Source organism: Laceyella sediminis (assembly GCF_003003125.1).
GTDB lineage: Bacteria > Bacillota > Bacilli > Thermoactinomycetales > Thermoactinomycetaceae > Laceyella > Laceyella tengchongensis.
In genome coordinates this window covers 115344-228567 of sequence record NZ_PVTZ01000002.1, presented here as the reverse complement: position 1 = coordinate 228567, position 113224 = coordinate 115344, and the positions used below count along the sequence as shown (strand labels likewise).

Sequence of the window (113224 nt, the reverse complement as noted above, 5' to 3'; positions counted from 1 at the left end):
CAGGCGGCGGTGGAAGCGTGCCAGGCTGGCGCCTCGATCATTCACCTGCATGTGCGGGATGCGGAGGGACGGCCTACACAAGATAAAGAGATTTACCGCGAAGTGATAGAGGGAATCGAACGACACACGGATGCCATCATCCAAGTTTCCACTGGTGGGGCGGTGGGTATGTCGTCGAAAGAGAGGTTGCAACCATTGTCACTTCGGCCTGAGATGGCTACGCTCACCACGGGCACGGTCAACTTTGGGAATGAGGTGTTCATGAATTCACCGGAGCAACTTCAATTGTTTGCGGAGGAGTTTGAGCGATACGGTGTCCGGCCCGAATTTGAAATTTTTGACGTGGGCATGGTGGCCAATGCGCTCCGTTTGGTAGAACGCGGCTTCTTCACGGGACATCTCCACTTCGATTTTGTGATGGGTGTGCCTGGAGCCATCCCCGCGACGCCGGAAAACCTGCTGCACTTGATGCGCCAGTTGCCGGAAGGAGCGACATGGAGCGTAGCTGGTGTGGGCCGCGCGCAATTGCCGATGGCAACACTTGGCATCCTGTGGGGTGGGCATGTCCGCGTGGGTTTGGAGGATAATATTTATTACAGAAAAGGGGAGCTGGCCACCAATACCCAATTGGTGGAACGGGTCGTCCGGCTGGCCACGGAATTGGGAAGACCAGTCGCCACACCGCAAGAAGCGCGGCAGATCTTACACCTCACCCGCAATAACTTTTATTGATGCGATTACCCAATTCGAATTCGTAGTGTTATAATGTCGAAATGACACAATAAGTTTATCTTTTTGAAGGAGGCTTTCACATGCCGCTTGTATCAATGAATCATTTTTTACCTCAGGCAAAAAAAGAAGGATTTGCGGTGGGGCAGTTTAACGTGAACAACCTGGAATATTTCCAGGCGATCACTGAGGCTGCTAAAGAGGAGCGCTCTCCGCTTATTTTCGGTGCAAGTGAAGGCGCCATCCGCTATGTTGGGCTGAACAACATCGTTGCCCTGGCGAAAGTGGCTGCGGAGGAATCCGGACTGCCGATTGCATTGCACCTTGACCACGGCAGCAGCTTTGAGATGGTTATGAAGTGTATCCGGGCTGGTTTCTCCTCCGTAATGTTTGACGGATCACACTATCCATTTGAAGAAAATATCCGTTTGACCAAAAAAGTGGTCGAAGCCGCCCATGCCGTCGGTGTTTCTGTAGAAGGTGAATTGGGTACCATCGGTGGAGTGGAAGACGATCTGGATGTGGCAGAAGAGGATGCGACCCTGGCTAATCCGGAACAAGCCATCCGCTTCTGGGAAGAAACCCGCGTAGACGCAATGGCAATTGCTGTTGGTACAGCTCACGGTATGTACAAAGGCGAGCCAAAAATCCGTTACGACATCATCGAGAAAGTGGCCAAAAACATCGATGCACCCATCGTGTTGCACGGCGGTTCGGGTGTACCGGATGAATCGATCAAGAAGGCCGTTTCCCTCGGTGTGGGCAAAATCAATGTGAACACGGAAAACCAAGTAGCCCAAGTGCAAGTGATCCGGGAACTGCTTGACAAAAATCCGGACATGATCGATCCGCGCAAATACTTGGGACCGTCCCGCGAAGCGATTAAAGAAGTGGTTAAAGGCAAAATGCGCCTGTTTGGAAGCTCCGGCAAAGCTTAATTTCACCCTGGGCCAGATACAGTTGGCCCGGGCTTTTGCCCAATCATTCAGTTGTTAACGAAGGGGATGGAGACATGAAGTTTTTCTTGGATACCGCCATCGTAGATGAGATTCGCCAAGTGAACGAATGGGGATTATTGGCCGGGGTGACGACCAATCCCAGCTTGGTAGCCAAGTCCGGCCGTGTATTTGAAGAAGTGCTGTCCGAAATCTTGACCATTGTGGATGGGCCGGTGAGCGCCGAAGTGATGAGCCGCGAGGCCCGGGGCATGATTGAGGAGGGGGAGAAACTCGCTCGCCTTTCCGAAAAGATCACCATCAAGATCCCCATGACCATTGAAGGGTTGAAGGCGGTTCATCATTTCTCTAAGAAAGGCATCAAAACCAATGTCACGCTCATCTTTTCCGCCAACCAAGCGTTGATGGCAGCACGTGCCGGGGCTACGTTTGTAAGCCCGTTTGTGGGACGCTTGGATGATATCAGCCAAGACGGCATGCAGTTGATTGAACAAGTATCCGCGATTTTTGATACGCATCGCATCAACACCGAAATCATCGCGGCCAGCATTCGTCACCCTATGCATGTGACCCAGGCGGCTCTGGCTGGCAGCCATATTGCGACAGTGCCTTACAAAGTGCTGGAGCAGATCGTTCGCCATCCCCTGACGGATCAAGGGATTGAAAAGTTTGAAGCCGACTGGAAAAGCGCGATGAAGAAGGGCAAATGAGCATGCGGAAGGCGGGAAAGGGATTCCCGCTTGCGGCCACTTCTGCTCAGAGCGGCCGTCTTTGGCGCGCTTAAAAGTCAGCCCAATCGCCCCGGAGCTTCCATGGGGTGTTTGGATAGGGGGGCGATTGGGCATACCATGGTTAAAGATGGGTTGAATTGAAAAAAGAAACATGTTTTTCTTGGAAAAGGATTTCGCGCATGCAAGGCGAAGATGTTTTGTGTACACTGTAGATTCACAAGTGAAACAAATGTTCATTAACATCTCTCTTCTTTTTTCTGCTAAAGTAAAGTAGTTGGGGGTACTGTTGAAAGAATAAAACGTTACCGGTTACTGGACAGAATGTTTTGTTTTCCGTCTGTCTCCATACAACCTGCCCTTCATTCTGAATTGTTCCATCGTTCTCCTGCGAACCATCTCCTCTCAATCGAAGTTGACGCGGGTGCGCCGCTGTCAATCATTGCCACTTTCCCTTTTCAGCGTGTATCTGCCACGTGGGTTGCATGCCGTGCGTTTGATTGCCACAGGGAGGAACCATCCTTCATCCTGTCTTTTTTCTTTCTTTTGCCACTTATTGTTTTCATACGGTGGAACCTTGTTTGTGACAACCGAACCAACTCGCGACCCAGCCTGTATATGCACGGATAGGCCGTGGATGGAGTATGACCTATCGGGTGAAATGTGATACTCTAATCCTATACATGTGACATACTAAATGAAGATGCGAGGGGATTACACATGGCAATGATGGAACGAAGTTTGACAATGGAATTGGTTCGTGTGACAGAAGCAGCGGCGATCGCTTCGGCGCGGTGGATGGGATTCGGGAAGAAAGATGAAGCCGACGGGGCGGCCACGGAAGCGATGCGCAAGGTGTTTGACACCATTCCGATGCGCGGCACGGTTGTCATCGGTGAAGGGGAGATGGATGAAGCGCCCATGTTGTATATCGGGGAGCGGCTCGGTTTGGGGTACATGCCGGAATTGGATGTCGCCGTAGATCCGCTTGAAGGAACGAACATTGTGGCCAAAGGGTTGTGGAACGCCCTCTCCGTCGTCGCGGTGGCTGATCGCGGGTGTTTGTTGCATGCGCCTGACATGTACATGGACAAGATCGCGGTGGGGCCGAAAGCAGTCGGTTTGGTTGATCTTGACGCACCTGTGGTTGACAACTTGAAAGCGGTGGCGCGCGCGTCGGGCAAAGACATGGATGATTTGGTTGCCGTGGTACTGGATCGTCCGCGCCATGCCAAGCTGATTGAGGAAATACGGAACGCCGGGGCACGGATTAAGCTGATTCCAGACGGAGATGTGGCGGCGGCCATTCATACGGGATTCCCAGATACGGGCGTGGACATTCTATTTGGCTCAGGCGGAGCCCCAGAAGGCGTGTTGGCAGCTGTGGCTCTTAAATGCTTGGGTGGGGAGATTCTTGGGCGCCTGATGCCGGAAAACGAGGAACAAGTTCAGCGTTGCCTGAAGATGGGCATTTCCGATCCAAACAAAGTCTTGCGCATGGACGATCTCGTCAAAGGCGACGATGCCATCTTCGCGGCGACTGGGGTGACTGATGGCGAATTGTTGAAAGGTGTCCGTTATCAAGGGAACTTGGCGAAGACGCATTCCGTTGTGATGCGCGCCAAAACAGGAACCGTGCGTTTTATGGAAGGTACCCATCGACTTGAGAAAAAACCAAACCTTGTTTTATAATACCCTTCTTCCTCTCTGTTTGGCGGAGGAGGGATGAAACTAGAATCGAGTGGTGATGGTACCCATGGAGCTCACCTTGAGCGAATTGGAGAATCGCCGGTTGGTCGACTTGTACAAACTGGCAAAAGAATATCAAATTCCTTATTATTCACAGCTGAAAAAGAAAGAACTGATTTTCGCGATATTAAAAGCAAAGGCGGAGCAAGACGGGCTGATGTTCATGGAAGGCGTGCTCGATGTCCTGCCGGAAGGGTACGGTTTTTTGCGGCCGATCAACTTCCTGCCCTCGTCGGAAGACATTTATATTTCCGCTTCCCAGATCCGTCGCTTTGACCTGCGCTCAGGCGACTTGGTATCGGGAAAAGTGCGTCCGCCGAAGGAAAATGAGCGTTATTTTGGTTTGTTGCATGTGGAGGCGGTTAATGGCGAAGATCCGAATGTCGCTGCCGAGCGTTTGCATTTTGCGGCGTTGACGCCCCTCTATCCAGAGCAACGCTTGGTGTTGGAGACGACGCCAGAGCGGATATCGACGCGGATGATGGACTTGATCGCTCCGGTGGGGTTGGGGCAGCGCGGTTTGATCGTAGCCCAGCCCAAAGCGGGGAAAACGATGTTGCTCAAAGAAATCGCTAACAGCATTACAGAGAATTATCCGGATATCGAGCTGTTTGTGTTGCTGATTGATGAGCGGCCCGAAGAAGTGACTGACATGCAACGCTCCGTCAAAGCGGAAGTGGTGAGCTCCACGTTTGATGAGTTGCCCGAAAACCATATCAAAGTGGCTGAGTTGGTGTTAGAACGGGCGCAACGGCTGGTAGAGCACAAGAAAGATGTCGTGATTTTGCTGGATAGTGTCACACGGTTGGCCCGCGCTTACAATTTGGTCATCCCGCCGAGCGGGCGCACGTTGTCCGGGGGGATTGATCCCGCTGCGCTCCATCGTCCCAAGCGTTTCTTTGGAGCTGCCCGCAACGTGGAGGAAGGCGGAAGTTTGACAATTTTGGCGACGGCCTTAGTTGAGACCGGTTCACGCATGGATGATGTCATCTATGAAGAGTTCAAAGGGACAGGCAATCTGGAATTGCATTTGGATCGCAAGTTGGCAGAACGCCGCATCTTTCCCGCGATCGATATTCGCAGATCTGGCACGCGCCGCGAAGATTTGCTCTTGAGCAAGACGGAGTTGGAAAAATTGTGGGCGCTGAGGAAATCGCTTAACGATGCGCCGGATTCCACGGAGGCGCTTGTCAAACGGCTGAAACAAGCCAAAACCAATGAGGAATTCTTAGGCTCCCTGGAGTTGAAATCCCCCCGCCAAACCACTCCTGTTTCATGAGCGGCACATTTCACTGACATATCGAGCGAGTGCCTCACATAAGATGAAACCGGGTGAATGTATACCCGACACTTTCATCTTTTTGTGAGGTGCTGACATGTCTTCCAAACGCGCATTGTTGGCTTCTTCCCTCGCTGTTACCACATCGGCTTCATGGATGTTCGGAACAGACAGACATCCGGTTGTCTCCGCGGAGTTGCTGGAGGGAGCGGATGGGGAACCTGAGCAGAAACAGATAGCCGAGGAAGCGATCTTTCAATATCTCAATCCGGTCATGGCGGTGGCCGAAGGAAATCTGGCCGCTAGGGTGGAGACCAAGCCGTTGGTTTACGAGGTGAAGCAAGGAGACACCCTGATGGAGATCGGCCAGCTATTTGGCTTGGACTATCATGAGATTGCCCAAGTCAATCGGTTGCCCGACCCCGACCGATTGCGTGCAGGGCAAAAGCTGACGATTCCGCTGACCAAAAAATGGATTCGCCTCAAGCAGAGCGATTCCGTCGCGCGGTTGGCCAAAGAGTATCAGACAGTGCCGGAGCTGATCCGTTATCTCAACCCGGAACTGGCCGACGCCGAACTGGCATATATTGGCCAATTGATAGCGGTTCCGGTGCGGATGGCCCCTCCGCCGAAGCGGGTCAAGGAAAATCGCGGAAATGCGGCGCGATTGGCGACAACACCAACGCGGCAATCGAGTGGGGAGTTTGTCTTTCGTTGGCCTGTAGCCGGACAGGTCACCAGCAACTTTGGCTGGCGTAATGGGCGGCAACATAAAGGGATCGATATCTGGAGCCCGGCGAAAGAGAAAGCGGAGATTCATGCATCGCTTAGTGGACAGGTTGTCCAAGCGGGGTATGTGAACGGATATGGGAATTTGGTGGTCGTGGATCATGGCGGAGGCTGGGTCACGTACTATGCGCACTTGAGCCGGATTACAGTTAGCAAAGGCGAGCAAGTCGCGACGGGGCGGGTTTTAGGCTTTATGGGGATGACCGGCAGGGCAACCGGGTATCACTTGCACTTTGAGGTGCGCAAAGGAGATAAAGCAATTAACCCATTGCGGCTATTGAGATAATTGGCATTCATTTATTTTTTGTGAACAGACACCGCCTTGCTTCCTGCTGTTAACCATGCTATAATGTTGCAGTGATTTTCTAGAAATCGTGCGAATAACTTCTCTGCATTTTGTGGGGAGTGAGTCACAGATGGAATGGCTAGGAAAAGAGGTGAAAAGCATGAAAGCAGGAGTTCATCCGGCATACAAAATGACGACTGTTACCTGTGCATGTGGAAATACATTTGAAACCGGATCTACCGTTGAGAACTTGAGAGTGGACGTTTGCTCCGAGTGCCATCCTTTCTTTACTGGTAAACAAAAAATGGTAAATGCGGGTGGTCGCGTAGACCGTTTCAAAAAGAAATACAACCTCAAATAATGAGATTGTTGGCGTTAAAACCTGCCAGGCAAGCCGATCGTTGGAAGCTTGCCTTTTTTGTTGCGAAGAAAGTCGATCCAGGGACATCCTGGATTTTTTTGTGCGGGAAAACTTGTAACTATCCGTTTTCGTCAAGATCGGTTAAAATGACAATTTGTAACGAACACGGACGGGAGGAACGAGAGTGAAAAGCGAACGGCTTTACATCAAGCGCCAGGGCTGGATCGAGATTATCTGCGGTGGGATGTTTTCCGGGAAGAGCGAAGAGTTGATCCGCCGGATTCGACGCGCCAAAATCGCCAAGTTGCAGGTGATGGCTTTTAAGCCGGCCATTGATGACCGTTATCACAGTGAAGCGATTGCTTCGCACAACGGTTTGATCGCCGATGCCCATCCGGTCAGCAGCGCAACGGAACTCATGTCGCTGATCACATCGGAAGTAGATGTGGTGGCCATTGACGAAGTGCAATTTTTTGAACCGGAAATTGTAGAAGTCTGCCAGGATCTGGCCGATCAAGGGAAACGCGTAATCTGTGCGGGACTGGATCAGGACTTCCGCGGAAAGCCATTTGGCCCTACCCCCCTCTTGCTTTCCGTTGCTGAGTATGTGACCAAGTTGCAAGCGATCTGTGTGAAATGCGGGGCTCCGGCCAGCCGGACCCAACGCTTGATTGACGGCCGGCCCGCCGCCGTAAATGATCCCGTCATCCAAGTAGGGGCTTCCGAGCAGTATGAAGCGCGCTGCCGCCATTGCCATGAACTGGTTGTCCGCTGAATAAAAAAATCTCAACACAGCAATGCGCGTGTTGAGATTTTTTGCCGTTTGGCCCTTATCCAGCCAACATATAGAGCAGGCCGAGGGTGATATTGTAGGTTGCATGGATGACCATGCTCAACGTAGTGTTGACGCGTAGGCGAGCAAACGCCAACGCCAGCGCCACGAAGAAAATCATCAGGGTGGACAGGCTGAGCCCGTAGTTAGTGTGGATCAAAGCGAACAACACGCTGGTGTAGACGATGCCGAAGCGGGGCAAAAGTGCTCCGCGGAAGATGAGTTCTTCACCCAAAGCGGCCGCCAATCCGAGTGTGAGCACACCGGGGATGGAATCGAACAAGGGGCCTAGCATCTTGGTGGTCAGATCGTTCACATTTTGGTCCACGATCGGTCCGAATAGGGTTTCCACCCATGTCATCAAGGCTGGAAACAGGGTGAGCGCGGCGCCAATGCCGATCCCAGCAAGGACTTGTTTCAATGTGAGAGGGCGCACGCCAAGGCGCTCCAGTACTTCTTTCCCATTGCGGCGGGTCAGCCACCCTGTTCCGATAAAGGCGAGTAAGGCGAATAAAATGTTTTGCGACCAGATGGAGGCAAACGTATAGGACGCTGCCACGTTTGGTGCGGTGGCGTCATTGATCAGGCCGAGTCCGATGGCGACGGTGACGAAAAGTTGAACCCAGACCACCATGCTGAAAGATAACGCCATCGTATGTACCCGATGAGCAGGGTCGATCGGCAACACCTTTCCGGCCAAGAACCGGCGCAACGACGGGATGAAGACGAGCATGCCTACTAAGGACGGAATCCACAAGCTCATACCGATGGATGCATGCTGGCTAGCAAAGTGATTGACGATGCGTTCAGAATAGATGCCTTGGAGGGTGTGTGCCAACTGCCCGCCTTGGAAGTGGGCGATAAGGCCGAGCAAAAAAACGATGGCAAAACCGAGAGCCATCAACATATAAAGAACCAAGGCGAACTCTTTTCCTTCGCGCGGATGCTCTGGTGTGCGCGAACGCTCGGCGAGATTGACCAAGTAGAACAAGATGATGATCGGGCCAAACACGGTCAGGTTTTCAATGATTGCAGAAAGTGCTTCGTACATGTATCAGTGTTCTCCCTTTAACTTTTCTGTCATTTTCTATCATCATAACATTATCATTGGAACGGTGTCTTTGGTTTCTTCCAAAAAAGGTGCGGGATGTGGTACAATCAAATAACGTGTTTATAGAGTCGGATCTGCATGGGCGTTGGCGTTGGGTGGGAAAGCGCATCCATATTCCAACGGGTCGGCGATTTTATGATATGTGGGAGTGAGAACTGTGTTAGATCGTTTAGAGGCGATTCATCAGCGATATGAAGAACTGAGCCGCTTGCTATGCGATCCCGAAGTTATCAGCGATAGCAAGAAATTGCGGGAATATTCCAAGGAACAATCGGGATTGGAAGAGAAAAATCAAGCGTATCTAGAATATAAAAATGTGGTTGAACAATTGCGCGACGCAAAGGCGATGTTGGAAGAAAAGCTGGATGATGAGATGCGCGAATTGGTGAAGGCGGAGATCGAAGAATTGACGGCGAGCAAAGAAGAGTTGGAAGAACGGATCAAGATCCTCCTGTTGCCGAAGGACCCCAACGACGAGAAAAACGTCATCGTCGAGATCCGTGGTGCGGCCGGCGGGGAAGAGGCGGCGCTGTTTGCGGCAAACTTGTACCGGATGTACACCCGTTACGCCGAACGCCAAGGTTGGAAAGTGGAGCTGTTGGAAGCCAATGCGACGGGATTGGGCGGATTTAAGGAAGTAGTCTTTTCCATCCAGGGGCGTGGCGCTTACAGCCGGCTGAAGTATGAAAGCGGCGCCCACCGAGTGCAGCGCGTGCCGGAAACGGAGTCAGGCGGCCGGATTCACACCTCAACGGCGACGGTGGCGGTGTTGCCAGAAGCGGAAGAGGTGGAAATCGAAATCCACGATAAAGATTTGCGGATTGACACCTTCTGTTCGAGCGGCCCTGGCGGCCAAAGCGTGAACACAACGCAATCGGCGGTGCGGATCACGCATATTCCGACGGGGATCGTCGTATCCTGCCAAGATGAGAAATCGCAGAACAGCAACAAGGAAAAAGCGATGCGGGTTTTGCGGGCTCGGCTGTATGACCTCAAGCAACAGGAAGAGAACGCCAAGCTGGCCGACGCTCGCCGTAGTGCGGTTGGAACCGGGGACCGGAGTGAGCGGATTCGCACGTACAACTATCCGCAAAGCAGGGTGACGGATCACCGCATCGGCTTGACCCTGCACAAGCTCGATTTGATTTTGGATGGTGACTTGCAGGAAGTGATTGATTCCCTGATTTTGCATGAACAGACGAAACTGCTCAGCAAAGAGGCGCAGTGAGCGAGTTTGCCAAAGGAGTCGGTGGGATGCATAGGGAATATACGCTGAGAGAAGCCTATCGCCGGGCTTCTTCTTTTTTGCAGGACAACGGGGCGGAAGAGAATGCAAATTTTGAGGCGGAATTGCTGATCCGGCGTCTGGTAGGCTTGGATCGAACGCAATTTTTCATGCATTTGTCTGACCCGTTTCCGGCGGACTTGGCAACAAAGCTGGAGGAATGGCTCAGGCGGCGGGCGGCGGGGGAGCCGTTGCAATACATTGTGGGTGACCAGGAGTTTTACGGAAGGGTGTTCCACGTCAGTCCGGCTGTGCTCATCCCCCGGCCGGAAACCGAATTGCTGATTGAAGCGGTAATCGATGAGGCTGGGCGGCGTTTTGCTGAGGATGCGTTGCGTGTGGTTGATGTGGGGACGGGCAGTGGCGCGATTGCAGTGACATTGGCGCTGGAGAAGCCACAATGGCATTTGACGGCGATCGACTTATCGGCCTCCGCACTGGAAGTGGCTCAGATGAATGCTGCGAGGTATGGGGTCAGAGAGCAAATCTGCTGGCTTCAGGGCGACTTATTGGCGCCGGTGGGGGCAGGACTATCCGACATCGATATTCTGGTCTCTAACCCGCCGTATATTCCGTCTCAGACGGTTTATGAGCTGGAGCGGCAAGTGCGCGACTTTGAACCACACCTTGCCTTAGACGGTGGCGACGACGGCCTATCTCCCTATCGTCGCATGGTGAGCGCCCTAGCTTCGGTGAAAGCGGGTCCGAAGCTGATCTGCTTTGAGATCGGGGCCGACCAGGGGCGCGCGGTGGCAGAGCTTTTGGGCAATGTCTGCCAAGAAGTGACGGTAAAACAAGATTTGGCTGGCCTAGATCGAATCGTCGTCGGGTGGCGTTCTGCAGTAGGGTGAAAATTACAAAAACATGTATAAACGGGTTGCCCCCCTGTCCATACTTTGGGTAAGGACAAGGGGGAGGATTTAGATGTGCAAACGGACTATTTTTTTATTTTTGTTGAGCGGTTTTATCTTATGTTCTTTTGTTCGCGCGGAATCGTCCGCAGTGGTCTCCGGCCGCCAGGCGCCGGATCATCCGGAAAAGGGGATTCCAGAACAAGCGATACGGTTACGCATTTTGGCTAACAGCGACCAGCTGCGGGATCAGTGGTTGAAGCGCAAAGTGCGGGATGAACTGGTGAAAGAGATTGAGACTTGGGCCGAGCAACCGGGCGACATCGGTGAAGCCCGGCAGTTGATTCGATCCCGTTTGCCCCGTTTTCAGGCATTGGCCGAACGCACTGTCGCCCAACATGGATTTGATTATCCGGTCAAAGTCGATTTTGGGCGCGTGCCGTTCCCGACTAAGCTGTATGGAGAAAAGGTATATCCGGCCGGCAATTATGAAGCGTTGCGTGTTACGATCGGGCGAGGAGAAGGGGAAAATTGGTGGTGTGTGCTGTTTCCGCCTTTATGCTTTATCGACATGAGCAACGGTGACGCGGTGGAGCCACCCCCGGAGTCGTTGTCCGCTTCGCTAGAACCGACCCAACCGGCGCAACCTAAAGAAGAGAAAATCCAAGTGCGGTTTTTCCTGTTGGATAAGCTGTTGAAAAAATGAGCGTAGAAAGAGGATATCCTAACATAGAGCGCTTTGCTCTACCGATTTTTGTTCTACGCGTTTACCCCCTGTCATACCGTCATATTGTAGGACAAGCGAGACAGGGGGCAAGGTTGTATGTTCGTGATACGACGAGCCATTGAGCGAGACGTCTTTCAAGTGCGCAAATTGTTGAGGGAAGCCGGACTCAATGATAGAGGAATTGATGAGCATATCGATCATTTTTTTGTGGTGGAAATGCCCACGGATGAGGGAGAGACACCGCAATTGGCCGGGGCGGTAGGCATGGAGGTTCACGGAAAGTATGGGTTGTTGCGTTCGTTTGTGTTGGAGCGGGCGCCGTGGAACACCAAAGTGGGCATGAACATGATCCAAATCCTTCTGTCCTATGCGAGCAAACTGCGCTTGTCGCATGTGTATCTGTTAGCGGGCGCTTCCCAGGAATTTTTCACCCAATTGGGTTTTTCCGAAATTGCGTTTGACGAATTGCCGGCGGATATCCGGGAATCCGAACATGTGGAACGATCCCGGAACCAAGGAACGGCGATGGTGTTCTCCTGCGTCCCTTCCCATCAGCAATGACGACCGGTGTCTGAATTCTTTGCTCTATTGTGTTAAGATAGGTGGACAGATGTGACAGCGGATGAGGAAAAGGAGAATGGATTGTGGAATGGATAGAGACACGCTTGAGTCGGGTGGTTGATGAGGGAAAGGGAATCGAGGAATTGCGCGGTAGGGCGGAGATTCAGGAGGCGGCCAACATCCTCAAGCGAGGGGGATTGGTCGCTTTTCCGACGGAAACGGTTTACGGATTGGGAGCGATCGCCACCTCTGCGGACGCGGTGTCCAGCATTTACAAAGCCAAAGGGCGCCCCTCAGACAATCCGCTCATCATTCACTTGGGAGCGGTGGAGCAGGTGGGTGACTGGGTGGAGTCCATTCCGCCCATCGCCGCCGAATTGGCCCGCCGGTTTTGGCCCGGCCCGCTGACGATGGTTTTTCGACACAGAGGCAACTTGGCGTCCAATGTGACCGCCGGTTTGCCCACTGTTGCGGTGCGGGTGCCGGATCATCCGCTTGCTCAGGCGTTGCTGTTGGAAACGGGGATTCCCGTTGCGGCCCCCAGCGCTAACCGCTCAGGGCGCCCCAGCCCCACGGAAGCTCTTCATGTGTGGGATGACCTGCGGGGAAAAGTAGCCCTGATCCTTGACGGAGGCGCGACCGGGTACGGCTTGGAGTCAACGGTTGTCGATGTGACAGGGGAAGTGCCTGTCCTGTTGCGCCCGGGCGGGGTGACGTTGGAGCAGTTGCAAGCGGCAGTCGGTACAGTGGAGGTGGACCCCGGCTTGGTTCGTGACGATGAGTCTCCGCGCTCGCCAGGGATGAAGTACCGCCATTATGCGCCGGAAGGGGACGTGTGGCTGGTACGGGAGCCTTGGGCAGAAGTGAAAGAGGCGCTACAACGTGAAATCAGCCGTCAGCAGGGACAAGGGCACCGGGTGGGGCTGTTGGTGACCGAGGAACACAGCGACCTTGTTACGGCGGATGTGATTGTTCGCTGTGGATGGCGCCGGGACCCGCTCAGCGTGGCTCGCGGATTGTACCATGCATTGCGGGAGTTTGATGAGCAGCAGGTGGATGTCATCTTCGCCGAGACCTTCCCTGAGGAGGGGATATACCGGTCAGTAATGAACCGCTTGGCCAAAGCGGCGGCAGGGAAAACACTCGATTTGCGTAAGTAAAAGCCAGACGGATGAGTCGTCTGGCTTTTTGTCTATTCTTAGGGGAGCCAAATGGCCCCCTGTCGTTGGAGGCGCGCTGAGTCCCTCATCCCGTCAGTTCTTTTTTCTTGGACGAGGGCATACCATGAGACGAGGACTTGGACGGGAGGTGCGGATATGCCGCTGACGACTGTGGAATGGGGGCAGCTGTTCACCCTCTCCATGATCGCCCTTGCGATGGGGACAGATGCATTTTCATTTGGCGTCGGCATGGGCACGAAACGGCCCGCGGTCGGTACCATTTCCAAGTTGAGCGCATCCGTCGGTTTTTTCCATGTGTTGATGCCGCTCATCGGCATGGCGATCGGGCAGTTGCTGGGCAAAGTGATGAAAGATGTCGCAGTCATGGTGGGGGGCGGAATGCTGTGCTTTTTGGGCCTATCCATGCTGTGGCATGTGATCAGGGAAGGGGAAGAGGATGAGCGCTTTCGCATCTCCTCATGGGGAAGTATCCTGCTTTTTTCGCTCAGCGTAAGTTTAGACTCTTTGTCGGCTGGCCTCAGTCTGGGGCTGTTCGATGCGGATATATGGTTGGCCTTGTTGTTGTTTGGTTTGTTCAGCTTTGCCATGACCGGGATCGGGCTGGTACTGGGGAGATTCATGGGGGGATGGATTGGCACCTATGGCGAGGTGATCGGCGGAATGATCCTTATCTACTTGGGATGCAAATTTATGATATAAGCCCCCTATTGCCCCAAAATATTCCTTTGAGTAAAGTAGATGATAAGGATGTTTATTTTTAATTAAAATAAGTTTATCCACTAGTCTCGTCGGCAAAGAGACGCGGGACGCAAAAAAGGCGCTGGCGCGATGGCCGAAATGAGATGTCCGGTTGCCCCCGGGCGTGCGAGAATAGGTGGAAGCGAGGTGAATAAATGTGCGTAAGGTGTTGTTTGTCTGTACAGGAAACACATGCCGAAGCCCGATGGCCGAAGCGCTGTTGCGGAAGTGGGTTGAGCGGGAGCGGCTGGATGTGGATGTGAAATCGGCTGGGATATCGGCGTTGGACGGAGCCGCGGCGTCGGAGCAGGCGACCCAGGTGTTGGAAGAGAAGGGGATCGCTCATCGCCACGCATCAACCCCGCTGTGCAAGGAGTTGGTGGCGTGGGCCGATGTGATCTTGACGATGACCGCGCAGCACAAAGCGTTTATCATCCACGATTTCCCCGAGAGCGTGGACAAAATTTTCACGTTAAAAGAATACGCTTTCGGCGGTTCAGAGCAGGTTTCGGTACATCAAGCGTTGGATCGGTTATATGCGGAGATGGAAAGTCATCGGGCGGCGGTACAAAGCAGGTTTTCACTCAAAGCGGACGAGCCTTGGCCCAAAGAAGCAGAAGAAGCGTGGATGAAAGAAGTGGGCCCGCTATTGGCTGAGGAAGAACGGCTATTGCTGGAATTGAAACAGATGGCATTTCAGCAGGACATCGCCGACCCCTATGGCGGATCGGTAGAAGAATACCGGGCGTGCGCTGGGGAGATCGAGGCGGCGATCGAGGCGATTGTGACCAAATGGAGGGAATGACCGGAAAGGAACGCCCAATTCAAAGCGCCAGCAGGGGAAGCACTGCGTTATACTGGGGATGGATGTTTCCAAAGGAGGAATAAACATGCGTATACTACTTGGCTCCGACCACGGTGGCCTTCGGTTGAAGCAAGAAATCAAGGATTTGCTGGATGAAATGGGCATCCATTACAGCGATGTTGGCTGTGACTGTGCGACTTCTGTCGATTATCCAGATTATGCACGCCCGGTCGCGGAAAAGGTGGCTAGCGGCGAATATGACTTGGGTATCCTGATCTGTGGAACCGGTATTGGCATGTCCATCGCCGCTAACAAAGTCAAAGGCATTCGCTGTGCAGTGGTGAGCGATGAGTTTTCCGCCCGCATGAGCCGCGAACACAACAACGCCAACATTTTGGCCCTTGGGGAGCGCGTTGTTGGCCCTGATTTGGCCCGCTCGATCGTGCGAGTGTGGTTAACTTCTGAATTCCAAGGGGATCGGCATGCCCGCCGCGTGCAAAAAATCCACGAATTGGAAGGGGCTCTCCAGTCGTGAACGGAATGGAACGGCTGTCCGCAGAAGTGAAAGATGCCATGCGCGAGCTGGTGGCGGAAGCCGGTTTGACGGACAAGCATGTGGTGGTCTTGGGAGTGAGCACTAGCGAAGTGGCTGGGCAACGGATCGGTTCGCAAGGGAGTGAAGAGATTGCCGCGGCTTTGTTCGCCGGCGTGCGGGAGGTACAACAAGAAGCCGGTTTTCATTTGGCTTTTCAATGTTGCGAACACCTGAATCGAGCTCTTGTCGTCGAGCGCGCGGTGGCAGAGCGGTTTGGTTGGCAGGAAGTGATGGTGGTACCTGTCCGTCAAGCAGGCGGCGCGATGGCCGCTTATGCCTTTCGGCATCTAGCTGACGCGGTGTTGGTGGAATCGATTCAAGCCGATGCTGGGATCGACATCGGTGACACCCTCATCGGCATGCATCTCAAGCCGGTAGCTGTGCCGGTTCGTCCTGGGCGGAAAACGATCGGCGGCGCGCATGTGACCATGGCCAAAACCCGTCCAAAGCTAATTGGTGGCGCACGGGCGGTTTATGTACGGGAAATTGAAAAAGTGTCTCCTTAAAAACGAAAGATCTGTTAAAATGAGGATTGGAATGTTAAGTTTTTTATTCGAGGGGGCAGGTTGAATGGAACAGTTAAAGCGGAAAGACCCACAAGTGGCTGAGGCAATTACCAAGGAGTTGCGCCGCCAACGGGACAAGATCGAACTCATCGCTTCTGAAAATTTCGTTTCCGAAGCGGTGATGGAAGCGATGGGGACGGTATTGACCAATAAATATGCTGAAGGATATCCTGGCAAGCGTTATTATGGCGGTTGCGAACACGTGGATGTGGTGGAAGAACTGGCGCGGGAACGGGCGAAACAGCTGTTTGGCGCCGATCACGCCAATGTGCAGCCTCATTCAGGTGCGCAAGCCAATATGGCTGTGTACTTTGCGGTGTTGGAACCAGGTGACACCGTATTGGGCATGAACTTGGCGCACGGCGGCCATTTGACCCATGGTAGCCCGGTCAACTTCTCCGGCCAGCTGTATAAATTCGTTGCATACGGCGTTGATAAAGAGACACATCGAATCAACTATGAAGAAGTGCGCCAGATGGCACTTGAGCACAAACCGAAGTTGATTGTGGCTGGGGCGAGCGCCTATCCGCGCCAAATTGATTTCGCCCGCTTCAGAGAGATTGCCGACGAAGTGGGGGCGCGGTTGATGGTGGATATGGCTCACATCGCCGGCCTCGTGGCGACGGGCCATCACCCAAACCCTGTGCCGTATGCTGACTTTGTGACAACCACCACCCATAAGACATTGCGCGGCCCACGCGGCGGGATGATCCTTTGCAAAGAAGAATTTGCCAAAGCGATCGACAAATCGATCTTCCCCGGTGTCCAAGGCGGGCCACTCATGCATATCATCGCCGCAAAAGCTGTCGCCCTCGGCGAAGCGCTGTCCGATGAGTTCAAGTCTTATTCCCAAGCAGTGGTGGACAACGCCGAACGCTTGGCTGAATCGCTCAAAGGGCACGGCCTTGAACTCATTTCTGGCGGCACCGACAACCACCTGGTGCTCATCGATGTCCGCAACTTGGGCTTGACAGGTAAAAAAGCGGAGCATCTCTTGGATGAAGTGGGCATCACCTGCAATAAAAACGCGATTCCATTCGATCCGGAAAAACCGTTTGTCACCAGCGGAATCCGCATCGGGACGGCGGCGGTCACCAGCCGTGGCATGGGTGTGGAAGCGATGGAAGAGATCGCTGCGATCATCGCTCTGACCCTGAAGCACCCTGAAGACCAAGCGAAGCATGAAGAAGCGAAACAACGTGTAGCCAAATTGACAGGTGCATATCCTCTGTACCCGAACAAATAAAAAAGCGGAGCAGCTAGCCCCGGGAGCCAAGTGCTCTCGGGGTTTTCGCGTGTGTAGGCAGGTAACGAAGCGCGGTGAAAACCGCTTGGTTCGTTATGATCCATCCCCGAAGCGCCCTCTGCTAGGGCTTTTTTTGCGCCGTGGGAAATTTAACCCAACATGTGGCAATAATAATCTAAGAAAAGGTTGTCTCGCGGGGAACCTTATGGTTAACTATCATGGGAACAAAAATCGAAGACATTCAAGACAGAAAGAAGGGCGTTAACATGGGGAATGTTTATGTATTCGATCATCCACTTATCCAGCACAAGCTCACATTTATTCGGGACAAGCACACCGGAACCAAAGAATTCCGCGAGTTGGTGGATGAAGTTTCCGCACTGATGGCTTATGAGATCACAAGGGATATGCCGCTTCGAGAAGTGGAAGTGGAAACGCCAGTAGCCAAGGCGAAGTGCAAAGTCTTGGAAGGGAAAAAGCTGGGGCTAGTGCCGATTCTGCGTGCAGGATTGGGCATGGTGGACGGCATTTTGAAATTGATCCCAGCTGCCAAAGTGGGGCATCTCGGCCTGTATCGCGATCCGGAGACGTTGGAGCCAGTGCAGTACTATTCAAAAATGCCATCCGATATCGGTGAACGGGAACTGATCGTGATCGACCCGATGCTGGCTACGGGGGGATCGGCATCAGCCGGGATTCGCATCCTGAAGGAAATGGGCGCGAAACAGATCAAGCTGATGTGCCTGATCGCGGCGCCGGAAGGTGTGGACAGAGTGCAAAAAGATCATCCGGATGTAGACATTTATGTGGCAGCCATTGATGAGAAGCTGGACGAAAAAAGTTATATCATCCCAGGATTGGGTGATGCAGGAGATCGGCTGTTCGGCACCAAATAATAACAAGGCGGCGCCGGGGCCCGCGGTCAACTCGCAACATGCGTTTGCCTGCGCCCCGCGCATGAGCGACCTTAGGGGGTTGAAGCCGCATCTACGCACCCACTTGACTTGTTAGACACGCTCTAGCATGGGGATCAGCAATCGGATCTAGAGTTGTTTATGTTGCCATGTTGAGAAGAACGTCTGTGCATATGTCAATAGCGATATGGTGAATAACTTGTTCTGTGACGGCGTCAAAACCCATAAAAATGTAGTAACAGCAAGCCATTTTTCAAAAAAACGACTTTTTTGTCACATATGTTTTTGAGAAAACGTTGACAAAAAGGATGAGGCTTCGTTACTATAGGCAGGGGAAAGGGAAGTTTTCCTAAGATTCTCCGAACGAATTCCAAGCAACCGGAAGCTGTCTGCCCTTTTCTGAAATCCTTCCTACATATGGGGGTTTTTCATGAAAAATGACACGAATCTGTGGCGCATTGCCGCGATGGTCAGTTCAATTGGCACGGAGATCGTGTTGTTGACCGTGGGCGGGGCTTGGGTGGGGAACAAATTGGATGCCTTGTGGGGCACCAAACCTTTTTTGCTCCTCGCAGGTGTGTTGGTTGGGCTTGGAAGCGGTTTTATCACTGCTTTTTTCACTTTGAAAGCATTTGTGAAGGAATGAACTCCTCATGGATCCATTGCATACCATTCGCCGACGAGTGGTGATCCTCACAGCCGGATTCCTCGCGTTACTCTTAGTCCTATGGTTACTTACTCCGTATAAGAAAATGGTTGCTGGAGCAGGCCTTGGCTTGTTGGTCAGTCTGTATAACGTCTTGTACATGGCGCGTAAAGTGCGCCTGGCGGGAGAGACGACCTTAGCGACTGGTTCCACCAGACACAGAGGAACAGGCATGATCAATCGTTATCTCATGGTTGCCCTTGCGATACTCGTCGCTTTCAAATATCCAATGCATTTTGATGTCCGCACGATTGTCGTGGGGTTGCCAATCTGCTATATACTCATCATTGTATTGGAGTTTTGGGAGGTTCGAAAACTCCGAACCACGTCAGGAAAGGGGTGAAGCTGGATACATGGAAAAAACACCAAAGCTAGTGTTTGACTTAATGGGTTTGCAAGTAAAGCTGGACGTGACTGTGATGATCACCACGACGATTTGTTGCATCCTGGTATTCCTCATCGCTATGTTGGCCACTCGCCGCTTGGCAATGGTTCCGACGGGTATGCAAAACTTTGTGGAAATGATCATCGAGTTCACCCAGGGGATTGTCCGTTCCAACATGGATGCCAAAACAAGCGAACGCTTTTATGGCTTTGCTTTCACGCTCTTTTTGTTCATTTTTATCGCGAATCAGATGGGACTCATGTTTAACGTGGTGACCGAACACCATGAACCCATACCTTTCCTGGGAATTGAAGCAGCGGGAGAGCATCATGGTGAAGCGGGCAAGGAAGCGGAGCATCATAACGCCTACGCTTGGTGGAAATCACCGACTGCTGACATCAACGTGCCGATCGCGATGGCTTTAGCAATCACGATTGTTGCTCATTTCCTGGGCATCAGAAAGTCACCCAAGAAGTACGCATCCCATTATTTCCAACCATTCTTCTGGATGTTCCCGCTCCACATCATCGATGAAGTCGCCAAGCCTGTCACACACGGCTTGCGTCTATGGGCGAACATCTTTGCTGGTGAGATTCTGATTATCGTGTTGCTCAAAGGCGGGTTCTTGACCGAAGCACCGCTGATCGTATGGTTGGCGTACTCGGTCTTTGTCGGAACGGTGCAAGCGTACGTATTTACAGTGTTGGCCATTGTATACATGTCACAGAAGTTGGCTGACGATCATTAATCAACGATTCAAAAAACGATTTAATTTTTAAGGAGGATTTTATTATGGATTTGACGATTATTGCTGGTGCTATCATGTTGTCTTTTGCCGCTATCGCGGGTGCATTTGGTAACGCTTGGGTGTTTGGACGCTATCTGGAAGGGATTGCTCGTCAACCTGAAGTTCGCGGCATGCTGTTCACCCAAACCTTTATCGGGATCGCTTTGGTAGAGGCGTTGCCAATTATTGCTGTTGCTTTCGGCATCATGGCTGTACTCGGCATCATCGGCTAATGTCTTCACCAATGCAATGACGGGGAATATGTTTTTCTATTCCCCGTCTGCTTATGATTAAGCCTTTTATTCGTAATTTGCATACACAAGTTCCCGCAAGTCTGAAGGGAGTGAATCAAGTGTTAAGTATTGAATGGGGTACGATGGTATTCCAGCTTATCGCATTTATCATTTTAATGCTGCTCGTTTCCAAATACGCTCTTCGTCCAATGCTGAACACCATGAGGCAACGTCAAGAGCACATCGACGGCCAGATCAAGGCTGCTGAGAAAAGCCGCAAAGAAGCGGAGGATCTCATCAAAGAGCAACGCGAAGCGCTGGAAAAAGCCCGCCTAGAGGCGAAAGAGATCATCGAACGCGCCAAAGCGCAAAAAGAGCGTGAAGCGGAAGAGATCATCGCCAAAGCGCAAGAGCGCGCTGAGAGCATGATCAAAGAGGCGACCAATGAAATTCAACGCGAGAAAGAAAAAGCGCTTGCCAGTTTGCGCGATGAAGTGGGTGCCCTGTCCGTTCAGCTCGCATCCAAGTTGATCGAGAAAGAACTGGATGGCAAAGCCCAAGCTGAGCTGGTGGGTCGTTACCTTGAGCAGGTAGGCAGAGTGCAATGACCAGCTCGGTAGTAGCGAAGCGATACGCCAAAGCATTGTTTGAGGTCGCCGAAGAACAGAAATGCTTGGATGGCGTGGAGCGAGATCTAAAAATAGTGACGGCAACATTTAACGCTTCCCCTGAGCTGGTGGCGTGGCTAGGCCATCCTTCCACTTCCTCCGCCAAGAAGCGTGAAGTGTTTGACAAGCTGTTCGCGGATGTGAACCAATACACGAAGAACCTATTGTACGTATTGGCTGACCGTCGCCGCGAGAACATCGTGTTCGATCTGGCGCAAGCGTTTAATGAGTTGGCCAACGAAGCGAGAGGGATTGCTGAAGCGCAAGTGACGACCGCGTTCCCCCTCACTGAGGAGAATAAGGCGGAGATCGTCAAAGCGTTTGAACCGATTATCGGCAAGAAGATTCAAATCACCGAAAAAGTGGATTCCGACATCCTGGGCGGCGTGATCGTGCAAGTGGGCGACCGGTTGTTTGACGGAAGCCTGAAGACGAAGTTGGCCCGTTTTCAGGATGGGTTGAAGCTGGGCAGAATCGGATAGAACATACAGACGGAAAGATTGGGGTGAACCATTATGAGCATTAAACCGGAAGAGATCAGCTCTCTTATTAAAGAGCAGATCAAAAATTACCGTGCCGAAGTCGAAGTGACCGATGTAGGCACCGTTATCAATGTCGGGGACGGTATTGCCCGCGCGCACGGCCTGCAAAATGCCATGGCTGGTGAGCTGGTTGAGTTCAGCAATGGTGTGATGGGTATGACGCTGAACTTGGAAGAAAACCACGTAGGTATCGTTATCTTGGGCCCATATCAAGATATTCGTGAAGGAGACCAAGTGAAACGCACGGGTCGCCTGATGGAAGTACCAGTGGGTAAAGCGCTGTTGGGTCGCGTTGTAAACCCGCTCGGCCAGCCACTGGACGGCAAAGGTCCAATCGAAACCACTGAATTCCGTCCGATCGAATCGGAAGCACCTGGCGTTATTGACCGTAAATCGGTGCATGAGCCGTTGCAAACCGGGATCAAAGCGATTGACTCCATGGTTCCGATCGGCCGCGGTCAGCGCGAGCTGATCATCGGTGACCGCCAAACCGGTAAAACCTCGGTGGCGCTTGATACCATCATCAACCAAAAAGGCAAGGACATGGTCTGTGTTTACGTGGCGATCGGCCAAAAGGCTTCTACCGTAGCGCAAGTGGTAGAGAAGTTGCGTCGTTTTGGTGCGCTTGAATACACCATCGTCGTCGTCGCTGGCGCATCTGACCCGGCTCCGCTGCTGTTCCTGGCTCCGTATGCGGGTTGTGCGATGGGTGAATACTTCATGTACAACGGCGGACATGTACTCTGCGTATACGATGACCTGTCCAAACAAGCAGCTGCATACCGTGAGCTGTCCTTGTTGCTCCGTCGTCCGCCAGGCCGTGAGGCGTATCCTGGGGATGTATTCTACCTGCACTCCCGCCTTTTGGAGCGTGCAGCGAAACTTTCCGATGAGCGCGGTGGCGGATCGTTGACAGCCTTGCCGTTCATTGAAACCCAAGCGGGTGACATCTCTGCTTACATCCCAACGAACGTGATCTCCATCACCGACGGACAAATCTTCCTGGAGTCCAACCTGTTCCACTCCGGTGTGCGCCCGGCGGTAAACGTAGGTACTTCCGTATCCCGCGTAGGGGGATCTGCACAAATCAAAGCGATGAAAAAAGTGTCCGGTACATTGCGTCTGGACTTGTCCCAATACTACGAGTTGGCGGCGTTCGCACAATTCGGTTCTGACCTGGATAAAGCGACCATGGCGAAGCTGGAGCGCGGAAAACGCGTCGTAGAAATCTTGAAGCAAGGTGAGCATGAACCGCTGTCCGTTGAGAAACAAGTGGTGTCCCTCTACTTGGTAACCAAAGGCCATTTGGATGAGATCGCGGTTGAAGACGTTCGCCGTTTCGAAGCGGAGTTCCACGCTTTCCTTGACGCGAACCATCAAGATGTGCTGAAAGACATCGTTGATAAGAAAGAGCTGAAGGAAGACAACGAGAAGAAACTGCTCGAAGCGATTGCTGCGTTCAAAAAAAGTTTTGTGGCATCTAACTAAGCAGGAAGACAAGTTTTCACTGCCGACGCTCGGTTGAGCCGCTCACGTGTAAGAAAGCGGCGGCTCGACGAACGATCGGCAACAGAAAGGCGGTGAACACATGGGACAATCGATGCGGGACATTAAGCGGAGCATTAAAGCGAAAGAGGATATCAGAAAGACGACCAAAGCGTTGAAACTGGTATCTGCGGCCAAACTTCGCCGCGCACAGGAGCAAGCGCAGGCGGCGCGTCCATATGCGGAGAAGTTGCGCGATGTGATCATCAACATCGCTCAAAGCACGACAAATGCCAATCACCCGATGCTCGTTTCCCGTCCGATCAAAAAAACCGGTTATCTGATTATCACTTCGGACCGTGGCCAAGCTGGCGGCTACAACTCAAACCTATTGCGCATGCTGGTGTCTGCACTGAGCAAGCGCCACCAAAGCAAAGATGAATACGTGATCTTTGTGATCGGGCGCAAGGGACGCGATTTCCTACGCAAACGCAATTACCCTGTCATCAATGAAGTGACAGGCTTGTCCGATTCGCCAACGTTTGCCGATGTGAAAGAAATTGCGGAGCAAGCCGTTCGTTTCTATGCGGAAGAGAAGTTTGATGAGCTGTACCTCTTGTACAATGAGTTTGTCAACCCAGTGGTTCAGCGTCCGACGGAAAAACGCTTGTTGCCGCTGGCTGGGGATGACTTGGCGGGGTCCAGCCAAACTGGAAAAACCGTTTATGAGTATGAGCCATCCCAAGAAGAGGTGTTGTCCACTCTGCTTCCAAGTTATGCAGAAGCACTTATCTATAGCGCTCTTTTAGATGGTAAAGCGAGTGAACACGCCGCTCGGATGAACGCGATGAGCAATGCGACCGACAACGCTACGGAAATGATCGAATCGCTGAAGTTACAATTCAACCGGGCACGGCAAGCGGCTATCACGCAAGAGATTGCGGAGATCGTCGGTGGGGCAGCTGCGCTGGAATAGAACAAGCGATGATTTGAACGAAGCAACGATTAGCGGGTTGGCCATCCCGTTTTGATAGATGCAAATGCAGTTTAAGGAGGGAACGAGATGAGCACTGGACGTGTGCTTCAGGTAATGGGCCCGGTTGTGGACGTGCAATTTGAAAGCGGCCAATTGCCTGAGATTTATAACGCGATTAAAGTTAGACGTAACGATGGAAGTGAACTGGTGTTAGAAGCTGCCATCCACTTGGGTGACAATATTGTTCGTACGGTAGCGATGGCTTCCACCGACGGATTGGTTCGCGGCATGGAAGCTGTTGATACAGGTAAGCCGATCAGCGTTCCGGTGGGACGTCCGGGATTGGGACGCGTGTTCAACGTATTGGGGGAACCAATCGACGAAGCGGGTCCGGTCGTTTCAGACGAGTATCTGCCTATCCACCGTCCGGCACCGAGCTTTGAGGATCAATCCACCCAAGCGGAAATGTTGGAAACGGGTATTAAAGTCGTTGACTTGCTTTGCCCATACGCAAAAGGGGGTAAGATTGGTCTGTTTGGTGGTGCGGGTGTAGGGAAAACCGTACTTATCCAAGAATTGATCAACAACGTTGCCCAAGAGCACGGTGGTTTGTCTGTATTCGCAGGGGTAGGGGAGCGTACCCGTGAAGGGAACGACCTGTACCACGAGATGAAAGATTCTGGCGTAATCAACAAAACGGTGATGGTCTTCGGTCAGATGAACGAGCCGCCGGGTGCACGGATGCGCGTGGCTTTAACTGGCTTGACCATGGCTGAGCATTTCCGTGACAGCGAAGGGCAAGACGTGCTGTTGTTCGTAGACAACATTTTCCGCTTTACACAAGCAGGTTCTGAGGTGTCTGCGTTGTTGGGCCGCATGCCGTCCGCGGTAGGTTACCAACCGACCTTGGCTACGGAAATGGGTCAATTGCAAGAGCGGATCACATCTACCAAAACCGGTTCGATCACATCGGTGCAAGCGATCTACGTACCGGCGGACGACTACACCGATCCGGCTCCGGCGACCACCTTTGCCCACTTGGATGCAACCACCAACTTGGAGCGCCGCCTGACCCAAAAAGGGATCTATCCGGCGGTAGACCCATTGGCGTCCACTTCTCGTATTCTGACCCCAGATGTAGTCGGGGAAGAGCATTATCGTGTAGCTCGCGGCGTGCAACAAATCCTGCAACGCTACCAAGAACTCCAAGACATCATCGCGATCTTGGGTATGGATGAGTTGTCTGATGAAGACAAACAACTGGTAGCCCGTGCGCGGAAAGTAGAGAAATTCCTTTCTCAAAACTTCCACGTGGCTGAGCAATTCACCGGCCAACCAGGTGTGTATGTGCCTGTGAAAGAAACGGTTCGCAGCTTCAAAGAGCTGTTGGAAGGCAAACACGACGATCTGCCAGAAGATGCGTTCTACATGGTGGGAACCATTGACGACGCGATCGAAAAAGCGAAATCGATGGGTTACACCCGTTAAACCATAACATTCTGCCTGGCGGAGAGGAATCGGGTTTCTGCCAGGCAGTTTTCTTAGCTAGCCTCAACTCGAGATGGGGAGGTGAATCACTGCTACAAGGTACGTCGCTTGGCTGATACCAAGATGACACCCGAGGGAGTAGCAGGACGCCCACATGAGCAAAATTCAGTTGGACATTGTGACACCTGAAAAGGTCGTCTACTCAGAACAAGTAGAAATGGTCATCACCCGTGCGGCCAATGGGGATGTTGGGATTCTCCCAAAACACGCCCCCTTTGTTAGCCCGCTCAAAGGGGATACGGTGCGAATTAAGAAAGACGGTTCAGAAGAGGTCATTTCTGTCAGTGGCGGATTTATTGAAGTGCGCCCTGACAAAGTGACGATCTTAGCTAAGTCGGCCGGCGTATAATTGGCGTGGCGCTTAAAGAAGTCGCTGTGCTATTGGAGGGGATTTTAGTGAAGCTAAAGTCCTCTTTTTTTTACCCTGAAAACATAGGGAGGCGCGGGCGTTGTTGAGGTAATGATGAATGCAAAGAGGGGGCCAAGGCAAGGGTTGCTGTTCATTCCGCTTTTTCTTTCGGCATAAATGCGGGAAAATTCGCTTATGTTAGGAGTGACCAGGCCCAGGCTAGAAACAGCATTTCGTCAACGTAGAAAATGGGACAATTTTTCGTCGTTTTCGTCAACCTTCTCACAATTAGGAAAGTGTTGTATAATCAAACAATAGAAACGGGCTATTTTTTATGTATCTCTTTAAGTTTTATATATGAATGCGCCTGATACGTTGTGGTGTGTCTGACAAGTCCAATTGACACATGTGAGGCGGCGGAAACATCATTTCCCAATGAGCACCGATGGGCAAGTGAAGTGAATAGGGATGAGGTATTGCGCCGCCGGACATCTTCACCAGGCGCACTCTGGCATAGAAGGTGTCCAGAGTGAAGTTCGTTTGGTTTGTTAGGCGCGATTGCTTTTTTTTGGAGCAGGGTGGGTGCCCCCCTTTTTTTGCGCTGTTGCAGAAGGGAATCACATGCTGTGGCAGGCTTCCCTGAGGGGTTGTCAGGCCCGTGGGGAACCTCGGAGTGAGGGAAGTGTTCGCGGGGCGCTTTTTAGGCGGAATCCCCTGCCCGAATTTGATTGATGTAAGCGTTTTTACAGACGGATGACAGATCCGTCTCCTTCATTTTCCGCTAGGAGGGATAAATATGGCGCTTGATCCCACCCACTTGCAACTCGCTATCTTCCTTTTGATCGGCATCGCGTTGCCGATTGTGGCCTTGTCGCTGGGACGCGTGCTTCGTCCGCACAATCCCACCCCCGATAAGGCGATCACGTATGAGAGCGGTGTTGATCCCAAGGGTGACAGCTGGGTTCAGTTCAACGTCCGGTACTACTTGTTTGCGTTACTGTTTGTGATATTTGATGTGGAAGCTGTTTTCCTGTATCCGTGGGCGGTCAGTTATGATGTCCTTCGCTCGGATGTGGGACTATTTATTCTTGTGGAAATGTTGATCTTCATTTTCTTCCTGGTGCTGGGTTTGGCTTATGCTTGGAAAAAGAAGGTGTTGGAATGGGAGTAAATTTTGAACAGATGACGCCGTTTGAGCAACAGGAGTTGGAAAGAAACGTCTTGTTCACCAGCTTGGAGCAGGTGAAGGCTTGGGCGCGCTCCAACTCCATGTGGCCTCTGACATTCGGGCTTGCTTGCTGTGCTATCGAGATGATGGGAACGGGCGGTTCGCACTATGATCTAGACCGTTTTGGCGTGTTTTTCCGCGCTTCACCCCGTCAGTCGGATGTGATGATTGTAGCGGGAACTGTCACCAAAAAGATGGCCCCCTTGTTGCGCCGGCTCTATGATCAGATGCCTGAGCCCAAATGGGTGATCGCCATGGGTTCCTGCGCGACGGCAGGTGGACCTTACGTCAAATCGTACGCTGTGGTAAAGGGAGTCGATCAGATCGTGCCTGTGGACGTATACATCCCCGGTTGCCCACCCAATCCGGCGGCATTGATCTACGGCATCCACAAATTGCAGGAGAAGATTCGCTATGAGGCCAAGCATGGGAAGAGGGTGACCAGTCAATGAGTGAACAAGGGGACAAAAACAAGAAACCGGAAACCGGCCAAGGCATGAGCGAGATGGAAGCCAAGGGGACCGAAGCCAATGCGGATAAAGGTGCTCCCGCCGCTGGGGGGAAGACCGGAGAAGAGGCCCAAGGGAAAGCCAAGGCGACTCCGACAGGGCGAGCCCGACCGGCGTCCGGCGCTAGACCTCGTCCGGCCGGAGCCAAGAAAGCGGAAGAAAAGAAACCGGAGGAACCCTCTCCGATGCAGCCGTTGCTGGAACAGTTTGTCGCCCGAATCAAGGAGGGTTGCCATCCGGAAGCGGTGGTGGAGGCATATATCAACCGCCCCAGCGGGCATATCCCCACCTTGGTAATCGATCGGGCACATTGGAGCGAAGTTGCCCGATACTTGAAAGAAGACGAGGCGCTGGCGTTTGATTATATGCGCAATCTCTCTAGTGTGGATTATGAGACGCATCTGGAAGTGTGTTATCAGCTGGTATCGTTTGCACACCAACATCAAGTGGCCGTCCGCGTCAAGGTGGACCGGGAGGAAGCGGTGTTACCGACCGTTTCCCATGTGTGGGCTGCGGCTGGTTGGAATGAGCGTGAGGCGTATGACTTGATGGGAATACATTTCACCGATCATTCCGATTTGCGGCGCATCTTGCTCCCGGACGATTGGGTCGGTCATCCACTTCGCAAAGATTATGAACCGCTGGATAAGGAGGTGTGACCCTTGCTTCGAACGGAAGAGATGTTATTGAACGTCGGCCCGCAACACCCGAGCACACACGGGGTGCTGCGCTTGGTGGTTAAAATCGACGGGGAAGCCATTGTGGACGCGGAGCCGGTGATCGGTTATTTGCACCGTGGAACGGAAAAGTTGGCTGAGGATTTGAATTATACGCAAATCATTCCGTACACTGACCGTCTCGATTATGTGTCGGCGATGACCAACAACTATGCGATCGTACATGCGACCGAACAGTTGATGGGTTTGGAAGTCCCTGAGCGGGCGGAGTTTTTGCGCGTGATCGTGATGGAACTGAACCGCATCGCCAGCCATTTGGTCTGGATGGGAACCTACCTGTTGGACATCGGAGCGTTAAGCCCGTTTTTATACGCATTCCGCGACCGCGAACAGATTTTGGATTTGTTTAATGAATTATGCGGAGCGCGGCTCACCTACAACTACATGCGTGTGGGCGGCGTGAAATGGGATGCACCCCCTGGATGGATTGACAAAGTGGGAAGTTTTGTCGAATACATGCAAAAACAGATGGTGGAGTACCATGGGTTGATTTCTGGCAATGAGATCTTCAAGCAACGCACCAAAGGAATCGGCGTTTATGACCGCAAGATGGCATTAGATTACGGGTTGTCCGGTGCCAATTTGCGGGTGACGGGTGTCGATTGGGACCTTCGCAAAAAACAGCCGTATTCGATCTATGATCGGTTCACATTTAATGTGCCTGTGGGCAAAACGGGTGACTTGTATGAGAAGTACATGTGTCGCATGAATGAGGTGGTGGAGTCGCTCAATATCTTGCAACAGGCGGTTAATGCGTTTCCCGCTGAGGGCAAGATTATGGGCAAGGTACCACGTGTGCTTCGGGTACCGGAAGGTGAGGTTTACGTGGGGATCGAGTCGCCGCGGGGAGAGTTGGGTTGCCACATTGTCAGCAAAGGCAAGGATAAGCCTTGGCGCCTGAAGTTCCGACGCCCTTCGTTTTATAATTTGCAGATTTTGCCTGAGTTGTTAAGGGGCCAAAACATCTCCAACTTGGTCGCCATCTTGGGCGGAATCGACATCGTGCTTGGGGAGGTGGACGGCTGATGAATCCGTGGCTGGTGCTGGGTCCGGTGATCTTGCTCTTGATCGTGTTGGGGTTTGTTACATACGCAATCTTTTTTGAGCGGAAAGTGCTTGGATGGATACAAGGCCGCATCGGGCCCAATCGTGTGGGGCCGTGGGGGCTGTTGCAGACCGTCGCTGACGTGCTCAAACTGCTTCTCAAAGAGGATGTCACACCGAAAAAGGCGGATTTGGCCCTGTTTAAGCTCGCCCCTGCGCTGGCGTTTATTCCGGCGTTTGCCATCCTGGCGGTGATTCCTTTCACCGACACCATCCAATTTGCCGATTTTGCGGTGGGACTTTTGTATTATCTGGCCTTGTCCAGCGTTACCATCATTGCGATCTTGGTCGGCGGTTGGTCTTCAAATAACAAATACGCGCTTTTAGGCGGGATGCGTTCTGCGGCGCAAATGATCAGTTATGAGATTCCGCTGGTGATGTCAGTGGTGGGCATCATCATGACTGTGGGATCGCTCAACCTGAACGAGATTGTGGAAGCGCAAAAAGAGGTCTGGTTCATCTTCCCGCAGGCGATCGGGTTCGTCGTCTTTTTGATCGCTTCCATCTCGGAATTGAACCGAACCCCGTTTGACCTCCCGGAAGCGGAGTCGGAGTTGGTGGCCGGTTATCATGTGGAATATTCGGGATTCCGCTTCGCCTTCTTCATGTTGACGGAATATGTGTACATGTTTGCGATGGCTTCTTTGACCACTGTGCTTTATCTGGGAGGCTGGAATGCGCCGTTCGGCCTTACTTTTATCCCACCGATCGTGTGGTTTGTGTTGAAATTCGGGTTTATCGTATTCTTCCTCATCTGGTTGAGAGGGACGTTCCCGCGGATTCGTGTCGACCAGCTGATGCAATTCGCTTGGAAAGTATTGTTGCCGCTGGCACTGTTGAACATACTGGTGACGGCGCTGTTAAAAGAAGTCCCCTTCTTGGGGAAATTCTATTGAACGGGAAGGTGATTGGCGATGTTAGGACTGGTTAAAGGGTTGGGCATCACCCTAAAAAATATGGCCAAACCCAAAGTCACCTACAAGTATCCGGATGAGCCGCTGGTCATGCCAGATCGCTTTCGCGGAATTCAGCATTTTGATCCTGAAAAATGCATTGTCTGCAACCAATGTGCGCGCATCTGCCCGACGGATTGCATCACGTTGACGGGCAAGAAGCATCCAGATCCGGAACAAAAGGGCAAAGTCATCGATACCTACGACATTAACTTTGAAATTTGCATCTTGTGCGATTTGTGTACAGAAGTGTGCCCGACGGAAGCGATCGTGATGACAAACAACTTCGAATTGGCGGTGTACAGCCGGGATGAGTTGTTTAAGGATTTAAACTGGCTCCACAACAACAACACTCACATCCGTTCGGAAAACAGCACCAATCTCATGCCGAAAGCAGGGGGAAAAGCAAAATGAGTTTTCAGTTTTCCGGCGAGTTCATCGCGTTTTTCATCCTGTCAGTCATGGCGATCTGCGGAGCCGTATTCATGATTAATGCTACCCGCGTCATTCACATGGCTTTGTCGCTGGCATTTACTTTTTTCAGTATTGCGGGGATCTACTTGTTGCTGGAAGCGGAATTTCTGGCGGTGATCCAGATTCTCATATACACGGGTGCGGTTTCGATTCTCATGTTGTTCGGCATCATGCTGACCAAGCATAAAGAGGAAGAGCAACCATCCATTAGCTCCTGGCATAGCATCATCAGTTTTTGCGCGACTGGGGCGTTGTTCGGTTTGCTCATTTGGGTTATTTACCGGTCTCCACTGGTTAGCCAAGCGCCCCAAAAGGCAGCGGCCACGGTGGGACAATTGGGGGGAAGTGTATTTAAACAATACGTCATCCCATTTGAATTGACATCGGTGCTACTGCTGGTGGCCTTGGTGGGGGCCGTGATCTTGGCCAAGAGGGAGGGGAAAAAATGACGCTCACACTTACTTCTTACTTGGCTTTGGCGGCGATCCTCTTCGTCATTGGCTTATATGGCGTGCTTACCAAGCGCAATGCCGTGCTGGTGCTGTTTTCGATCGAATTGATGCTCAACGCGGCGAACATCAATCTTGTCGCTTTTTCCAAATACGGATTGTTCCCGGGAGTGACCGGTCAAGTTTTTACTTTGTTCACGATCACGGTGGCGGCCGCGGAAGCCGCTGTCGGTATCGCCATTCTCATCGCATTGTACCGCAACCGCGAAACGGCTGAAGCGGATCGTTACAATTCGATGAAAGGCTGATCGTCCGAAATGCGCCGTTTTCACGGTCAGAATGCAAAATACGTTCTAATCAGAACAAAAGAAGGAAGGATTCAATATGGGCACAAATGTTGCTTTGCTGATTCCCCTCTTTCCTTTTCTCGCCTTTCTGTTTCTGCTCATGGGCAAGAAATGGGCGAAACCTGTCATTGCGGGAATGGGGATCGTGGCGACCGGGCTCTCCTTTCTGTTGACGCTGCCACTGGTGTGGAACAGCGCGATTGGAGGGCCACTGTTGGCATGGCAGTTCCCCTGGTTATCCATAGAAGACCAAATGGTCCAGTTGTCAGTGACGTTGGGACCTTTGCAAGTATTGATGTTGTTGATCGTGACCAGCGTCAGCTTATTGGTTCAGCTTTACTCCTACGGTTACATGCATGCTGATGCGCGGTTTCACGTGTTTTACGCCTATCTGTCCCTATTCACTTGTTCGATGCTTGGCTTAGTGATGTCGGCCAATCTGTTGCAGATTTATGTATTCTGGGAATTGGTTGGGGTCTGTTCTTTCTTGTTGGTCGGCTTTTGGTATACGAAACCGGAGGCCAAAAAGGCCGCCAAAAAGGCGTTCATTGTTACGCGGATCGGAGACATCGGCCTGTTTATCGCCATCTGTCTGATCTTCTGGCGCGTGGGCAGTTTTGAAGTGGATGCGCTGGCGAAGGCAGTGAGTAGCGGACAACTGAACGCAGGCTGGCTGTCATTGGTCGCCATTCTGATATTTGTCGGTGCTGTGGGCAAATCGGGCCAATTTCCACTCCATACCTGGTTGCCCGATGCGATGGAGGGCCCCACGCCGGTCAGCGCGCTGATCCACGCCGCGACGATGGTGGCCGCAGGCGTGTACTTGGTAGCCAATCTCTTTTTTCTGTTTGCGGCATCGGACTTAGCCATGGATGTAGTGGCTTATGTTGGCGGATTTACAGCACTGTTTGCCGCTACCATCGGGATTGCGCAAACCGATATCAAACGCGTGTTGGCTTACTCCACAGTGAGCCAATTGGGCTACATGATGCTCGCGCTCGGCTCGGCGGGTTATACAGCAGGCGTGTTTCATTTGACCACGCATGCATTCTTTAAAGCGCTGTTGTTCTTGGCGGCTGGGGCGGTCATCACCGCGTTCGACCATCAACAGGATCTCCGTCAGATGGGGGGATTGTGGAAAACGCATCGCTGGCTGGGTGTGTGGTTTTTGATTGGCTGTCTGTCGATTGCGGGGATTCCTCCGTTTGCCGGATTTTTCTCCAAAGATGAAATTCTGGCGGCCGTTTATCAGGCAGGGAGAATGGATTTGTTTGTTATCGGCTTGTTGGCGGCGTTCTTCACTGCATTTTACATGTTCCGCCTCTTTTTCCTCGCTTTCGCGGGTGAAAGTCGCGGCCAGGCTCAGACCAAAGCCGTGCCTACCGTGATGATGGCTCCACTCGCTGTGCTGGCGGTCATGGCGACGGCAAGTGGTTTGGCCAATCTGCCCGGACACTGGTTCGATCATTGGCTGGCGCCTGTGTCGGCTAAGACCGGAGCTCCGCTCTGGTTGCCGGTGGTGGCCATCTTGGTGTCTGTCTTGGGAATGGGCTTGGCGACGATGATGTACGGCGTGCGCAAATGGGATGCTACCAAGTGGGCAAAAGCCGTACCATGGCTCCATCAGCTGGTGTTGCGCAAATACTATGTGGATGAGTGCTACCAAGTGTTGGTTGTCTGGCCGCTCAAAGGGTTCGGTTGGGTGCTCAACGGCTGGGACCGGTTTGTGATCGGTGGTCTCGTCCACTTGAGCGGCTGGTTCATGTCGGCGTTCGGCGGCCTTGGTTCCCGGTTGCAGACAGGTCAGGCGCAAACATATGCCTTGATTAGCGTGATCGGACTTGTCCTATTATTCGTCGGCTTGACAGCGGGGAGGTTGTTCCAATGACCCAATGGTTAAACGCACTGCCGACACTCATCACTTTCGCGCCCTTGATCGGCCTCGCCGTCTTGCTTTTCTTGCCCCAAGATAAGACCCGCGCCCACCGCATGGTGGGGATTGCGGGAACCTTGCCGTCATTGGTGCTGGCGTTGGTGATGTTTGGGCGGTTTGACCCATTGAAGCAAGGGCTACAATGGGCGCAGTCGATACCGTGGTTTGACATTCCGCTGGGCTTGATCAATCGGCAAGCTCCGGCGACCAAGCTTGTGTTCAATTACAGCATGGGAGTGGATGGCCTGTCGATGCCGCTGGTGGTGCTGACCTGCCTTGTTGCCACATTGGCCGCCATTGCTTCTGTGTATGTGAAACAGCGTACCAAAGCTTATTACACGTTGTTGTTGCTGTTGCTTGTCGGGATGAACGGGGTTTTTCTGTCCGCCAACTTCTTCTTGTTCTTTATCTTCTTTGAAGTGACGTTGGTTGCGGCATTTTTCTTGATCGGTATTTGGGGATTCCTAGGGCGGGAGAAAGCAGCTAACCACTTCTTGCTCTACAACGGGCTGGGCTCTGGCTTTCTGCTGTTTGCCATGATCGGTTTGCTCTTGTTATCGGGTTCACTGGATTATGCAACCATTCAACAACAGGCGGGCGGGCTGGTCAAACAGGTCCATCTGTTGGAACCGCAACAGGTAAGCTTGGTTTGGTTGATTTTTATTTCGCTGATCGTGGCGTTCGCAATCAAGCTGCCGATGTTCCCTTTCCACTCCTGGATGTTGCGGGTGCATGTCGAGGCCCCCACTCCAGTGGTGATGATTCACTCTGGCGTATTGTTGAAAATGGGTGCCTACGGGCTGATTCGCTTTGGCGTCGGTTTCTTTCCTGGATTGATGGATAGGGCGGCGACGGTGCTGGCCGTATTGGGATTGGTTAATATCCTGTATGGAGCCATTCTGGCCTTTGTGGAGACGGAGCTGAAACGGGTGCTGGCTTATTCCAGCGTTAGCCACATGGGCATTATCCTGTTCGGCTTGGTTGCAATGAATGAGGCCGGCTTGAAGGGGGCAGTGTTCCAATCGGTGTCCCATGGGTTGATTTCGGCCTTGCTCTTCTTCATTGTCGGTAGCCTGTATGAACGGACCAAAACGACGGAGCTAAACGAACTCGGGGGCCTTGCCAAGCCGATGCCGATCCTGTCGGGTTTGCTTTTGTTCGGGGGGATGGCTTTGTTGGGGTTACCGGGATTGTCAGGATTCATCAGTGAATTCATGGCTTTCTTGGGATTGTTTCAAGAACGTCCGGTTGTGGCCGCGGTAGGGGCACTAGGGTTGGTGCTGGCGTCGGCGTATACGTTGCGCGCTTGCTTAAAAACCACTTTTGGGCCGCTCAAGGAGCGCTTTAGCGACATGGCCGACGTCAAAGGATGGGAAGTCGGCTCCCTGTTTACACTGGTGTTTTTAATCGTAGTCATCGGAGTTTATCCGGCCGTGCTGGCTTATCCGATGGAACAGACACTGGAAGTTATTTTAGCGGGAATAGGAGGGTAGAGGCGTGGAACAAATATTGCTCGATTTTGATCTGAGGGTGATGGCGCCCGAGTTGGTGATTGTCTCTGCCGCCGCCCTCCTTTCCATCATTGATTTGTTGCTGAAGGAATCGCGTTCGCGCAAAGTGATCGGCTGGTTTGGCTTAGCGGCGGTCGTGCTGGCTGGCGTGTTCGTGGCGATGGCGTTCGGGCATGAGCCATATCAGATTTTGGCTGATACTTATCGCATTGATTCATTTAGCTTGATGTTCAAAGCGATTTTGCTGGCCGGAACTGCCGGGGTCTTTCTGTTTTCCCTGGCGTCGGGGAAGGAAGAGTGGAAGTCGCGGGAAGGCGAATACTACTATTTGCTCCTTACTGCCTTGCTTGGGGCGATGGTGATGGTTTCCTCCGCTGATTTGATCACGTTGTTTGTAGGATTGGAACTCCTGAGCCTTTCCTCCTACATCTTGGTGGGCATCCGCAAAGAGCGGGGGGAAGCCAATGAAGCGGCTTGGAAATACGTGGTTCTCGGGGGAGTTTCCAGCGCGTTCATCCTGTATGGGATGTCGTTTGCCTACGGCCTTGCAGGTAGCACGAACCTGTTTGAAATCAGCCGGCGTTTCGCCGAAGGGATGGGCGGTTCAGGGCACTTGTTTATTTACTTGTCCCTCTTCTTGATGATGGTGGGATTTGGTTTTAAGGTTGCCTTTGTTCCATTTCATATGTGGGCGCCCGATGTGTACCAAGGGGCATCCACGCCAATAGCCGCCTTTTTGGCCATCGTGTCCAAAACCGCTGCATTCGCTTTTATCATCCGGGTGCTCCTTGTAGCTTACAGCCCGTTGATGTCCGACGCGAGCTGGATGGAAGTGGTCTCGTGGATGTTGATGATCGTCGCTGCTTTGTCCATGATTTTGGGTAACACGATCGCTTTGAGGCAGACCAATGCCAAACGGTTAATGGCCTATTCCAGCATTGCCCAAGCCGGATACCTCGTTGTACCGTTTGCCACGATTGGCTTGGTGCCGTTTGACCTGTTCCCTAGTATGCTGTTCTATTTGGTCGCGTATCTGTTTATGACCTTTGGGGCATTTGTAGTGATCGAATTCGTTACCAAAGACCGGGGGCATGGAGGCATTAGCGCGTTTGCAGGATTGTCCCGCCGTTCGCCGTGGTTGGCGGCAGCCATGACCCTGTTTCTGATTTCTTTGGCGGGGCTACCGTTGACCGCTGGGTTTTTTGGAAAGTTTTATTTGATTACCAGCACGCTGTTTAACAATCAGGAATGGTTGGCAGCGGTGATGATCTTGACGACCATTGTGTCGTACTACTATTACTTTGGTATTGTACGCCAAATGTATTTTCTCCCTCCCTACTCCGATCAAAAAGTGCCGGTGCCGTGGTTGGCTACGATCGCCATCCTGTTGGGAGTGGGTGGGACGATCGGCTTGGGTTTGTTCCCCGAACCGCTCTTGACGTTTATCGGTGAATTGGATTGGACTTCGGTGTTGTCCATTGCCTCCAGTGGCGCACCCCAGTGACGGTGCGGCCGCAAAAGAAACCCCCCGTTTGCCAAAAGCGAGCGGGGGGTTTAATGTTGATGACTTGTAATAAAAAATTCTTTGCTATTCAAGGCGTTTTTTTGTACCATGATACCATGTGCAGAACCTGCGATTGGGGGTGTGCATAAAATGAATGGAGTAGGGCAACTGGCGATGGAATCATTGGTGAACATCCTCATCTCCCTCGGTAGCATCGTGTTTTGCTGGTGGATTCTGACGGGAGTCCGTTGGGATGTCCTCATTCGCCCCAACCGGGTGATGCAGGCCAGACTGTTGCTTTCAGTTGTTTCGATTGTGCTGGGGCACGGTTTGGCATCGTTTGTGATCGACTATCTCGGATGGTCACGGTTGGTGGGCACCCTGTTGCGATAAAAGCGGAAGGTATAATCTTTGCCACGAATGCGAAAAATGGAAATAATGCCAATTCGTGGGAGAGGTTGAAAATGAAAAATTTGCGCCGAATCGAATGGGGCTTGCTCATTGTGCTATCGCTGCTGTTGCAAGGGGCCCAGATGCAACCGATCGAACCAGAACAGCGGTTGCTAGCGGCTTTGCACACCCTGAACGTTCAACCAGAAGTTTTCACGCTGCACCATGGGGGACGCTTGCGTCAAGCCATACAAGCACAGCAGTTGGAAGACTGGGTACAACGTTTATCGCATGGGCTGGGTACGGGGAACGTGCACAAGACCGTCGGCCGAGATGGGGTAAAATACACGGCTGTCGATCAACGCTATGGAAATACAGTAATCAAATTCATTGTAATTCATGATAGACTTGGAGATAAATATGTTACCCCATACGTGTCACTTCAATTGATGGGACGAGGGGTTCCGACGCAATCCTTTCAAGCACTGAAGAGACGTTGTACAAGACTGTTGCAATCATATGGAATTATTGCCGATTATCATTTTTCGATCCGAGGCAGAACATTGCATGTGACGACCGGGCTAGCGCAATATGCGCAAAAGGTGCTGACTCTGTTGGGAGCGAGGGAAGTGGAAGGGATGCGGACAGACCGCACTGTGAGCCTTTCCGCACGCTCCCCCGTGTTGCCCGCGGGTATTGAAACGGGCCGCGGCTCGATGAACCTGCAAGTGGCCGCACGGATGGATTCGGAAAGGCCCGCGGTTGTCCTGACAATCGGAACGCCCATCATAACCATAGAATACTAGAATAATGGGGGGAAGAGTTTTGGAAAAGATCATTGTTCAAGGTGGAGCGCGCTTAAAAGGTAGAGTGAAGGTGCATGGGGCGAAAAACGCGGTGCTTCCGCTGATCGCCGCATCTTTGCTGGCTTCACGTGGGGATATCACCATTTTGGACGTCCCGATGCTGGAGGACGTGAAGACGATCACCCAAATGATGAAGTGCTTGGGTGTGAAAGTCGAATTGAAAGAAGATCAAGTCACCATCAACGCGGAGAAGGTAGCCTCCACAGAAGCGCCTTATGAATTGATGCGCAAAATGAGAGCTTCGGTGTTGGTGATGGGTCCCTTGTTGGCACGGAAGAAGCATGCCCGCATCCCTCTGCCTGGCGGCTGTGCCATCGGTAGCCGGCCGATCGACCTGCATTTAAAAGGGTTTGAGGCGATGGGTGTGCAGTTTGAAACGGGACATGGCTACATCGAAGGGCGTGTTACCGACCGGTTGAGAGGTGCGACGATCTACCTTGATTTCCCGAGCGTGGGAGCGACGCAAAACATCATGATGGCGGCCGCTTTGGCGGAAGGTCGCACAGTGATTGAGAATGCAGCGTGCGAACCGGAGATCGTTGATTTGGCCAACTTCCTCAATGCGATGGGCGCTAAGGTGCGCGGCGCCGGAACGGACGAAATTCGCATTGATGGGGTTGACTTCTTGCGCGGAACGGAATACACGGTCATTCCTGACCGGATCGAAGCGGGCACCTACATGGTGGCGGCGGCGATTACGCGCGGGGAAGTGTTTGTGGAAGGAGCCATCTCCGACCACTTGGTGCCACTGATCGCCAAGTTGCGTGAAATGGGCGTGCATGTGCTGGATGGGGAGAATGGCATTCATGTCCGCGCGGAAGGAAAATTGAAGCCAGTAGATGTGAAGACGTTGCCATACCCCGGATTCCCAACAGACATTCAGTCACAGATGATGGCTCTCTTATTGACTGCGGACGGCAATAGCCTGTTGACGGAAACGGTGTTCGAAAACCGGTTTATGCATGTGGAAGAATTTAAACGGATGAATGCCCGGATCAAAATTGACGGCCGCACGGCAATCATTGAAGGAGGTCACCCCTTGTCAGGTGCCCAAGTGAAAGCGACCGACTTGCGCGCGGGAGCTTCACTGATCTTGGCTGGCTTGGTGGCGGAAGGGACGACCGAATTGACCGAGCTGCACCATGTTGACCGTGGCTATGTCGATATTGTAGGCAAACTGCGTGCGCTGGGTGCAAATATCACTCGCGTGAATGTAGTGGAAGAGGAAGAAAGTCCAGTGCATCAAAAAACATTTGCATAAGATAAGCCAGCACAAGCGGTATCCTTTGGGATGCCGCTTGTTTTGTTTCCCGTGGAAGCTGGCGTTTCTACTGGATGGTTGCTTGTGTCCGCTTCTTTTTCGATTGTTTTCTGTTATCTCGTTCTAAAGAGCCGTTTTTGTTTCATAGATTGGTAGCGTAGTCTTGTTGGAGCGGGGGATCAAGAAACGCATCTTTCATTGCTGCAGGCTCGCGGCAAGAGATCACGGGAGAAAGGATGACGGTTATGGGTTCAAGAGGGATACTCATCGGCATAGCAGGATTGTTGCTCGTGATCATGGGAATTCCCGCACTGCTGGTGTCATGGGTGGGAGCGGATACAGCAGATGCGGGGGACAAGCTGGGGAAGGAAGGGGCGGATCTGACGGGACAAAGCTCGCTTCAGGTTCGTGTTTATTTAAGCAAAGAGAAACGGGTGATTCAGCTACCTTTGGAATCGTATATTGAAGGGGTGGTAGCGGCCGAAATGCCGGCACAATTCCATTCGGAAGCTTTAAAAGCCCAAGCATTGGCGGCACGCACCTACATCGTGGGCCGATTGATGAAAGGGCAAGTGCTGGACGCCAAAGAATGGGGTGAAAAAGCCAGTGGAGCCCATGTGACAGATACGGTACAGCACCAAGCGTATGCGACAGACGCCGTGTTCCGCAAAAAATGGGGCTACAACTATCCCAACAATAAACGGAGAGTGGCCGAAGCGGTACATGCCACAGCGGGGCAGATTATCACCTACGGCGGCAAGCCGATCTACGCGGCCTTTTTCTCCACCAGCAACGGCCGCACGGAGAACTCGGAAGATTATTTCAAGGAGAAGTACCCCTATTTGCGCAGTGTGGACTCTCCCTGGGATCAATTGTCGCCCAAGTATATCAGCCGTATCAGCATGAAGCCGGACGTGTTTTTAAGCAAGTTGGAACATGCGACCGGCAAACGGTTGGCTGTTGCCACATTGCAACCCACAAGCAACCAGTCGTTTGCCGTCCTCAGCCGGACGCAAGGTGCGCGGATTGAGCGGGTACGGATTGGCGGGGAAGTGTTTAAAGGCAGAGAAGTGCGAGAAGCATTAAACCTGCCTTCGTCTGACTTCCAATTGCAGATGAAGGATGGTCAAGTCATCATCACCACAAAAGGTTACGGGCACGGCGTAGGGATGAGCCAGTGGGGTGCCAACCTGATGGCCGCGCAGGGCAAGTCGGTGGATGAGATCATCAAGCATTACTACCAAGGGGTGGAAATCAACCGCCTGCGCTTGGACTGAGCATCGCCAAGCGCAGGCGGTTGCTGCTCTGGTCGATCAAGTGATGTAACAGATTTCGGCGTTTGGAAAAGAAGCTTTCAACCAGGCAGGGATTTTTTCTTTTATTTCGCGCATGGGTTCATCGGGATACACATATTTCACTCGTCCGTATCGTCCCCATTTCTTTTTGCGTTCTTCCTCGTTCATCGCCAGCTTTGTTTTGGGATATCGCTCTTCGATGATGCGTTTGGCGGTCGCGGTGTAGCGGTGGGTAATCAATTCAAAAGTTAAGTCCGGCAGGTCAGGAGGCAGGGCTTCTGCCAACCGGCGGATCAGGGAGGCATATTGTTCCTCCCAACCGTCGAAGATCATGATCGGTGCGATAATAAAACCGAGTGGATAACCGGCTGCAGCTACTTTCTTAGCCGCTTCGATGCGGTCGGAAAGCGGCGAGGTGGCCGGTTCCATTTGGTTGATCACATAATCGGCATTTACGCTGAAGCGAAACCGGGTATGGCCGCGGTGATCCGCATCTAACAGGGAGTCGACGTGAGCGAATTTGGTAACGAAGCGCAGTCGGCCCAAAGGTTGGGTAGCCATAAATTCAATGGCTTTTTTCAGTGATCCGGTCAAATGCTCAATCCCCACCGGATCAGAGGTGCAGGCCGCTTCAAAGCGGGTGATCTCCGGTGCCCGTTCGTCGATGTATTTTTGCGCCTGGGCGAAAATCTCGTCCAAATTGACGTAGACCCGGATATATGGGCGATTGCCAAGGGTGGTTTGCAGATAACAATAATGGCAATGGCCCATGCATCCGGTAGCCAGGGGGATTGCGTACTCCGCAGACGGCTTGGAGGGTTCAAACTTCAGCGTTTTGCGGATACCAACAACCAAGGTGCGTTTGGCGATGCGGTATTTTTCCAACTCGGTTGATCCGGGAAGGTCGGTGATGCGATTGTGGGACGGGGTGATTTTGACAGGGGTGCCGAGTGCGCTGAACTTCTCATGCAATTCCTGTCCCAACGGGTATTTGAGCGCGTCGGGTTCAAAGTATACGAGATCTGGCATGAAAGGTTTCATGATACCATTCCTTTCTTCTTTCGTCTAAAAGCGGGTCCGGTGCGCGAAGATGAATCGCATGCGCGTCCGACGTCCATGAATTGACGAAACATTTACCAACTTGGGTATAAAAAGGAAATAAACCGTCGAGAATGGTACCTGAGGTGATACAAGCATGAGACCTGAGGAACCAAATAAAACAGTGACATCTCTTGAACAAGTCCAAAAACGGTTGAAGTGGAAAAAACTTTTTGCGAAGAAGTGGTTTTTCCCAGCGATTTATCTAGTGACGGCAGCACTGATTCTAACCATTGCTTGGTTGTACCAAGAACATGGGAGCCGCGTGACGGAGACGAACAAGCCGATCCCCGCCTCCTTGCCTAAAGAAAAAATGCCGGCCAACCCGACCGATGATGATATGGTGTTGCCCACGGCCAAAAATTCAGGCGCTGTCAAAACCATGGATTTTTATGATGAAGCCAAATCCAAAAAAGACCGGGAAGCGGCTTTGGTAGATTACGCCAATGCTTTCTGGCCCCATGCTGGAATCGACTTTGCTCGCAAAGATGGAAAAAGCTTTGAAGTAGTAGCGGCGCTGGAAGGAAAAGTCATCCGCGTCGAAGAACATCCCGTGTTGGGCCATCAAATAGAAATTAAACATGAAAGCGGCATTTCCACTGTTTATCAAAGTTTGGACGACATTCGGGTCAAACAAGGGCAAATGGTGAAAAAGGGCCAAGTGATCGGCAAGGCCGGACGCAACTTGTTTGAAAAAGAAGCTGGCGTTCACTTGCACTTTGAGGTTCGCGGACGCGACCAACAGGCAGTCAATCCGGCCCAATATTTGCCGCAAACGAAACAATAATCCAAGACAGGCACTCTTCTTGATGGAGAGTGCCTTTTTACGCGTTGTGGGCAATTCCATTTGTCCATGACAGGATTATGCGCGGCTTCGCGATCTTGTCATAGTTTATCCAAAAAAAAAGCTTGTTTATTCTTGTCCAGGCTTGTTTGCAAAGAATAACCGAACGTGCCTTCCAATATAATGTAGCAAATCATGACGAAAGGGGGCGCGGGGCGGGTGCATGATTATATAAAGGAGCGTACCATTAAAATCGGTAATTATTTTGTGGAAACGCGAAACACAGTAAGGACGATCGCCAAAGAGTTCGGCGTGTCAAAAAGCACAGTCCATAAAGATTTAACGGAGCGCTTGCCTGAGATCAATCCTGAATTGGCCAACCAGGTGAAAGAGATACTGGAATACCATAAGTCGATCAGACACATAAGAGGAGGGGAAGCGACAAAAATTAAGTACAAGCGGCGATCGCAACCAGAATGCCAAGAAGTTTCAATGAAAGTTTAAATTTTATTCGGGTTGTGGCACCGGTAGCATGACATAATATCCTTTGTATAAGTGATACACACCCCGTTTACACCCTTCTTCCGGTGCTATTTTTTGTAAACGAAACAGACCCGCGTCTATACGGTGTAAGTATAGACTTATGTTCATAGTTACGATATATTCAATTATGAATAGTGACAGACATAACTAAAGCCTTTTATATTGGACGAGCTTTTTTTTCAAACAAATTGGAGAAGTAAGCCTTTGGAGAGGAATGCAGATGAGTTACCCAGATAAAAACCAAGACAACAACAAGCGGGATCAAGTTCATCCCGCACAGCAGGAAGAGGCAAAAAGCTCGTTGACCGAAGCAACTCAGCAGCCAGAACCCAAAGAGCAAGAAAGCCCAAAACTCACCAAAAGCGCCAAAAAAGACACCTTGCCAGTGGGGATGCTGAAGTGGAGCAAAGAAGATGAATTGGTGCAAGACACCCATCTTAATTTGGATAAGAGCGGTGCCGTCGACAGAGAACAAGACCTTCAGAGTCCGGACAATAAACAATCATCGGTTCTTCCGCTTGCTCAAAAATCTGTTGCCGCTGGGCAAGAAGGCCAATCTGCATTGGACGAACCGGTTCAGGCCGACCAATCCCCGGCCCCCAATCAAGCTGAACGCAACCTTTCTCTAGAAGACACACTGACTCCCATCGATTTTAAAGAATACTCCTTGACTCCGGTTGACGAAGCCGATAAAGAGCCAGAGATTCAGTATAAACAACCCGCCTATACCGTTGATTTCTCCGAAGACATTGCCAAGGCCGATGAATCCGGCCAAGAGGCAGCTTCCAAATCGACGGAGCATGTTTCAAAAGAGGAGAAACGTGGGAAATATACAGAAGAGGTTAAGGGACAGGATGAGGCCGATGCGCGTCCGGCTTGGAAGAAAGTTGTAAAAATCGCTTGGTTGCCTGTTTCGTTGCTGGCGGCCTTGATTATCGGGTTGATTGTGGGTCACGCAGTGATCGGCAAACAACCGGCTGGCGACGTTTTTGATATGGGTATGTGGCAGCATATCTACGACTTGATCTTTAAAACGTAACCCGTTTGCAAGTGTAGGGCGGGGATTTTGCATTTATCTGATGGCGTGAGGAGGGACCCCGAATTGAATTTGCCCAATTTATTAACCTTGGCGCGGTTTTTTTTGATACCGCTGTATTTGGCCGTGTACTTCTCCGATATGGCTGGGCGCATGTATTGGGCACTTGGGATCATCCTTCTCGCAGGTTTGACGGATGTGGTGGACGGTTACTTGGCTCGCAAGACGCAACAAATCACCCAGCTGGGGATCATGTTGGACCCTCTTGCGGATAAGCTGATGATGCTGGCGGTCTTTTTGTCCTTGCTCATCTCAGGCAAAATCAGCCTGGGTGAGGCCGCAGCCATATTCTTGCGGGATGTGGCGATGATCGTCTACTCGGCGATCTTTCACCTTCAAGGAAAAAAGACATTGCCAGCGAATTTTTTCGGCAAACTGACGACGGTGCTGTTTTATCTTGCTTTATTTATGCTCATGCTGGATTATACCCAAGCGCATGTCTTCCTCTGGTCTGTTATTATCTTGTCCTATATCACGTCATTAATCTATCTGTTCCAATTGCGGGTGGTACCTCGCGAATGAGTGCGGAAAGAATCGGTAAAAATAGACCGATTCTTTTTTTATTAATTGAGATTTTGTATGATTAACATTTAGGGGGTGCGCAGATGACAGTACGCAACATCATTCGAACCATTATTGTGGAAACCCCGTCCAAACCGGGGAATCTTGGGAAAGTGGCAACTGCTATCGGAATGGCTGACGGGGATATCGGGGACATTACCACCATTAAAGTCGGCCCCTTGTCCACTGTCCGGGACATTACCGTTCATTGTGAGAGCAAAGAGCAATTAGATGCAGTGATTCAATCGATTCAATCATTGGAAAACGGAATCTACGTCCATGCCGTGTCTGATGACGTACTCCGTGCCCATGAAGGCGGAAAAATCCAGATGAAAAGCCGGATGGATATTCGTTCGCTCGCTGATTTGCGTCGCGTGTATACGCCGGGAGTGGCGGATGTGTGCCGTGTGATTCAGGATGATCCGGATAAGGCCCGTTATTATACAAGCATCGGCAACACGGTGGCCATCGTCACCGATGGAACCGCGATCTTGGGCTTGGGGAATATTGGTTCATTGGCTGGCATGCCGGTCATGGAAGGAAAAGCGGCTTTGTTTGACCGATTTGCGGGCATCAGCGGGATTCCGATCCTGTTAAATACCAGCGATCCGGATGAAGTGGTAAACACCATTAAAAAAATCTATCAAGGATTCGGCGGGATTCTGCTGGAAGACATCGGCTCGCCGCATTGCTTTGAAATTGAAGAGCGGCTCAAAGAGGAGTTGCCGATTCCTGTCATGCATGATGACCAACATGGTACGGCGGTGGTGACATTGGCTGCGGTGATCTCTGCTTGCCGCTCAACGGGCGTTGACTTGAAAGATGCCGTCGTGGGACAGATCGGCTTGGGTGCAGCTGGGCTGGCGATTTGCCGGATGTTCATGGCCTACGGTGTCAAAGAGATGTGCGGTGTTGACCGGCAAGAGGCGGCGCTAGAGCGGTTGCGTCGTTACGGTGGCACAGCGCTTCAATCCATCGAGGAGCTGATGGAGCATTGTGACATCATTATTGCCACGACAGGGGTGCCGGGCTTGATCAAGCCGGAGATGGTTCGCAAGGGGCAAGTGATTCTGGCCCTGTCCAACCCGAAACCGGAAATCACACCAGCAGAAGCGGTCAAAGCTGGAGCCGCGTTTGCAGCAGATGGGCGTTCCGTCAACAACGTGTTGGGCTTCCCGGGTATTTTCCGCGGAGTGCTAAATGCCGGAGCAAAAGAAATTACCCACTCCATGTTGGTGGCCGCTGCGCAGGCGATCGCTGATTGCACCGCATCTGGAGAATTGGTTCCCCATCCGCTTGATCCCAAGGTGCATGTGGAAGTGGCCCGTGCCGTGGAGCGAGTGGCCGAGCGGGAGATGGAGATGGAACCTGTCCTGTAAATCTTTCTTGGGCAATCGTGCATGGAATCATTGTGAATGTGCAGCCGTTGCGGGGGACAAGCCCTGTTGCGGCTGTTTTACATATATGAGCGGGAAACACCGCCAGCAATCTGGCAGTGGCTAGGGATTGTCATGAATCCGTCCTGATTTCGTTCTCATGTCAACATAGTTTTTTACCATACGTTTCGCTATAATGAGGACAAATGGTCACCGGAATCGTTTTGAAATGAAGGGAGAAGCAAACCATGAAATGTGATGTGAAACAGATTCAAGAAATTATTCCTCACCGTTACCCATTCTTGTTGGTGGATCGCATCGTGGAGTGGGAGCCGGGCAAGCACGCGGTGGGAATCAAAAACGTGACTGTGAACGAACCTTTTTTCCAAGGACATTTCCCGGATTACCCAGTCATGCCGGGTGTGTTGATCATCGAAGCCCTGGCGCAGGTAGGTGCGGTCATCGTGCTGGGCTTAGAGGAAAACAAAGGGAAATTGGCCTTTTTTGCGGGCATTGACAAAGTCCGTTTCCGCGAGCAAGTGAAGCCGGGCGACACGCTCACTCTTGAAGTGGAAATGATCCGCTTAAGAGGTAGCATGGGCAAAGGCAAAGGCATTGCGCGCGTGGGAGACAAAGTAGTGGCGGAAGGGGAATTGATGTTCGCCATCTCATAAGCGAATACATAGCGGCGGAAGGTCCCCATGAGCGGGACCTTCCGCCTCGTGTTACCTACCAACTCCATAGGTGCAGCATGCGCCACAGAAAATAAAGCACTCCCCATACGGGCAAGCTGATCAACAACCCGTTAAAAATGCCCAACATGGAATTATAAGCGTCACTGGCCATTTTTTGTCTTCTCATAAAAGATCTCTCCTGAATGGTGGATGTCTTTATTATCGACCGTTTTCGTGCAATCTATCTGCGTTGTTTGGCAGGAAAAAAATCCTACCCACGCTGCAAAGGATGTGATCACGATGGGCACCCGCGTACTGGTGGTTTCCCACATGTATCCAAATCAAGTTAATCCAATGGCTGGCATTTTTGTGCACAATCAAACAAAGGCGTTGAAACAGGCGGGAATGGATGTGCGTGTTGTTGTGCCGATCCCGCACTTTCCGCTTTACCGCAAATGGCGAGGTTATCGCCAATTGCCCGCGCGCACGGAGTTGGACGGCATTCCCGTCTACTATGTCCCGACACGGATGTTTCCGGGTGGGTTTTTCTTTTCCCAATACGGTAACCTATATGTAAATGCGTTGCGGAAGGTTTTGCCATCCATTTATGAAGAGTTTCCGTTTGAGTTGATCCATTGCCACACCATTTATCCCGATGGTTATGCGGGAAGTCTGCTGAAACAAGCGTTTGGCGTGCCGGTGGTAAGCACTGTTCACGGATCGGACGTGATGCTTTATCCCAAACGGAGCCGGCGCGTCTATGAGCGGACCGAGCAGGCGCTACGTGGCAATGATTTTGTCATTACGGTGAGTGAACGGGCGCGGCAAGAAGTGATCCAGATGGTTCCGGATGCGAAGGTGGCCACTATCTACAACGGATTTGACCCCAGCCGATTCCAGCCGATGGAGAAAAGCGCTGCGCGAAAAACATTGGATTTGCCGTTGTCTGGAAAGCAGGTGTTGTTTGTCGGCAACCTGTATCAGGTGAAAGGGATTCCTTATCTGTTGGAGGCGTTTAGAACGATTGCCGCTGAATGTGAAGAAGTGAGCTTGAATCTGATCGGTGAAGGGCCACTTCGCGCAGAATTGGAACGACAAGTGGAGCAGTTGGGATTGCAGGGACGCGTCACCTTTTTAGGCCGAAAGCCGTACGAGGAGATTCCGGTTTGGATCAACAGTGCGGATGTGGTGGCGTTGACCAGCTTGAGTGAAGGCTTGCCTTCGATTCTGTTAGAAACGATGGGATGCGGGCGGGCGATGGTCGCCACCGATGTCGGCGGCATCCGGGAAATCCTGCAAGACGGGCGCACAGGGTTGTTGGCCCAGTCTCAAGATGTGGACAGCATCACTCGCGCACTGCGCAAAATTCTCATTGAAGATGAATCGTTCATAGACACCATGGGCAAACAAGCATTAGAGGCGTCACGGAAATTAACTTGGGAACAGAACGCAGAGAACACCAAAGCGGTGTATGCGCGTGTGTTGGAAGAGAAACAGAGCTAGGGTGTGTCAATCCCTGAGACTGCGTTGCCAAGCGGGAGAACGTAAAACTTTATGACTTTTTAGATGCGGGGATACCCAAAAAATTTCAACTATGTTACAGTTGGTGATAGGTTTGTAATGTTCCTGTAACATACCTATGTGAATTAAATAAAACATTAATTGTAACAAGATGTTTGATAGATGAACTTGAATAGAAATGAGGGAGATTTGTGATACGCTTTGGAATTGTGGGCTGCGGCCATATCGCCAAGAAGCACGTTGCCGCGATTGACGCGGTGGAAGACGCTCAATTGGTAGCGATTTGCGACACCAATGAAGAGCGCTTGAAGGAGTTTGCCCGGGAAGGGGTGACCGCTTATACCGACCTCGCCGACATGCTGAAATCGGATGTCGACGTGGTGGCGATTTGCACGCCGAGCGGCCTTCACGCCAAACTGACCTTGCAAGTGGCGGAGGCCAAAAAGCATGTCATCGTCGAGAAGCCGATGGCTTTGACTTTGGAAGACGCGGACGCCATGATCGAGGCCTGCGAGAAAAACGGAGTCAAGATGGCTGTGGTGCATCCGAACCGTTTTCGCCCCGCTGTGGTGGAACTCCGCCGGCAATTGGACAGCGGAGCCTTTGGCAAAATCGGACACGCTAACGCAACGGTGCGTTGGAACCGAAACCAGGCATACTATGACCAAGCGCCATGGCGCGGTACCAAAGCGATGGATGGCGGCGTCCTGATGAACCAAGCGATTCACAATATGGACCTCTTGTTGTGGATGATGGGTGAAGTGGATGAGGTTTCCTCTTACGCCGCAACGCGGATTCGCGATATTGAGGCTGAAGACACATCCGTGTCCGTGATCCGCTTTAAAAACGGGGCGTTGGGCGTGTTGGAAGCGGCCGTTACCATTTACCCTAAAAACTTGGAAGAGTCGTTATCGATCTTCGGCGAACGCGGAACGGCCATCATCGGGGGGCCAACGGCAAACTGGATTAAGCATTGGTCGTTCGCGGACCTGAATGAAGAAGAAGCGGAACAAGTCAAACAACGTGTGGAACAAGATCCATTTGGCATCCCAGGTCATCAATGCATCATTCAGGACATGTGTGATGCCATCCGTGAAGACCGCGCGCCGATTGTGGACGGGGAAGCCGGGCGGCAAGCGCTCAGCCTCGTTATCGCGTGCCAAGAGGCCGCCGAGTCTGGCAAGCCGGTTAAAATGGACGACCTGAAGAAACGCGGTTAAACTCACAACACTTACGAAACAAGGAGCATGATGATCATGAAAAAGATTCCTCTGTTGGACCTTAAAGCGCAAATGGCACCGATTCGCGAAGAGCTCTTGCAAGCGGTGGCCAAGGTGTTGGATAACGGGCAGTACATCATGGGGCCGGAAGTGAAGGCGTTTGAAGAAGAAGTGGCCCGTTATGTAGGAGTGAAACATGCGATCGGCGTGGCTAACGGAACGGATGCCCTGTTGTTGGCGCTGGATGCGGCGGGTGTGGGTGCTGGTGATGAAGTCATCACGACGCCATTCACCTTCTTTGCCACTGCGGAAGTTGTTTCCCAGCTGGGTGCGACCCCGGTATTCGTGGATATCGATGAGAAAACATACAACATCGATGTCAAACAAATCGAAGCGAAAATCACTGACAAGACGAAGGCGATCATTCCGGTGCACATCTTCGGTCAGCCGGCCAACATGGATGAGATCATGGCACTGGCTGAAGCGCACAACCTGTTCGTGCTGGAAGACTCGGCGCAAGCCTTGGGTTCGGAATACAAAGGACGCAAAATCGGAACGCTGGGCCATGCAGCTACTTATTCCTTCTTCCCAACCAAAAACCTGGGCGGCTACGGAGATGGTGGCATGGTTGTGACCAATGACGATGAACTGGCCCAAAAAATTCGCATCTTGCGCGTACATGGTAGCAACCCCAAATACTATCACAGCATGATCGGCTACAACAGCCGTTTGGATGAGATGCAAGCAGCCATGTTGCGCATCAAACTGCGCCACCTCGATGATTGGAACAACGGACGGCGTGAGCGCGCGGCCCTGTACAATGAGCTGCTGAAAGACACTCCGCTCATCACCCCATTTGCGGCTGAAGATCGTAAGCACATCTACCACCTGTACATCGTGCAAGCGGATGACCGTGATCAGTTGATGGCTTATCTGAAAGAAAAAGGCATCTCCACCGGCGTTTACTATCCGGTACCGCTTCATCAACAAGATGTGTATAAGCCATTGGGATATGAGAAAGGCAGCCTGCCAGTGTCCGAATACATGTCCAACCGCACGTTCGCTTTGCCGTTGTACGCGGAGTTGGAGACGGAAACCATTCATATGATCGTTGATACCATTAAGGAATACTATGCAAACAACTAATGGGCAAAGGATGGAATGGATCGTGAGCGGAAAAACATTACTTACCAAAATCCAAGATAAAACGGCAGTCATCGGTGTAGTGGGCCTGGGTTATGTCGGCTTGCCGCTGGCCGTTGAAAAAGCGAAAGCGGGTTACAAAGTGATCGGCTTTGACATATTGCCGAACCGCGTAGAACAAGTGAACCAAGGGATCAACTACATTGGCGACGTCGTTGACGAAGAGCTGAAAGAAATTGTGAACAACGGTCAGCTCAAAGCGACCACCGATTACTCCTTGATTGCGGAAGTGGACGCGGTAGCCATCTGCGTGCCGACTCCGCTGGATAAATACCAACAACCCAACGTCTCTTATGTGGAATCTTCCGCGAAGAGCATCGCCAAATACCTGCATCCAAACATGCTGGTCGTGCTGGAGAGCACAACCTATCCGGGCACGACGGAAGAGATCGTGCAACCGATCTTGGAAGAGACAGGCCTGAAGGTGGGTCAGGATTTCTTCCTCGCGTACTCTCCAGAACGCGTTGACCCGGGCAACAAAGTGTTCAACACCAAAAACACCCCCAAAGTGGTGGGCGGGGTTACGCCGGAGTGTACCAAAGTGGCGGCCGCACTGTACCGCTCGGTGCTGGAAGGCGAAGTACATGTCGTGTCGAGCCCCAAAGTGGCGGAAATGGAAAAAATCCTGGAAAACACGTTCCGCAACATCAACATTGGATTGGCGAACGAAATGGCTATCTTGTGCAACAAAATGGGCATCGACATCTGGGAAGTGATCGACGCTGCCAAAACCAAACCTTACGGCTTTATGGCGTTTTACCCGGGCCCTGGTTTGGGTGGGCACTGCATCCCGATCGACCCATTCTATCTCACCTGGAAAGCGCGTGAATACAACTATCACACCCGCTTGATCGAAGTGGCTGGGGAGATCAACAACGAGATGCCCGACTTTGTTGTCGACCGCATCATGAAAATCCTCAACCGTTATGGCAAAGCATTGAACGGAGCCAAAGTAGCGGTGTTGGGCGTCGCTTACAAGAAAGACATCGATGATTACCGCGAATCGCCAGTGATGGAAATTGTAAAACTGCTGGAAAAATACAATGCTGATTTCGTCACGGTCGACCCGCATATCAAAAACTTCCGTGTGGACGGCAAAGAGTACGAAACGGTGCCATTGACCGATGAACTGCTCACTTCCGCAGACATTGTGCTGATCACCACCGACCACACAGCATTTGACTACGAAGCGATCGCAAGCAAAGCCAAAGTGATCTTCGACACCCGTAATGCGATGAAAGGTGTACAAAAAATCGAAGCGGATTACGAAAAACTATAAAGGCGGGTTTTTCATGAAAAATGTGGTGCATGAATCTGTGCGGATGGGGACAAACGTCTCCATCGGCTACTTTTCTGTTATTGAAGAAGGCGTAGTTTTAGGCGATAACGTGACGATTGGCAATAATGTGACCATTCATGCAGGAACTGTTATCGGATCGGACGTATTTATTTCAGATAACTGTGTATTGGGACGTTGGCCGAGACCAGCCAAATCTTCCACAGTGAAAGTGGATGCCTCCTTGGCGCCGCTGACCATCGGGGACGGGACGACGATCGGGGCTAACACGGTGCTGTACCGCGGTAGCACGTTTGGTCGGGAAGTGATGATTGGCGACCAAGCATCGGTGCGTGAGAAATGCACCATCGGTGACTGCGTGGTAATCGGCCGGGGCGTGGCGGTGGAGAATCAAGTTGAGATCGGTTCGTTCACCAAAATTCAAACCAACGCATATATCACGGCATACACCACGCTGGAAGAGCGGGTGTTCATCGCGCCGACTGTGACCACCACCAATGACAACTTCATGGGGCGCACCAAAGAGCGCTTCAAGTTTGTCCGGGGTCCGTTGGTCAAGCGCGGGGCGCGCGTGGGCGGCGGTTCGATCTTGTTGCCGGGGGTTACCGTCGCTGAAGAAAGTTTCATTGCGGCCGGAGCGCTGGTTAACAAAGACACGGAACCGAAAAAGCTGTACGTTGGCGTACCTGCCCGCGTGCTGCGTGATGTTCCGGATCGTGAACTGTTGGAAAATCAAGAGTAACACCGGTTAGAAGGTGTATGACGATGAAACAGCTCATTAAACGACTCTTCTCAGACTCTGCCGCGTTTGCTGTTGCAACGATGGGGAACAAGCTGGTTTCGGCCATGCTTGTCCCCTTTTATATCAAATATTTGACGAACGGACAGTTTGCTGATTGGGGCCAAACCAATACATTTACGCTGATCCTAACCTATTTGTGTGTGCTAGGGACGGATACGGCGATGGCCTTTTACTATTTTGACGCCAAGTCGGTGCAAGAGCGCAGAACGTATTTGTTCAACGCCATTGCTTTCAGTGTGACCATGTGTTTGATTTTTACGGCTTTCGCCTATTTTTTTGGTGCACCGTTAGCTGAAGTGGTATATGATCATAGTGGCGATTATACCTATTTATTGGCCGTGGCGTTTTTGGCGACGGTTGGCGCAATCATCATTCAACATTTGCTTGGTTACGCTCGCTATGCCGGTCGCGTATGGTTGTTCAATATTTTTAGCATGGCCTATGTGATTGGTTCCAATTTGCTGAGTCTTTATTTTGTGATCGTCCAAAAGGACGGTGTTATGGGGATTTTTTACGGACAGCTCGTCGGGCAGACGGCTGTGGCCGTGTTGCTTCTCATTATATTCCGCAAAGAGCTAGTATTAAAATTCTCCCGAAAGCACTTATCCGATCTGATCAAATACGGTGCCCCACTTTTGCCCACATTGATGGCATTCTGGGCGATGAGTTCCATTTCCAGACCCATGTTGTACCATATGTCTTCGATAAATGATGCAGCGATCTATGAAGCCATGATGCGGCTCGCAAGCATCATTGTGCTGGTGACATCGCCATTTCAATTGGCTTGGCGTCCTTTTTCGATGTCGATCAAAGACAGAGAAGATGCGCCTCAGCTGTATGGTTTGGTCGGCAGAGGGCTCTTGGTAGTGGGAACATTGGCCGTCATGTTGCTCGCTTTTGTCATGGAACCGATTTATCAATTGTTCACCACCGGAAAGCCGGGACTTGGCAGTGGTTACCTCTATGTTTGGGCGCTGTCGTTGGGTACACTATTCAATGTGTTGCATACTGTTTTTGGTGTGGGGCTGTTGATTAAGAAAAAGACCAAAATCATCTCGCGGGGATTCATGATCGCGGCGGTGGTCTATGTGGTCGGCTGTTTGCTTTTGATCCCCCTGTTCCGGATTTGGGGAGCGGTCAGCATGACCGTCGTAGCATATCTGATTGTGATCATCTATGTCTACACACAAAACCAGAAAGAATATCCGGTTGATTTCCGTTTCCGCGCGATGTTAATATATTTGACGATTTTCTTGGCCGCCATGATTGGTGTGACTTGGGTGCAGAGCAATGAGTTGCCGAACGCGTGGGCGTATTATTTGATCGCGCTTGGCGTCACGGTGGCCGCGGTCTTTGCGACGGGATTATTTTCGGTTCGTTCATTCCGACAGATCGGCCGTTTATTGCCGAAATTGGGTGGGAAAGGGTGAAAAAAAGTGAGTGAAATGTTGATTCCGAGGCAAAAGCGATTAGACACCCTGTTTTATTTGATGATTGCTTTTGCGCTCTTGGGACCAACGCTGGGGATTCCTTTGACTGAAGGATTTAATTTAACATTCTTCCGCATCGCATATGTACTGCTCGCCGGTGGGATTATCTTGCGGCTGGTGACGCAGAAGAATCTGGAAACATCTTATATGTATCCCGTCCGCTATTATGCGGCGTTTTTCGCCTTCTGGTTTATGTACGGGCTCCTCTCCCTGTCTTGGGTGATGAGCATGGGGGCAGCGCTAAAGTATTTGTTCTACATGGCGTTTATGTTGCCGCTCACGCTGTCGTTTCCTTTTTTCCTGCAATCGGAAGAAAAGCTGTGGAAAGCGAAGCGGGTGTTGTTTTGGGTGTTTGCGGCGATTATTTTTTACGCCGTGTTTGAGTCGATTACGTTGATTCATTTGCCTCCCTCAGCTTTCTTTAAAACAACGTCTGCATCGGTTACGTCGGTGTTTACCAATCAAAATGACTTGGCTACCTGCATCACACTGGGCTTGCCGTTTTTGACAACAGCTTTGTTTATGCTTGATCTGCAGAAAAAGCATAAATGGTTTATCTATATTACCGGTGTGTTGACGATCTATATATTGATCGCTACGGGTTCGCGCAGTAACACCGCGTTTGCTTTGCCGCTCGCTTCTTTGATGTTGATTATTGGACTGCCGTTTGCAGTTGAAAGGGAGAAGCTGACTAAGAAAAATATCGCCAAAGCTGTGGCCGCTATTGTGGCGGCGGTCATCTTGGCCAATGGCTTGAGCGCGATTTTCTTGTCAGAAGAAGCACGAAATGCGGCAAAAACGAAGCTGTCCAGCACACTTGGATTTTTGCAGGATATTAAGAACAGCGCTTGGCACGTGGAAGATGGAGATACGGGCATTGAAAAAATGGAGACGGGTGAAAGCGCGGGGGTTCGTAAATGGCTGTTGATCAACGGCTTTAAATTCTTGCAACAAAGCCATTACATGGGCATCGGAGCGGGCAATGTGGAGCCGTGGATGGCTAAATACGGCGTCAAGGTGAACAAAGTCAACCTGCACAACTGGTGGGGCGAGGTGTTGGTTAACTTTGGCGTGTTGATCTTTGTGCTCTATATGTCCCTCTATTTTTGGATGTTGTGGCGCTTGTGGAAGCTTGCCAACCGCAAGCATTCGCCATCGTTAAGCCCGATGTTGCGCTGGGCCGCGTATTCCACGATGGCCGCATTGACCGGATATTTCTTCGGTGGGATGGCGCCGAGTTCTGCCATTCATTTTACTCCGATGTGGATCACCTATGGGTTGGGACTGGCTGTGATCGCGCTCGGGGAAGCGAAGAAAGCAGAAAGAAAAGAATCCGTTTAGATCAGGCAGGAATTGGTAAAAGGTGCCTTTCTTCACAGAGAGGCACCTTTTTTGCATGATTGGGAAAGACTCGATAAATACTACATTTTATTGACATCCCGTTTGGCTGAAAGTGACGAACTGAGGAAAAGATCATTGAGAACATATCCATTTGCAACGTTTTTTTGTACTATGTAATTTAGAGAAAAGAGATGGTTGATTCGTGGATATTGGCGTAAATGAAAGGAGTACCTTTTAGTGGCGGCAAAAGTAATGATATTCAGTTCGGTTCATCCATACGACGATTCGCGTATTTATCATAAACAAGCCAAGTCCCTCGCGGAGGAGGGATATCATGTGGAGTTGCATGCCGTGGCCGATTTTGAGGAGCGGCTGGAGCATGGTGTGCGGATTGTCGGCGTCAAGCGGGTGAATAAGAAGTGGAAGCGGCTTATGAACGGTTGGGTGCTTTATCGGCGGGCGCTGAAGAGCGGGGCCGATATCTTTCACTTCCATGATCCGGAGCTGTTGCCATGGGGCGTATTGATCGCCTGGCGGACAGGGTGTCCCGTCATTTATGACTCACATGAGGACTTGCCAAAACAAATCCATACCAAGCCATGGATTCCCGCAGGTGTGCGCGGACCTTTGTCCAAGCTCGTTCACAAGGTGGAAAAGGGGTTGGCCCGCAAGTTGTCGGCGGTGGTGACGGCGACGGAGTCCATTGCGCGCCAGTTTGCAAGTGCCAAACGGACGGAAGTGATTAAAAATTATCCGTTGCCGATGCCCGCCGTGGAGAAGACGGAGGACGAGGGCAACAAGATTTTGTATGTGGGCGGGGTTTCTTATCTGCGCGGTTATCGTGAAATGATTGAGATGATGGATTACATCCCACCAGAATTGCAAGCGGAATTGCACATTATTGGTCCCCTGCAACATATTCGGCCGGAAGATCAGGACGAAGCAATGCTCAAAGAAAAGCGGGTTACCTTGCACGGACGTGTGCCCTTTGAGGATGTGAAGCAGTGGTTGGGCAAGGGCAAAGTGGGATTGGTGTGCCTGCATCCTATCGAGAACTATCGGGAATCCCTGCCGATTAAAATGTTTGAATACATGGCTGCCGGCTTGCCGCTGATCGCGACCGATTTTCCCATGTGGCGTGAGATTGTAGAGAAAAGCGGTTGCGGATTCACCGTTGACGCACTCAATCCGAAAGAGATGGCGGAGAAAGTGACAACCATTTTGAAGGACGAGCAATTGCGCAAGCAGATGAGTGAAGATGGCCGCAAGGCGCATGAAGAAGTGTATAACTGGCATGTGGAAGAACGGAAACTATTGGCCCTGTATGCCGGATTGCTGGGTACGCAAACAGCCACATCAAGTTGAACGAAGCAAAGGAACCCCCGTCTATGCGTTAGACGGGGGTTCCTTTTTTATTGCCCAACCGGTTGCCAGTTGATGTGGTGGGCTAGTTGGCGGTGGATGCGCTGTTGTTCACGTTCGCTCACTTGAAAATAGTACACACCGTTAATTTTGGTGTTTTCCCCATTGATTCCGCTGGAGCGGATTTGCTCTGAGGGTAGGTTGGCGTAAAGTCGTTGCAACTTCAGGATGTGAACCGGGGTAATGTCTGTTTTGACATTGGTGCCGAGGTGTTCCAAGACATCCGTCAACTGAGTAAGGGAACGGAGGGAAGTGCTTTGATGGATGATTCCGCGAATTAGCTCCTGTTGCCGTTTCATCCTGCCAAAGTCTCCACGGGGGTCACTTTTGCGCATGCGGGCGAAGGCGAGGGACTGATCCCCGTCCAATCGCATGATTCCCCGCTTGAACTGGTGTCCGTTGAAGCGAAACGACATGGGGACTTCCACTTCAACGCCTCCCAATTCATTCACGATGTCTTTCAGCCCTTGCATGTTTACTTTGACGTAGCCATCTATTGGAATATGGAGAAACCGCTCCACCGTTTTCCTTGTCAAGTCAATGCCACCGTAGGCGTAGCTGTGGTTGATTTTGTCCCGTTTGATCCGTCCGGGGATGTCGACCAGCGTGTCGCGGGGGATGTGGGTTAGCATCATGTTTTTTCGATGAGGGTTGATCGTAGCCACAATGATTGAATCGGCACGCCCCTGATCCCCCCGGCGTTCATCCACCCCCACAAGCAACAGGGCAACAGGGTCTTTGGCAATGTCCACCGCATGGGAGCGCAACGCCGATTTGGACTGGGAAGTTGGTTCATACACTTGTTCCGCTACTGACCAGATATGGTAACCAAAGTACGCGACGGCCCCCATGATTGCTAGCAGTAAAGTGCAAAGCAAGCGCAACAACCATCGTATCACAAGGACGCCCCTTCCGTTTCCAACATTTGGATAGGTATCATTATATGATGTTTCATACATTTGTTCAAATATGTTGCGGCTTAACTTGATAAGATAGGCATAAGGGGCATCTTCATGGCGGAGATCAGAGGAATCCGCTTGGCTTGATTTAGCTTTTTGCAAGCGCTTGACGGCCAAAAAGCCACTATCCGCCACTGCCTCGCAGTGAGGGAGAGTGACAGGCGCCTCTTTTGGCTTTGCAAAATGGATTCGCAGTGGGTTCAAAAAGAAAACAAGTCATCGCGTCTATGAGAGAGGGGTTCATCCAATGAAAGTGTTAGTGACCGGCGGGGCCGGGTTTATTGGCTCCCATATTGTCGATCAGTTGATTGCGCGCGGAGATCAGGTCGTGATTGTGGACAATCTTTCTTCCGGAAAAGAGAGTCAAGTCAACCCGGATGCCGTCTTTTACAACGTAGATATTACCAGTCCTGATTTGCATGCAGTAATGGAGCAGGAGCGGCCTGAGGTGGTTATTCACCAAGCGGCGCAAATCCATGTGAATACCTCTGTGGACAATCCGTCTCTGGATGCCAACATCAATATCTTGGGCTCCATCAATTTGTTGGAGGGTTGCCGTAAGGCTGGTGTAAAGAAAGTGGTCTACGCTTCTTCGGCGGCAGTGTACGGCACGCCTGCTTACCTCCCCGTGGATGAGCGCCATCCAATCGGCCCCTTGTCCGGATACGGCGTTTCTAAATACACGGTGGAGCATTACCTGTCGGTGTACCATCATCTGTACGGCTTGAATTACACCGTGTTGCGCTATGCCAATGTTTACGGTTTGCGCCAAGATCCGCGTGGCGAGGGTGGTGTGATCTCCATCTTCATCGACAAGGTGCTGGGCCGTGAACCGCTTACCATCTTTGGTGATGGTGAACAGACCCGTGATTACATTTATGTGGAGGATATTGCTCGAGCCAACCTCAGTGCGATTGAGCGCGGGGACGGCGAAGTGTTAAATGTGGGAACTGGGGTTAGCACTTCTTTGAATGAAGTGGTTCGCCTCTTTGATGAAATCGCCGGTGTGAAGCATGAGGTGAACTATGGTCCGGATCGGGCGGGAGACATCAAGCACAGCTATTTCAACAATGAAAAAGTGCGTCGGGTGCTCGATTGGGAGCCTCGAGTGAGCCTCAGGGAAGGATTGGCCAAAACTTACGCATATTACCAAGCGGAATATCGTAAAATGGACAAGGAACAGTAAACACTAATAAAGAACCCGCACACCCCATGCTTGAAAGAACGGGCCATGAAGATTTCATTTTTCACAATTCGGCTATTGTCAACGTGGAAAGATTACAGTATACTTGGTAACAGTAATCGGTTTGAAACATTGCTGTAATGTTACTGTCATTTTTGTAAAGTTAGTCGATAGCCGAAAATAATTGTGATTTGATACTATACACAGCAGGAGTGGTTTGCGGATGAGTTCAAAAGTAGCCTACGAGAGCAATTCGCGCGCATTCTCCGGAGAAATGAAAACGCCCGCCTCTTTCTATTTGGCATTCAAGCGCGGGTTTGAAATCGTGTTTTCCATTGGGTTATTGCTCTTCACTCTACCAGTGTTGATTTTGACGGCAATCGCGATCAAATTGGAATCACCAGGTCCCATCTTCTACAAACAGGAGCGGGTCGGTTTAAACGGCAAAACGTTTAACATCTTCAAATTGCGCTCGATGCGTACGGACGCAGAGAAAAACGGTCCGCAATGGGCTGCCAAGAATGATCCGCGCGTCACTCGTGTAGGCCAGTTCATCCGCAAAACCCGGATTGACGAACTGCCGCAGTTGATCAACATCCTGCGCGGGGATATGAGTTTGATCGGCCCGCGTCCGGAGCGACCGATGTTCACGGAGCAATTTGACAAAGAGATTCCAGGATTTAAGAAACGGTTGATGGTGAAGCCGGGATTGACGGGTTGGGCTCAGGTGAACGGTGGATATGAGGCGACCCCTGCTGAAAAGTTGGAGCTGGACTTGGAGTACATCAGAAATCAATCGTTTAAGATGGATTTTCAAATTTTGCTTAAAACCGTTTGGATCGTGATCTCCGGAAATGGGGCGCGCTAATGAGAAAACGGGTGGCTTTTGCTAAATCGAAGCAAAAGCCACCCGTTTTTATATACTCATCAGCCTGGTTTCCCAGGATATAGTCAGTTTGTTAATGGTGCGCCAACGATGTTGCCTCATTTAAAAAATCAGCTTTAGGCCGAAGTACAAGAGAAGCCACAATGGGATACTTAAACATGTCGCGTTCAACACACCAATCCAAAACGATTTTCCGACAACCGTGTATTCCATGTTGGGCACCTCCAGCAGTTCAATTTGAGGATCTGTCTTTATTATACGCCAGCGGCCGCTGATTTAGTGGGGAGTAGCCGTATTGTTATCTAAATGTAATCTCGTGGTAAAAATGTGATAAATCCGTGAACAAAAAACATTTCCTGTAACAATGAAAGGTGACATCGCTCCCGTGTGTGGATGGTTAAGATTTTCCAGCCATAAATAACGATTGACATAATGTCTTTTATTATGATAATTTATAACTCAATAGTTAATATGTTAATAATTGAATACAGCAACATTCTCTTATCAAGAGAGGGGTAGGGACCAGGCCCGTTGAACCCTCGGCAACCATCTGAGATCCATCAGAAAGGTGCCAATTCCTGCAGATTCGTTCTGACAGATGAGAGAAAGGTGTGTCAATAGACGTATCCCTTCTTGCCATCTTCAGAGCAGAGGGATTTTTTTATTGCTTAATAAAGGTGGTGAAGCCTCAATGATTCAGATTAAAGAAGTCGTCAAGACCTATCCGGCGCGCGATGGGGGTTCGGTCGTGACTGCGCTGGACGGGGTGACGTTGACGATCAACCGAGGTGACATCTTCGGCATCGTAGGTTATAGCGGCGCGGGCAAATCGACGCTGTTGCGACTGATCAACGGGCTGGAGATGCCGACAAAGGGTGAAGTCATCGTAGATGGGAAAGAGATTTCCCGTCTAAAAGAGAGAGAATTGCGCCAGGCACGGCAGAAGATCGGCATGATCTTTCAACACTTTCACTTGCTTTGGTCGCGGACGGTTCGCGAAAATGTGGCTTTTCCGCTAGAAGTGGCAGGGTTGCCGAAAGAGCAGATTCGCAAGCGAGTCGATCAGCTTTTGGAGCGGGTAGGACTAGCTGAACGTGCTGACGCTTACCCTTCCCAGTTGAGCGGAGGACAAAAACAGCGGGTTGGCATTGCACGGGCTTTGGCCAACGAGCCGGATATTCTCTTGTGCGATGAAGCGACATCCGCGCTAGATCCAGAAACCACAGCATCCATTTTGCAACTGCTCAAGGAGATTCATCGGGAAATGGGGATCACCTTGGTGTTGATCACGCACGAAATGAGTGTGGTGCGGCAGATTTGCAACAAGATGGCGGTGATGGAAAACGGCCGGGTCGTGGAAACGGGGATGGTCTCCTCCATCTTTAGCCAACCACAACAGGCGTTGACTAAACAGTTTGTCAAAGAGCTGCAGCCTAGTACCCAAGGCGATGACACGTCAGGGGAAGTGGTTGAATTGCCGCTCGGTGATGCGGATAAGTTGGTAGCATTGGCTAAGGAGCATGGGATTCGGTTCAGTGTTGTCAGCGGGGCCATTGCAGGAGAACAGGATGACTGCTTGCGCGTAAGAGTTGATGGGACAGAGGCGCAGATGCAGGCCGTGCGCCAAGTGTTGTGTGGAGGTGAGCGGGCATGTTGACCGGTATCGATTGGAACCAAGTGTCCGTTGCACTGGGGGAAACCTTGTATATGGTGAGCATATCCACTTTGTTCACCGCGCTTCTGGGAATTCCTTTGGGTGTGATGCTTACCGTCTCGGATCGCGGTTATTTTTGGGAGAATATGTGGGTGCAACGAACGTTGGGCACGATTGTGAATATCTTCCGCGCGGTACCGTTTATTGTCCTAGTACTTTTCTTATTTCCTGTCGCGGAGTTTTTGGTGGGAACCACGCTCGGGCCCACAGCAGCAACTGTGCCATTGATCGCTGGTGCGGCACCTTTTTACGCCAGAATGGTGGAGACCGCTCTCAGGGAAATTGACCGCGGGGTGATTGAAGCGGCGCAAGCGATGGGGGCTTCCCGTTTGAACATTATCTGGAAAGTGCTGTTACCAGAAGCGATGCCGGCCATTGTCTCCGGATTGACCGTCACTTGCGTATCCTTGATCAGCTTCTCGGCGATGGCAGGGATTGTTGGCGGAGGCGGTTTGGGAGATGCGGCGTTTAGGTACGGCTTTCAATCGTTCAATGATGGTATGCTGTATATTTGTGGTTTGCTGTTGGTTGTGATGGTGCAGCTCATTCAAATGGTAGGGGATTGGTTGGTTCGTCGCTTGGACAAACGGTGAATGAAGGGTAAGAGCCGGACTCGAAGCGGGGATTCCCCGTAGCAGGGCAAGTAGACGCAACATAATCCGCCTAATCGGATCGATTTTATTAAATAAAATGATGCATGGGAGGATGGCAATGATGAAAATGAAAAGATGGATTGCGACGGGCTTGGTCGCATTGGTCGCCGCGTTTGGCGTGGGTTGCGGTAAGAAAGATGAATCGGCAGTGTTGACGGTGGGGGCGTCGCCAATTCCGCATGAGGAAATTCTGAAGTTTGTTCAACCGGAATTGGAAAAGCAGGGAGTGGAGTTGAAGATCCAAGCGTTCCAAGATTATGTGTTGCCGAATAAAAGTGTGGAAGAAGGGCAGATCGACGCCAATTTCTTTCAACACATCCCTTGGATGGAAGCCACCAACAAAGAAAAAGGGTATCACTTGGTGAAAGTGGCTGGGGTTCACATTGAGCCAATGGGCGCGTATTCCAACAAAATCAAAAACATCAGTGAACTGAAAAACGGAGCCACGGTCGCTCTGCCTAACGCAACCAGTGAAATCACACGCGTCTTGCTTCTGTTGGATCAAAACAATTTGATCAAGCTGGACAACCGTGAAGGTGACAAAACGCTGAAAAACATCAAAGAAAATCCGAAAAACCTGCAATTTAAGCTGCTGGAAGCCGCGACGTTGCCACGTATGCTGGATCAAGTCGATTTCGCAGTGATTAACACCAATTATGCCTTGCAAGCAAAACTGAATCCGTTGAAAGATGCCCTGTTTATTGAAGGGAAAGATTCTCCGTACGTCAACGTATTGGCAGTGAAAAAAGGCAATGAAAATGATCCACGCGTTCAAAAATTGGTGAAGGTGCTCACTTCGCAAAAGGTAAAAGACTTTATCCTCAAAAAGTACAACGGGTCTGTCGTGCCGGCGTTTTAAAGCTGGAAGAGCCACACCCCATTTACAGGGTGTGGCTCTTCACTGTTTAACCGGTAGCGGAATCCGCGATAATGTCCCCACTTAGACGGTCTTTAAAGAGGTACATCTTTATATTCGGCTTCACCGAGCGATAGTACCGCCTGACCGTGGGTCCAGTTGGTTACTTGCTCAATCAGTTTTTGTTCTTCGCCTAGTGGCGTCCAAACGGCCCAACTCACTTTGTCGGCAAAGGACGGCGTTTCCAACAAATAACCGGTTCGATGCAATTCATGTTCCATTTTGCCCATGAAAGAATAATCAAATGTGATTACCACTTGTTGATGCATCATCCGTTTGACGAGCCCTGCCGCTTCAATTGCCGCCGCGGCTCCTTGGCTGTAAGCGCGCACCAATCCTCCTGCGCCAAGCTTGATTCCGCCAAAATAGCGGGTGACGACGACGGCGGTATACAAACACTGCTTGGCGTGGATCACTTCAAGGATGGGTCTTCCCGCCGTTCCGGCAGGCTCACCGTCATCGGAGGATTTCTGCGTGGTTTCTGTGATGTGATAAGCGTAGCAATTATGGGTCGCATCCCAATGCTTCTTGGAAACGTCCTGTACGAATTGGACGGCTTCCGCTTCGGTTGCCACATGTTTAGCACGACAAATGAAGCGAGATTTTTGAATGATGATTTCTGTTTCCCCATAAGGGGCAATGGTCAGATAGCTGTCTGGTTTCATCGTTCGTTTCACACCCTTCCACCTTATTATAGGGGAATTGGGCGAACAGGCCAAAGAGAAAGCGATGGTTCCGGGATGGCTGGCCATCGCTTTCTCTTTGTCACCGATTAGCAGGAGGTTCCATCTCTTCCCCTTCGGTCTTGTTGATCATGTCGTCATCAGGCTTGTACTCCAATTGTTGATGCAGAATTTGGCTAAGCCGTTGGATTTCCGTTTTGGGAATGATGACGACCGAACCGGAGCGGGCATACATTTTAGGATAGGCTTCAAAGGTGACGGTTTCAATTCTTTCTTTGGGAATTTCCCGATATGTTTTAATTAGAGAAGGGATTTCTTTGAAATGGAAGCTATGGTCAAAGTTATTGCCCACTGCCTTGGTGACTTCGTTGAACTTGGTAACGCCGTCGATGCTGGTCATTTTGTCAATCAATTGCGAGATGACCTCCCGTTGGCGTTCATTGCGGGCAAAATCTCCTTCGGCAAATGATTTGCGGTTGCGCACATATGCTAAGGCCTCAGAGCCGTTCAAATGGCGCGGACCTGGTTCGAAAACAATCATTTTCCCGCCGATTGCACGCTGCTTGAATCGCTGTTTCACATTGACATCGACGCCGCCTAAAGCATCGACAAGATCTTCAAAGCCTTGGAAGTTTACTTTGGCATAATAATCAATGGGAACATGGAAAATATTTTCTACCGTTTGTCTGATATTTTCTACTTCGCCGATCCCTTTAATCCGACCGTAGGCTGCGGCGGCGTTAATTTTGGTTCTCACTTCCGTATTGGCGATCTTGACATAGAAATCCCGGGGAATACTAATCAATTTGATTGACTTGGTTTTGGGGTTGACAGCAGCCAAGATCAAGACATCGGAACGCCAATTGTTAGGGTCGGTGCTACGCTGGTCCGTACCGATTAACAACACAGTGAAGGGGTCTTTTTCCTCGAGGACCACTTTTTCCGTCCGCCAAGTGGATTTTTTCAATGGTTTTCCGGTTTTGGCGAAGACGCCCCAAAGTTGGGTGCCAAAATATATTCCGACACCAACCACGATAAGCAGAAGAAGGATGGCGATGCGCTGAATTAGGCGCTTGCGGTTGTTGTGGGGGGGTGTTGTTTGTTTATCAAATGACATTGTCTGCTCCTTACATGAATGAATTGGTCTAGGTAACTTTAGTATTTAGATTTTATATATAAAAATGCATACAGAGAATTTAGATACGGGGAAAGATTATAACTTGATTATAGTGAAATTCTTTACAGGCGCAATGGACAGAGCGTTGAAGAAATTTGACATTCTTGTGATTAATTTGTTGCATCAGGTGAGGGATTGTCATCGGTTTGGTCGAGCCATTCCGCTTTCGGTTGATATTCCAATTGTTGCTGTAGCATTTTGCGAATCCGCTCTTTTTCAGGCTGTGGGATGTCAAGCATATCTGCGCTGCCGACTTTGATGTCGACCACTTTGATGTGGATGCTATGGATGTTTTGTTTGGGTATCTCACGATACACTTTGATCAAGGCAGGGATATCGTCCATCCGGAACCCATGTTGAAAATTTTTTCCAAGAGTGGATGTGATCTCTGAAAATTGGCTGATGCCGTCGAAGCTGACCAATTTGTCCAGCAACAGGCCGATGACTTCTTGCTGGCGTTCATTGCGGGCGAAGTCCCCACCGGCGACGTCTTTGCGATTGCGTACGTAGGCGAGGGCCTGTTTGCCGTTGAGGTGCATCATCCCCGGCTGGAAGACCGCTTTGCCTCCGCCGATCATCGCTTGCGAGAAGGATTGCTTCACGTTGACATCGATTCCGCCTAAGGAGTCGACAATGTCTTCAAACCCTTGAAAGTTGATCATCGCATAATAATCGACGGGAATGTGAAGCAGATTTTGCACGGCTTCCCGCGTGTTTTCCACCACGCCCACCCCCGATTGCCGACCGTAGAAGGGGGCGGCGTTGATGCGTGTTTTCACACCACCGGAGTTGGGGATGGTCATATAGACGTCCCGGGGAATGCTGACCAACAGGACGGATTGTGTCTTCGGATTAATCGCGGCCAGCATCAGCACATCGGTCCTAAAATCATTGGGCCGGTTGGTGCGTTGGTCGGTACCGATCAATAAGACGGTGAACGGGTCTTCTTTGATTTTTACTTCTTGGTCCCGCAAGGCTGAGGTATCCAAGCGGTTGCTGCTGTCGGCCAAGGCGCCCCACAGCAGTGATCCGTAGTAAATGCCGAAGCCAAACACCAACAGGGTGACTGCTACGGCCAAATATTTGAACCATTTTTTGCGCCGTTTGCGCTGGGCGCGGCGCTGATCCACTTTGTTCATGGCGCATACCTCTCTTTGCGGTATTTGCTGAAGCTGGGGGTCTCGGATAAGATAAAAGAAGGCGGAATATTGTGCCTAATCTGCCGGGACTAAAATCCCTTCGTATCGTTATCATTCCCTTTGTTTTGCGGTTTGTAAACGTGCTTCGTCTATTTGTGTTGCTGTCCGCATATGGATGGAAAAAGAAAAGGGAGTGATGGCCTCCCTAGTTGCCATCGCTCCCGCTGTCTGCCGTGCCGTCAACGTCACTGTTCCCATTATTCAATTGCCCTTCTTTGGGCTTGTACTCCAATTGCTTTTGCAATAGTTGTCTGATCCGTTGTTTCTCTTCTTCAGGAATGCGCAACACTGCGCCGGAACCAGGGACTTTATCGTCAAATACTTTTATTTGTATGGTTTCGATGTTCTGTTTCGGAATCCCTTGGTAAATCTTCACCAGAGCTGGGAAATCGGTGATATCGAAGCTGTATTCGAAGTTTTTGCCAACCGCTTTCGACACTTCGCTAAACTTTGTTACCCCGTCGAAACTGGCCAGTTTGTCGATCAGTTGGGAGACGACTTCCCGTTGCCGTTCATTGCGCCCCAGATCGCCCCGGGGATCCTCATGCCGTTCCCGCACGTAAGCCAGTGCTTTTTTTCCATTGAGGGTGTAAGTGTTTCCTGGGTAGAACTTGGCGTAGCCTCCACCGATCATCGCTTGGGTGAATTTGAACTTGGGAGTCACTTGGATGCCGCCCAATGCATCCACAATGTCTTCAAACCCTTGGAAATTGATGCGTGCGTAGTAGTCGATCGGCACATGAAGCAATTCTTCTAGGGTTTTGCGGACGTTTTCCACATCGCCCACACCAGATTGGCGACCATAGTAAGCAGCCGCGTTGATTTTCGTTTTTACACCACCGGAGTTGGGGATGGTGATATAGGTGTCGCGCGGAACGCTTACCACTTTGGCCGTTTTAGTTTTGGGATTGATGGCGGCCAAGATCATGACATCAGCCCGCCAATCATTGGGGCGCGTTGTCCGCTGGTCGGTTCCGAGCAAAAGCACAGTGAACGGTTCATTTTTGATTTCGACTTCTTTATCGCGCAGGTCGGACTTTTTGAGTTCTTTGCCACTGTTGGCGAAAACGCCCCAAATTTGCGAACCAAAGTACAGCCCGAATCCCAACACGAGGACAGTGACGATGGAAATGATACGGAATGTCCATTTTTTGCGCCGTTTTTGTTTGACACGGTCAATGCGGCTGTCGTTTACTCTTTGCATCTTTGAATCCCCACTTGCCGTTTGGTTTTAGTGACCTCTCCTGTCTTTCTTAATAAAAGGATATTTTTCTTTCTATTTAGAATGTTACTAGACTACAAACAATTAAATTCAAACTGAAAAACAATAATGAAAGCTGTTTACAATTAATTATTCTATCGGATTTATTCGACATATTCCACCCAATTTGTGGTGCTGTTTTTGAAAATAATAGGACTTTTTGGTGAGAGCGATGATATTTGTCCGAATGCTTGCGGGATCGATCTTTGCGATTGTATTTGTCATGGGCTCTGTTTCATCTGGCGGATCAGAACGGGCGCGGGAGCAGGCAGGTCAGCGAGAGCCGTTGCCGGCGCAAGAACCCGATGCGTTTCGGCTTTCGTTTCTGGATCAGATCAAAGCGCCGGAGGCATGGCAAGCGTTCATGCGGCGAAGTGGTTCGTTGGGGACGGACCCGTTGGTAGTAGCGGTCGTGGACACAGGAGTCGACTTGCAGCATCCCCTGTTGCGATCCTATTTGGTACCTGGAGTCAATCTTCGTTTCCCGGATGAACCACCTCACGACCGGATGGGTCATGGAACGAAAGTGGCAGGAGTAATCGCTTCCGTGTGGGGGGCGGGACAATGGCGAACGCCCATGGGAAAAGGCCGGATCATGCCGGTCAAAGTGATGGAAGATGGCAGTGATGGCCAAATGAGCCGCACCATTGCCGGCATCCGAGAGGCGATCTCACGTAAGGCCCGGATTATCGTGTTGGCTCAAGGGAGTTGGCGTCACCACCCAGCGTTGGCTGAGGCTGTCGCTGAGGCGGAGCAGCAAGGTGTGTTGATCGTAGCGGCGGTGGGCAACGCCAAGTATGATGAACAGGGGCGCCTGGCATTTGATCACCCGTTGTACTTTCCGGCGGCTTATCCCACCGTGTTGGCGGTAGGGGCTGCCACCCAGGACGGCCGGCACGATCCCACGTCCAATTGGGGGCCGGGAATTGACTTGGTCGCGCCGGGGGAAAATATTCGCTTGACACCCGAAGAAAATCCGCTCATGCAGAATGGAACTTCGTTTGCCGCTCCGCAAGTGGCTGCCGTCGCAGCCTTGGTATGGCAATTGCATCCCGAATACACACCGGCAGATGTGAGGCGACACTTGATGCAGACCGCCCGCCGTACTCCTTCTTCCGCTTGGCGTTGGGATGAGCAGATGGGCTACGGGCAGGTAGATGCCGCTCAAGCGATTCGCGGGACATTGCATCCGGATCCCTATGAGCCGAATGACCGCAAGGAGGAAGCTAAGCCCATCGCTAGTGGCTTAGAAGTGTACGGAGTGAGCCGGCGCGGCGATCCGGATATATTTGAGCAACCAATCCATGAAAAAGGATGGTTGGAACTGCAAGTGTCTGTGCTAGGGCCGGCTTCCGAGTTGTTGCTAGAAGCGTACGATGAGCGGGGGCGCACGCTCAGCCGCAGGCGAATCTCCCGGCAAGGAGACGTGCGGTTCCCGGTGGGGGCGGGCCATGTACAGATCGGAGTGGAAGGACTGGATGAAAGGGAGGCGCATTATCGCTTGATCAGCCAAGCTCGCCTTGGTCCCGATGCGATGGAGCCCAACGATGATGCCGACCAAGCAGCGGTAATTTCTGTCAGGCCGGGAATTCAGATCATTGAGGGTACCATGGATCGGCATAACGACCGGGATTGGTTGGAATTGCGGATCGCCGAGCCAGGTCGACTCACGCTCGAAGTGCGGCCGTTGACTCCGCGGTTTGACCCCGTATTGCAACATCCTTTTGCGGGGCGTATGGATGTGCAAGAAGACCAGGGGGACGAAGGGGAGCATGAAGAAATTCGGGTTAGGGTGCGTCCGGGAAGATATCGGATCTGCATTAGCGATTACGACGGCAATGTACCGGATCGTCCCTACCATGTGGTGATGCGGTACACGCCACAAAATAAAAAAGGTTGATAGGTCGCTTAACCGCAGGACGTGATGCCGCTTGCCCGGAGCCATGGCCAGGGTCTGTGTGCACCTTGCGCTGGACGGGGCGACGAGATGCACATAAATGTGTTGTTTTCCCATAGATCTTAGTTGTAATTGCGGGGCCTTTAGGTTATTCTATTGATGATGTAGAACTCGTCTCCTTATAACCAGATGAAGATGAAGGCAGAAGACTTGCTCCACAAAGTCTCGAGGATGTTATTAAAAGGAGAACATAGCACCTTTCCTCGATGGAAAGGGTTTTTTATTTGCGACTGATTGCGCGAAGGGGGAAAACCAATGGCAGAAAAAAAACGCAGCATATTCACTTCCGAGTCGGTAACCGTAGGTCATCCGGATAAAATCTGTGACCAAATCTCCGACTCCATTCTGGATGCGATTCTAGAAAAAGACCCAAATGCCCGCGTGGCATGCGAAACATCCGTGACCACCGGATTGGTGCTGGTAGCGGGTGAAATCTCCACATCTTGCTATGTGGACATTCCAAAGCTGGTTCGTCAAACGATCCGCGATATCGGTTACACCCGTGCCAAATTCGGATTTGACGCTGATACTTGCGCGGTGCTGACTTCGATTGACGAGCAATCCCCTGACATTGCGCAAGGGGTGGACCAAGCGCTGGAAAAACGCGAAGGGTCCATGACTGAAGACGAGATCGAAGCGATTGGCGCCGGCGACCAAGGTCTTATGTTTGGTTTCGCCTGCAATGAAACGGACGAACTGATGCCGTTGCCGATCTCTTTGGCACATAAATTGGCTCGCCGCCTGCATGAAGTCCGTGTGAACGGTACCCTGCCGTACCTGCGCCCGGACGGAAAAACCCAAGTGTCGGTGGAGTATGAAGACGACAAGCCAGTGCGCATTGACACGGTTGTGGTATCAACACAACATGCGGAAGAAATCAGCTTGGATCAAATCAAACAAGATATCCAAACCCATGTGATCAATCCAATCGTGCCAGCGGAAATGATGGATGAAGCCACCAAATTCTTCATCAACCCCACCGGTCGGTTTGTTATCGGTGGGCCGCAAGGGGATGCTGGCTTGACAGGCCGCAAGATCATCGTTGACACATATGGTGGATACGCTCGCCACGGCGGTGGGGCTTTCTCTGGAAAAGACCCGACCAAAGTGGACCGTTCCGGCGCGTATGCAGCGCGTTACGTCGCCAAAAACATCGTGGCTGCCGGTTTGGCTGATAAGTGCGAAGTACAATTGGCTTACGCGATCGGCGTTGCCCGCCCTGTTTCCATCCGCGTTGAAACCTTTGGCACAGGCAAACTGAGTGAAGAGGTATTGGTGGAACTGGTGAAAAAGCACTTTGATCTGCGTCCAGCCGGAATTATTCGCCAACTGGATTTGCGCCGTCCGATTTATCGCCAAACGGCTGCTTATGGTCATTTTGGCCGCACCGATGTGGAACTGCCATGGGAGAAAACGGATAAAGCGGAAGCGTTGAAAGCAGACGCCGCAGCTGTGCTGTAAGGCGAATCGAAAAGCCCAATGTCAAAATGACATTGGGCTTTTTCGTTTGCTTTGTTATCCCCTTTTTAATTCAAGCAGGGTGATCTCCGGCCGGCACAAGAACCGCAAGGGGAGGATGGTGGTACCGATTCCGCGGTTGGTGTACAAGGCAAATCGCTCATTAAGCCGGTAGAGACCTGCCGGATAACGTCGGCCCCCATGGGGAGTGATCGGCGCGCCCAAAAAAGGCAAACGGATTTGTCCGCCATGGCTGTGCCCGGACAATTGCAAATCGATGGGAGCTGTGCGATGGGTTGCTGCTGAGTCAGGCTCATGGGCCAGGAGGAGGTGGAAGGCATGGGGGTCATCCGGCAACTGGGCCAGCACTGCTTCCAAGTCGGGTTGTCCTTCCATATGGTCATCCAATCCGGAAAGGTAGAGGGTGTCCGAGCCTTTGACCAGTGGGTAGACTTGATTGATCAACACATGAAAGCCACCATCGGTAAGGGCTTGTTTGACCAACGCCACGTCCCCAAAGTAATCATGGTTTCCCAGTACGGCAAACTTGCCGAGCGGCGGGTTGCATTGTTGAAGTCGGCGGGCGATGCTCTTGGCTTCTGTGTTTGACAGCCGATCGTCGATCAGATCGCCTGTGAAACAGAGCAGATCTGGCTTAAGTGCCTCTACACGCCCGATGATGGCGTCCAACTGGGAGAGGTCGAAGTGGTGACCAAAATGCAGGTCGCTGATGTGCGCAATCTGCATACCGTCAAATGAGGTGGGCAGGCGCGGCGAGCGAAGAGTAAGGTGGGTTGTTTCCAGCCAGCTCACTTCAATGATGCCAGCATAAAGCGGCGCGCCGAGGCAGAGAGCGCCAAGGGCAAGGGACAACTTGAGGAATCTCCGTCGGTGAATGCGCGGTTCAGCAGAAACAGTATGTACATGATGAGAGGTCATGGGGATTCACTCCTGTCTGCATAAGTGATTTCAAGCTTTGAGTTCGGTTGGAAAATTTTGCTTTTTTGGCGGAGGGTGCATGAAGATAAATAAATGAGGGAAAGGTCTTGACGGGTGATTTTGTCAATAAGGGTTGACGATTGCTCACCTTTTCAGAATAATTACATCTAGGCTAAAAGTATGACATGGCGCTGAAAAATGCAATCGGTGAAAAGCCCGTGATGACACCCGTGGTAGCTTTGACGCCGAATGCAGGCCACAGTTGCCAGCGTCCAGCTGTTTTTTTGTAAAAACAACAGGGGGCTGGCAGAAAGGTCGAATTTTGAAAGCAAGGGGAAGCTGTTATATCTGCAATTTCCTTTGTTTGTGGTTGATCAGGGTTTCTTTGCAGTTTCTAGTTTCATCTTTTCGTGATAAAATTTAAATAAGAGCGAATATTATGAGAAGGGAGTGAGCCCTTTGCAAGAGAGGAAGCCACAGACTGGACATGGCAACGGGAATCGCCCCGAGACAGAACTGTCATTGCCGATCCGCGTATTCATTGCCGACGCGGATGCGGAGTACCGCCAAGCATTGAAGCAAGCGGTGGAAAATGAGAAAGACATGGTGTTGGTTGGGGAATGCATGGATGGCTACGATGTCCCCTTGATCTGCGGAACCACGGCACCCCATCTCGTGGTGTTGGATTTGCATTTGCCCCGCGTTGACGGGGTGGAAACGACGTACCGTCTGAGTCAAATGGCTCCTCACACAAAAGTCCTTATTTTGTCTGAACGCGCTGACCCGTATGCGCTAGAAACGATTCGCTCTGGGGCGTCAGGATATCTATTGAAGGATCTAAAGATGGCTTCCTTGATTGAAGCGATTCGCGTTATCGCTCATGGAGGCGTTTACATCCATCCGATCATGATGGGACGGTTAGTGAATGAGCTACGTCGTCTTAGCCGGATGGAGGGAGCGATGTATTATCACTACGCTTCGCTTCCTCCACTCTCATGGCAAGAAGTGTTGACATATAGGGAAATGGAAGTTTTGAGGTTGATGTCACAGGGAAAAAATAATCGAGCGATCAGTGAACATTTGTATATCAGTGAAAAAACAGTAAAAAACCATGTCAGCAACATCCTTTACAAATTAAACGTCCAGGATCGCACACAAGCTGTGTTGCTTGCGTTGAAGTATGGATGGGTACAACTGATTTAGCCTAGTCGTAGGTATGCACACAAACCCTGCCTTTCTCGCATAGAATGATCAGAAGAGGAGGGGCGATGTGATGGAACATTGGGTTCTATGGAGTGCAGCCCTTTGTTTCGCTGTCATTTTTTTGGTCAAAACGATTCCCAACTTTTATGGAAACACTTATCATAACAAGGCTGTCCATCTTGTGCTCATCACGGAAAACAGCCAGCAAGCGGTTGAATGGATGATCCGGTCATATCATGGTTGGAAGGATGCCAAAGGCAAACCGGGCAAGATCACTTGCATCGACACGGGCTCCACAGATGACACCAAGGCGATCCTCGAACGGTTGATACATCGCTTTCCCCATCTGGAAGTTTTGCACATAGACGAGGAGCACCAGACAGATGAGGCCATTTCAAAGTGGTTGCAGGCACAGGAACAGGGCAAGGAAAAGCTGGTGGTGCTCGATTTGCGCAAAATGGAAGCCAATGGTGACAATGAATCGGAACGGCATTTGGCGTGAAGCATGACGGCAGCTTTGCCAGAGCGATGGTCGGTATAAAGGGCAAGAGACGGGAGAGTTGATTCATTTTTCGGGTCATATGGATGACCTGCGCACAGGCCGATACGGCCTGTTTTTTTAATGCGCAAAAAAGGAAATGGCCCGTTTTTTGCAAAATAATGGTAAATCATGCCGATCAAAGGAGGTTCTGATGAAGATTGCCCTCTATCAGGTGGCAGGCGACGAGGAGTGGCGAATGAGCCTAGCGCCTGAAGTAGATGAGCGGCATTGGCGGGAGCAGGGCCGGCAGATCACTTGGCTAGGTGCAACCCGTTCGATTGGGCTGGCCGCCGCCTTCATCCGCAAACGAAGCCTGCCGCGCCATATGGAAACGGGGCTGGCACCACTACCAGCGCTTACTGACGGGGATTGGGATGAAGTGAAACAGACCGGACAGAAGTGGATACCGTTTTTGACAGGCAGGGCGCTACTGTTGGAAGAGATCGAAGCGTTGTTGCTCAAACATGGGCAAACAGACGCATCGGAAAGATTGCGGCGCGTGTTGCAATGGCTGATATTGAAGGGGGAATGCGATATGCGGCCGGGAGTCGACAGCGCCCGGCCAGCTTGGCATTGGCGATGCGAACGGTGTGGAGCAGGTGGGAGCACACTGGTGGTGCGAACTTGCGCTAGTTGCCAAGAACATTGCGTCGTCTGCGAAACGTGCCTGATCATGGGCCGCTCTCGAACCTGCGCGCCTTTTTTCCTGTTTACGAAGGTGCAGGGACGGGCTTTGGGCGCCGTTTCGTCATTTACTGAAGTGCAGGTCGGTGCGAGCCGACATTCACTGACTATAGCTCAACGGCGGGCGGTGACAGAGCTGAGGGGGCACTTGTGCGGTTCGGCGCGGCAGGTTCTTGTCTGGGCGGTGACGGGAGCAGGCAAGACGGAGATGATGTTCCCGTTGTTGGAAGAAGCTTTGCGGGCAGGGAAGAAAGTGGCATGGGTGACCCCGAGAAAAGACGTAGTGCTTGAGCTGGCGCCGCGTATCAGGCAAGCGTTCAATTCGGTTCGCGTCTTGGCGTTGCATGGCGGTTCGGCTGATACTTGGCTCACCGGGGAAGTGGTTGTCGCCACGGCGCATCAGATGTGGCGGTTTGCACAGGCGTTTGAATGGATGGTCGTCGATGAAGTCGATGCGTTTCCGTTGTACGGCCACCGTGCGCTAGAACAGGGGCTTCACCGAGCCTTGGCCCCATCGGGCAAACAAGTGCTGTTGACGGCGACGCCGCCAGCCGGTTGGCAAAGTTTAGCGAAACAAGGGCGGTTGCCAAGTGTCGTTTTGCCGGCGCGCCACCATGGCTTTCCCCACCCCGAACCCCGGTTGGCGGTGGTGTGGGGATTGTGGCGCAAGCTGAGGCGGAACCGGCCAATCCCTGTTGTGGAACAATTTTTGAAGCAGGTGGAGGCGCGATCTGGGCAAGCGATGTTGTTCGTGCCACGCGTGCAGGATGTAAAGGTCGTAGTGACGTGGTTGATCGGCCAGGGCTGGCCGCAGGAAGAGATCGCCGGCGTTTACGCCGCGCAGCCCGACCGGGAAGAAGAGGTGGCACGGTTTAGGGATGGCAGCCGCAAATGGCTGGTCACCACGACCATTTTGGAACGCGGGGTTACTGTGCCGCGCGTGCATGTGCTTGTGTTAGGTGCCGACCACCCTGTGTTTGACCGAGCTGGTTTGGTGCAAATTGCGGGCCGGGTGGGGAGGCGGGCTGACTATCAAGAGGGCGAGGTGTGGTTTGTGGCGGAGGAACGAACCGAGGCTCAGATCAAGGCGCTAAAAGAGATCAAGCGGCTAAATCATTGTGCGGCAAAAGAAGGATTTCTCCAAAAAGAGGCGTATTCACATTGAAGGAGTGGTGGTCGTTTCTGTTTCCGCCTTCATCCGCTTGTTGGTTTTGCGGCACTCCGATGCAGGCTCGTTTATTCGCGCCTCCGGAAAAGCGCCTTTGTCCAGTTTGCCTGGAATCGTTGCAGCCAATCAAGGAGCCAATCTGCCAAGTGTGCGGCCGCGGGTTTGATAAAGTGCCATCGGCGGGCGTTTGTTTCGATTGCGTTCGGATCGCTGAAGAGGAAAGGGTGATGAATCGAAGCCCCGTTACCTACACCGAACAAGTGGCGGCGTGGGTGCGGCTCTTCAAATATCGCGGCAAAGAGGGCTTGGCGACGCCGATGGGACGGTGGATGGCCGAAGTGGCGCGGGTGCATTACGCCAGGGAAAATATTTCACTCGTCACGTTTGTGCCTCTTCATGAAGAGCGATTGATCCAGCGGGGATTTAATCAAGCGGAGAAGCTGGCGGATGAAGTGGGACGTAGATTGAGGTTGCCCGTGTGCCCTTTGCTTGTGCGAAACAAGGATACAGCTTACCAGAGCAAGCGGACGCGCGAAGAACGGCTGTCAGCGCTGGGAGGAAGTGTGATCCTCGCGGACGGAGCGTGGAAGAGGCATGTGGCCAATCAGGTTGTTCTCATTGTCGATGATGTGTACACGACGGGGGCGACCGTACGAGAGTGTGCGAAACCGTTGCGGCAGGCTGGCGTGAAAAAAGTCTGTTCCGTGACGTTTGCTAGATAAAAGAGGTATAGAAACGATCAAACTCGTCAACACCTTATGATAGGCATTTTCATAGACAGTACCTAAATTGAAGGAGAGTTGAACATGAACAAAACGGAATTGATTGAACGTGTAGCGGAAAGCACGGGAAAAACAAAGAAGGAAGCGGGCCTGATCATTGACAGCGTTTTTCAAACGATCTCTGAAGCGCTGAGCGGAGGAGAGAAGGTGACCCTGATCGGCTTCGGCAATTTTGAAGTGCGTGAACGGGCAGCGCGGACAGGCCGCAATCCCCAAACGGGAGAAGAAATTACGATTGAAGCTAGCAAAGTCCCAGCCTTTAAACCAGGCAAACAATTGAAAGAACTGGTAAACCAGTAATTGAAGCAAACACCCTGGCCAAGGGTACACTTGGCCGGGGTGTTTGTTGTTTGTAGGGAGAAGGCGCCAAAGCGATTGAGGTAAATGGGTGTTTTGCATACTTATAAGATAGGGTGAATTGAATCGGAGATATACAGAAAGAGGAAAATGGGCATACGAAAAGGTTTATTGTGAAGTGATGAACATGAATGGAAAAGTCTTGTTATTGCATAAATAATCATTCAAATGTATAATAAATCCATTCAAACGACTTATTGGAGCACGATATTTTGCAATGATTAGATATTCATTATTAAAAAAGGAGAGATGGCGATGAGAAAAAAAGGGATTCTGTTCGCGGCGTTGGCAGTGATTCTGTCCGGTTTGCTAACCGGTTGCGGGGGGCAGTCGCAGACGAAAGCAGACAATGTGATTCAGGTTGGTACCAATGCCGAGTTTCCTCCGTTTGAATTTCAAGAGGGAAATGGGGAAATCAGCGGGTTTGATGCCGAATTGATTCGCGCCATTGGCAAAGCCGTGGGGATGGAAGTGCAAATCACTCATATGGGATTTGACGCTATTTTTGAAGGACTCAGCCGGGACAAAGTGGATGTCGGCGTGGCGGCGATTACGATTACTGATGACCGCAAACAAACCGTTGATTTTACAGCGCCTTATTTTGACGCCAAGCAATATATCCTGGTGCCGAAAAATTCAAATATCAAGACGCTGAAAGAATTGAAAGGGAAGAAGATCGGGGTGCAGGCAGCCACTACGGGAGAAGCAGTTGTCCAAGGAGTGTTTGGCAAGACGTATGAAGGGATTAAGGCTTACGACGAAACGCCTTCGGCCATCAATGATTTGCAGATCGGTCGCTTGGACGCTGTGGTAGTCGATAGTGCTGTGGTGGTGGAGTTCAACAAAAAATTGGGCGAAGGCAAATTCAACATTGTGGAGGACAATTCCTTGCCGGTTGAACAATACGGGATGGCCGTGAAGAAGGGCAACAAGGATATGCTGAACAAGCTGAATGAAGGCTTGAAAAAAGTAAAAGAGAACGGCGAGTATGACAAAATCTATCAAAAATATTTTGGTGATCACAAGTAAACGGCGTAAAACCACATTTACACACGGGGGACAAGCATTGAGCGGAGTGAGAACGGGGACAAATCCTCGTTCGCGCACCCGTGCGACGGTCACTTCAGTCGCTCCTATGCGCAACCCTTGCTTCTGTGGATAACTTGTTTATAAATTGTGTGGAAAGCCGCCTATGGACGTTGTGGATAATGTGGATAAGTCTGTTAATAACTGAAAAAAGGAGAGTTCAAGTGAAGGGGGTTGTGGATAACTATGGAGTGGAATTGGTCTGTCATCGTAGAATACCAGGAGTTGTTCATCCGTGGTCTCTGGATGACCATTCAACTAACCGTGGTGGCGGTCGTAGCGGGTTTGTTCATCGGACTTATATTGGGATTGATGAGATTATCGGACAAAGCGTGGTTGCGTCTGCCGGCGGTCGCCTATGTGGATCTCTTCAGGGGGACACCGCTTTTGCTCCAAATTTTGGCTGTTCATTTTGCCGTATTGCCGGCGTTGTTCCAAGATGTGCTCGGCCTCCCTGCGCCTGATGCCGCGACTTCCAGTTTTATCGCACTGTCGCTAAATGCTGGGGCGTACATCGCCGAAATCTTCCGGGGTGGTATTCAATCGATTGACAAAGGACAGATGGAAGCGGCGCGCTCGCTTGGGATGACTTATCGGCAAGCGATGAAGCTGGTTGTTCTCCCCCAAGCTTTTAAGCGCATGTTGCCGCCGTTAGGCAATGAGTTTATCGCCTTGCTCAAAGATAGCTCCCTGGTCACGGTCATCGCCGTCAACGACATCACATATGCGGCGTTCGCCACGGCCAAGAACACGTTTGTAAGATGGCCCCCTTACATTACCGCGGCTTTGGTGTACTTGGTACTGACCCTGGTGTTATCCCGTCTGGTGGGCTATATGGAAAGACGGTTAGATCCAAACGGACGGAAAGGGTGAGACAAATGATCCAGGTGGAAAATCTCAATAAGCGGTTTGGCGATCATCATGTGCTCAAAGACATCCATGTACGAATCGGAGAATCAGAAGTGGTTTGTGTGATTGGGCCCAGCGGTTCCGGCAAAAGCACTTTTCTGCGTTGCCTTAATCTGTTGGAGCGAGTGAGTTCGGGCCGCGTCGTGGTCGGCGGGTTTGACCTGACGGACCCCAAGACGGACATTAACCGCGTTCGCACGGAAGTGGGAATGGTGTTTCAGCAGTTTGAATTGTTTCCGCATAAAAACGTGTTGGACAACATCACGTTGGCGCCGATTCATGTGCGAAAATGGCCAAAAGAGCAGGCTGAGGCCAAAGCGTTGGCGCTGTTGGATAAAGTGGGATTGCGGTCCAAGGCCGAAGCTTTTCCCGGCGAGTTATCGGGCGGGCAGAAGCAGCGGGTTGCCATCGCCAGGGCTTTGGCAATGGAGCCCAAGTTGATGCTGTTTGACGAGCCCACCTCCGCTCTGGACCCGGAGATGGTTAAAGAAGTGTTGGACGTGATGAAACAATTGGCCGAGGAAGGGATGACCATGGTCGTCGTCACCCATGAGATGGGATTCGCCCGTGAAGTGAGCGACCGGGTCATCTTTATGGATGATGGTCGGATTGTTGAGGAAGGTTCGCCGTCTGAGATCTTCTCCCGGCCTAAACACGAACGCTTGAAGGCGTTTTTGAGTAAAGTGTTGTGATGACTACGCTGACTAAGGGCCTACGTTCCCATGCCATTTTCCATTCGCTTTATCTGACTATCGGCGCTCGTTTGAGCAAAGAGGGAGCCCGTTTGTAGGCTTAAAGTACTACCTTGACAGTATTTTTAGACAAATGGTATAGTTAAGTGGCATAAGAGTGCGTTCTTTATGCGATGACTACGATTTGAGAAGGGATTGTGTTTTATGCAAGGCAAAGTCAAGTGGTTTAACGCGGAAAAAGGCTATGGCTTCATCGAGCGTGAGGGTGGCGAAGACGTATTCGTACACTACACCGCTATTCAAATGGAAGGCTTCAAGTCGCTGGAAGAAGGTCAAGAAGTTGAATTTGAAATCGTAGAGGGTTCCCGTGGACCACAGGCTGCAAACGTTGTGAAAAAGTAATTCGCTTTGGAAACAACGAATGTCCCGCTCCCTAGAGCTTGCTCTGGGGGGCTTTTTAATTTCCAAAAAAAAGAAAGTCAGGCCTAACGCAAGTTACCCTTTTTGAATAATATTACAATTCTGTGTGTGTTTATTTAATATTTCCTTAATTTTCTTTTGTATTTTTGTAAAAAAAGAGGAGGGATTTCATCAAAATCGGGGAATAGAAGTAGTACAAAGCGGAAGGAGGATTTCTCTATGAGATATGTCATCCGTGGTCATAACCTTGAAGTAACAGATGCGTTGCATGAATTTGTGGAGCGGAAGCTGAGCCGCCTCGAAAGGTATTTTGAGGATGTCGGCGAGACTGAAGCCCACGCCGTTTTGGCTGTGATCAAAGATCAGCATCGGGTGGAAGTGACGATTCCCTTCCCTGGGGTGATTGTCCGTGCTGAAGAATCCAGCGAGGACATGTACGCATCCGTCGACTTAGTGGTTGAAAAGCTTGAGCGGCAGATCCGTAAGTATAAAACGCGGATTAACCGCAAAGCACGCCAGGATGTTAGCTTCCGCAGTGGTTACAAAGAGCATGCGCGGGAGATGGAAGCGGCTCCCGTGGCGGTGCAAGATGAGGAAGAGCTTGATCTCGTGCGAACAAAGCGTTTCGAGTTCAAGCCGATGGATGCGGAAGAAGCAATGCTTCAAATGGACATGCTTGGACACAACTTCTTCGTGTTCACCAACGCCGCATCCAACCAAGTGAATGTGATTTACAAAAGGAAAGATGGGAAATACGGGTTGATCGAACCTGAGTGATAAGAAAGCCCCCGCTATGAAGGCGGGGGCTTTTACTTTGCGCGCTTGAACCTAGGAAGTGGCATCAACTGCAAATGCTGGCAGCGCCCCCGTCTTCCCCAGCTTGAAGGCAACGACCCGATCGTTTTGGATGGCTCCTCACTGTTTTTTTGTTTGATAAGATGTCGTGGCGATTGTGGAAAAGTACCCGACCTGTGTTATGATAGCAAAGGACAGACAAAGATTCTCTCTATTCCGACTGGTGAGATGCAGGAGGTTTCAATTACATGAAAGTGTTGACTGTTGTGGGGGCGAGACCGCAATTCATCAAGGCGGCTCCCGTATCGCGCGTCATTCGCGAACGCGCGCAAGAGGTGCTGGTACATACCGGGCAACATTATGATAAATCGATGTCAGACGTTTTCTTTGAAGAGTTGCACATTCCTGTGCCGGAATACCATCTCCACGTCGGCTCCAAATCACATGGGGCCCAAACGGGGGAGATGCTGGCCAAAGTGGAAGAAGTCATCGTAAAAGAGAAGCCGGATTGCGTGTTGGTATATGGCGACACCAACTCCACCTTGGCAGGCGCGCTTGCAGCCAGCAAACTGCATATTCCCGTCGCCCATGTGGAAGCTGGCTTGCGCAGTTTCAATCGGCGGATGCCGGAAGAGATTAACCGCGTGTTGACGGACCATGTGTCTGAATGGCTGTTCTGCCCCACGCAGACGGCGGTGAACCACCTGCGCACGGAAGGCATCACCAAAGGCGTTCACTTGACTGGCGATGTGATGCTGGATGCGGTCCGTTACAACAGCCGCCTGGCCGATGAAAAATCGACGATCCTGTCCGACTTAGGTCTGGAAGCCGGTAGCTATGTGCTGATCACCTTGCATCGTGCAGAAAACACTGATGATCCGGCCCGACTCAGCCAAATCATCGGTGCCATCAACGAATTGCCGGTGCCGGCGGTATTGCCGCTCCATCCTCGTACCAAAGGCAAGCTGGCGCCGCTCGGCTTGGAAATCACCAATCCAAACGTGAAGCTGATTGAGCCAATCGGCTATCTGGATATGCTGCAATTGGAAGTGAACGCCAAGAAAATCTTGACCGATTCCGGCGGGGTGCAAAAAGAAGCGTTCTTCGCCAAAGTGCCTTGCATCACTATGCGCGACGAAACAGAATGGACCGAGACGGTCGAACTGGGCACCAATGTCTTGGTGGGTGCAGATCAAACCCGCATCTTGGAAGCAGTCAACGGATTTGAAGTCGATTTCTCCCAAGTGCACGAAGTGTTTGGCGATGGGCGCGCGGCTGAGAAGATCATGGATCAACTGCAAAAAGACTTGGGCAAATAAGCGAGGTGAACCGGCTCTTTCCGCAAGAGGGAAGGGGCCGGTTTTTTGTTGGATCGCTTGAGGTATGAGCGATCCCAAGCGGGAAATCATGTCATGAAGTGGGGAAGACGCTTATGAGTGGCGCGGCGAAATCTCGCTCCGCGCACCTGTCACGCCAATGTCAAACTTGACTATTTTTCAAAAGGGATACCCAAACCGAGACCATTTATGTTACAGTGTCACTAGTTTCTATTACGATGCTGTAACAAAGTGACAATAATATTACAATATACACAGTTTTTATGTTTTCGAGCCAAGCGTGCAGGTCCCAGATAGAAAGGCCGGGAAACGTTTTGGCTGTAGCAACCGCCTCGATGAGAGGCCTGAGATAGATTCAGCTATAATGGAGAAAATCGGTTGTACGAAAACATGACAGTGATCATAAATCGGAATGGATATAAGGAGACGTGAAGAAGTTGCGTATCTGGTTAGCCAATCATTATGCCGTTCCCCCGAATATTGCGGGAATTACGCGTCATTATGAACTGGCGCGCGAATGGGCGCAGGAGGAAGAGGCAGAAGTAACCCTGTTTTTGTCCAAATTTGTTCATCCGCGCCGCACATTTATCACAGAGGCTGAAAAAGAGGGAATCGAGAAGGTGAAAGGGCTGAAGTTGAATTGGCTTTGGTCTTTTCCCCACAAGCAGAACGATTTTCGCCGCATCATCAACATGGGAAGCTTTGCGGTTGTCTTCTTTTTAGCTGGTTTGTTGAAGAAAAAACCGGATGTGTTGATCGCTTCTTCGCCCCATTTGTTCACGGCTTTTGCGGGCTGGATGCTAGCTAAGCTAAAAGGTTGCCCGTTTGTGCTGGAAGTGCGCGACTTGTGGCCAGACTCCCTGATCAAGATGGGTGGATTGAACAACAAACATGTGGTCAAGTTGCTCACTTGGATGGAGTCGTTCCTGTATCGGAACGCGGACAAGATCATCGTCTTGACGGAGCATCAACGCACGTTTATCGCCGACAAGGGAATCGACCCGAACAAAATCGACTTGATCCCCAACGGGATTGTAGTTAGCTCTTGGCAGCCAAATCCGGAGAAGCGGACCGCTTTTCGGCGTAAGATGGGCGTGACCGAGGATCAATTTGTGGCTATTTACACCGGGGCGCACGGCCCGGCCAACGCATTGGAGTATGTGGTGAAAGCAGGGCGCCACTTGAAGCCGGATACAGCGATTGTCTTGATCGGGGACGGGCCTGAGAAGGAAAAATTGCAACAGATTAAGCAAGAAGAAGGGTTAGATAACATCCACCTGCTCGATCCGGTGCCCAAGTCGGAGATTTTCGACTACACCTATGCGGCCGATTGCGGGATCATTTCCTTGGCTGACAATGAGGTGTTCCGTGGGGCCCGACCCAACAAACTATTTGATTACACATTTATCGGCTTGCCGATCATCTCCACTGTTGACGGGGAAGTGCGTGAGATCGTGGAGAAAAACCAAGTCGGGGTTTTTGCTGGGGCAGAGAATCCACAAGGGCTGGCTGAGGCGATTGAACGCGTGCGCTCATTCAGCGACCAAGAGCGGGAAGAGATTAAGCGGCGTGGACGGGAGTACATTGACCGCGAAGGGGACCGCAAAAAATTGGCCCATCGTTTCTACAATATCCTGAGAGAGTTGGTAAATCGCAAATAGGGGTGAAGCGGGCCCCGGTAGCGGTCCGCCTCCTTTTTTATCACGGCGCAAGTGAAAAAGGTGCATAAATTTGATAAACTGAAATGAGTAGCCTTTTGACAATGTCGGTGCCGAAAATGCGTTACATCATAAAAAAACCAACTCTAAGTAGGAGATGATAAGGTGTTAGGTACCCTTAAGAAATTATTCGATCCACACGAACGGCAATTGAAGAAATTTTTCAGCATCGCGGATCACATCGACTCGCTGGAAGCAGAGTTTCAAGCATTGAGCGATGCGGAATTAAGAGGAAAAACGGATGAGTTCCGGGCCCGACTGGAAAAAGGGGAGACGCTGGACGACCTTCTGCCAGAGGCGTTTGCCGTGGTGCGTGAAGCGGCGAAACGCGTGTTGAACATGCGCCATTTCCGCGTGCAGCTCGTGGGGGGGATGGTGCTTCACCAAGGGGACATCGCTGAGATGAAAACGGGGGAAGGGAAAACCCTCGTGTCCACCTTGCCCGCGTATTTGAACGCGTTGGAAGGCAAGGGTGTCCATATCGTTACCGTCAACGATTATCTTGCCAAGCGGGACAAAGAGTGGATGGGCCAGGTGTTTGAATTCCTGGGGTTAACTGTGGGCCTAAATCTGCCGATGATGTCGCCAGAGGAAAAGCGGGCCGCTTATCAAGCGGATATCACCTTCGGTACGAACAATGAGTTTGGCTTCGACTATCTGCGGGACAACATGGTGTTGTACAAGGAACAATTGACCCAGCGCGAGCTGAACTTCGCGATCATCGACGAGGTGGATAGCATCTTGATCGACGAAGCGCGGACGCCGCTCATTATCAGTGGGCAAGCCAACAAGGCGACCGACTTGTACTACACCGCCGACAACATCGTGCGTCGCTTGAAAGAAGGCGATGATTACACGATCGACATCAAGACCAAACAGGTATCGCTGACGGAAGACGGCGTGAAAAAAGTGGAGAACTTCCTCGGTGTCGACAACTTGTACGACATGAAGCACGTTACGTTGAACCATCACATTCAACAGGCATTGAAAGCGCATGCCATAATGAAGCGCGACGAAGATTATGTAGTGAATGAAGACGGCGTCGTGATCGTGGATGAATTTACAGGTCGTTTGATGTATGGCCGCCGCTACAGCGATGGGTTGCACCAGGCGATTGAAGCCAAAGAAGGGTTACAAGTGCAGCGTGAAAGCATGACGCTGGCCACCGTCACCCTGCAAAATTACTTCCGCCTGTACAAAAAGCTGTCTGGGATGACCGGTACGGCAAAGACGGAAGAAGAAGAGTTCCGCAAAATTTACAACATGGATGTTTATCAGATACCGACCAACCGCCCGCAATTGCGCGAAGACTTGTCGGATGTGCTATACAAAACGGAAGAGGCCAAGTTTAACGCGGTGGTGGAAGAGATTGCTCAACGCCACGCCAAAGGGCAACCTGTGCTGGTAGGTACTGTCTCGATCGAAAAATCGGAGCGCCTGTCCCGGTTGCTGAAGAGACGCGGCATCCCGCATGAGGTGTTAAATGCGAAAAACCACGCCCGAGAAGCGGAGATTGTGGCGCAAGCCGGACAGCGTGGGGCGGTGACCATCGCCACCAACATGGCTGGCCGCGGAACGGACATCGTGCTGGGAGAAGGTGTAGCCGAACTGGGTGGTTTGCACATCATCGGAACCGAGCGGCATGAGAGCCGGCGGATCGACAACCAGTTGCGTGGACGTTCGGGACGCCAAGGCGATCCAGGTTCCTCCCAGTTTTACCTCTCCTTGTCGGATGATCTGATGCGCCGCTTCGGTGGGGAAAACCTCGAAAGCATGCTGGAGCGGTTGGGGTTGCCTGAAGACCAGCCCATCGAAGGCAAAATGTTCTCCCGTGCGGTGGCCAATGCGCAACGCAAGGTGGAGGCCAACAACTTTGACGCCCGTCGTTGGGTGTTGCAGTATGACGATGTCTTGAATCAACAGCGGGAAGTAATTTATAAGCAACGCCGCGAAGTGTTGGAAAGTGACGACCTCAAGGATGTCGTGCTCAACATGGTCAAAGCGGCGATTGAGAACATCGTGCAAGTCCACACCTCCGAGGACTTGGAAGAGGAATGGGATCTCGAGGCGATTGTGGAGTATGCCAACAATAACCTACTGCCCGAAGGTCGCCTGACAGAAGAAGATTTGGAAGGCAAAGATCCGTCGAAGATGGTGGACGACATTTTTGAAGAAGTGAAGAAATACTACCAAGAACGCCAAGAGGAACTGGGGAACGAGCGCTTGCAGGAGTTTTCCAAAGTGGTGATTCTGCGCGCTGTCGACCGGAAGTGGATGGATCACATCGACGCGATGGAACAATTGCGCCAAGGGATCCACTTGCGCGCGTACGGGCAAGACAATCCGCTTCGCGCTTACCAGTTTGAAGGCTTCGCCATGTTTGAGGCGATGATTCAGGAAATCCAAGAAGAGATTGTCAAGTATGTGATGAAATCGGTCATCGCGGAAGAAGAAGAGTTGGAGCGCGAAGAAGTCGCTGTCAATCCGACCGCCGTTTCCGGTAGCTCCGAGCAGGAAGCGGATGCGCCGAAGAAGGAGCCGATTCGCCGGGCGGATAAAGTGGGACGCAATGACCCATGCCCTTGCGGAAGCGGCAAAAAGTACAAAAACTGTTGCTTGAAAAATGGATAAGTCGTGACTGTCGGGCAACGAAAGGTAGGGAGTCCCTCCCTGCCTTTTTAAAGTGAGAGGTTTGGCGATATAATAGGCATAAACAGTCAGTCGAGGTGACGTGTAAAATGGAAATGAGTGAAATCAAACAACAGCTAGCGACTACAGCCAAGCGTTTGGCGGACATCAGGGGGTCTCTTTGACCTCGATCAAAAAAAGGCGCGCTTGAGTGAACTAGAGGAGCAAATGGCTTCGCCTACTTTCTGGGACAATCAAGAAGAGGCGCAAAAAGTGATCAATGAGATGAAGCATCTCAAAGATCAGATTGAAGTGATGACGGGGTTGGAAGAGAGTCAGGAAGAGTGCCAGCTGATGCTCGAACTGATGAACGAGGAAGGCGAAGACGCCGGCTTGCAGGAGGAGTTGGCCAAAGCGGTGCGCTCCTTGTCCAAAGAGATTGATGCGTTTGAGCTGGCGCTGATGCTGAGCGAGCCGTACGACCGCAACTCGGCCATTCTGGAACTCCATCCCGGCGCAGGGGGGACCGAATCGCAAGACTGGGCGGAAATGCTTTTGCGCATGTACACCCGTTGGGCTGAGCGGAGCGGTTACAAAGTGGAAACGTTGGACTACCTGCCTGGGGAGGAAGCGGGTGTCAAAAGCGTGACGCTTCTGATCAAAGGGGTTAACGCCTATGGTTACCTCAAGGCGGAAAAAGGGGTGCACCGGCTTGTGCGCATCTCGCCATTTGACGCTTCGGGCCGCAGACACACCTCCTTCGTGTCTTGCAATGTGATGCCTGAAATTGATAATGATGTGGAGATTGAGGTGCGTCCCGACGAGTTGAAAATAGACACTTATCGCTCCAGTGGCGCGGGTGGACAGCACGTGAACACCACCGATTCGGCGGTCCGCATCACGCACATTCCCACCGGGGTCGTCGTGACGTGCCAATCAGAGCGCTCCCAGATCAAGAACCGGGAAAAAGCGATGAAAATCCTGAAGGCTCGTCTCTATGAGCGCAAGTTGGAAGAGCAACAGAAAGAGATGCAAGCACTGAAAGGAGAACAGACGGAGATTGGCTGGGGGAACCAGATCCGCTCATACGTCTTCCACCCTTACAGCTTGGTCAAAGACCACCGCACGCAAACGGAAGTCGGCAATGTGCAGGCAGTGATGGACGGAGAGATCAATGCGTTCATCGAAGCATACCTGCGTCAGATGATGAACAAAAAGGGGTAAGAAGGAAAAATCGGCGCACGCCTAGAATGGGTTGTCAAGATGTGAGACAAACGGCGCGGTATCATGCCATGGGCGGCCGTGTCAATCAGCTCCCAACGGTATAAGGTTAGGACATCACCGTTTGAGATGGAGGGGAACCAACGTGACCAACTGGAAGCATATTGTGTGTGATCAAGGGGAAGGATGGGCTCAGCTGACCCTGTCCCGCCCTAAAGTGTTGAATGCGTTGAGCCGAGAAGTGTTGACGGAGTTGGATGCCGCAATCGATTGGGTGGAGCGCAATGACGCGGTGCGCGTGTTGATCATCACCGGTGCGGGAGACAAGGCGTTTGTGGCGGGTGCCGACATCACCGAATTGAACCAGATCGAAAGCAGTGAGGAAGCGGAGCGGACGGCGCTCCTCGGACAAAGGGTATTTGCCCGGTTGGAAGAGCTGGATAAGCCAGTCATCATGGCGATCAACGGGTTTGCCCTTGGCGGTGGCATGGAGTTGGCGATGTGCGGGGACATTCTCTTGGCCAGCGAAAAGGCTAAATTCGGCCAGCCGGAGATCAATCTGGGCGTCATTCCCGGTTATGGGGGAACGCAACGGCTCAGCCGTTTGGTCGGCAGGCAGATGGCGAAATACCTCTGTATGACAGGGATCATGCTGACTGCAGATGAAGCGGCCCGTTGCGGACTGGTGCAAAAAGTGGTGCCGCCAGAGGCGCTACTAGAGGAAGCGAAGCGTTTGGCTGAAACATTGGCGAAGAAAGCGCCCATTGCTCTCAAATACATCAAAAAAGCCATTCATCATGGGGTCGACATCGATCTTCCGTCCGGACTCAGATTAGAAGCTTCTTATTTTGGGTTGACGTTTGACACAGACGACCGCAAAGAGGGGATGGACGCGTTCCTTAACAAGCGGGAGCCCCGTTTTACAGGAAAATAAGCTTCGCCGCGGCCGGCTTACATCGCCGGTCTTTTACGTTGTATTCATTAGGGCGTGTCTGGCAAATCAAGTTGGTGGGGAAGAAGCGGCGGAAAAACCTTTTCTCGAGGAGCGCCGATGCTCAAGTGAAGCGAAAGAGAAAATGGTTTTGGAGCCGCTGGCCTATTCATCAGACATGCCCTAGACTGAGGCGGGCCTAGCAATTGAAGCCGACATCGGCGAGGTAGCAGGTTAGAATGAATCAGGCACGCCCTAATGGGAGTCTTCATGGGGACAAAGGAGGTTGAGTGATGGATATGATCATGATTGGCGGGGGCGCCGTCGTCTTGGTGGTGGCAGTGATCATCATCGTGAGCGTCATCGTCGGGAAGAAAAGAAAGCAAGAAGTGGAGGAGCTCGAAAAGATGTTTCCGGATGGAAGCATGTCGAGCGATAACATAAAAATCAGTGTGGAAAAAGTACGCCGGACAACCATGGAGCGGGAACGCCGTAAGAAACAGCGAATTCACCGAGAAAGACCCAAAGAAGGGCAGAAGACGTTACCATATGAGGATCAAGAAATTATTTATCGTGATGATATACAGGGTGGAGAGTTAAACAAAGACGTTAACGATTCGCAGGGTGAAAAAGAGACTGTTTCTGAGTCTAAGCGTTCTAGCCGCACGCGTTCCAACCTCTTCAAATCGCGCGGCAAGAAACAAGCCGACGATCTGGATAAAACCCAGGCGCAGGAAGCGGAGACGGCGCTGGATGGCGAAGGGGACAAAACGCTTGCCGTTCGCAAAAAGACCCGGAAAACATCGCGCGAGATGCCGGTCGTTGAAAATGAGCCGGCTGCCGAAGAAAATACCGACGCAGCCAAGAGCCGGCGTTTGTACAAGCGCAGTTTGTTGAAAGCGTCGGACGAGAACCGGGAAACCTCGCAGATCCCAAAAGCCAGCTTGATCGACACGCAGATGTATGTCGGGGAAGATGAACAGAAAGAGGAGCAAAAGTCCACCTTGTCCCGCTCGCAAGCGAAAGGCGGGCGCAACTGGTTTAAAAAATAGGCAGAGGTGATCACGCATGATGCCGAGCAAACAGCGGATGATTCTTCTCGCGGGAGTGAGCGCAATCGCCCTCGTGGTATCCGGTTGCGGCGGTAATAGCGCCAAACAAGAGCCGACCCAGTCCAAAGAGGCGCAAGCCAACTTGACAGCGGACAAAATCTATGCAAACAACTGTGCATCCTGCCACGGAGGCAATCTCCAAGGCGGGTTTGGACCGAGCCTGGAGAAAATCGGTAGCAAACTGAAGAAAGAGCAGATTGTGGAAATCATGCAAAAAGGCAAGGGCAGCATGCCTTCGCAAGGACATATCTCCAGCCAGGATCAAGAGAAATTGGCGGCTTGGCTGGCAGAGAAAAAGTGACGCTTCATCCATCGGGATGACCAAAAAGAACATGGGAAGTGAAGAGCGGTGGACGCACAAACCTGTGTGATTCATCGCTCTTTTTTTTTTATGCAATGCATTGAATAAAAATAAATATAGATGTATAATGATGCAAAACGATCCAATGGCATGTGACAAGTAATGGGGAGGCTAGTGATGAAAACAGCGGTTATCGGTTCGACGGGGTATGGCGGGGCGGAGTTGATTCGGCTAATCGAAGGGCATCCGCATTTGGAACTGGCGATGCTGATTTCCACTTCACAGGCGGGAGATGCATTGTCCCAGTCTTATCCACATTTGCGACATCTCGCCTACACTTTTCAGGAGCTTGATATCGCACAGATCGGCCAGGAGGCTGAGCTGGTGTTTTTGGCGACACCGCCCGGTGTGAGCGGAGAATTAACCCCTCAGTTGCGGGCGCAAGGGAAGTTGGTTATTGACCTGTCGGGGGATTTCCGCCTGAAAGACGGACGGAGCTATGAGGATTGGTACAACCGAAAAGCGGCGCCAGACAAGTGGCTTGCCGAAGCGGTGTACGGACTTCCGGAATGGTTTGCAGAAGAGATTCGTACCGCTGATCTGATCGCCAATCCCGGTTGTTATCCGACGGCGACGCTGCTGGGCTTGCTTCCCCTGCTTCAGCATCGGATGATTGACCACCGGGCTTTGGTGATCGATGCTAAGTCGGGTGTGACCGGCGCAGGGCGCAAGGTGGATCAGTCATTGCTTTTTAGTGAAGTGAATGAGAATCTACGCCCATACAAAGTGGATGGACACCAGCATATCCCTGAGATTGAGCAAGCGGCTAAACGGCTTGCGGGTGCAGAAGTGCGGGTGCGGTTTGTTCCGCATTTGGTGCCGATGAACCGGGGGATCTTGGTTAGTCTCTATGCACCGATGTTGCATAAATATACGACAACAGAGGTGCTTCACATGTATGAGGAAGTGTATGAGGACGCGCCATTTGTTCGCATCGTGGAGTCTGGCTGGCCGTCGACCAAAGCGGTACAAGGTAGCAACTTTTGCGATATCGGTGTCCATGTGGATGAACGGACGGGGTGGATCACGGTCTTGTCTGTGATCGACAATCTGATGAAAGGCGCAGCGGGGCAAGCGGTTCAAAACGCTAATCTGCGGATGGGTTGGGCTGCCACAGCCGGATTGATGCAGTCGCCGCTGTTTCCATAAAAAAGGGGGAGCGAAGATGGGGAAAGAATCAGGGGTTTTGTCACCTGCATTCACAGTGCAAAAGGAAGCGTGCATCACTTCGCCCAAAGGGTTTAAAGCGGCAGGGATGCATGTGGGCATCAAGCGCAAGCGGCCCGATTTGGGAGCGATCGTATGCGAACGGGAAGCGACGGCTGCCGCTGTTTATACAGTCAATGCCTTTCAGGCGGCGCCGATCCAAGTAACCCAAGATAGTTTGGGAGTGTCCGGGAAATTGCGAGGTGTGGTCGTCAACAGCGGCAACGCCAATGCCTGCACTGGACGGCAAGGGATGATGGATGCCTATGCGATGCGGGCGAAGCTGGCCGAAGAACTTGCCTGTCCGCAAAGCATGGTGGCGGTAGCTTCGACGGGTGTTATTGGTGTATTGATGCCGATGAACAAGGTGATTCAGGGCATTGAAGCGCTGGTACCGAAGTTAAAAGCGCCAGACACTTCGTTTGCGGAAGCGATCTTGACGACTGACACATGCACGAAGCAAGTGGAAGTGAGCGTGGAGATTGAGGGCAAACCGGTGACCATTGCAGGGGTGGCCAAAGGCTCCGGCATGATTAAGCCCAATATGGCCACCATGCTGGCGTTTATCACTACCGATGCGGTGATTGAACCGGAGATTCTCCAATCTTTGCTGTGGAAGACCACTGATCAGACATTCAACATGATCACAGTCGATGGGGATACGAGCACCAACGACATGGTTTTGGTGATGGCAAGTGGGGAAGCCGGGCATGCTCCCCTCGACATGCACCATGCTGATTGGTCCAAATTCCAACAAGCGTTTCAGTATGTCTGCCAAGAGTTAGCCAAGATGATCGCCCGTGACGGAGAAGGGGCGACGCGCTTGATCGAGGTCGTGGTTGAAGGGGCGATCCACGAACAGGAAGCGCAAAACATCGCCAAAGCGGTGGTCGGTTCCAGCCTGGTGAAGACGGCGGTGTTTGGCGCTGACCCCAATTGGGGGCGAATTGTGTGCGCGGCTGGTTACGGCGAGCCTTCTTTGCGACCGGAATCAATCGATGTTTACCTGGGACACGTGCAAGTGATTGGGGGAGGCATGCCGTTGCTATTTGATGAAGAACAGGCGCGCGCGGAGTTGAACCAGGAGAAAGTAATCATCCGCGTCAATCTGCATCGGGGCCAGGCCACGGCGACGGCGTGGGGATGTGATTTGACATATGAATACGTGCGCATCAATGCCAGCTACCGCACGTAACGGGAAGGAGAGGCTGATGGAACAGCTGATTGTGCTAAAAGTGGGAGGCAGTGTTCTGGAACGGATTCATCCGGCGTTTTTTGCCCAATGTTTTGACGCATGGCGCGCAGGAACGCAAGTGGTCATCGTTCATGGCGGCGGCCCGATGATATCGCGATTGATGGAAAAGCAAGGGAAAAAGCCCTTGTTCATCGAAGGGCGGCGCGTGACCGATGAAGAGACGTTGTCGCTGGTGCAGATGGCTTTGTCCGGACATGTGAACAAGCAATTGGTGACGCAACTGATCAACCAACAAGTGGCGGCCATTGGCATAAGCGGGGTGGACTTAGAGCTGTTGAAGGCGGAACCCGCGGCCCCTGAGTTGGGTTATGTCGGCCGTGTCACCGACGTGAATGTGGAGGCGCTCGATCATGTGCTTAAGCAAGGCTGGATGCCAGTCATCGCCTCTGTGGGAGTGGATGGAGATGGTCAAGTGTACAACATCAACGCGGATGAGGCTGCGGCGGCGATTGCTGTTGCTATGTGTGCCGACCAGCTGATTTTATTAAGTGACGTTGACGGCATCCAAATCGGTGGCCAATTGCTCCAGGAAGCAGACCCCGCGACCATAGAACAGGGGATTGCGGACGGGGCGATCACGGGAGGCATGATTCCGAAAGCGAGGTCGGCTTTGCAATCGCTGGCGCAAGGGATTCCCGAAGTCCGTATTGTGAACGGCGCTCATGCCAATGGGTTTAAACAGGGTGCGGGTACCCGCATCGTCAATCAAGAGGTGATCGACCATGGGATTGTTTCCGACGTATCTCCAGCATGAGATTCACTTCGTTGATGGAACTGGCGCCGTGTTGGTGGATGAGTCTGGCAAGGAATATCTCGACTTTGCCTCTGGGATCGGCGTGGTGAACTTAGGTCACCGACACCCGCGGATTGAGCAAGCCCTCATCACTCAGGCGCAAGGAATCTGGCACACGTCCAATTTGTTTGCCAGTTCCTTGCAACAGGAAGTGGCGAACCTCTTGTGCAAGATGAGTGGATTGGGTGCCGTCTTTTTCGCCAACAGTGGGGCGGAAGCCAATGAAGCGGCGATTAAGTTCGCCCGCCGTTGGGCCAAGATGGTGAAAATCATTCAGGAGCCGGAAATCATCACTTTTCAGCGCTCTTTCCACGGACGGACATTGGCGACATTGACGGCGACCGGGCAAGACAAAGTGAAAGATGGTTTCTCCCCATTGCCGGCGGGATTTCGCATTTTGCCGTACGGGGACATTCAGGCGGTCAAGCAAGCCACAGGAGCGACGACGGCGGCGGTGCTTTTGGAGCTGGTGCAAGGGGAAGGAGGCGTTCGACCGGCTGATCCAGCGTTTGTCCAAGCGTTGGCGGCTTGGTGTCGGGAGAAAAACATCTTGTTGATGATTGATGAGGTGCAAACTGGCATGGGCCGGACAGGGCATTGGTTCGCCTATCAAAAGTACGGGATTGAGCCAGATGTGGTCACTTTGGCCAAGGGATTGGGCAACGGTTTCCCTGTAGGGGCGATGCTAGCCAAAGCAGCTTGGAAAGAAGTATTGGGACCTGGATCACATGGGACGACATTTGGTGGTGGTCGTTTGGCGATGGCGGTGGCTCGAGCGGTGTTGGAAGAGTTGTCGCAACCATCCATGATGGCTGAAATACGGGATAAAGGTACATGGCTAAGACAACTGTTGGAGAAAGAGCTGCGCGGACTAATAAGCGTACAGGAAATCCGCGGCGAAGGGCTGATGTTAGGAATAGAGCTGAACACTTCGGCCGGCCCGGTGGTTAAATCGCTGTTGGAGCAAGGATTGGTCACGCTGGTGGCCGGGGAGAACGTCTTGCGCTTGTTGCCGCCCTTGGTGGTAACGCACGGCCAGATTGTGCGTGCCGTTTCATTGATTAAAGAAGTAGTGCAGGAATGGGAATGGACGGCCCCGGTTCCAGCCGACTAGCGCATGCCGGATTCACCGATGGCGGCTGAAACCGTTTTTCCATGGCTGCTTCCGGGTGAGGGGAGCGTTCATGGAAATGGGCCGGCGAAGAACGAAATCGAAAGGGCTGAGGAAACATGATCGAAGCGCCTTTGGCGACGGAATGGACAGACAAGGATTTCATCGGTTTGGCCAATTGGGGGCCTGAGGAGGCGGAAGCGTTTTTGCAGCATGCCCTGCAATTGAAGGCCGACAAAGCGGAGTGGGTGAAGAAAGCCCCGTTGCAAGGAAAAAATTTGGGTATGATCTTTGATAAGCCGTCGACCCGGACGCGCATTTCGTTTGAAGTGGGCATGGCCCAATTGGGTGGTCACGCGCTGAATCTCCATCGACAAGAGTTGCAATTGGGGCGGGGAGAGACGATAGAGGATACGGCCCGCGTGCTGTCGCGGTATGTGGATGCGATTTTGATCCGCACCCATAGCCACGACTTGGTCACCCAATTGGCAGAAGCGGCCGACATTCCAGTGATCAACGGGTTAACGGAGCGGGAGCATCCCTGCCAAGCTTTGGCGGACATCATGACCCTGGCTGAGTGCAAAGGGGAGTTGGCCGGCCGTATTTGTTGCTATGTGGGAGACGGCAACAATGTGTTGCATTCGTTGATGCACATCGCGGCGCTGACCGGCATGCATCTGTCCATTTCCACGCCGAAAGGCTATGAACCCAGTCCGGCGATCTGGCAAGAAGCGGAGGCGATCGCCCGCGTCACTGGTTCTACCTTCTCCTTCAGTTATGATCCGGCGCAAGCGGTCAAAGACGCCGATGCCGTGTACACGGACGTATGGGCGAGCATGGGGCAAGAAGAGGAGAAGGAGCAACGGGCGCAGGCATTTGCTGGGTACCAGGTGAACCAGGAGCTGATGAGCCGCGCGAAACCAGATGCGATTTTCATGCACTGCTTGCCCGCTTATCGTGGCTTGGAAGTAAGCGCCGACGTAATCGACGGCCCGCAATCGGTGGTATTCCAGCAAGCGGAAAACCGCCTGCACGCACAACAGGCCTTGTTGCTCGGTTTGTTGTTATCATCATCGTGAGCCCCGGCCGGACGCTTCAAAAAAACGGAGCTTGGGGCTGATATACGTACAATTTCGCTGGCCAATTGGCCGGCTTTTTTCTTTGTGGCGAGTTGGCAACCAGAGGATTGATCAAGACAAAAATGGGGAAAAGTCATCGAAAGAAATGAAGGGTGAAACGAAGCATAGTTTTCTATTTCGTCACTCTTTTCATGATCTGGTTTAATATAATGAAGATATCGAACAGATCGTGATGATGAGCCAGCATCTGGTTGAGAGCAAAGGAGTTAACGCGTGATGTCTTATCAAATAGGAATAGAGCTCTCCGCCTCTTTTTTCAAACTGGTGGAAGTGAAAAAACGACGAAAATCCATGGAACTACAACAGATGGTGGTTCATCCTTTGCCTAGCATTTGGGCCAGAGAGCCGTACTTCCTGGAACGTGAAGAATTGATCCAAACCATACAGGAGGCCTTGCTGGGGCGGCGATTGCACACGGAGCGCGTCCGTATCGGCATCAATTGCCGGGAAGTGATTTTCAAAAGGTTGATGGTGCCGGAAATGCCGAAACGACAATACCGCACTTACATCAAAGAGCAACTGATTCCTCTGTTGGAGCTTCCGTTTCCCGATCCGGTGTTTGACTATCAGCTCATCGATCATGTGTGGGCGGATGGGGATCGCCAAGAGATCATGTTGGCTCTGATGTCCCGCTCGTACAGGGATGCACTGGTACGATGCTTCCGCTTTTGCGGCTTAGATCCGGTGCAGATCGATATCGCTCCTTTCTGCCTCTATCGCTGGTCCAATGCTTATCGTGGACTCATCGCCCCGCAGTCGCTGATTTTGCAAATTTCCAAACTGGGTGTGGAAGCGAGCTTTTTCAGCGACAATCAATTGATTGACACCCAAGTGTTTTCCCTGCCGGTGGCGGATTATATGGAGGGAGAGGATCGACCGCACCCCAATCCGCTTCATCCTCTGTTAGAGAGTAAGGAAGAGATCAATGCGTATGGGGAAGCATTGCTGGCCAAGCTGTACGGACTGATGGATGAGAAGAAGCAACGGATGTTTGCGTGTCCGCAAGCGGAATGGGTGCTGGCGGGCGAGGGATTGGATATGTTTTTATTGGAACATTGGCTAGAGCAGAACCAATTGGCCAAAGTCACCCAAGCCCCAGCGGCGGAGCTTGTCATGTCCGAAGCGCTAAAAGAGAAAGCGTTGCGCTTTGTGGGAAGCTCGCTTGCTGTCCCGCTCGGCTTGATGGTAGGCGAGAAGGAGGGGATGGGACGATGAATTTTTTGCCGCCCCAACCGCTGTCCCGCCGCTTTTTTTTCTGGTGGCTGGGTTTGATTTTGTTGGTCGTGGGAGCTGGGATCGGCGGTGTTTTATACTTCGATCGGGTGCTGGAGAAGAAAGTGGCCCGCTTAGAAGACGCCGTGATTGAAAAGCGGCGCGCTGTCAGCGAAGCGATGCTAGAAGAAAGCAAAGAACAGAAGTTTTACGACAAGTACCAAGCGTTTTTCACCTACCGCGACACCATTGAACGTGCTGAGGGGAAACGCCAAGCTTGGAAAGAAGTGGCGGAAGCCATTGTCACTACCATGCCCGCGGGTGCTCGGCTGTTTCAGTTGCAAGGGCTGGGCAATCGGCTGGATGGCTGGGCTTTGTTTCCCTCCATGCAAGAAGCGTCCGACTTTGTGAGCAAGCTGGCGCAAGAAGAGAACGAGCATTTCAGCGAAGGCTGGATCGATTGTGTCGGCGATCAATGCGCTGCGGCCAAAGTGAAAAAAGAAGCGGATAAAAATCATGTCATTGTGCGGTTTCACTTCACTCTGCAAAAGGAAAAAGAAAGTGTTCCGCCATCGCAAGGAGGTGACTGACCATCCGGCAACCCATCCCCCCAAAACGCTGGAAGTCGGGGAAAACATTGAGCTTTCTCTGGTGCCTGGGGTTGGTCGGCTTACTCGGGCTGGCTTACCATCAATTGCAACCGGACTATCTGGAGTACCAGCAATTGAAGCAAGAAGGCGAACGTCTGACGAGAAATTTAATGCGGTATGAAAAATACACTGCTTCCACTTACCAGTTGCCGATCGAACCTTCACAGGCGGAGTTGGCCGGATTGGAAAAAAAGGTCCCCGTCATGCAAAACCAGCCGGATTATGTGGTCCAGCTGGAACAAGCCGTCAATACGGCGGGCGCATCTTGGAAAAAAATAGAGCTGCTCGATGATATCAGCGAGCTGTTCAAGTCTCCCGCCCAAGCGAAGGACTCGGCGGCGATTCCGCCTGATACTGATGTGGTGAACGAACAATTAGGTATCGTTTCGTCCGAGGCTCTGCGGCCAATCTGGATTAAGCTAGAGGTTCAAGCCACCCAGAACCAATTCACCAACTTGTTGCACCAACTGCAACAAGGGGAACGCCTCGCCACCGTCGTCGGTTGGAATTATCAATGGACGGATGACACCAAAGCCGAGCCAGGCGTCGTGTATCTGGCACTGTACTCGTATCAGGATGAAAGAGTAAAGCAGCATCTAAAATAGCGAAACCCCTCATCAAAGGAGAGATGAGGGGTTTTATCCATATGGAAAGGAAAATGATTTTTAGCATTCACTAAAGAATGTCGCTATGGATGGAACACTGAAAAAGATAGAAGGTAGACATAGGTGTTGTGAATAAGATGCTAGGGTACTAATGGGCCAGTGTTTCCTGTTCCTTGGCATTGTTCGATTCGGGTTTCCCTTGTCAAAAAAACGAACCATTTTACGAATAGGATAGATAACTAGTTTATTTAGCATGTTCCCTCATAAGTATGATAGAATCCGCGTCTTTTGCAATTTGGGGAGGAATGTGGGAGAACAGTGGAAAGGGGAACCGTCAACATGAAATGGATGGGTTGGACCGCGGTAGGGTTGGTGATGGCTGCACTCGCTTATGGGGTGGGGATGCAGCTGCCGAAACCAATGCCATTTCCCGGGTATGTGATTATCATCGGGTTGGTGGTGATTGTGGTGATGTTTGCCGCGCTCCGATTTGGAACAGCGCTGGCGCGGCGCGAACGTGAGGAGGAGAAAGACGGAGCCGGTTGAGTTTACCAGGATCGTGGAGGATTGTCGGTCAGCGCCGGCATGAGTGGACGGGATGACCAGCCCGCCTGCATTGTTCAAGTGTCGGCTTGGAAATGCAGGCGGGATTTGCTTTGATGCGAACAAGATGGTCCGACAAGTGGGGGCAGACAGCATTTGAATGTGAACATATGTTCGTATATAATGAATAATAAACAACTCTTCTGTCCAAAAGGAGAGAGCAGAAGAAGAGGGGCCTACGTATGCATAAGGCCCCTGGCTCGGATGATCCCAATCAATGATTGCGGATAGATATGACGTTGGAAAGATGAGCTTGTCACGATAAATCAGCGGTGAAATCATATGTGTTGTCAGGGTTTAGCAGCATGTGCTAGCTTATTCATCTTGGGAGTGATCACAAATGGTAGGTCATCTTGAAGACAGCAATGCCAATGCAAAAACAACCCACTGCCACAGCGGAGTCCCAAAAGATGATCCGGGCGTGGATGTTGAGAGCCTGTGTGCGTTATTGCTGGAGACAAAACTCTTAACGCAAAAGGAAATCGACGAATTGATCCGCATTCAGCAGAGAATGCGCGGGTTGACCTGAACAGAATGTGTAAGAAGCTTCGGCTTTTCTATTTGTTTCCAATCAATCGATCCAAAATGGCGATGAGGATTTCCCTTATCTGGGTTTGATCTGCTTCGGGAATCGCCTTCCCTCCCCAAGTGAGGGGTTTTTCGGTCAGGGCCTGTCGTACCTCGCGTAGGTCGATGTGCGACTGAGAACGGAAGTCAGGGGAGGGACTGTCGGTGTGACCCAACAGGTAATCCACGGAGACGGAGAAGTGAGCAGCCAGCTGTTTGAGCTGGCTGGTGTCCGGCTCGTACTGGTTCCGTTCCCATCTGGAGATGGTAGCGGTGTCTACATCCAGGTGATTAGCGATGTCACCTTGTGTTTTTTTCTGTTTTTTTCTTAATTCCCTCAATCGTTCTCCTAACATACTCATGCTTAACACCCCGGTATTATGTCATGCACAATCTAGTTTATATTTGCATTATCTACAATTTATTGTATCATCCCTGAACCGTAATTGGTATATGTAAATCGGTTTTTTTGCTTATTGTGCAAAAAATGCCGTTATTTTTTTCGTTTTTGTATTTACATTTGCACTAAATGCAAATATACTTAAATTAAATAATTGCATTTAGTGCAAATTAGTGTTGCTGATGCGGACAGGAAGGTAGAACGCCACTTATGGAAAAAGGGAGGATGGCGGTATGGGGAAGGCGCAAGGCACATTATATGACGTATTGTCTTACTTGGCAGTGTGTTATGATGTGGAGCTGGTGGGCGAGTACGTGAACTTGAAGACGTTGTCCAGCCGGATTGAGGCGTTGGGTTCAAAAGGGAAAACGGATGAATTTATCGCGACCGTCAAAGCGTTGGCCGAGGAGAGGGCCGAATGAGGGGGAAACAACACAACCAATAGGCGGGCCCACTGGATATGTTGTTTCGGTTTGCTTTATTTCCCCTCTGACTGATTTAGCTTTTTTTTGATGATGAATTCAAAGGATTGTTTCAGGAAGGCAATGTCTTCTTCATCAAGGGTGATGTGATCGTATACAAAGATCCCATCAGCTAAAAAAGCTTTAACATCTTTTACTTTTCCCGAGTCATAAAGGTATTCTTCCCTTCCCAGCAGGTAGTCCATGGATACCTCATAGTAGTCGGCGAATTTCTGGATGAGGTCAAATGGGGGTTTGCGATAATCTCGTTCATAATTGGATATGGATTGATTGGGAATGCCCAAAGCCTGGGCCAGTTCGATCTGGCTCAATTTCCTTGATTCCCTGAGCAGGCGCAAGCGCTCTCCTAAGGTCATGGCTATCTCCTCCATCTAGGGTAGATTGAATGAACATGGGCGTGAGAACCATCGGTGGCTTCGCTTCTCTCCGATTTGTTTTTATTCTATTATATATTCTTCATTTAGTATAATCAAATAGGAGATAAAATAATTGATAATAAACGAAATGAAAAATTAGATGGGCTTTATATCTCCTTTTAGGAGAAAATTATTGTATAATTATTCATATAGAAAAATAGTGGTGCAGTTAAGGAATGGCTGAATGATGAAGTCTTATTTGGATCGGCGCAGTCTAACGCGTTTCGCCCGTGAACGCGGTGAAGGGTGTACCTTATGCGGAATTGGCCAAGAAAGTGGACAGGCCGTCGATTTGGTTTTCAGTGAAGAGCTAAACCAGCTTGTTTATCTGGTGTGTGTGTGGAAAGAGAGGTAACGGTAATGGATACCGAAGAGCAGGAAATATGGGCCGTAGCCGCCGAGTTTAACCTCGTTTAACAGGAGGGAAAGAAATGAACGTGACGATATCGCCGGACATCATGCAACAATGCAAAGAATGGGATATTAATTGCTTTCAACTTTGCTTGTTGATTTGGATCAAATCGTTGGAGCAGGAGCAAGAGGGAATGCGTCATTTTAACCAACGGGAAGTGGCTGCTAAACTGGGGGTGAGCCGGGAAACGGTCAATAAGAACCTGGCTGTGCTGCTTAAGAAAAAGTTGATCAAGAAGGTAAACGATCATCCGCATTTCACTGAGTTCGCGTGTATAAAAGAGGTATTGGAACCAAAAGGGAGATCATAGCAGACAAGCGCTCTTTTTTTGCTTATTTATTCTCCTTTGGGGAGAAATTGGTTTTTATGATTTCCTGTTTCGTTGATCACCGTGGAGTCAGCCTGCGAGCACAATAATGAGGTGAGGTGCGTTTCTATGCGAAAAATGGTTGATATGTCTGCCCATACCGAACAGATGGAGTGGAAAAAGGTGTTGAAATGCTTAGAAAAAATGTTGTACGAGTATCCCTTACTCAAAATTTCGTTGGAGAATGAGCGGGAATTGGAGCAGGAAGGGTTGTCCAACCTATTACCTTCCATAACTTCTTCTTATGAACATCGGACAAGCAAAGGTTATTCAGAATACCAGTCATCCACCGAGAAGTATGCGCTGTTGCGGGCGGCGAAGCAAATGAAGCTTCGACAGGTGGAGCGGGCGCTGGAGGTTTTGAACATGGAGGAAAAGGCCATTATTGAGGAAAAATACTTTAATCCGATGCGGCATTTTGACAGTTACATTTATGATAAGCTTGGTTTTTCCAAATCGACTTATCAACGCTTGAAAAAATCGGCGTTGAAAAAGCTGGCCGTCGCATTGAACATCATGTGAAGAATAGGGAGGTCCAGCCTCCCTTTTTTCATGCGGGTTGTACGGGCGGGCTTGTGAGGAACGCCGCTATGCGGAAAAAGTGAATCATGTTTGAACCATCGTTGGCACCTTCGGTGGGGAGGCTTGTGTTATCTTTAATACAAGGGATCGTGTCCCTTAAGCAGCCTCCACCGACAGAGAAATGAAATGGAAAGCTCCGATCTGGTTGATCGGAGCTTTTTTCATGCGCGGTGGCGCAAGCTGTTTGCAAGTATGATGGGTAGAAAGGGCGGGGATAGAAAGAAGGTGGTACACAATGACTGACCGATCAAAAGCCGGACGGCCGACGAAGTTGACCCCGGCGTTGCAGGAGAAGATCGTCACGGTGATTCGCGGGGGCAATTATATTGAGACGGCTGCTGCCTACGCGGGCATTTCTAAGCAGACGCTTTACAATTGGCTCCGCAGAGGGGCACGACAGAAGTCCGGGCAATATCGGGAGTTTGCCCTTGCTGTGGAACAGGCGCTGGCGGAAGCGGAAATGCGAGATTTGGCGTTGATCGAACAAGCGGCCCGTGACGGGAAATGGCAAGCGGCCGCCTGGCGTCTGGAGCGGCGTTTCCCCAAACGCTGGGGCCGGCAGGATTATTTGGATCTTCTCATGCAGGAGCGGCAGACGCAGGTGCAAGCGAAAAAGAAACAGATTAAGGTGCAGTTAAGCCCGTCGGCGGCAGAGGGGGAGTGAGGCATGCATAGGGATTTGTTCGCCCCGGATGGGTATGTGCATGAGGAATACCAGCTCTTTGTGCAAGATGAACCAGAGTGCGAAGAGACAATTGCAGGGTACCATGCCCATCCCAAACAACAAGTGTTGCATCAAAGCCCCGCCCGTTTTCGCATCGCCACTTGCGGCAGGCGGTGGGGAAAAACGCTGGCCTGCTCGATGGAGATGATGAAGTTCGCCTTGGAGAACGAACGCGCATTGTGTTGGTGGGTGGCCCCTTACTACCGTCAGGCTTGGATCGCATATCGCATTATCAGCCAAGCCATACGCGATTTTGTTGTGAACGACTTGAAAAGCTACATGCGGATTGAGTTGGAAAACGGCTCGATCTTGGAGTTTCGGTCAGCTGAGAATGTTGACGCTCTCCGGGGGGAGGGCGTTTCTTTTTTGGTGGTCGACGAGGCGGCCATGATCAAGCGGGAGGCGTGGGAAGAGGCCTTGCGCCCGGCACTGGCCGACCGGAAGGGCAAGGCGGTGTTTATCTCCACCCCCAAAGGGCGGAATTGGTTCTTTGATTTGTACATGCGCGGCCAAGACCGCGATTTCCCTGATTATGAATCATTTCGATTCCCCAGCGCTAGCAATCCGTACCTGCCGGCATCCGAGCTGGAGGAAGTGAAAAAGAGCTTGCCAGCCGATGTGGTGCGGCAAGAGTTTGACGCTGAATTCTTAGAGGAATCCGCCGGCGTGTTCCGCGGCATCCGCCATTGTGTCGAGGGGGAACTAGAGGCGCCGCGGGAGCACGGGGAATATGTGATCGGGTTTGATGTTGCCAAGCATGTCGATTACTCCGTCATCACGGTGATCGATGTAAACCGGAGGCATGTGGTGGCGTTCGAACGGTTCAACCAAGTGGATTGGAAGACGCAGATTGATCGCTTGGAAGCATTGGTTCGGAGGTATAACCACGCCAAAGTGTGGATGGATTCCACAGGGGTGGGGGATGCCGTTTGCGAGAGCGTTTATGACCGGGGGATTGATGTGGAAGGGTTCGTTTTTACCTCGATATCCAAGAAGCAACTGATTCAACACCTCACGCTTTTAATCGCGGAACGGGCGATCACCTTCCCCGATCTGCCGGAGTTGCTTCATGAGCTGTCCACATTCCAATTTCACCTCACCCCGACAAGACAGCTCTCCTATTCCCATCCCCCTGGGGGTCACGACGACTGTGTGATGTCGTTGGCGCTGGCCTGCTGGGGGCTCAAAGAACATCAGCCTATACAGCTTTTTATCTAATGTGGAGGTGAGTCGTATGTACGACTTGGAAACCCGCATCAAGCAGTTTATGGAGAAACAAGCGGATCGGCTTGAAGGGAAAGCGGCTTCTGTGCCGTCCTATATGACAACTTGGACGCAAGTTCGCACTAATCAACACTACGATTTGAGCCGATTGACCGATGAAGGGTACCGCAAGAACAGCATTGCTTCCGCCTGTATCATCATGATCGCCACATCTGCGCCAGAAGCGGAACTGAAAGTGTACCAGCCATCAGAGATGGGGCATGTCGAGGTGCCGGACCATTGGCTGAAACAGCTGATCAACCGTCCCAATCCCTATCTGTCCACCTATGAGCTGTGGGAATTGGTCCACACCTACCTCAACACCTCAGGCAATGCTTATATTTTGTTGCATCGTGATAAAAACGCCCAATTTGGCCCGGTAACGGAGCTGGATGTGTTACGCCCGGACATGGTTGTGCCGGCTTTCGACGAAAACAACAAGATTCGCTATTACCAATACTCCTTGAATGGCAAGCAGTTTAAATTTTTGCCGCATCAAATCATCCATCTCAAGTTTCCAGACCCGCTGAATGAAGTAGAGGGCTTGTCTCCCCTCGCGCGGGTGCTGAGGGAATTAAACATCGACAACCAGGCGACGGACTTCACCCGTACCTTTTTCAACAACGCGGCAGTTCCCTACGGCATCTTGTCCACCGATCAAAAGATGCGCGAAGAAGAAGTGGAACGCACCCGTGAGCGTTGGATGGATTGGTTTCGCGGCTCACGCGGGAAAAACCGCTTTAAGCCGGCGGTTTTAGGTCAAGGCCTTAAGTATGAGCAGATCGGTTTGTCGTTTCAGGAGATGGAGTTTGAGGCGTTGCGCAGCATGACCGAAACCCGCATCTGCGGTGCCTTTGGGGTTGACCCGGTGTTGTTGCCAAGCTGGGTGGGGATCAAATACGGCGGCAAATACAGCAATTACAGCGAAGCGCGTCGCCACTTGTGGGATGAGACCATCATTCCCGCCTTGAGACGGATTGAGAGCAAGCTGACTTCCCAATTGCTGGCCCACGAAGGGGTCGTCGCCCGGTTTGACCTCAGCAAGATCCAAGCCTTGCAAGAGAATGTGAATGCCAAGTTTGAACGGATTCAGGGAGCCTTCACCGCCGGGATCATGAAGCTGGACGAGGCGCGAACCCAGCTTGGGCTGGAACAGGACGAACTGTTGGGGGACCTGTATACGTTTCAACTAAAAGGCCAGCAAGGAAAGTCTGTAAAAGCTCTGAAATGAAATGATCTGAGAACTTGAAAAGTCCCTTAGGCGCTTGGTTAAAAGCGCCTTTTTCATTTTTCCAAGGGGGAAATGGGATGAACATCATTCAAGCGTTCAAAAGAAATCAAATCACATTAAATGAAGCACGGATCGGGTTGGGATTGCCACCCGATTCTTTATTTGGCCACAAATACTATTTTGAGCTTTTAACTTTCATGTCATATGAAGTAAAGGCTCAGACTGATCCGATTTTTGGTATTTTTTATGATCAATTGAGCGCGTTGCAATCTAAATACCAAATCGATTTTTCAAATCAATTTAAAGAGATATTGCATAAGTGGAGAACAAATGTGAATAGTCAGCCTAATAATCGACCTTTTGCGAGAGGGGAAAAAAAACGTTTTTATGAATATGTTGAAAATATGTATTCAGATTTGGAAAAAGAAATCATGGAAACACATAGGGAGGTGATGGCTAAATTAGTTGAGGAAGCAGGTTCACGCATGACCGAAACGGTTATCGCTTCAGATGAGGCTTATGATAAGGAGCACTTTGTTGACAATGAATTAGAGTCATTGTCTGAGCAATTCGCTGCATATGTAATGGAAAAATACAAAAATAAAATAAAAGAGTTTTATAACCGTGCTGAAAATCTGATAACACTACGGGATGAAATACTTAAATTTATTGACGATGCCAAAAAAGATGAGAAAACCATCAACTATGAAATGGTCAAAATATCTAACTTGGCTGCTGAAGATGCCATGAGGCAAGCGGGAATTGAAGAAAAAATGTGGGTTTTAGAAGACCATAGTCGCAGCTGCCCCTTTTGTCGCCGGATGAGTGAAGAGAATAAAAAAGTGGGAGAACCGTTTGCCAGAGAGGGAGACATCATCCAAATTGACGATAAAGTAATGAACATCAAAGAAGATGTGCTTGCTCCACCTATACATGCCAATTGCGCATGTTTTATTATGCCTGTAGGCATAGAATCACCATATAGAGAGTTTACACCGGCAACGGATGCGGAAATAGAGCAATTAAGACAACTGTTGATCAAATGGGGAATAAGGGCAGATGTGGCAAAGCGATGGGCGGAAGGTAATAAATATCCCAAAATTCATAAAAACGCAGGCCAAGTAAGCGACAAGAAAAATGCGAATGGCGCATACGAGGTCATTAACTATAAAGGGGAGAAAATTTCCCTCACAGGAAGGGAGTATTATGGAAAAACGAAAAAAGTTGTCATAGGGAATGACGAAACAGGATATAAGGAATTTAATGTGCAAGTGGATAAATTCCCTGACTTTACTCCATTTAAATATGATGAGTTTCAGCTTGCAGTCAGACACTACCAAATTCCTGAAAAAAGACAGTTCCATATTCTAAATATCATGGTCAGGGATAAAATAGATCGTGATCAAAAATATAGGGCCAAATTATTGGATCTTGCGTTGAATACGATCAAATACGGAGGGTCAAAAAACAGATTATGCAGAAAATATAGGGCATTTTTTGATAATTCAGGCATAAAGAGCACGTTGCAACAACATCTGCCTCACATCCAGAGCAACGTTCTGGAAGCGTACATTAATAAGGTCATACGCGGAGAGCCCTGCCCTGAATTATACAAGGAAATTGTGGCTCGTGATAAACTGAAGCAAGATGTTGAAAGCATTTTTATAAGTTGGGTGGAAAAGGGAAACGAGTATTTTGGGTTTACGTGGCACCATCACGAAGAGTTGGGGCGAATGTTATTGCTACCTTCCAATATCCATACCAATGTGCCTCACACAGGAGGAGAAGCGATATATTACGGAAACAGACACGATGATGATGAAGAGACAACGGTTCAAGTCAGATAACCTTAATATTATGGGAGGTCATGAAGAATGAAAGTTCCTACAGAAGACCAATATAAGATTTTGGATATATTTGAAAAAGAACGGGAAGCGATCATCCAGGCGATCAAACAGATTTTCGCTTTCCCTTATTTAGAAGAAACTCAGTTGGTCATGTTGGAAGCGGTGACGGATAAGTACGGGATCGGCTTCGATGCGTATCCCCACACCGCTCCTTTTGATCGGGCACCCATGTTTGAAGAAGATCGGGGAACGGATATCATCCGTGTGGAAGGCGTGGCCGGAGGATCTTTTTATTTCGGTGATGACTTCGATGTTGACGCGCTGTTAGAAGAAGATCTGTTGGATGCATATCTTTTGATTGGAGAGAAGCTGTTGGTCAAATGGCTGGGCAAGCGAATTAAAGAGGTGGAAGGGTATGACGCCTTTCCATATCCCATCTGCATTTGTTTTCAAGGGGATGAGCCGTATTACTATAATTTATCTACGGGTACAAGAGAACATATTTGATTTTCTCAAGACGCGCGCAAGGAGAAAGGCCATGATGCCGGACAGCCAGCTCGACAGGGCTGGTTTTTTCTTTTGCCAGGGCGTTGATGCTAAGGGAGAGGGGGAGTCGGTGTGAGCCTACTTGCGGGCGGTGTCTTGTCCGCAAACGAGCAAGCAGCTGTCTGTGCCGCACTTGCCGCACAACAAGATAAGGTAGATGCTGTGTTGAAAAGGCTTTTCACCCATTGGTATGCGGTGGAAACAAGAGTGATCCTTTTCCATGGAAAAGCGCATGATTTCGGATGTGTGGTTGATGTCCGGCCTAAAGATAAGCACTTAGGCGATGTGCCGCTCAGTTTTGTAGGCAATCGCCCGGTGTATGGGACGCTGGCATCGGTGAATGTTGACTTCGGCCTGAATATGGGGGAGAAAATGGGAGGCGGTGATGGCAACGACTGCATGGCCGCATTGTTGCTGCTATTTGCGCACTGGTTGGGGGTGCGGTTGCGGGAGGTGGGCGGCCAATCGTTCGCTTTCCCTTGCTTGATGACGTTTCATCGATATTTAGAAAAAGGGTACTACCATCTGCAAACGGGAAATGTCATCGAGTAGCTCTTGGTTGAGCGGTTCGGAGATGAACCTCCGCTGACCCTCTTGCGAATCCATTGTGAAGCATTGTTGGGAACCCGAAACCCGGGCAACGTGTTATTCTTAGTACAAGGATAAATGGCCTTGTGCCCCGTTAAAGCTGCTTATGGATGTGGCGGGGCGCGATGGATTGGCACCACTTGGCGCAGTTCTCCGCAAGAGCGGAGGGTTGCGCCTAACTTTTTCCACTGGAGGTGACTTTCATGGCTGAGACGCTGACCAAATTTACGCTAACCGCTGAGCAGGGGGAGACGGTTTACACCGACTGGATCGATGTGCGTCACGCGAGCCGGTTGCGATTGTTGATCGGGCCCAAAGAAGGGGGGCGGTATGCGGCGTCCATTTCCCAATCTACTGTCGATCCGGCCCAAAATACTCCGATTGTTTATTACAATGAACAATTCATTTGCGGCCAGACGGAGAACTTGGCTCTGATCCCACAATCAGAGATTTTTGTGCGCAAAGACCAACTGGGGGCCAACTTCATCAAAGTGGCTTTAACCAATGTGTCGGCTGACTTTCAATTTGATGTCTATCTTCTGATGGAAACCGAATCGCAAGGAGGTGCATAAAGGTGCCAGCGCTTGTCACACTGCAAGAAGTGAAGGAATATTTGAAATTGGATTTGATGTCCCAATTAGAAGATAAGGTACTCCAGCATTTGATCGCGGCTGCAACGGCTGAAGTGGAACAGAAGCACGGTCGGGGCCTTACGTACCGGGAAACGGTAGAAACATACAGTGGCACGGGGGATGGCAAGTTGTTTCTCCGCGCCTATCCTGTTGTATCCATCTCTTCGATCACGGTGAATGGGGCGGAGGTGTCTCCCAGTGCCTATCGGGTGGAGAAGCACACCGGCATTTTGCATGGGGCTTGGCCCGCAGGTGTGGACAACATCTCCGTTTCCTACAAAGCGGGGTATTGGACCGATTTCCAAAATCCGCCTCCGTCCATGGACATCCCTATGATTCCTATGGATTTGAAGCATGAATGCTTGGAGTTGGTTGCGTATCTTTATGAGAATCGGGGCGGAGTGCGATGAGTGTAAATGCTGGAAAGCTCCGCCATAAGATGGTGGTCCTCACTGCGGATAGCCAGTTGCGCCATCCGGGCCATTATTGGTGTGAAATCCGTACCCTGAACTGGAAAGAGGAAGGGGACGGCTATGTGCGGTGGCAGGATACCATTTATGAGATTCGGAGCCGATATTTTTCATTTGGGCCTGACCCACAAACCCAATTTGAACCGGTGGCTGGCAATATTTTGCGGATTGACGATAAGCACAATTATTTGATTAAAGCCGTGATCAATGTGGATGCCAAGCGGGAGGAGTACCGCTTTACATGCACCTATTTGGGGCAGGTATAGGGGGGAGTGATATGCCGATCCGGGTTGACATCAACACCAAATCGTATGAAGAGATGGTGCAGAACCAGTTGAGGGAACGGATGGAGGCGGCTATGGATCACGCCGCCGCTAAGTGCAAAAAAAGGCTCAGCCGTTCTAACGCAAGTGGGGCGAGCCCCTCGAAAGCGGGGGAATCTCCCAAGAAGGTGACAGGACAACTGATCCGGTCGATCAAGTCGGGCGTGGAAGTAAAAAAGGGAGTCGTGCACGGGTATTTGTCAGCCGACACTCCGTACGCGCTTCGGCTGGAATTCGGGTTTGTGGGGACGGACTCCGCCGGGAGACATGTGAAACAAGCGCCCCGTCCTTATCTGCGGCCGACGCTCAGCGAAGAGGGGAAGCAAATCGCTAACATCTTGATCGGCAAAAAGATTTGACTAGAGCGTGTCTGATGAATAGGCCAGCGGCTGCAAAACCATTTTCTCATTTGCTTCACTTGTGCATCGGCGCTCCTCGAGAAAAGGTTTTTCCGCCGCTTCTTCCCTACCAACTTGATTTACCAGACACGCCCTACTGGGAAAGGGGGTGATAACAGTGAGCGTAATCACGGATGCCGTTTACAACAAGCTCAAAGGGGACACCAAGTTGGTGGGTACCTACACCAATGGCGTCCCCAACAAGAATGGCTTGCTCTCTTGGGTAGGGGCCGGGGGAACGTATTGGGACCCGTCTCAGGGCAAATGGGTTTCCAACCTGAGCCCGGCGATCTACACGTATGAGCTGGACTTTTCGGAGATTACATCAAGTCATCCCGAATACCGGGATTTAAGGGGGTTTATCGTAACCACCGGCCATGTCACTGACACGTCGGATAGCGCGGCGTCCAGCAAAACGAAAAAGGCGCGGACGATTACCAAAGATATCCGCTGTTTTTACCGTCAGGATTTGGACAACGCCACACCAGACGGCACATTTAAAGAGGTGGAAGCCATCGCAGAAAGGGTGTATGAACTCTTTCACCGCCAGCCGCTGGTGATCCCTGATCCGGATGATCCGCTCAACTATGCCAAGTGGCAATCCGTCATGGTGACCTGCAACGGCCCGATTTACATTCCCGGTGAACAAGCCAAGTTGCTGACGCAGAAAATCGACGTGATGGTTGTCACGCTCCAGTTTACCATCCAAGAATTCAAGTAGTTCAGGCTGCATTGCCAACATACGGAAGACGCTCTCCTTGCGGGATGCGTTTTTTATTTTGGGGAGGAATCAATATGGGCATGAATGGGAGTTCTGTTTTGATTTTCGTATATGACAAAGACCATGATGGGGAAGGTCTATTCACCGACAAATACATCCTGGTTGGTGAACAGACCTCGCTATCCCAAGAGCAATCCGTCAACTTGGTTGAAGCGGGGCATAAGACCGTCGCTAATCAGCAGTATGTGTACGGCAAAGGGGAAGCCACCCTTTCCATCGAGGCCTTGGCTTTCATGCCGACCGATAAAGACCAAAAGGGATTGCTCGTGCTACAAAACAGCTACAAAAACAGGAAGAAAGCGTATGTCAAGCGGGCTGTGTTTGATGGAACGTCCACTTCTGACGTTGAATACGCGGAAGTGGTGGTGGAGAGCATCAGCTTCGAGTACCCAGACGATGATGTCTCCACCGTTTCCGTGGAGTTGAAAGCAAACGATCCATTCACAACGGAGCCGCCAACCATCGTGGACAGCGAGGTTTCTGGCTCGGTTACCGATTAAACCGATGCGCGGGCACAATTTTCAACAAGACAAAACTTGGGGGGAATGAAAGATGGCAACCAACGGAAGCACGGTATTGCTCATGGTGAAAGAAGGAACCAACTGGATCGCGGTGGGGGAACAGACCGGACTGTCCATCGAGGAGTCGGTAAACCTGATTGAAGCGGGTCATAAAGGGCTGACGACTCAACAATATGTGTACGGCAAAAAGGAAGGTAGCATCTCGCTGGAGGGGTTATATGTGAAGGACGATGCCGGTTATCTGGCCCTGAAAAACGCCTTTAAAAACCGGACGGCCATCATGGTGCGCCGCCAGGAAAACGGGGTCAATGTGGAAGATGTGGAATGTCTGATCGAATCCATGTCTACGGAATTTCCCGATGATGACGTCTCCACCATCTCAGTGGAACTCAAGATGAACGGCGAGTGGACGCCGGCGGGCTGACGAACGAGCTGCTGTGTGATTCGGTTGTAGGATGTGGAGATAACACCTGGCCGGGCCAATCCGTTTTAAAGGAAACTACGGGTTTGCCCGGCTGATTACGATGAAAAGGATGATGTGATGATGGCAAACAAAGTAAAAGGTCAACGCTCATTTGTCGCTGGCGGACAAACCTACACCGTCCATTTTGATTTCAACGCCTTGGCGGAACTGGAAGAAGCGACAGGATTGACTGTGCCCAAAATCAGTGAACAGATGCAGGACACGTCTCGCATCTCCATCAAGTTCATGCGGGCTCTGGCTTGGGCCGGGTTGCTGAAGCACCATGGGCTGTCTTTGACCGAGGCGGGAGAAGTGATGTCACAAGGAGACATGAATGAAATTTTCATGGCTGTTGGCGAAGCGTTCGCCACGTCGATGATGACGGAGGAGCAGATCAGGGAGCTGGAAGCGCAAAAAAAGACCGGTCAAAAAAAAGTAGCACCGCCGACGGAGCCGATGTCTGGGACTGGCATCAAATAAGGCGGGATGCGATTTGCATCGGCCTGTCGCATGATGAGTTTTGGCGACTTACTCCGGCCGAACTGCGGGAGTTGTATGAGGGCTACTTTTGGCGACAGGATCAGCTTCGCCAGTTTTGGGCGGCAATGACCGCTGCGACGATACAGCCGCACTCCAAAAAGCGGATCAAACCGACTGATTTATACAAACCGCTCGCCAGGGCGAAGCGAAGTGGACCGGTGCTTTCTGAAGCAGAACGGCGACGGCGGTTTGACGAAATCGTGAAGAAGATCGGCCCGGACGTGATTCCGGTGCGTTCTTCTTCTGAACAATAGACTGAGAAAGGAGGCATTCGATGGCACAGCAGTTGGGACAAGCGTATATTCAAGTGACTGCGGACTTCAGCCAGCTCGGACAGCAATTGGCGATGGCGACCCAACAAGTTACACAGAGCACCCGCAATATGATGTTGAATCTGGAAGCCGCCAAGAAGTCGTCAAAGACCTTGTTCAGCTCAATCAAATCGGGTGCTTTGGGCGTAGTCGGCTCGATGATTTCCGCTTCCACCCAAGGAGAGCAACTGAGTGAGGCATTTGGCAGGTTAAGCCAATTCACGATTGATAAAACCATTGGTCCCGCTTTGGAAACCATTGCGGGGGCGATTGAGCGTCTGGTGGCAAACATGTCCAAGTTTGGCGTGGTGGAAGGATTTGAGAAGACCTTTTCTCAAGAGACGAAGGTGGCCATCGTTGCGGTTGCGGGGGCCATTTTGGGAGCATTGATTCCCTCACTCATCGGATTGACCGCCTCACTGAAAGCAATGGCCATCGCTGCTTGGAGCGCGATGGCTCCTTTGTTGCCCTGGATGGTGGCCGGGGCGGCGGTGGCGGCGGTGGCGTATCTAATCTGGCAGAACTGGGACACGGTGTCGGGATGGTTACAAGCGGCCTGGAATTGGCTGTGGACGGGTGCGACGACTATTTTTAACGGCATCGTAGAAACCATTAAAACGATTTGGAACGGCATCACCACGTTTTTCTCGGAATGGGGGATGACCATCCTGGCGGTGATCACCGGACCGATCGGGTGGTTGGTCGGATTGATCGTCACTTACTGGGATCAAATCGTCGCGTTTACCACGACCATCTGGAATGGCATTATCTCGTTTTTCCAAGAGTGGGGCACGACGATCCTTACGGTACTCACGCTCCCGTTTTGGCTCTTGGTGGCGTTTTTCCAAGAGATCTGGGCATTGATCGACGACACAGTCAAATCGGTGTGGAATGGGATT

Annotated in this window: 122 protein-coding genes, 2 pseudogenes and 1 riboswitch (2 of these 125 only partly in view); of the genes and pseudogenes, 113 read left to right on the top strand and 11 right to left on the bottom strand. The window is 51.3% G+C overall.

Features of this window, described 5'->3' with window-relative positions:
• From kce to CLV36_RS03885, 8 genes are all read left to right on the top strand, one after another.
• Window positions 1–732, top strand: partial view of a 3-keto-5-aminohexanoate cleavage enzyme gene (gene kce / locus CLV36_RS03920; protein WP_102993659.1) — the 3' portion only. The gene continues 93 nt to the left of window position 1, outside the view; 732 of the gene's 825 nt are visible here — the last part of the coding sequence; its start codon lies off the left edge, out of view; its stop codon occupies window positions 730–732.
• Window positions 733–812: 80 nt separating this feature from the next.
• Window positions 813–1667, top strand: a complete 855-nt coding sequence (gene fba, locus CLV36_RS03915; protein ID WP_022737361.1) for a class II fructose-1,6-bisphosphate aldolase — start codon at window positions 813–815, stop codon at window positions 1665–1667.
• Between the two features lie 74 nt (window positions 1668–1741).
• Window positions 1742–2395 (top strand): fructose-6-phosphate aldolase, encoded by a 654-nt coding sequence (gene fsa / locus CLV36_RS03910; protein WP_102993657.1) that lies wholly within the window; start codon window positions 1742–1744, stop codon window positions 2393–2395.
• 747 nt (window positions 2396–3142) lie between these two features.
• A complete protein-coding gene (glpX, locus tag CLV36_RS03905; RefSeq protein WP_106341898.1) occupies window positions 3143–4105 on the top strand; it encodes a class II fructose-bisphosphatase in 963 nt (320 codons plus the stop codon).
• Between the two features lie 64 nt (window positions 4106–4169).
• On the top strand, window positions 4170–5441 hold the full coding sequence (gene rho / locus CLV36_RS03900; RefSeq protein WP_106341799.1) for a transcription termination factor Rho: 1272 nt from the start codon (window positions 4170–4172) through the stop codon (window positions 5439–5441).
• Between the two features lie 97 nt (window positions 5442–5538).
• Entirely contained in the window at window positions 5539–6516 is a 978-nt protein-coding gene (locus CLV36_RS03895) for a LysM peptidoglycan-binding domain-containing M23 family metallopeptidase (RefSeq protein WP_102993655.1), read from the top strand.
• A gap of 160 nt (window positions 6517–6676) precedes the next feature.
• Entirely contained in the window at window positions 6677–6877 is a 201-nt protein-coding gene (gene rpmE / locus CLV36_RS03890; RefSeq protein WP_102993931.1) for a 50S ribosomal protein L31, read from the top strand.
• 184 nt (window positions 6878–7061) lie between these two features.
• Window positions 7062–7652, top strand: coding sequence for a thymidine kinase (locus CLV36_RS03885; protein WP_223247994.1), 591 nt, complete (start codon window positions 7062–7064; stop codon window positions 7650–7652).
• Window positions 7653–7707: 55 nt separating this feature from the next.
• Here the strand turns inward: CLV36_RS03885 and CLV36_RS03880 are convergent, their stop codons facing one another.
• A complete protein-coding gene (locus tag CLV36_RS03880) occupies window positions 7708–8760 on the bottom strand; it encodes a CPBP family intramembrane glutamic endopeptidase (protein WP_102993654.1) in 1053 nt (350 codons plus the stop codon).
• Between the two features lie 217 nt (window positions 8761–8977).
• Here CLV36_RS03880 and prfA point away from each other — a divergent pair, with 217 nt between their 5' ends.
• The 36 genes and pseudogenes from prfA to spoIID all read left to right on the top strand — a co-directional run bounded on the left by prfA (window position 8978) and on the right by spoIID (window position 40511).
• On the top strand, window positions 8978–10048 hold the full coding sequence (gene prfA, locus CLV36_RS03875) for a peptide chain release factor 1 (protein WP_102993653.1): 1071 nt from the start codon (window positions 8978–8980) through the stop codon (window positions 10046–10048).
• 26 nt (window positions 10049–10074) lie between these two features.
• Window positions 10075–10956, top strand: a complete 882-nt coding sequence (gene prmC / locus CLV36_RS03870; protein ID WP_102993929.1) for a peptide chain release factor N(5)-glutamine methyltransferase — start codon at window positions 10075–10077, stop codon at window positions 10954–10956.
• 73 nt (window positions 10957–11029) lie between these two features.
• Entirely contained in the window at window positions 11030–11662 is a 633-nt protein-coding gene (spoIIR, locus tag CLV36_RS03865; RefSeq protein WP_102993652.1) for a stage II sporulation protein R, read from the top strand.
• A gap of 117 nt (window positions 11663–11779) precedes the next feature.
• Window positions 11780–12244, top strand: coding sequence for a GNAT family N-acetyltransferase (locus CLV36_RS03860; protein WP_102993651.1), 465 nt, complete (start codon window positions 11780–11782; stop codon window positions 12242–12244).
• 104 nt (window positions 12245–12348) lie between these two features.
• Window positions 12349–13404, top strand: coding sequence for an L-threonylcarbamoyladenylate synthase (locus CLV36_RS03855; protein ID WP_123827502.1), 1056 nt, complete (start codon window positions 12349–12351; stop codon window positions 13402–13404).
• A 156-nt stretch (window positions 13405–13560) separates the two neighbouring features.
• Window positions 13561–14124 (top strand): manganese efflux pump MntP, encoded by a 564-nt coding sequence (locus CLV36_RS03850; RefSeq protein WP_106341798.1) that lies wholly within the window; start codon window positions 13561–13563, stop codon window positions 14122–14124.
• Between the two features lie 196 nt (window positions 14125–14320).
• On the top strand, window positions 14321–14968 hold the full coding sequence (locus CLV36_RS03845; protein WP_102993649.1) for a low molecular weight protein arginine phosphatase: 648 nt from the start codon (window positions 14321–14323) through the stop codon (window positions 14966–14968).
• 85 nt (window positions 14969–15053) lie between these two features.
• Window positions 15054–15503 carry a ribose 5-phosphate isomerase B gene (rpiB, locus tag CLV36_RS03840; RefSeq protein ID WP_022737376.1) on the top strand — a complete coding sequence of 150 codons (450 nt, stop codon included), beginning with the start codon at window positions 15054–15056 and terminating at the stop codon, window positions 15501–15503.
• A 5-nt stretch (window positions 15504–15508) separates the two neighbouring features.
• Window positions 15509–16069 (top strand): TIGR01440 family protein, encoded by a 561-nt coding sequence (locus CLV36_RS03835; RefSeq protein WP_102993927.1) that lies wholly within the window; start codon window positions 15509–15511, stop codon window positions 16067–16069.
• Between the two features lie 64 nt (window positions 16070–16133).
• Complete coding sequence (locus CLV36_RS03830; protein ID WP_102993648.1) at window positions 16134–17375, top strand: serine hydroxymethyltransferase; 1242 nt, start codon at window positions 16134–16136, stop codon at window positions 17373–17375.
• A 266-nt stretch (window positions 17376–17641) separates the two neighbouring features.
• Complete coding sequence (gene upp, locus CLV36_RS03825; protein ID WP_106341797.1) at window positions 17642–18271, top strand: uracil phosphoribosyltransferase; 630 nt, start codon at window positions 17642–17644, stop codon at window positions 18269–18271.
• Between the two features lie 448 nt (window positions 18272–18719).
• The gene (locus CLV36_RS03820) at window positions 18720–18935 is read left to right on the top strand and encodes an AtpZ/AtpI family protein (protein WP_102993646.1); all 216 of its coding nucleotides are present in this window, start codon (window positions 18720–18722) and stop codon (window positions 18933–18935) included.
• A gap of 7 nt (window positions 18936–18942) precedes the next feature.
• Entirely contained in the window at window positions 18943–19338 is a 396-nt protein-coding gene (locus CLV36_RS03815) for an ATP synthase subunit I (protein ID WP_022737381.1), read from the top strand.
• Between the two features lie 10 nt (window positions 19339–19348).
• Window positions 19349–20128 carry a F0F1 ATP synthase subunit A gene (gene atpB, locus CLV36_RS03810; RefSeq protein WP_022737382.1) on the top strand — a complete coding sequence of 260 codons (780 nt, stop codon included), beginning with the start codon at window positions 19349–19351 and terminating at the stop codon, window positions 20126–20128.
• 44 nt (window positions 20129–20172) lie between these two features.
• Entirely contained in the window at window positions 20173–20400 is a 228-nt protein-coding gene (gene atpE, locus CLV36_RS03805; protein ID WP_022737383.1) for a F0F1 ATP synthase subunit C, read from the top strand.
• Window positions 20401–20519: 119 nt separating this feature from the next.
• A complete protein-coding gene (gene atpF, locus CLV36_RS03800) occupies window positions 20520–21008 on the top strand; it encodes a F0F1 ATP synthase subunit B (RefSeq protein WP_022737384.1) in 489 nt (162 codons plus the stop codon).
• Window positions 21005–21550 (top strand): F0F1 ATP synthase subunit delta, encoded by a 546-nt coding sequence (locus CLV36_RS03795; RefSeq protein WP_102993645.1) that lies wholly within the window; start codon window positions 21005–21007, stop codon window positions 21548–21550. The genes atpF and CLV36_RS03795 overlap by 4 nt, the downstream gene beginning before the upstream one ends.
• 33 nt (window positions 21551–21583) lie before the next feature.
• Window positions 21584–23098, top strand: a complete 1515-nt coding sequence (atpA, locus tag CLV36_RS03790) for a F0F1 ATP synthase subunit alpha (RefSeq protein WP_102993644.1) — start codon at window positions 21584–21586, stop codon at window positions 23096–23098.
• A gap of 100 nt (window positions 23099–23198) precedes the next feature.
• A complete protein-coding gene (atpG, locus tag CLV36_RS03785) occupies window positions 23199–24071 on the top strand; it encodes an ATP synthase F1 subunit gamma (RefSeq protein WP_022737387.1) in 873 nt (290 codons plus the stop codon).
• Window positions 24072–24158: 87 nt separating this feature from the next.
• A complete protein-coding gene (atpD, locus tag CLV36_RS03780; protein ID WP_022737388.1) occupies window positions 24159–25559 on the top strand; it encodes a F0F1 ATP synthase subunit beta in 1401 nt (466 codons plus the stop codon).
• A 154-nt stretch (window positions 25560–25713) separates the two neighbouring features.
• Window positions 25714–25959 (top strand): annotated as a pseudogene (atpC, locus tag CLV36_RS03775) (ATP synthase F1 subunit epsilon); the annotation flags it as partial.
• 805 nt (window positions 25960–26764) lie between these two features.
• Window positions 26765–27139, top strand: a complete 375-nt coding sequence (locus tag CLV36_RS03770; RefSeq protein ID WP_102993643.1) for an NADH-quinone oxidoreductase subunit A — start codon at window positions 26765–26767, stop codon at window positions 27137–27139.
• Window positions 27130–27648, top strand: a complete 519-nt coding sequence (locus CLV36_RS03765) for a NuoB/complex I 20 kDa subunit family protein (RefSeq protein ID WP_022737391.1) — start codon at window positions 27130–27132, stop codon at window positions 27646–27648. Before CLV36_RS03770 ends, CLV36_RS03765 begins: the two co-directional genes overlap by 10 nt.
• Window positions 27645–28364: an NADH-quinone oxidoreductase subunit C gene (locus CLV36_RS03760; RefSeq protein ID WP_106341796.1), complete on the top strand. Its 720-nt coding sequence runs from the start codon at window positions 27645–27647 to the stop codon at window positions 28362–28364. Before CLV36_RS03765 ends, CLV36_RS03760 begins: the two co-directional genes overlap by 4 nt.
• Before the next feature lie 3 nt (window positions 28365–28367).
• Window positions 28368–29468 (top strand): NADH-quinone oxidoreductase subunit D, encoded by a 1101-nt coding sequence (locus tag CLV36_RS03755; RefSeq protein ID WP_146130591.1) that lies wholly within the window; start codon window positions 28368–28370, stop codon window positions 29466–29468.
• Window positions 29468–30442: an NADH-quinone oxidoreductase subunit NuoH gene (gene nuoH, locus CLV36_RS03750; RefSeq protein ID WP_102993639.1), complete on the top strand. Its 975-nt coding sequence runs from the start codon at window positions 29468–29470 to the stop codon at window positions 30440–30442. The genes CLV36_RS03755 and nuoH overlap by 1 nt, the downstream gene beginning before the upstream one ends.
• Window positions 30443–30460: 18 nt before the next feature.
• Complete coding sequence (gene nuoI / locus CLV36_RS03745; RefSeq protein WP_022737395.1) at window positions 30461–30913, top strand: NADH-quinone oxidoreductase subunit NuoI; 453 nt, start codon at window positions 30461–30463, stop codon at window positions 30911–30913.
• A complete protein-coding gene (locus CLV36_RS03740; protein WP_102993638.1) occupies window positions 30910–31422 on the top strand; it encodes an NADH-quinone oxidoreductase subunit J in 513 nt (170 codons plus the stop codon). The genes nuoI and CLV36_RS03740 overlap by 4 nt, the downstream gene beginning before the upstream one ends.
• Window positions 31419–31730 carry an NADH-quinone oxidoreductase subunit NuoK gene (gene nuoK / locus CLV36_RS03735; RefSeq protein WP_102993637.1) on the top strand — a complete coding sequence of 104 codons (312 nt, stop codon included), beginning with the start codon at window positions 31419–31421 and terminating at the stop codon, window positions 31728–31730. Before CLV36_RS03740 ends, nuoK begins: the two co-directional genes overlap by 4 nt.
• A 76-nt stretch (window positions 31731–31806) precedes the next feature.
• Window positions 31807–33657 (top strand): NADH-quinone oxidoreductase subunit L, encoded by a 1851-nt coding sequence (nuoL, locus tag CLV36_RS03730; RefSeq protein ID WP_106341795.1) that lies wholly within the window; start codon window positions 31807–31809, stop codon window positions 33655–33657.
• Window positions 33654–35195 (top strand): complex I subunit 4 family protein, encoded by a 1542-nt coding sequence (locus CLV36_RS03725; RefSeq protein WP_106341794.1) that lies wholly within the window; start codon window positions 33654–33656, stop codon window positions 35193–35195. Before nuoL ends, CLV36_RS03725 begins: the two co-directional genes overlap by 4 nt.
• 4 nt (window positions 35196–35199) lie before the next feature.
• Window positions 35200–36717 (top strand): NADH-quinone oxidoreductase subunit N, encoded by a 1518-nt coding sequence (locus CLV36_RS03720; protein ID WP_022737400.1) that lies wholly within the window; start codon window positions 35200–35202, stop codon window positions 36715–36717.
• A gap of 150 nt (window positions 36718–36867) precedes the next feature.
• Window positions 36868–37110 carry a DUF1146 family protein gene (locus CLV36_RS03715; protein WP_022737401.1) on the top strand — a complete coding sequence of 81 codons (243 nt, stop codon included), beginning with the start codon at window positions 36868–36870 and terminating at the stop codon, window positions 37108–37110.
• Between the two features lie 71 nt (window positions 37111–37181).
• Entirely contained in the window at window positions 37182–37913 is a 732-nt protein-coding gene (locus CLV36_RS03710) for a YwmB family TATA-box binding protein (RefSeq protein WP_022737402.1), read from the top strand.
• A 19-nt stretch (window positions 37914–37932) separates the two neighbouring features.
• On the top strand, window positions 37933–39234 hold the full coding sequence (murA, locus tag CLV36_RS03705) for a UDP-N-acetylglucosamine 1-carboxyvinyltransferase (protein ID WP_022737403.1): 1302 nt from the start codon (window positions 37933–37935) through the stop codon (window positions 39232–39234).
• Window positions 39235–39479: 245 nt separating this feature from the next.
• The gene (gene spoIID, locus CLV36_RS03700) at window positions 39480–40511 is read left to right on the top strand and encodes a stage II sporulation protein D (RefSeq protein ID WP_022737404.1); all 1032 of its coding nucleotides are present in this window, start codon (window positions 39480–39482) and stop codon (window positions 40509–40511) included.
• A 36-nt stretch (window positions 40512–40547) separates the two neighbouring features.
• Here spoIID and splB read toward each other — a convergent pair whose 3' ends face one another.
• Window positions 40548–41570 (bottom strand): spore photoproduct lyase, encoded by a 1023-nt coding sequence (gene splB, locus CLV36_RS03695; protein ID WP_022737405.1) that lies wholly within the window; start codon window positions 41568–41570, stop codon window positions 40548–40550.
• Between the two features lie 154 nt (window positions 41571–41724).
• Between splB and CLV36_RS03690 the strand changes: the two genes are divergently transcribed.
• From CLV36_RS03690 to fabZ, 6 genes are all read left to right on the top strand, one after another.
• Window positions 41725–42414, top strand: a complete 690-nt coding sequence (locus CLV36_RS03690) for a M23 family metallopeptidase (RefSeq protein ID WP_022737406.1) — start codon at window positions 41725–41727, stop codon at window positions 42412–42414.
• Between the two features lie 216 nt (window positions 42415–42630).
• Window positions 42631–42915: a sporulation transcriptional regulator SpoIIID gene (gene spoIIID / locus CLV36_RS03685; RefSeq protein ID WP_022737407.1), complete on the top strand. Its 285-nt coding sequence runs from the start codon at window positions 42631–42633 to the stop codon at window positions 42913–42915.
• Between the two features lie 259 nt (window positions 42916–43174).
• Window positions 43175–43993 carry a DNA-directed RNA polymerase subunit beta gene (locus tag CLV36_RS03680; protein ID WP_022737408.1) on the top strand — a complete coding sequence of 273 codons (819 nt, stop codon included), beginning with the start codon at window positions 43175–43177 and terminating at the stop codon, window positions 43991–43993.
• Between the two features lie 63 nt (window positions 43994–44056).
• Window positions 44057–44572, top strand: a complete 516-nt coding sequence (locus CLV36_RS03675; protein ID WP_022737409.1) for a CDP-alcohol phosphatidyltransferase family protein — start codon at window positions 44057–44059, stop codon at window positions 44570–44572.
• 83 nt (window positions 44573–44655) lie between these two features.
• Window positions 44656–45990, top strand: a complete 1335-nt coding sequence (locus CLV36_RS03670) for an NAD-dependent malic enzyme (RefSeq protein ID WP_022737410.1) — start codon at window positions 44656–44658, stop codon at window positions 45988–45990.
• Between the two features lie 245 nt (window positions 45991–46235).
• The gene (gene fabZ / locus CLV36_RS03665) at window positions 46236–46661 is read left to right on the top strand and encodes a 3-hydroxyacyl-ACP dehydratase FabZ (RefSeq protein ID WP_029071973.1); all 426 of its coding nucleotides are present in this window, start codon (window positions 46236–46238) and stop codon (window positions 46659–46661) included.
• A gap of 55 nt (window positions 46662–46716) precedes the next feature.
• Here fabZ and CLV36_RS17800 read toward each other — a convergent pair whose 3' ends face one another.
• Window positions 46717–46848, bottom strand: coding sequence for a hypothetical protein (locus CLV36_RS17800; protein WP_022737411.1), 132 nt, complete (start codon window positions 46846–46848; stop codon window positions 46717–46719).
• Window positions 46849–46961: 113 nt separating this feature from the next.
• Here CLV36_RS17800 and CLV36_RS03660 point away from each other — a divergent pair, with 113 nt between their 5' ends.
• The 8 genes from CLV36_RS03660 to CLV36_RS03625 all read left to right on the top strand — a co-directional run bounded on the left by CLV36_RS03660 (window position 46962) and on the right by CLV36_RS03625 (window position 56900).
• Window positions 46962–48164, top strand: coding sequence for a glycosyltransferase family 4 protein (locus CLV36_RS03660; protein WP_022737412.1), 1203 nt, complete (start codon window positions 46962–46964; stop codon window positions 48162–48164).
• Between the two features lie 209 nt (window positions 48165–48373).
• The gene (locus tag CLV36_RS03655; RefSeq protein ID WP_022737413.1) at window positions 48374–49402 is read left to right on the top strand and encodes a Gfo/Idh/MocA family protein; all 1029 of its coding nucleotides are present in this window, start codon (window positions 48374–48376) and stop codon (window positions 49400–49402) included.
• Window positions 49403–49438: 36 nt separating this feature from the next.
• Window positions 49439–50548 carry a DegT/DnrJ/EryC1/StrS family aminotransferase gene (locus CLV36_RS03650; RefSeq protein WP_106341792.1) on the top strand — a complete coding sequence of 370 codons (1110 nt, stop codon included), beginning with the start codon at window positions 49439–49441 and terminating at the stop codon, window positions 50546–50548.
• A gap of 10 nt (window positions 50549–50558) precedes the next feature.
• Window positions 50559–51884 carry a nucleotide sugar dehydrogenase gene (locus CLV36_RS03645; protein ID WP_181352813.1) on the top strand — a complete coding sequence of 442 codons (1326 nt, stop codon included), beginning with the start codon at window positions 50559–50561 and terminating at the stop codon, window positions 51882–51884.
• Between the two features lie 13 nt (window positions 51885–51897).
• Window positions 51898–52644, top strand: coding sequence for an acyltransferase (locus CLV36_RS03640; protein WP_022737416.1), 747 nt, complete (start codon window positions 51898–51900; stop codon window positions 52642–52644).
• 23 nt (window positions 52645–52667) lie between these two features.
• Window positions 52668–54134: a lipopolysaccharide biosynthesis protein gene (locus tag CLV36_RS03635; protein ID WP_022737417.1), complete on the top strand. Its 1467-nt coding sequence runs from the start codon at window positions 52668–52670 to the stop codon at window positions 54132–54134.
• A 6-nt stretch (window positions 54135–54140) separates the two neighbouring features.
• On the top strand, window positions 54141–55535 hold the full coding sequence (locus CLV36_RS03630; RefSeq protein ID WP_022737418.1) for an O-antigen ligase family protein: 1395 nt from the start codon (window positions 54141–54143) through the stop codon (window positions 55533–55535).
• 237 nt (window positions 55536–55772) lie between these two features.
• On the top strand, window positions 55773–56900 hold the full coding sequence (locus tag CLV36_RS03625) for a glycosyltransferase family 4 protein (RefSeq protein ID WP_106341791.1): 1128 nt from the start codon (window positions 55773–55775) through the stop codon (window positions 56898–56900).
• 47 nt (window positions 56901–56947) lie between these two features.
• Here the strand turns inward: CLV36_RS03625 and CLV36_RS03620 are convergent, their stop codons facing one another.
• The gene (locus tag CLV36_RS03620; protein WP_181352812.1) at window positions 56948–57856 is read right to left on the bottom strand and encodes an LCP family glycopolymer transferase; all 909 of its coding nucleotides are present in this window, start codon (window positions 57854–57856) and stop codon (window positions 56948–56950) included.
• 307 nt (window positions 57857–58163) lie between these two features.
• Here CLV36_RS03620 and CLV36_RS03615 point away from each other — a divergent pair, with 307 nt between their 5' ends.
• The 5 genes from CLV36_RS03615 to CLV36_RS03595 all read left to right on the top strand — a co-directional run bounded on the left by CLV36_RS03615 (window position 58164) and on the right by CLV36_RS03595 (window position 63211).
• The gene (locus tag CLV36_RS03615) at window positions 58164–59102 is read left to right on the top strand and encodes an NAD-dependent epimerase/dehydratase family protein (protein WP_106341789.1); all 939 of its coding nucleotides are present in this window, start codon (window positions 58164–58166) and stop codon (window positions 59100–59102) included.
• A 220-nt stretch (window positions 59103–59322) separates the two neighbouring features.
• The gene (locus CLV36_RS03610; protein ID WP_102993615.1) at window positions 59323–59967 is read left to right on the top strand and encodes a sugar transferase; all 645 of its coding nucleotides are present in this window, start codon (window positions 59323–59325) and stop codon (window positions 59965–59967) included.
• A 516-nt stretch (window positions 59968–60483) separates the two neighbouring features.
• Window positions 60484–60590, top strand: a riboswitch (SAM riboswitch).
• Window positions 60591–60676: 86 nt separating this feature from the next.
• On the top strand, window positions 60677–61642 hold the full coding sequence (locus CLV36_RS03605; RefSeq protein ID WP_106341788.1) for a methionine ABC transporter ATP-binding protein: 966 nt from the start codon (window positions 60677–60679) through the stop codon (window positions 61640–61642).
• A complete protein-coding gene (locus tag CLV36_RS03600; protein WP_106341787.1) occupies window positions 61636–62292 on the top strand; it encodes a methionine ABC transporter permease in 657 nt (218 codons plus the stop codon). The genes CLV36_RS03605 and CLV36_RS03600 overlap by 7 nt, the downstream gene beginning before the upstream one ends.
• Before the next feature lie 127 nt (window positions 62293–62419).
• Window positions 62420–63211 carry a MetQ/NlpA family ABC transporter substrate-binding protein gene (locus tag CLV36_RS03595; protein WP_106341894.1) on the top strand — a complete coding sequence of 264 codons (792 nt, stop codon included), beginning with the start codon at window positions 62420–62422 and terminating at the stop codon, window positions 63209–63211.
• A 92-nt stretch (window positions 63212–63303) separates the two neighbouring features.
• Here CLV36_RS03595 and CLV36_RS03590 read toward each other — a convergent pair whose 3' ends face one another.
• From CLV36_RS03590 to CLV36_RS03575, 4 genes are all read right to left on the bottom strand, one after another.
• A complete protein-coding gene (locus CLV36_RS03590; RefSeq protein ID WP_106341893.1) occupies window positions 63304–63933 on the bottom strand; it encodes a YigZ family protein in 630 nt (209 codons plus the stop codon).
• 100 nt (window positions 63934–64033) lie between these two features.
• A complete protein-coding gene (locus CLV36_RS03585) occupies window positions 64034–65068 on the bottom strand; it encodes an LCP family protein (protein ID WP_106341786.1) in 1035 nt (344 codons plus the stop codon).
• A 170-nt stretch (window positions 65069–65238) separates the two neighbouring features.
• Window positions 65239–66267, bottom strand: a complete 1029-nt coding sequence (locus CLV36_RS03580) for an LCP family protein (protein WP_102993610.1) — start codon at window positions 66265–66267, stop codon at window positions 65239–65241.
• 205 nt (window positions 66268–66472) lie between these two features.
• Window positions 66473–67531, bottom strand: coding sequence for an LCP family protein (locus CLV36_RS03575; protein ID WP_102993609.1), 1059 nt, complete (start codon window positions 67529–67531; stop codon window positions 66473–66475).
• A gap of 229 nt (window positions 67532–67760) precedes the next feature.
• On the opposite strand from CLV36_RS03575, the gene CLV36_RS03570 reads away from it, so the two are divergent.
• Together CLV36_RS03570 and metK are read left to right on the top strand one after the other, a co-directional pair.
• Complete coding sequence (locus CLV36_RS03570; RefSeq protein ID WP_106341785.1) at window positions 67761–69488, top strand: S8 family peptidase; 1728 nt, start codon at window positions 67761–67763, stop codon at window positions 69486–69488.
• 312 nt (window positions 69489–69800) lie between these two features.
• Window positions 69801–71006 (top strand): methionine adenosyltransferase, encoded by a 1206-nt coding sequence (gene metK / locus CLV36_RS03565; RefSeq protein WP_106341784.1) that lies wholly within the window; start codon window positions 69801–69803, stop codon window positions 71004–71006.
• A gap of 54 nt (window positions 71007–71060) precedes the next feature.
• Here the strand turns inward: metK and CLV36_RS03560 are convergent, their stop codons facing one another.
• A complete protein-coding gene (locus CLV36_RS03560; RefSeq protein WP_106341783.1) occupies window positions 71061–71942 on the bottom strand; it encodes a metallophosphoesterase in 882 nt (293 codons plus the stop codon).
• Window positions 71943–72401: 459 nt separating this feature from the next.
• Between CLV36_RS03560 and CLV36_RS03555 the strand changes: the two genes are divergently transcribed.
• From CLV36_RS03555 to CLV36_RS03425, 28 genes and pseudogenes are all read left to right on the top strand, one after another.
• The gene (locus tag CLV36_RS03555) at window positions 72402–73145 is read left to right on the top strand and encodes a response regulator transcription factor (RefSeq protein WP_245888275.1); all 744 of its coding nucleotides are present in this window, start codon (window positions 72402–72404) and stop codon (window positions 73143–73145) included.
• A gap of 70 nt (window positions 73146–73215) precedes the next feature.
• A complete protein-coding gene (locus tag CLV36_RS03550; RefSeq protein ID WP_102993605.1) occupies window positions 73216–73647 on the top strand; it encodes a hypothetical protein in 432 nt (143 codons plus the stop codon).
• Between the two features lie 190 nt (window positions 73648–73837).
• On the top strand, window positions 73838–75535 hold the full coding sequence (locus CLV36_RS03545) for an ATP-dependent helicase ComFA (protein WP_181352811.1): 1698 nt from the start codon (window positions 73838–73840) through the stop codon (window positions 75533–75535).
• Window positions 75536–75594: 59 nt separating this feature from the next.
• Window positions 75595–75681: pseudogene (locus CLV36_RS18000) on the top strand (hypothetical protein); the annotation flags it as partial.
• Between the two features lie 84 nt (window positions 75682–75765).
• Complete coding sequence (locus CLV36_RS03540) at window positions 75766–76260, top strand: ComF family protein (protein WP_181352810.1); 495 nt, start codon at window positions 75766–75768, stop codon at window positions 76258–76260.
• A gap of 84 nt (window positions 76261–76344) precedes the next feature.
• On the top strand, window positions 76345–76620 hold the full coding sequence (locus tag CLV36_RS03535; protein WP_022737438.1) for an HU family DNA-binding protein: 276 nt from the start codon (window positions 76345–76347) through the stop codon (window positions 76618–76620).
• Between the two features lie 312 nt (window positions 76621–76932).
• On the top strand, window positions 76933–77706 hold the full coding sequence (locus CLV36_RS03530; protein WP_181352809.1) for a basic amino acid ABC transporter substrate-binding protein: 774 nt from the start codon (window positions 76933–76935) through the stop codon (window positions 77704–77706).
• 243 nt (window positions 77707–77949) lie between these two features.
• Window positions 77950–78636, top strand: a complete 687-nt coding sequence (locus tag CLV36_RS03525; RefSeq protein WP_106341779.1) for an amino acid ABC transporter permease — start codon at window positions 77950–77952, stop codon at window positions 78634–78636.
• Between the two features lie 5 nt (window positions 78637–78641).
• Window positions 78642–79364, top strand: a complete 723-nt coding sequence (locus CLV36_RS03520) for an amino acid ABC transporter ATP-binding protein (RefSeq protein ID WP_102993600.1) — start codon at window positions 78642–78644, stop codon at window positions 79362–79364.
• A 204-nt stretch (window positions 79365–79568) separates the two neighbouring features.
• Window positions 79569–79766 (top strand): cold-shock protein CspD, encoded by a 198-nt coding sequence (cspD, locus tag CLV36_RS03515; RefSeq protein ID WP_029071979.1) that lies wholly within the window; start codon window positions 79569–79571, stop codon window positions 79764–79766.
• A 237-nt stretch (window positions 79767–80003) separates the two neighbouring features.
• Window positions 80004–80561: a ribosome hibernation-promoting factor, HPF/YfiA family gene (gene hpf / locus CLV36_RS03510; RefSeq protein ID WP_102993599.1), complete on the top strand. Its 558-nt coding sequence runs from the start codon at window positions 80004–80006 to the stop codon at window positions 80559–80561.
• Between the two features lie 266 nt (window positions 80562–80827).
• Window positions 80828–81898: a non-hydrolyzing UDP-N-acetylglucosamine 2-epimerase gene (gene wecB, locus CLV36_RS03505; RefSeq protein WP_102993598.1), complete on the top strand. Its 1071-nt coding sequence runs from the start codon at window positions 80828–80830 to the stop codon at window positions 81896–81898.
• Window positions 81899–82353: 455 nt separating this feature from the next.
• Window positions 82354–83577: a glycosyltransferase family 4 protein gene (locus CLV36_RS03500; RefSeq protein WP_181352808.1), complete on the top strand. Its 1224-nt coding sequence runs from the start codon at window positions 82354–82356 to the stop codon at window positions 83575–83577.
• Between the two features lie 162 nt (window positions 83578–83739).
• Window positions 83740–86265 (top strand): preprotein translocase subunit SecA, encoded by a 2526-nt coding sequence (secA, locus tag CLV36_RS03495; protein ID WP_106341778.1) that lies wholly within the window; start codon window positions 83740–83742, stop codon window positions 86263–86265.
• Between the two features lie 107 nt (window positions 86266–86372).
• Window positions 86373–87486 (top strand): peptide chain release factor 2 gene (gene prfB, locus CLV36_RS03490; RefSeq protein WP_106341777.1). Its coding sequence is split into 2 segments (ribosomal slippage): window positions 86373–86444 and window positions 86446–87486, totalling 1113 coding nucleotides; the frame shifts between segments, so codons are not numbered across the junction.
• Between the two features lie 142 nt (window positions 87487–87628).
• Window positions 87629–88417, top strand: coding sequence for an enoyl-CoA hydratase-related protein (locus CLV36_RS03485; RefSeq protein WP_106341776.1), 789 nt, complete (start codon window positions 87629–87631; stop codon window positions 88415–88417).
• Window positions 88418–88707: 290 nt separating this feature from the next.
• Window positions 88708–89466 (top strand): hypothetical protein, encoded by a 759-nt coding sequence (locus CLV36_RS03480; RefSeq protein WP_106341775.1) that lies wholly within the window; start codon window positions 88708–88710, stop codon window positions 89464–89466.
• Between the two features lie 16 nt (window positions 89467–89482).
• Window positions 89483–89827, top strand: coding sequence for a c-type cytochrome (locus tag CLV36_RS03475; protein WP_106341774.1), 345 nt, complete (start codon window positions 89483–89485; stop codon window positions 89825–89827).
• 177 nt (window positions 89828–90004) lie between these two features.
• Window positions 90005–91036 (top strand): N-acetyl-gamma-glutamyl-phosphate reductase, encoded by a 1032-nt coding sequence (gene argC / locus CLV36_RS03470; RefSeq protein WP_106341773.1) that lies wholly within the window; start codon window positions 90005–90007, stop codon window positions 91034–91036.
• A gap of 16 nt (window positions 91037–91052) precedes the next feature.
• On the top strand, window positions 91053–92288 hold the full coding sequence (gene argJ / locus CLV36_RS03465; RefSeq protein ID WP_106341772.1) for a bifunctional glutamate N-acetyltransferase/amino-acid acetyltransferase ArgJ: 1236 nt from the start codon (window positions 91053–91055) through the stop codon (window positions 92286–92288).
• Window positions 92289–92304: 16 nt separating this feature from the next.
• Window positions 92305–93102 carry an acetylglutamate kinase gene (gene argB / locus CLV36_RS03460; RefSeq protein ID WP_181352807.1) on the top strand — a complete coding sequence of 266 codons (798 nt, stop codon included), beginning with the start codon at window positions 92305–92307 and terminating at the stop codon, window positions 93100–93102.
• Window positions 93071–94255 (top strand): acetylornithine transaminase, encoded by a 1185-nt coding sequence (locus CLV36_RS03455; protein ID WP_106341771.1) that lies wholly within the window; start codon window positions 93071–93073, stop codon window positions 94253–94255. Before argB ends, CLV36_RS03455 begins: the two co-directional genes overlap by 32 nt.
• Before the next feature lie 116 nt (window positions 94256–94371).
• Window positions 94372–95331 (top strand): ornithine carbamoyltransferase, encoded by a 960-nt coding sequence (gene argF / locus CLV36_RS03450; protein WP_102993587.1) that lies wholly within the window; start codon window positions 94372–94374, stop codon window positions 95329–95331.
• 276 nt (window positions 95332–95607) lie between these two features.
• Window positions 95608–96606, top strand: a complete 999-nt coding sequence (pilM, locus tag CLV36_RS03445) for a type IV pilus biogenesis protein PilM (RefSeq protein WP_106341770.1) — start codon at window positions 95608–95610, stop codon at window positions 96604–96606.
• Complete coding sequence (locus CLV36_RS03440; protein WP_106341769.1) at window positions 96603–97193, top strand: hypothetical protein; 591 nt, start codon at window positions 96603–96605, stop codon at window positions 97191–97193. The genes pilM and CLV36_RS03440 overlap by 4 nt, the downstream gene beginning before the upstream one ends.
• 47 nt (window positions 97194–97240) lie before the next feature.
• A complete protein-coding gene (locus CLV36_RS03435) occupies window positions 97241–97858 on the top strand; it encodes a hypothetical protein (RefSeq protein WP_106341768.1) in 618 nt (205 codons plus the stop codon).
• Window positions 97859–98197: 339 nt separating this feature from the next.
• Window positions 98198–98404, top strand: a complete 207-nt coding sequence (locus CLV36_RS03430) for a hypothetical protein (RefSeq protein ID WP_106341767.1) — start codon at window positions 98198–98200, stop codon at window positions 98402–98404.
• A 397-nt stretch (window positions 98405–98801) separates the two neighbouring features.
• Window positions 98802–98990, top strand: coding sequence for a hypothetical protein (locus tag CLV36_RS03425; protein ID WP_106341766.1), 189 nt, complete (start codon window positions 98802–98804; stop codon window positions 98988–98990).
• Between the two features lie 28 nt (window positions 98991–99018).
• Here CLV36_RS03425 and CLV36_RS03420 read toward each other — a convergent pair whose 3' ends face one another.
• Window positions 99019–99390 carry a helix-turn-helix domain-containing protein gene (locus tag CLV36_RS03420; RefSeq protein WP_106341765.1) on the bottom strand — a complete coding sequence of 124 codons (372 nt, stop codon included), beginning with the start codon at window positions 99388–99390 and terminating at the stop codon, window positions 99019–99021.
• A 271-nt stretch (window positions 99391–99661) separates the two neighbouring features.
• On the opposite strand from CLV36_RS03420, the gene CLV36_RS03415 reads away from it, so the two are divergent.
• Complete coding sequence (locus tag CLV36_RS03415; protein ID WP_022737462.1) at window positions 99662–99850, top strand: hypothetical protein; 189 nt, start codon at window positions 99662–99664, stop codon at window positions 99848–99850.
• Between the two features lie 56 nt (window positions 99851–99906).
• Here the strand turns inward: CLV36_RS03415 and CLV36_RS03410 are convergent, their stop codons facing one another.
• Entirely contained in the window at window positions 99907–100266 is a 360-nt protein-coding gene (locus CLV36_RS03410) for a helix-turn-helix domain-containing protein (RefSeq protein WP_181352806.1), read from the bottom strand.
• Between the two features lie 244 nt (window positions 100267–100510).
• Here CLV36_RS03410 and CLV36_RS17145 point away from each other — a divergent pair, with 244 nt between their 5' ends.
• The 19 genes from CLV36_RS17145 to CLV36_RS03320 all read left to right on the top strand — a co-directional run.
• Window positions 100511–100681: a hypothetical protein gene (locus tag CLV36_RS17145; RefSeq protein WP_181352805.1), complete on the top strand. Its 171-nt coding sequence runs from the start codon at window positions 100511–100513 to the stop codon at window positions 100679–100681.
• 76 nt (window positions 100682–100757) lie between these two features.
• Window positions 100758–101048: a hypothetical protein gene (locus CLV36_RS03405; protein WP_102993580.1), complete on the top strand. Its 291-nt coding sequence runs from the start codon at window positions 100758–100760 to the stop codon at window positions 101046–101048.
• A gap of 126 nt (window positions 101049–101174) precedes the next feature.
• Entirely contained in the window at window positions 101175–101627 is a 453-nt protein-coding gene (locus CLV36_RS03400; protein ID WP_106341763.1) for an ArpU family phage packaging/lysis transcriptional regulator, read from the top strand.
• A 295-nt stretch (window positions 101628–101922) separates the two neighbouring features.
• Complete coding sequence (locus tag CLV36_RS03395) at window positions 101923–102351, top strand: hypothetical protein (protein WP_054095781.1); 429 nt, start codon at window positions 101923–101925, stop codon at window positions 102349–102351.
• Between the two features lie 3 nt (window positions 102352–102354).
• Window positions 102355–103629, top strand: coding sequence for a phage terminase large subunit (locus CLV36_RS03390; RefSeq protein WP_106341762.1), 1275 nt, complete (start codon window positions 102355–102357; stop codon window positions 103627–103629).
• 16 nt (window positions 103630–103645) lie between these two features.
• The gene (locus CLV36_RS03385; RefSeq protein WP_106341761.1) at window positions 103646–104905 is read left to right on the top strand and encodes a phage portal protein; all 1260 of its coding nucleotides are present in this window, start codon (window positions 103646–103648) and stop codon (window positions 104903–104905) included.
• A 77-nt stretch (window positions 104906–104982) separates the two neighbouring features.
• Window positions 104983–106752 (top strand): HNH endonuclease, encoded by a 1770-nt coding sequence (locus CLV36_RS03380; RefSeq protein ID WP_106341760.1) that lies wholly within the window; start codon window positions 104983–104985, stop codon window positions 106750–106752.
• A gap of 27 nt (window positions 106753–106779) precedes the next feature.
• Window positions 106780–107259 carry a hypothetical protein gene (locus CLV36_RS03375; protein ID WP_022737470.1) on the top strand — a complete coding sequence of 160 codons (480 nt, stop codon included), beginning with the start codon at window positions 106780–106782 and terminating at the stop codon, window positions 107257–107259.
• Window positions 107260–107370: 111 nt separating this feature from the next.
• Window positions 107371–107850, top strand: coding sequence for a hypothetical protein (locus CLV36_RS03370; RefSeq protein ID WP_106341759.1), 480 nt, complete (start codon window positions 107371–107373; stop codon window positions 107848–107850).
• A 239-nt stretch (window positions 107851–108089) separates the two neighbouring features.
• Window positions 108090–108458 carry a hypothetical protein gene (locus tag CLV36_RS03365; protein ID WP_022737472.1) on the top strand — a complete coding sequence of 123 codons (369 nt, stop codon included), beginning with the start codon at window positions 108090–108092 and terminating at the stop codon, window positions 108456–108458.
• A gap of 2 nt (window positions 108459–108460) precedes the next feature.
• Window positions 108461–108928: a head-tail connector protein gene (locus tag CLV36_RS03360; RefSeq protein ID WP_106341758.1), complete on the top strand. Its 468-nt coding sequence runs from the start codon at window positions 108461–108463 to the stop codon at window positions 108926–108928.
• The gene (locus CLV36_RS03355; protein ID WP_022737474.1) at window positions 108925–109254 is read left to right on the top strand and encodes a hypothetical protein; all 330 of its coding nucleotides are present in this window, start codon (window positions 108925–108927) and stop codon (window positions 109252–109254) included. Before CLV36_RS03360 ends, CLV36_RS03355 begins: the two co-directional genes overlap by 4 nt.
• Before the next feature lie 11 nt (window positions 109255–109265).
• On the top strand, window positions 109266–109670 hold the full coding sequence (locus CLV36_RS03350) for a hypothetical protein (RefSeq protein ID WP_022737475.1): 405 nt from the start codon (window positions 109266–109268) through the stop codon (window positions 109668–109670).
• Between the two features lie 157 nt (window positions 109671–109827).
• Window positions 109828–110430 (top strand): hypothetical protein, encoded by a 603-nt coding sequence (locus CLV36_RS03345; protein ID WP_106341757.1) that lies wholly within the window; start codon window positions 109828–109830, stop codon window positions 110428–110430.
• A 74-nt stretch (window positions 110431–110504) separates the two neighbouring features.
• Entirely contained in the window at window positions 110505–110990 is a 486-nt protein-coding gene (locus tag CLV36_RS03340) for a hypothetical protein (RefSeq protein WP_106341756.1), read from the top strand.
• Between the two features lie 52 nt (window positions 110991–111042).
• Entirely contained in the window at window positions 111043–111435 is a 393-nt protein-coding gene (locus CLV36_RS03335) for a phage tail tube protein (protein WP_022737478.1), read from the top strand.
• Between the two features lie 120 nt (window positions 111436–111555).
• Window positions 111556–111954, top strand: a complete 399-nt coding sequence (locus CLV36_RS03330) for a GTA-gp10 family protein (protein ID WP_102993568.1) — start codon at window positions 111556–111558, stop codon at window positions 111952–111954.
• Between the two features lie 125 nt (window positions 111955–112079).
• Window positions 112080–112268, top strand: a complete 189-nt coding sequence (locus tag CLV36_RS03325) for a hypothetical protein (protein ID WP_146130589.1) — start codon at window positions 112080–112082, stop codon at window positions 112266–112268.
• Between the two features lie 20 nt (window positions 112269–112288).
• On the top strand, window positions 112289–113224 hold the 5' portion of the coding sequence (locus CLV36_RS03320; RefSeq protein WP_106341754.1) for a phage tail protein. The gene runs 798 nt beyond the window's last position; the window shows 936 of its 1734 coding nt (coding positions 1–936); it begins with the start codon at window positions 112289–112291; its stop codon lies off the right edge, out of view.

Excerpts from the sequence above, each read along its gene's own strand:
- fba (WP_022737361.1), top strand. The coding sequence starts at position 813 with ATGCCGCTTGTATCAATGAATCATTTTTTACCTCAGGCAAAAAAAGAA.
- fsa (WP_102993657.1), top strand. The coding sequence starts at position 1,742 with ATGAAGTTTTTCTTGGATACCGCCATCGTAGATGAGATTCGCCAAGTG.
- glpX (WP_106341898.1), top strand. The coding sequence starts at position 3,143 with ATGGAACGAAGTTTGACAATGGAATTGGTTCGTGTGACAGAAGCAGCG.
- rho (WP_106341799.1), top strand. The coding sequence starts at position 4,170 with ATGGAGCTCACCTTGAGCGAATTGGAGAATCGCCGGTTGGTCGACTTG.
- CLV36_RS03895 (WP_102993655.1), top strand. The coding sequence starts at position 5,539 with ATGTCTTCCAAACGCGCATTGTTGGCTTCTTCCCTCGCTGTTACCACA.
- rpmE (WP_102993931.1), top strand. The coding sequence starts at position 6,677 with ATGAAAGCAGGAGTTCATCCGGCATACAAAATGACGACTGTTACCTGT.
- CLV36_RS03880 (WP_102993654.1), bottom strand. The coding sequence starts at position 8,760 with ATGTACGAAGCACTTTCTGCAATCATTGAAAACCTGACCGTGTTTGGC.
- prmC (WP_102993929.1), top strand. The coding sequence starts at position 10,075 with ATGCATAGGGAATATACGCTGAGAGAAGCCTATCGCCGGGCTTCTTCT.
- spoIIR (WP_102993652.1), top strand. The coding sequence starts at position 11,030 with ATGTGCAAACGGACTATTTTTTTATTTTTGTTGAGCGGTTTTATCTTA.
- CLV36_RS03860 (WP_102993651.1), top strand. The coding sequence starts at position 11,780 with ATGTTCGTGATACGACGAGCCATTGAGCGAGACGTCTTTCAAGTGCGC.
- CLV36_RS03850 (WP_106341798.1), top strand. The coding sequence starts at position 13,561 with ATGCCGCTGACGACTGTGGAATGGGGGCAGCTGTTCACCCTCTCCATG.
- rpiB (WP_022737376.1), top strand. The coding sequence starts at position 15,054 with ATGCGTATACTACTTGGCTCCGACCACGGTGGCCTTCGGTTGAAGCAA.
- CLV36_RS03835 (WP_102993927.1), top strand. The coding sequence starts at position 15,509 with ATGGAACGGCTGTCCGCAGAAGTGAAAGATGCCATGCGCGAGCTGGTG.
- CLV36_RS03830 (WP_102993648.1), top strand. The coding sequence starts at position 16,134 with ATGGAACAGTTAAAGCGGAAAGACCCACAAGTGGCTGAGGCAATTACC.
- upp (WP_106341797.1), top strand. The coding sequence starts at position 17,642 with ATGGGGAATGTTTATGTATTCGATCATCCACTTATCCAGCACAAGCTC.
- CLV36_RS03820 (WP_102993646.1), top strand. The coding sequence starts at position 18,720 with ATGAAAAATGACACGAATCTGTGGCGCATTGCCGCGATGGTCAGTTCA.
- CLV36_RS03815 (WP_022737381.1), top strand. The coding sequence starts at position 18,943 with ATGGATCCATTGCATACCATTCGCCGACGAGTGGTGATCCTCACAGCC.
- atpB (WP_022737382.1), top strand. The coding sequence starts at position 19,349 with ATGGAAAAAACACCAAAGCTAGTGTTTGACTTAATGGGTTTGCAAGTA.
- atpE (WP_022737383.1), top strand. The coding sequence starts at position 20,173 with ATGGATTTGACGATTATTGCTGGTGCTATCATGTTGTCTTTTGCCGCT.
- CLV36_RS03795 (WP_102993645.1), top strand. The coding sequence starts at position 21,005 with ATGACCAGCTCGGTAGTAGCGAAGCGATACGCCAAAGCATTGTTTGAG.
- atpA (WP_102993644.1), top strand. The coding sequence starts at position 21,584 with ATGAGCATTAAACCGGAAGAGATCAGCTCTCTTATTAAAGAGCAGATC.
- atpG (WP_022737387.1), top strand. The coding sequence starts at position 23,199 with ATGGGACAATCGATGCGGGACATTAAGCGGAGCATTAAAGCGAAAGAG.
- atpD (WP_022737388.1), top strand. The coding sequence starts at position 24,159 with ATGAGCACTGGACGTGTGCTTCAGGTAATGGGCCCGGTTGTGGACGTG.
- CLV36_RS03770 (WP_102993643.1), top strand. The coding sequence starts at position 26,765 with ATGGCGCTTGATCCCACCCACTTGCAACTCGCTATCTTCCTTTTGATC.
- CLV36_RS03765 (WP_022737391.1), top strand. The coding sequence starts at position 27,130 with ATGGGAGTAAATTTTGAACAGATGACGCCGTTTGAGCAACAGGAGTTG.
- CLV36_RS03760 (WP_106341796.1), top strand. The coding sequence starts at position 27,645 with ATGAGTGAACAAGGGGACAAAAACAAGAAACCGGAAACCGGCCAAGGC.
- nuoH (WP_102993639.1), top strand. The coding sequence starts at position 29,468 with ATGAATCCGTGGCTGGTGCTGGGTCCGGTGATCTTGCTCTTGATCGTG.
- nuoI (WP_022737395.1), top strand. The coding sequence starts at position 30,461 with ATGTTAGGACTGGTTAAAGGGTTGGGCATCACCCTAAAAAATATGGCC.
- CLV36_RS03740 (WP_102993638.1), top strand. The coding sequence starts at position 30,910 with ATGAGTTTTCAGTTTTCCGGCGAGTTCATCGCGTTTTTCATCCTGTCA.
- nuoK (WP_102993637.1), top strand. The coding sequence starts at position 31,419 with ATGACGCTCACACTTACTTCTTACTTGGCTTTGGCGGCGATCCTCTTC.
- nuoL (WP_106341795.1), top strand. The coding sequence starts at position 31,807 with ATGGGCACAAATGTTGCTTTGCTGATTCCCCTCTTTCCTTTTCTCGCC.
- CLV36_RS03725 (WP_106341794.1), top strand. The coding sequence starts at position 33,654 with ATGACCCAATGGTTAAACGCACTGCCGACACTCATCACTTTCGCGCCC.
- CLV36_RS03715 (WP_022737401.1), top strand. The coding sequence starts at position 36,868 with ATGAATGGAGTAGGGCAACTGGCGATGGAATCATTGGTGAACATCCTC.
- CLV36_RS03710 (WP_022737402.1), top strand. The coding sequence starts at position 37,182 with ATGAAAAATTTGCGCCGAATCGAATGGGGCTTGCTCATTGTGCTATCG.
- spoIID (WP_022737404.1), top strand. The coding sequence starts at position 39,480 with ATGGGTTCAAGAGGGATACTCATCGGCATAGCAGGATTGTTGCTCGTG.
- splB (WP_022737405.1), bottom strand. The coding sequence starts at position 41,570 with ATGAAACCTTTCATGCCAGATCTCGTATACTTTGAACCCGACGCGCTC.
- CLV36_RS03690 (WP_022737406.1), top strand. The coding sequence starts at position 41,725 with ATGAGACCTGAGGAACCAAATAAAACAGTGACATCTCTTGAACAAGTC.
- CLV36_RS03680 (WP_022737408.1), top strand. The coding sequence starts at position 43,175 with ATGAGTTACCCAGATAAAAACCAAGACAACAACAAGCGGGATCAAGTT.
- CLV36_RS03670 (WP_022737410.1), top strand. The coding sequence starts at position 44,656 with ATGACAGTACGCAACATCATTCGAACCATTATTGTGGAAACCCCGTCC.
- fabZ (WP_029071973.1), top strand. The coding sequence starts at position 46,236 with ATGAAATGTGATGTGAAACAGATTCAAGAAATTATTCCTCACCGTTAC.
- CLV36_RS17800 (WP_022737411.1), bottom strand. The coding sequence starts at position 46,848 with ATGAGAAGACAAAAAATGGCCAGTGACGCTTATAATTCCATGTTGGGC.
- CLV36_RS03660 (WP_022737412.1), top strand. The coding sequence starts at position 46,962 with ATGGGCACCCGCGTACTGGTGGTTTCCCACATGTATCCAAATCAAGTT.
- CLV36_RS03650 (WP_106341792.1), top strand. The coding sequence starts at position 49,439 with ATGAAAAAGATTCCTCTGTTGGACCTTAAAGCGCAAATGGCACCGATT.
- CLV36_RS03645 (WP_181352813.1), top strand. The coding sequence starts at position 50,559 with ATGGAATGGATCGTGAGCGGAAAAACATTACTTACCAAAATCCAAGAT.
- CLV36_RS03640 (WP_022737416.1), top strand. The coding sequence starts at position 51,898 with ATGAAAAATGTGGTGCATGAATCTGTGCGGATGGGGACAAACGTCTCC.
- CLV36_RS03635 (WP_022737417.1), top strand. The coding sequence starts at position 52,668 with ATGAAACAGCTCATTAAACGACTCTTCTCAGACTCTGCCGCGTTTGCT.
- CLV36_RS03615 (WP_106341789.1), top strand. The coding sequence starts at position 58,164 with ATGAAAGTGTTAGTGACCGGCGGGGCCGGGTTTATTGGCTCCCATATT.
- CLV36_RS03610 (WP_102993615.1), top strand. The coding sequence starts at position 59,323 with ATGAGTTCAAAAGTAGCCTACGAGAGCAATTCGCGCGCATTCTCCGGA.
- CLV36_RS03605 (WP_106341788.1), top strand. The coding sequence starts at position 60,677 with ATGATTCAGATTAAAGAAGTCGTCAAGACCTATCCGGCGCGCGATGGG.
- CLV36_RS03600 (WP_106341787.1), top strand. The coding sequence starts at position 61,636 with ATGTTGACCGGTATCGATTGGAACCAAGTGTCCGTTGCACTGGGGGAA.
- CLV36_RS03595 (WP_106341894.1), top strand. The coding sequence starts at position 62,420 with ATGAAAAGATGGATTGCGACGGGCTTGGTCGCATTGGTCGCCGCGTTT.
- CLV36_RS03590 (WP_106341893.1), bottom strand. The coding sequence starts at position 63,933 with ATGAAACCAGACAGCTATCTGACCATTGCCCCTTATGGGGAAACAGAA.
- CLV36_RS03585 (WP_106341786.1), bottom strand. The coding sequence starts at position 65,068 with ATGTCATTTGATAAACAAACAACACCCCCCCACAACAACCGCAAGCGC.
- CLV36_RS03580 (WP_102993610.1), bottom strand. The coding sequence starts at position 66,267 with ATGAACAAAGTGGATCAGCGCCGCGCCCAGCGCAAACGGCGCAAAAAA.
- CLV36_RS03575 (WP_102993609.1), bottom strand. The coding sequence starts at position 67,531 with ATGCAAAGAGTAAACGACAGCCGCATTGACCGTGTCAAACAAAAACGG.
- CLV36_RS03570 (WP_106341785.1), top strand. The coding sequence starts at position 67,761 with ATGATATTTGTCCGAATGCTTGCGGGATCGATCTTTGCGATTGTATTT.
- metK (WP_106341784.1), top strand. The coding sequence starts at position 69,801 with ATGGCAGAAAAAAAACGCAGCATATTCACTTCCGAGTCGGTAACCGTA.
- CLV36_RS03560 (WP_106341783.1), bottom strand. The coding sequence starts at position 71,942 with ATGACCTCTCATCATGTACATACTGTTTCTGCTGAACCGCGCATTCAC.
- CLV36_RS03550 (WP_102993605.1), top strand. The coding sequence starts at position 73,216 with ATGGAACATTGGGTTCTATGGAGTGCAGCCCTTTGTTTCGCTGTCATT.
- CLV36_RS03545 (WP_181352811.1), top strand. The coding sequence starts at position 73,838 with ATGAAGATTGCCCTCTATCAGGTGGCAGGCGACGAGGAGTGGCGAATG.
- CLV36_RS03540 (WP_181352810.1), top strand. The coding sequence starts at position 75,766 with ATGAATCGAAGCCCCGTTACCTACACCGAACAAGTGGCGGCGTGGGTG.
- CLV36_RS03535 (WP_022737438.1), top strand. The coding sequence starts at position 76,345 with ATGAACAAAACGGAATTGATTGAACGTGTAGCGGAAAGCACGGGAAAA.
- CLV36_RS03530 (WP_181352809.1), top strand. The coding sequence starts at position 76,933 with ATGAGAAAAAAAGGGATTCTGTTCGCGGCGTTGGCAGTGATTCTGTCC.
- CLV36_RS03525 (WP_106341779.1), top strand. The coding sequence starts at position 77,950 with ATGGAGTGGAATTGGTCTGTCATCGTAGAATACCAGGAGTTGTTCATC.
- CLV36_RS03520 (WP_102993600.1), top strand. The coding sequence starts at position 78,642 with ATGATCCAGGTGGAAAATCTCAATAAGCGGTTTGGCGATCATCATGTG.
- cspD (WP_029071979.1), top strand. The coding sequence starts at position 79,569 with ATGCAAGGCAAAGTCAAGTGGTTTAACGCGGAAAAAGGCTATGGCTTC.
- hpf (WP_102993599.1), top strand. The coding sequence starts at position 80,004 with ATGAGATATGTCATCCGTGGTCATAACCTTGAAGTAACAGATGCGTTG.
- wecB (WP_102993598.1), top strand. The coding sequence starts at position 80,828 with ATGAAAGTGTTGACTGTTGTGGGGGCGAGACCGCAATTCATCAAGGCG.
- CLV36_RS03480 (WP_106341775.1), top strand. The coding sequence starts at position 88,708 with ATGGATATGATCATGATTGGCGGGGGCGCCGTCGTCTTGGTGGTGGCA.
- CLV36_RS03475 (WP_106341774.1), top strand. The coding sequence starts at position 89,483 with ATGATGCCGAGCAAACAGCGGATGATTCTTCTCGCGGGAGTGAGCGCA.
- argC (WP_106341773.1), top strand. The coding sequence starts at position 90,005 with ATGAAAACAGCGGTTATCGGTTCGACGGGGTATGGCGGGGCGGAGTTG.
- argJ (WP_106341772.1), top strand. The coding sequence starts at position 91,053 with ATGGGGAAAGAATCAGGGGTTTTGTCACCTGCATTCACAGTGCAAAAG.
- argB (WP_181352807.1), top strand. The coding sequence starts at position 92,305 with ATGGAACAGCTGATTGTGCTAAAAGTGGGAGGCAGTGTTCTGGAACGG.
- CLV36_RS03455 (WP_106341771.1), top strand. The coding sequence starts at position 93,071 with ATGGGATTGTTTCCGACGTATCTCCAGCATGAGATTCACTTCGTTGAT.
- argF (WP_102993587.1), top strand. The coding sequence starts at position 94,372 with ATGATCGAAGCGCCTTTGGCGACGGAATGGACAGACAAGGATTTCATC.
- pilM (WP_106341770.1), top strand. The coding sequence starts at position 95,608 with ATGTCTTATCAAATAGGAATAGAGCTCTCCGCCTCTTTTTTCAAACTG.
- CLV36_RS03440 (WP_106341769.1), top strand. The coding sequence starts at position 96,603 with ATGAATTTTTTGCCGCCCCAACCGCTGTCCCGCCGCTTTTTTTTCTGG.
- CLV36_RS03430 (WP_106341767.1), top strand. The coding sequence starts at position 98,198 with ATGAAATGGATGGGTTGGACCGCGGTAGGGTTGGTGATGGCTGCACTC.
- CLV36_RS03425 (WP_106341766.1), top strand. The coding sequence starts at position 98,802 with ATGGTAGGTCATCTTGAAGACAGCAATGCCAATGCAAAAACAACCCAC.
- CLV36_RS03420 (WP_106341765.1), bottom strand. The coding sequence starts at position 99,390 with ATGAGTATGTTAGGAGAACGATTGAGGGAATTAAGAAAAAAACAGAAA.
- CLV36_RS03415 (WP_022737462.1), top strand. The coding sequence starts at position 99,662 with ATGGGGAAGGCGCAAGGCACATTATATGACGTATTGTCTTACTTGGCA.
- CLV36_RS03410 (WP_181352806.1), bottom strand. The coding sequence starts at position 100,266 with ATGACCTTAGGAGAGCGCTTGCGCCTGCTCAGGGAATCAAGGAAATTG.
- CLV36_RS17145 (WP_181352805.1), top strand. The coding sequence starts at position 100,511 with ATGATGAAGTCTTATTTGGATCGGCGCAGTCTAACGCGTTTCGCCCGT.
- CLV36_RS03405 (WP_102993580.1), top strand. The coding sequence starts at position 100,758 with ATGAACGTGACGATATCGCCGGACATCATGCAACAATGCAAAGAATGG.
- CLV36_RS03400 (WP_106341763.1), top strand. The coding sequence starts at position 101,175 with ATGCGAAAAATGGTTGATATGTCTGCCCATACCGAACAGATGGAGTGG.
- CLV36_RS03395 (WP_054095781.1), top strand. The coding sequence starts at position 101,923 with ATGACTGACCGATCAAAAGCCGGACGGCCGACGAAGTTGACCCCGGCG.
- CLV36_RS03390 (WP_106341762.1), top strand. The coding sequence starts at position 102,355 with ATGCATAGGGATTTGTTCGCCCCGGATGGGTATGTGCATGAGGAATAC.
- CLV36_RS03385 (WP_106341761.1), top strand. The coding sequence starts at position 103,646 with ATGTACGACTTGGAAACCCGCATCAAGCAGTTTATGGAGAAACAAGCG.
- CLV36_RS03380 (WP_106341760.1), top strand. The coding sequence starts at position 104,983 with ATGAACATCATTCAAGCGTTCAAAAGAAATCAAATCACATTAAATGAA.
- CLV36_RS03375 (WP_022737470.1), top strand. The coding sequence starts at position 106,780 with ATGAAAGTTCCTACAGAAGACCAATATAAGATTTTGGATATATTTGAA.
- CLV36_RS03365 (WP_022737472.1), top strand. The coding sequence starts at position 108,090 with ATGGCTGAGACGCTGACCAAATTTACGCTAACCGCTGAGCAGGGGGAG.
- CLV36_RS03355 (WP_022737474.1), top strand. The coding sequence starts at position 108,925 with ATGAGTGTAAATGCTGGAAAGCTCCGCCATAAGATGGTGGTCCTCACT.
- CLV36_RS03350 (WP_022737475.1), top strand. The coding sequence starts at position 109,266 with ATGCCGATCCGGGTTGACATCAACACCAAATCGTATGAAGAGATGGTG.
- CLV36_RS03340 (WP_106341756.1), top strand. The coding sequence starts at position 110,505 with ATGGGCATGAATGGGAGTTCTGTTTTGATTTTCGTATATGACAAAGAC.
- CLV36_RS03335 (WP_022737478.1), top strand. The coding sequence starts at position 111,043 with ATGGCAACCAACGGAAGCACGGTATTGCTCATGGTGAAAGAAGGAACC.
- CLV36_RS03330 (WP_102993568.1), top strand. The coding sequence starts at position 111,556 with ATGGCAAACAAAGTAAAAGGTCAACGCTCATTTGTCGCTGGCGGACAA.
- CLV36_RS03325 (WP_146130589.1), top strand. The coding sequence starts at position 112,080 with ATGACCGCTGCGACGATACAGCCGCACTCCAAAAAGCGGATCAAACCG.